The organism is Streptomyces sp. Tue6028, from assembly GCF_002300165.1.
In the GTDB taxonomy this organism is placed as follows: Bacteria; Actinomycetota; Actinomycetes; order Streptomycetales; family Streptomycetaceae; genus Streptomyces; species Streptomyces siamensis.
The window spans coordinates 1-113,533 of the sequence record NZ_MLCE01000022.1; the positions used below are offsets into that span (position 1 = coordinate 1).

General features: G+C 71.8%; 102 protein-coding genes and 1 pseudogene (1 of these 103 cut by a window edge). 58 read left to right on the top strand and 45 right to left on the bottom strand.

The genetic code is table 11. The features are described 5' to 3' along the window. Positions 1–64 precede the first annotated feature (64 nt). The 9 genes from BKI49_RS20875 (at position 65) to BKI49_RS20915 (ending at position 8,203) form a co-directional block, all read left to right on the top strand. On the top strand, positions 65–709 hold the full coding sequence (locus tag BKI49_RS20875; protein ID WP_095935814.1) for an HAD family hydrolase: 645 nt from the start codon (positions 65–67) through the stop codon (positions 707–709). Between the two features lie 146 nt (positions 710–855). Next, entirely contained in the window at positions 856–1,557 is a 702-nt protein-coding gene (locus BKI49_RS20880) for a VC0807 family protein (protein ID WP_179332517.1), read from the top strand. A 159-nt stretch (positions 1,558–1,716) separates the two neighbouring features. After that, complete coding sequence (locus tag BKI49_RS20885) at positions 1,717–2,925, top strand: MFS transporter (RefSeq protein WP_095935815.1); 1,209 nt, start codon at positions 1,717–1,719, stop codon at positions 2,923–2,925. Continuing rightward, positions 2,876–4,048 (top strand): acetoin utilization protein AcuC, encoded by a 1,173-nt coding sequence (locus BKI49_RS20890; RefSeq protein WP_095935816.1) that lies wholly within the window; start codon positions 2,876–2,878, stop codon positions 4,046–4,048. Before BKI49_RS20885 ends, BKI49_RS20890 begins: the two co-directional genes overlap by 50 nt. 276 nt (positions 4,049–4,324) lie before the next feature. Beyond that, positions 4,325–5,140, top strand: a complete 816-nt coding sequence (locus BKI49_RS20895; RefSeq protein ID WP_095935817.1) for a phosphatase — start codon at positions 4,325–4,327, stop codon at positions 5,138–5,140. A gap of 129 nt (positions 5,141–5,269) precedes the next feature. Beyond that, entirely contained in the window at positions 5,270–5,482 is a 213-nt protein-coding gene (locus BKI49_RS20900) for a helix-turn-helix domain-containing protein (RefSeq protein WP_004984898.1), read from the top strand. Positions 5,483–5,623: 141 nt separating this feature from the next. Continuing rightward, positions 5,624–5,722, top strand: a complete 99-nt coding sequence (locus BKI49_RS20905; protein WP_003948845.1) for a 30S ribosomal protein bS22 — start codon at positions 5,624–5,626, stop codon at positions 5,720–5,722. Positions 5,723–6,077: 355 nt separating this feature from the next. After that, positions 6,078–7,139, top strand: a complete 1,062-nt coding sequence (locus tag BKI49_RS20910) for an NAD-dependent epimerase/dehydratase family protein (RefSeq protein WP_095935818.1) — start codon at positions 6,078–6,080, stop codon at positions 7,137–7,139. 14 nt (positions 7,140–7,153) lie between these two features. Continuing rightward, on the top strand, positions 7,154–8,203 hold the full coding sequence (locus BKI49_RS20915; protein ID WP_095935819.1) for a lysophospholipid acyltransferase family protein: 1,050 nt from the start codon (positions 7,154–7,156) through the stop codon (positions 8,201–8,203). Between the two features lie 106 nt (positions 8,204–8,309). Here BKI49_RS20915 and BKI49_RS20920 read toward each other — a convergent pair whose 3' ends face one another. The 3 genes from BKI49_RS20920 to BKI49_RS20930 form a co-directional block, all read right to left on the bottom strand. Beyond that, positions 8,310–9,536 (bottom strand): DUF5667 domain-containing protein, encoded by a 1,227-nt coding sequence (locus BKI49_RS20920; protein WP_095935820.1) that lies wholly within the window; start codon positions 9,534–9,536, stop codon positions 8,310–8,312. Between the two features lie 253 nt (positions 9,537–9,789). After that, on the bottom strand, positions 9,790–10,560 hold the full coding sequence (locus tag BKI49_RS20925; protein WP_028805573.1) for an ECF subfamily RNA polymerase sigma factor, BldN family: 771 nt from the start codon (positions 10,558–10,560) through the stop codon (positions 9,790–9,792). Between the two features lie 816 nt (positions 10,561–11,376). Then, positions 11,377–12,324: an HAD family hydrolase gene (locus tag BKI49_RS20930; protein WP_095935821.1), complete on the bottom strand. Its 948-nt coding sequence runs from the start codon at positions 12,322–12,324 to the stop codon at positions 11,377–11,379. Positions 12,325–12,508: 184 nt separating this feature from the next. Here BKI49_RS20930 and BKI49_RS20935 point away from each other — a divergent pair, with 184 nt between their 5' ends. The 6 genes from BKI49_RS20935 (at position 12,509) to hemB (ending at position 19,561) form a co-directional block, all read left to right on the top strand. Continuing rightward, on the top strand, positions 12,509–12,787 hold the full coding sequence (locus tag BKI49_RS20935; RefSeq protein ID WP_179332525.1) for a glutaredoxin family protein: 279 nt from the start codon (positions 12,509–12,511) through the stop codon (positions 12,785–12,787). A 353-nt stretch (positions 12,788–13,140) separates the two neighbouring features. Next, a complete protein-coding gene (locus BKI49_RS20940; protein ID WP_095935822.1) occupies positions 13,141–13,899 on the top strand; it encodes a redox-sensing transcriptional repressor Rex in 759 nt (252 codons plus the stop codon). Next, entirely contained in the window at positions 13,896–15,683 is a 1,788-nt protein-coding gene (locus BKI49_RS20945; protein ID WP_095935823.1) for a glutamyl-tRNA reductase, read from the top strand. Before BKI49_RS20940 ends, BKI49_RS20945 begins: the two co-directional genes overlap by 4 nt. Next, positions 15,680–16,657: a hydroxymethylbilane synthase gene (hemC, locus tag BKI49_RS20950; protein ID WP_095935824.1), complete on the top strand. Its 978-nt coding sequence runs from the start codon at positions 15,680–15,682 to the stop codon at positions 16,655–16,657. Before BKI49_RS20945 ends, hemC begins: the two co-directional genes overlap by 4 nt. Beyond that, positions 16,654–18,357, top strand: a complete 1,704-nt coding sequence (locus BKI49_RS20955) for a bifunctional uroporphyrinogen-III C-methyltransferase/uroporphyrinogen-III synthase (RefSeq protein WP_095935825.1) — start codon at positions 16,654–16,656, stop codon at positions 18,355–18,357. Before hemC ends, BKI49_RS20955 begins: the two co-directional genes overlap by 4 nt. A 205-nt stretch (positions 18,358–18,562) precedes the next feature. Further along, complete coding sequence (hemB, locus tag BKI49_RS20960) at positions 18,563–19,561, top strand: porphobilinogen synthase (RefSeq protein WP_095935826.1); 999 nt, start codon at positions 18,563–18,565, stop codon at positions 19,559–19,561. On the opposite strand, the gene BKI49_RS20965 is transcribed toward hemB, so the two are convergent. Both BKI49_RS20965 and BKI49_RS20970 read right to left on the bottom strand, forming a co-directional pair. After that, positions 19,547–20,452 (bottom strand): NAD(P)-dependent oxidoreductase, encoded by a 906-nt coding sequence (locus BKI49_RS20965; protein WP_095935983.1) that lies wholly within the window; start codon positions 20,450–20,452, stop codon positions 19,547–19,549. The two genes, hemB and BKI49_RS20965, sit on opposite strands and share 15 nt — an antisense overlap. Positions 20,453–20,548: 96 nt before the next feature. Continuing rightward, positions 20,549–21,280 carry a DUF4232 domain-containing protein gene (locus BKI49_RS20970; protein ID WP_095935827.1) on the bottom strand — a complete coding sequence of 244 codons (732 nt, stop codon included), beginning with the start codon at positions 21,278–21,280 and terminating at the stop codon, positions 20,549–20,551. Between the two features lie 215 nt (positions 21,281–21,495). On the opposite strand from BKI49_RS20970, the gene BKI49_RS20975 reads away from it, so the two are divergent. Beyond that, complete coding sequence (locus BKI49_RS20975) at positions 21,496–22,995, top strand: transcriptional regulator (protein WP_095935828.1); 1,500 nt, start codon at positions 21,496–21,498, stop codon at positions 22,993–22,995. A 333-nt stretch (positions 22,996–23,328) separates the two neighbouring features. On the opposite strand, the gene BKI49_RS36175 is transcribed toward BKI49_RS20975, so the two are convergent. After that, positions 23,329–23,532 carry a hypothetical protein gene (locus BKI49_RS36175; protein ID WP_306453566.1) on the bottom strand — a complete coding sequence of 68 codons (204 nt, stop codon included), beginning with the start codon at positions 23,530–23,532 and terminating at the stop codon, positions 23,329–23,331. On the opposite strand from BKI49_RS36175, the gene BKI49_RS36180 reads away from it, so the two are divergent. The 3 genes from BKI49_RS36180 (at position 23,531) to BKI49_RS20990 (ending at position 26,369) form a co-directional block, all read left to right on the top strand. Continuing rightward, entirely contained in the window at positions 23,531–23,938 is a 408-nt protein-coding gene (locus BKI49_RS36180; protein WP_306453567.1) for a DUF4232 domain-containing protein, read from the top strand. The two genes, BKI49_RS36175 and BKI49_RS36180, sit on opposite strands and share 2 nt — an antisense overlap. A 158-nt stretch (positions 23,939–24,096) precedes the next feature. Then, complete coding sequence (locus tag BKI49_RS20985) at positions 24,097–24,999, top strand: SAM-dependent methyltransferase (RefSeq protein ID WP_095935830.1); 903 nt, start codon at positions 24,097–24,099, stop codon at positions 24,997–24,999. Positions 25,000–25,151: 152 nt separating this feature from the next. Further along, a complete protein-coding gene (locus tag BKI49_RS20990) occupies positions 25,152–26,369 on the top strand; it encodes an aminotransferase-like domain-containing protein (RefSeq protein ID WP_095935831.1) in 1,218 nt (405 codons plus the stop codon). Between the two features lie 239 nt (positions 26,370–26,608). On the opposite strand, the gene BKI49_RS20995 is transcribed toward BKI49_RS20990, so the two are convergent. After that, on the bottom strand, positions 26,609–27,490 hold the full coding sequence (locus BKI49_RS20995; protein ID WP_095935832.1) for a DUF4253 domain-containing protein: 882 nt from the start codon (positions 27,488–27,490) through the stop codon (positions 26,609–26,611). Between the two features lie 196 nt (positions 27,491–27,686). Between BKI49_RS20995 and BKI49_RS21000 the strand changes: the two genes are divergently transcribed. Beyond that, positions 27,687–28,643 (top strand): hypothetical protein, encoded by a 957-nt coding sequence (locus BKI49_RS21000; protein WP_257004893.1) that lies wholly within the window; start codon positions 27,687–27,689, stop codon positions 28,641–28,643. A gap of 82 nt (positions 28,644–28,725) precedes the next feature. Here BKI49_RS21000 and argS read toward each other — a convergent pair whose 3' ends face one another. After that, positions 28,726–30,486, bottom strand: coding sequence for an arginine--tRNA ligase (gene argS, locus BKI49_RS21005; protein WP_095935833.1), 1,761 nt, complete (start codon positions 30,484–30,486; stop codon positions 28,726–28,728). Positions 30,487–30,632: 146 nt separating this feature from the next. Between argS and lysS the strand changes: the two genes are divergently transcribed. After that, complete coding sequence (gene lysS, locus BKI49_RS21010) at positions 30,633–32,372, top strand: lysine--tRNA ligase (protein WP_095935985.1); 1,740 nt, start codon at positions 30,633–30,635, stop codon at positions 32,370–32,372. 87 nt (positions 32,373–32,459) lie between these two features. Here the strand turns inward: lysS and BKI49_RS21015 are convergent, their stop codons facing one another. From BKI49_RS21015 to BKI49_RS21025, 3 genes are all read right to left on the bottom strand, one after another. After that, positions 32,460–33,827: a DUF2637 domain-containing protein gene (locus BKI49_RS21015; protein WP_095935834.1), complete on the bottom strand. Its 1,368-nt coding sequence runs from the start codon at positions 33,825–33,827 to the stop codon at positions 32,460–32,462. 163 nt (positions 33,828–33,990) lie between these two features. Continuing rightward, positions 33,991–34,857, bottom strand: coding sequence for a DUF3558 family protein (locus BKI49_RS21020; RefSeq protein WP_095935835.1), 867 nt, complete (start codon positions 34,855–34,857; stop codon positions 33,991–33,993). Positions 34,858–35,004: 147 nt separating this feature from the next. Beyond that, positions 35,005–35,856: a hypothetical protein gene (locus BKI49_RS21025; RefSeq protein ID WP_095935836.1), complete on the bottom strand. Its 852-nt coding sequence runs from the start codon at positions 35,854–35,856 to the stop codon at positions 35,005–35,007. Positions 35,857–36,060: 204 nt separating this feature from the next. On the opposite strand from BKI49_RS21025, the gene BKI49_RS21030 reads away from it, so the two are divergent. Further along, positions 36,061–37,254: an RtcB family protein gene (locus BKI49_RS21030; protein WP_095935837.1), complete on the top strand. Its 1,194-nt coding sequence runs from the start codon at positions 36,061–36,063 to the stop codon at positions 37,252–37,254. A 192-nt stretch (positions 37,255–37,446) separates the two neighbouring features. Here BKI49_RS21030 and BKI49_RS21035 read toward each other — a convergent pair whose 3' ends face one another. The 6 genes from BKI49_RS21035 to BKI49_RS21060 form a co-directional block, all read right to left on the bottom strand. Then, a complete protein-coding gene (locus BKI49_RS21035; RefSeq protein WP_095935838.1) occupies positions 37,447–39,069 on the bottom strand; it encodes an alpha/beta fold hydrolase in 1,623 nt (540 codons plus the stop codon). Between the two features lie 190 nt (positions 39,070–39,259). Next, on the bottom strand, positions 39,260–39,502 hold the full coding sequence (locus BKI49_RS21040; protein WP_095935839.1) for a hypothetical protein: 243 nt from the start codon (positions 39,500–39,502) through the stop codon (positions 39,260–39,262). Then, on the bottom strand, positions 39,502–40,263 hold the full coding sequence (locus tag BKI49_RS21045) for a tyrosine-protein phosphatase (RefSeq protein WP_095935840.1): 762 nt from the start codon (positions 40,261–40,263) through the stop codon (positions 39,502–39,504). Before BKI49_RS21045 ends, BKI49_RS21040 begins: the two co-directional genes overlap by 1 nt. A 37-nt stretch (positions 40,264–40,300) precedes the next feature. Then, positions 40,301–40,543: a hypothetical protein gene (locus tag BKI49_RS21050; RefSeq protein WP_095935841.1), complete on the bottom strand. Its 243-nt coding sequence runs from the start codon at positions 40,541–40,543 to the stop codon at positions 40,301–40,303. Then, complete coding sequence (locus tag BKI49_RS21055; protein ID WP_095935842.1) at positions 40,540–41,322, bottom strand: SDR family NAD(P)-dependent oxidoreductase; 783 nt, start codon at positions 41,320–41,322, stop codon at positions 40,540–40,542. The genes BKI49_RS21050 and BKI49_RS21055 overlap by 4 nt, the downstream gene beginning before the upstream one ends. Positions 41,323–41,471: 149 nt before the next feature. Further along, positions 41,472–41,810: a YnfA family protein gene (locus BKI49_RS21060; protein ID WP_095935843.1), complete on the bottom strand. Its 339-nt coding sequence runs from the start codon at positions 41,808–41,810 to the stop codon at positions 41,472–41,474. Between the two features lie 204 nt (positions 41,811–42,014). Between BKI49_RS21060 and BKI49_RS21065 the strand changes: the two genes are divergently transcribed. Then, positions 42,015–42,479 carry a hypothetical protein gene (locus BKI49_RS21065; protein ID WP_095935844.1) on the top strand — a complete coding sequence of 155 codons (465 nt, stop codon included), beginning with the start codon at positions 42,015–42,017 and terminating at the stop codon, positions 42,477–42,479. A 504-nt stretch (positions 42,480–42,983) separates the two neighbouring features. Next, complete coding sequence (locus BKI49_RS21070; RefSeq protein WP_257004894.1) at positions 42,984–43,466, top strand: MarR family winged helix-turn-helix transcriptional regulator; 483 nt, start codon at positions 42,984–42,986, stop codon at positions 43,464–43,466. Here BKI49_RS21070 and BKI49_RS21075 read toward each other — a convergent pair. After that, complete coding sequence (locus BKI49_RS21075; RefSeq protein ID WP_095935846.1) at positions 43,448–43,846, bottom strand: winged helix-turn-helix transcriptional regulator; 399 nt, start codon at positions 43,844–43,846, stop codon at positions 43,448–43,450. The genes BKI49_RS21070 and BKI49_RS21075 overlap by 19 nt on opposite strands. Before the next feature lie 112 nt (positions 43,847–43,958). Here BKI49_RS21075 and BKI49_RS21080 point away from each other — a divergent pair, with 112 nt between their 5' ends. After that, complete coding sequence (locus BKI49_RS21080) at positions 43,959–44,840, top strand: NADP-dependent oxidoreductase (protein ID WP_095935847.1); 882 nt, start codon at positions 43,959–43,961, stop codon at positions 44,838–44,840. Between the two features lie 7 nt (positions 44,841–44,847). Here the strand turns inward: BKI49_RS21080 and BKI49_RS21085 are convergent, their stop codons facing one another. Together BKI49_RS21085 and BKI49_RS21090 are read right to left on the bottom strand one after the other, a co-directional pair. Beyond that, positions 44,848–46,263 carry an MFS transporter gene (locus tag BKI49_RS21085; protein WP_095935848.1) on the bottom strand — a complete coding sequence of 472 codons (1,416 nt, stop codon included), beginning with the start codon at positions 46,261–46,263 and terminating at the stop codon, positions 44,848–44,850. A 58-nt stretch (positions 46,264–46,321) separates the two neighbouring features. Next, positions 46,322–47,158 (bottom strand): helix-turn-helix domain-containing protein, encoded by an 837-nt coding sequence (locus tag BKI49_RS21090; RefSeq protein WP_095935849.1) that lies wholly within the window; start codon positions 47,156–47,158, stop codon positions 46,322–46,324. Between the two features lie 131 nt (positions 47,159–47,289). On the opposite strand from BKI49_RS21090, the gene BKI49_RS21095 reads away from it, so the two are divergent. The 4 genes from BKI49_RS21095 (at position 47,290) to BKI49_RS21110 (ending at position 51,419) form a co-directional block, all read left to right on the top strand. Continuing rightward, on the top strand, positions 47,290–48,378 hold the full coding sequence (locus BKI49_RS21095) for an LLM class flavin-dependent oxidoreductase (RefSeq protein WP_095935850.1): 1,089 nt from the start codon (positions 47,290–47,292) through the stop codon (positions 48,376–48,378). Next, the gene (locus BKI49_RS21100; protein ID WP_095935851.1) at positions 48,375–49,058 is read left to right on the top strand and encodes a CE1759 family FMN reductase; all 684 of its coding nucleotides are present in this window, start codon (positions 48,375–48,377) and stop codon (positions 49,056–49,058) included. The genes BKI49_RS21095 and BKI49_RS21100 overlap by 4 nt, the downstream gene beginning before the upstream one ends. Before the next feature lie 111 nt (positions 49,059–49,169). Further along, positions 49,170–49,901 (top strand): response regulator transcription factor, encoded by a 732-nt coding sequence (locus BKI49_RS21105; protein ID WP_095935852.1) that lies wholly within the window; start codon positions 49,170–49,172, stop codon positions 49,899–49,901. Between the two features lie 66 nt (positions 49,902–49,967). Continuing rightward, positions 49,968–51,419 carry a HAMP domain-containing sensor histidine kinase gene (locus tag BKI49_RS21110; RefSeq protein WP_179332518.1) on the top strand — a complete coding sequence of 484 codons (1,452 nt, stop codon included), beginning with the start codon at positions 49,968–49,970 and terminating at the stop codon, positions 51,417–51,419. A 37-nt stretch (positions 51,420–51,456) separates the two neighbouring features. On the opposite strand, the gene BKI49_RS21115 is transcribed toward BKI49_RS21110, so the two are convergent. The 6 genes from BKI49_RS21115 to BKI49_RS21140 form a co-directional block, all read right to left on the bottom strand. After that, the gene (locus BKI49_RS21115; protein WP_095935853.1) at positions 51,457–53,406 is read right to left on the bottom strand and encodes an APC family permease; all 1,950 of its coding nucleotides are present in this window, start codon (positions 53,404–53,406) and stop codon (positions 51,457–51,459) included. Positions 53,407–53,590: 184 nt separating this feature from the next. Then, positions 53,591–55,630, bottom strand: coding sequence for an amino acid permease (locus tag BKI49_RS21120; RefSeq protein WP_095935854.1), 2,040 nt, complete (start codon positions 55,628–55,630; stop codon positions 53,591–53,593). Between the two features lie 128 nt (positions 55,631–55,758). Then, positions 55,759–56,322: a hypothetical protein gene (locus BKI49_RS21125; RefSeq protein WP_257004895.1), complete on the bottom strand. Its 564-nt coding sequence runs from the start codon at positions 56,320–56,322 to the stop codon at positions 55,759–55,761. A gap of 110 nt (positions 56,323–56,432) precedes the next feature. Beyond that, the gene (locus BKI49_RS21130; protein ID WP_095935855.1) at positions 56,433–58,763 is read right to left on the bottom strand and encodes a protein kinase domain-containing protein; all 2,331 of its coding nucleotides are present in this window, start codon (positions 58,761–58,763) and stop codon (positions 56,433–56,435) included. 108 nt (positions 58,764–58,871) lie between these two features. Next, positions 58,872–59,918 carry an alcohol dehydrogenase catalytic domain-containing protein gene (locus tag BKI49_RS21135; protein ID WP_095935856.1) on the bottom strand — a complete coding sequence of 349 codons (1,047 nt, stop codon included), beginning with the start codon at positions 59,916–59,918 and terminating at the stop codon, positions 58,872–58,874. Positions 59,919–60,158: 240 nt separating this feature from the next. Then, entirely contained in the window at positions 60,159–60,812 is a 654-nt protein-coding gene (locus BKI49_RS21140) for a hypothetical protein (RefSeq protein ID WP_179332520.1), read from the bottom strand. A gap of 444 nt (positions 60,813–61,256) precedes the next feature. Here BKI49_RS21140 and hemL point away from each other — a divergent pair, with 444 nt between their 5' ends. From hemL to BKI49_RS21180, 8 genes are all read left to right on the top strand, one after another. Then, entirely contained in the window at positions 61,257–62,573 is a 1,317-nt protein-coding gene (gene hemL / locus BKI49_RS21145) for a glutamate-1-semialdehyde 2,1-aminomutase (protein WP_095935857.1), read from the top strand. Beyond that, a complete protein-coding gene (locus tag BKI49_RS21150) occupies positions 62,570–63,262 on the top strand; it encodes a histidine phosphatase family protein (RefSeq protein WP_095935858.1) in 693 nt (230 codons plus the stop codon). Before hemL ends, BKI49_RS21150 begins: the two co-directional genes overlap by 4 nt. 157 nt (positions 63,263–63,419) lie before the next feature. Next, positions 63,420–64,712: a polysaccharide deacetylase family protein gene (locus BKI49_RS21155; RefSeq protein WP_095935859.1), complete on the top strand. Its 1,293-nt coding sequence runs from the start codon at positions 63,420–63,422 to the stop codon at positions 64,710–64,712. Between the two features lie 149 nt (positions 64,713–64,861). Then, positions 64,862–65,485 (top strand): TlpA family protein disulfide reductase, encoded by a 624-nt coding sequence (locus tag BKI49_RS21160; protein ID WP_095935860.1) that lies wholly within the window; start codon positions 64,862–64,864, stop codon positions 65,483–65,485. 21 nt (positions 65,486–65,506) lie between these two features. Next, a complete protein-coding gene (locus BKI49_RS21165; protein ID WP_095935988.1) occupies positions 65,507–66,268 on the top strand; it encodes a cytochrome c biogenesis CcdA family protein in 762 nt (253 codons plus the stop codon). Between the two features lie 3 nt (positions 66,269–66,271). Continuing rightward, positions 66,272–68,059, top strand: coding sequence for a cytochrome c biogenesis protein ResB (gene resB / locus BKI49_RS21170; RefSeq protein WP_095935861.1), 1,788 nt, complete (start codon positions 66,272–66,274; stop codon positions 68,057–68,059). Then, on the top strand, positions 68,056–69,147 hold the full coding sequence (gene ccsB, locus BKI49_RS21175; RefSeq protein WP_095935862.1) for a c-type cytochrome biogenesis protein CcsB: 1,092 nt from the start codon (positions 68,056–68,058) through the stop codon (positions 69,145–69,147). Before resB ends, ccsB begins: the two co-directional genes overlap by 4 nt. Positions 69,148–69,263: 116 nt before the next feature. Then, positions 69,264–69,671, top strand: a complete 408-nt coding sequence (locus tag BKI49_RS21180) for an SRPBCC domain-containing protein (protein ID WP_095935863.1) — start codon at positions 69,264–69,266, stop codon at positions 69,669–69,671. A 58-nt stretch (positions 69,672–69,729) separates the two neighbouring features. On the opposite strand, the gene BKI49_RS21185 is transcribed toward BKI49_RS21180, so the two are convergent. The 7 genes from BKI49_RS21185 to BKI49_RS21215 all read right to left on the bottom strand — a co-directional run bounded on the left by BKI49_RS21185 (position 69,730) and on the right by BKI49_RS21215 (position 78,319). Next, positions 69,730–71,274: an ABC transporter substrate-binding protein gene (locus BKI49_RS21185; RefSeq protein ID WP_095935864.1), complete on the bottom strand. Its 1,545-nt coding sequence runs from the start codon at positions 71,272–71,274 to the stop codon at positions 69,730–69,732. Further along, positions 71,274–73,403 carry a hypothetical protein gene (locus BKI49_RS21190; RefSeq protein ID WP_095935865.1) on the bottom strand — a complete coding sequence of 710 codons (2,130 nt, stop codon included), beginning with the start codon at positions 73,401–73,403 and terminating at the stop codon, positions 71,274–71,276. The genes BKI49_RS21185 and BKI49_RS21190 overlap by 1 nt, the downstream gene beginning before the upstream one ends. A gap of 128 nt (positions 73,404–73,531) precedes the next feature. Beyond that, positions 73,532–74,515, bottom strand: coding sequence for an isopenicillin N synthase family dioxygenase (locus BKI49_RS21195; RefSeq protein ID WP_095935866.1), 984 nt, complete (start codon positions 74,513–74,515; stop codon positions 73,532–73,534). Continuing rightward, positions 74,508–74,966, bottom strand: coding sequence for a nucleoside deaminase (locus tag BKI49_RS21200; protein ID WP_095935867.1), 459 nt, complete (start codon positions 74,964–74,966; stop codon positions 74,508–74,510). The genes BKI49_RS21195 and BKI49_RS21200 overlap by 8 nt, the downstream gene beginning before the upstream one ends. Positions 74,967–75,143: 177 nt before the next feature. Then, the gene (locus tag BKI49_RS21205; RefSeq protein ID WP_095935868.1) at positions 75,144–75,755 is read right to left on the bottom strand and encodes a phosphatidylserine decarboxylase; all 612 of its coding nucleotides are present in this window, start codon (positions 75,753–75,755) and stop codon (positions 75,144–75,146) included. Between the two features lie 221 nt (positions 75,756–75,976). After that, complete coding sequence (locus BKI49_RS21210) at positions 75,977–77,128, bottom strand: abortive phage infection protein (protein WP_095935869.1); 1,152 nt, start codon at positions 77,126–77,128, stop codon at positions 75,977–75,979. A gap of 216 nt (positions 77,129–77,344) precedes the next feature. Beyond that, complete coding sequence (locus BKI49_RS21215; RefSeq protein ID WP_095935870.1) at positions 77,345–78,319, bottom strand: quinone oxidoreductase family protein; 975 nt, start codon at positions 78,317–78,319, stop codon at positions 77,345–77,347. 96 nt (positions 78,320–78,415) lie between these two features. Here BKI49_RS21215 and BKI49_RS21220 point away from each other — a divergent pair, with 96 nt between their 5' ends. Next, on the top strand, positions 78,416–78,757 hold the full coding sequence (locus BKI49_RS21220; protein WP_028805057.1) for an ArsR/SmtB family transcription factor: 342 nt from the start codon (positions 78,416–78,418) through the stop codon (positions 78,755–78,757). A gap of 83 nt (positions 78,758–78,840) precedes the next feature. Here BKI49_RS21220 and BKI49_RS35920 read toward each other — a convergent pair. Beyond that, positions 78,841–79,290 (bottom strand): annotated as a pseudogene (locus tag BKI49_RS35920) (DUF7848 domain-containing protein); the annotation flags it as partial. Positions 79,291–79,401: 111 nt separating this feature from the next. On the opposite strand from BKI49_RS35920, the gene BKI49_RS21230 reads away from it, so the two are divergent. Together BKI49_RS21230 and BKI49_RS35925 are read left to right on the top strand one after the other, a co-directional pair. Next, positions 79,402–80,349: a helix-turn-helix domain-containing protein gene (locus BKI49_RS21230; RefSeq protein ID WP_179332521.1), complete on the top strand. Its 948-nt coding sequence runs from the start codon at positions 79,402–79,404 to the stop codon at positions 80,347–80,349. Continuing rightward, positions 80,312–80,425, top strand: a complete 114-nt coding sequence (locus BKI49_RS35925) for a DUF397 domain-containing protein (RefSeq protein WP_257004896.1) — start codon at positions 80,312–80,314, stop codon at positions 80,423–80,425. The genes BKI49_RS21230 and BKI49_RS35925 overlap by 38 nt, the downstream gene beginning before the upstream one ends. On the opposite strand, the gene BKI49_RS21240 is transcribed toward BKI49_RS35925, so the two are convergent. Then, complete coding sequence (locus BKI49_RS21240) at positions 80,406–81,008, bottom strand: TetR/AcrR family transcriptional regulator (protein ID WP_095935872.1); 603 nt, start codon at positions 81,006–81,008, stop codon at positions 80,406–80,408. The two genes, BKI49_RS35925 and BKI49_RS21240, sit on opposite strands and share 20 nt — an antisense overlap. 175 nt (positions 81,009–81,183) lie before the next feature. Between BKI49_RS21240 and BKI49_RS21245 the strand changes: the two genes are divergently transcribed. Next, positions 81,184–82,995 (top strand): serine/threonine-protein kinase, encoded by a 1,812-nt coding sequence (locus tag BKI49_RS21245; RefSeq protein WP_143658481.1) that lies wholly within the window; start codon positions 81,184–81,186, stop codon positions 82,993–82,995. A 196-nt stretch (positions 82,996–83,191) separates the two neighbouring features. Beyond that, a complete protein-coding gene (locus BKI49_RS21250; protein WP_095935874.1) occupies positions 83,192–84,139 on the top strand; it encodes a DMT family transporter in 948 nt (315 codons plus the stop codon). Here BKI49_RS21250 and BKI49_RS21255 read toward each other — a convergent pair. Together BKI49_RS21255 and BKI49_RS21260 are read right to left on the bottom strand one after the other, a co-directional pair. Beyond that, the gene (locus tag BKI49_RS21255; RefSeq protein ID WP_095935875.1) at positions 84,036–84,932 is read right to left on the bottom strand and encodes a LysR family transcriptional regulator; all 897 of its coding nucleotides are present in this window, start codon (positions 84,930–84,932) and stop codon (positions 84,036–84,038) included. The two genes, BKI49_RS21250 and BKI49_RS21255, sit on opposite strands and share 104 nt — an antisense overlap. Continuing rightward, entirely contained in the window at positions 84,932–85,327 is a 396-nt protein-coding gene (locus BKI49_RS21260; protein WP_095935876.1) for a PLD nuclease N-terminal domain-containing protein, read from the bottom strand. The genes BKI49_RS21255 and BKI49_RS21260 overlap by 1 nt, the downstream gene beginning before the upstream one ends. 89 nt (positions 85,328–85,416) lie before the next feature. On the opposite strand from BKI49_RS21260, the gene BKI49_RS21265 reads away from it, so the two are divergent. The 8 genes from BKI49_RS21265 (at position 85,417) to BKI49_RS21300 (ending at position 92,131) form a co-directional block, all read left to right on the top strand. Then, positions 85,417–86,868, top strand: a complete 1,452-nt coding sequence (locus BKI49_RS21265; RefSeq protein WP_095935877.1) for a menaquinone biosynthesis decarboxylase — start codon at positions 85,417–85,419, stop codon at positions 86,866–86,868. Continuing rightward, positions 86,865–87,767, top strand: coding sequence for a menaquinone biosynthesis prenyltransferase MqnP (gene mqnP, locus BKI49_RS21270; RefSeq protein ID WP_095935878.1), 903 nt, complete (start codon positions 86,865–86,867; stop codon positions 87,765–87,767). Before BKI49_RS21265 ends, mqnP begins: the two co-directional genes overlap by 4 nt. Positions 87,768–87,798: 31 nt before the next feature. After that, positions 87,799–88,479, top strand: a complete 681-nt coding sequence (locus tag BKI49_RS21275) for a UbiX family flavin prenyltransferase (protein ID WP_095935879.1) — start codon at positions 87,799–87,801, stop codon at positions 88,477–88,479. 241 nt (positions 88,480–88,720) lie between these two features. Then, complete coding sequence (locus BKI49_RS21280; protein WP_095935880.1) at positions 88,721–89,176, top strand: Lrp/AsnC family transcriptional regulator; 456 nt, start codon at positions 88,721–88,723, stop codon at positions 89,174–89,176. A gap of 86 nt (positions 89,177–89,262) precedes the next feature. Further along, positions 89,263–90,426: an aminofutalosine synthase MqnE gene (gene mqnE / locus BKI49_RS21285; RefSeq protein WP_028805065.1), complete on the top strand. Its 1,164-nt coding sequence runs from the start codon at positions 89,263–89,265 to the stop codon at positions 90,424–90,426. A 7-nt stretch (positions 90,427–90,433) separates the two neighbouring features. Beyond that, positions 90,434–90,970 (top strand): GNAT family N-acetyltransferase, encoded by a 537-nt coding sequence (locus tag BKI49_RS21290; RefSeq protein WP_095935881.1) that lies wholly within the window; start codon positions 90,434–90,436, stop codon positions 90,968–90,970. Between the two features lie 127 nt (positions 90,971–91,097). Then, positions 91,098–91,400 carry a DUF4229 domain-containing protein gene (locus BKI49_RS21295; RefSeq protein WP_095935989.1) on the top strand — a complete coding sequence of 101 codons (303 nt, stop codon included), beginning with the start codon at positions 91,098–91,100 and terminating at the stop codon, positions 91,398–91,400. An 83-nt stretch (positions 91,401–91,483) separates the two neighbouring features. Continuing rightward, the gene (locus tag BKI49_RS21300) at positions 91,484–92,131 is read left to right on the top strand and encodes a TetR/AcrR family transcriptional regulator (RefSeq protein ID WP_095935882.1); all 648 of its coding nucleotides are present in this window, start codon (positions 91,484–91,486) and stop codon (positions 92,129–92,131) included. On the opposite strand, the gene BKI49_RS21305 is transcribed toward BKI49_RS21300, so the two are convergent. After that, on the bottom strand, positions 92,132–93,112 hold the full coding sequence (locus tag BKI49_RS21305) for a MaoC family dehydratase (RefSeq protein ID WP_095935883.1): 981 nt from the start codon (positions 93,110–93,112) through the stop codon (positions 92,132–92,134). 230 nt (positions 93,113–93,342) lie between these two features. After that, complete coding sequence (locus BKI49_RS21310; protein WP_095935884.1) at positions 93,343–94,725, bottom strand: 3-oxoacyl-ACP reductase; 1,383 nt, start codon at positions 94,723–94,725, stop codon at positions 93,343–93,345. A gap of 86 nt (positions 94,726–94,811) precedes the next feature. Between BKI49_RS21310 and BKI49_RS21315 the strand changes: the two genes are divergently transcribed. Together BKI49_RS21315 and BKI49_RS21320 are read left to right on the top strand one after the other, a co-directional pair. Continuing rightward, positions 94,812–96,161: an acetyl-CoA C-acetyltransferase gene (locus BKI49_RS21315; RefSeq protein WP_095935885.1), complete on the top strand. Its 1,350-nt coding sequence runs from the start codon at positions 94,812–94,814 to the stop codon at positions 96,159–96,161. A 460-nt stretch (positions 96,162–96,621) separates the two neighbouring features. After that, positions 96,622–98,484, top strand: a complete 1,863-nt coding sequence (locus tag BKI49_RS21320; RefSeq protein WP_095935990.1) for an AMP-dependent synthetase/ligase — start codon at positions 96,622–96,624, stop codon at positions 98,482–98,484. A gap of 13 nt (positions 98,485–98,497) precedes the next feature. Here the strand turns inward: BKI49_RS21320 and BKI49_RS21325 are convergent, their stop codons facing one another. Together BKI49_RS21325 and BKI49_RS21330 are read right to left on the bottom strand one after the other, a co-directional pair. Further along, positions 98,498–98,812 carry an AzlD domain-containing protein gene (locus BKI49_RS21325; protein ID WP_095935886.1) on the bottom strand — a complete coding sequence of 105 codons (315 nt, stop codon included), beginning with the start codon at positions 98,810–98,812 and terminating at the stop codon, positions 98,498–98,500. After that, positions 98,809–99,501, bottom strand: a complete 693-nt coding sequence (locus BKI49_RS21330; RefSeq protein WP_095935887.1) for an AzlC family ABC transporter permease — start codon at positions 99,499–99,501, stop codon at positions 98,809–98,811. Before BKI49_RS21330 ends, BKI49_RS21325 begins: the two co-directional genes overlap by 4 nt. A gap of 68 nt (positions 99,502–99,569) precedes the next feature. Between BKI49_RS21330 and BKI49_RS21335 the strand changes: the two genes are divergently transcribed. Further along, positions 99,570–100,154, top strand: a complete 585-nt coding sequence (locus BKI49_RS21335) for a helix-turn-helix domain-containing protein (RefSeq protein WP_095935991.1) — start codon at positions 99,570–99,572, stop codon at positions 100,152–100,154. 147 nt (positions 100,155–100,301) lie between these two features. Here the strand turns inward: BKI49_RS21335 and BKI49_RS21340 are convergent, their stop codons facing one another. Beyond that, on the bottom strand, positions 100,302–100,505 hold the full coding sequence (locus BKI49_RS21340; RefSeq protein WP_028805073.1) for a cold-shock protein: 204 nt from the start codon (positions 100,503–100,505) through the stop codon (positions 100,302–100,304). A gap of 332 nt (positions 100,506–100,837) precedes the next feature. Between BKI49_RS21340 and BKI49_RS21345 the strand changes: the two genes are divergently transcribed. From BKI49_RS21345 to BKI49_RS21355, 3 genes are all read left to right on the top strand, one after another. Then, on the top strand, positions 100,838–101,686 hold the full coding sequence (locus tag BKI49_RS21345; protein WP_095935888.1) for a menaquinone biosynthetic enzyme MqnA/MqnD family protein: 849 nt from the start codon (positions 100,838–100,840) through the stop codon (positions 101,684–101,686). Positions 101,687–101,787: 101 nt separating this feature from the next. Beyond that, positions 101,788–103,695: a serine/threonine-protein kinase gene (locus BKI49_RS21350; RefSeq protein WP_095935889.1), complete on the top strand. Its 1,908-nt coding sequence runs from the start codon at positions 101,788–101,790 to the stop codon at positions 103,693–103,695. A gap of 157 nt (positions 103,696–103,852) precedes the next feature. Continuing rightward, a complete protein-coding gene (locus BKI49_RS21355) occupies positions 103,853–106,216 on the top strand; it encodes a serine/threonine-protein kinase (protein WP_095935890.1) in 2,364 nt (787 codons plus the stop codon). A 207-nt stretch (positions 106,217–106,423) separates the two neighbouring features. Here the strand turns inward: BKI49_RS21355 and BKI49_RS21360 are convergent, their stop codons facing one another. Continuing rightward, the gene (locus BKI49_RS21360; protein ID WP_095935891.1) at positions 106,424–110,998 is read right to left on the bottom strand and encodes an FtsK/SpoIIIE domain-containing protein; all 4,575 of its coding nucleotides are present in this window, start codon (positions 110,996–110,998) and stop codon (positions 106,424–106,426) included. Between the two features lie 300 nt (positions 110,999–111,298). On the opposite strand from BKI49_RS21360, the gene BKI49_RS21365 reads away from it, so the two are divergent. Both BKI49_RS21365 and BKI49_RS21370 read left to right on the top strand, forming a co-directional pair. Beyond that, positions 111,299–111,607 carry a WXG100 family type VII secretion target gene (locus BKI49_RS21365; protein ID WP_078629450.1) on the top strand — a complete coding sequence of 103 codons (309 nt, stop codon included), beginning with the start codon at positions 111,299–111,301 and terminating at the stop codon, positions 111,605–111,607. Between the two features lie 334 nt (positions 111,608–111,941). Further along, positions 111,942–112,604, top strand: coding sequence for a hypothetical protein (locus BKI49_RS21370; RefSeq protein WP_095935892.1), 663 nt, complete (start codon positions 111,942–111,944; stop codon positions 112,602–112,604). A gap of 102 nt (positions 112,605–112,706) precedes the next feature. Here the strand turns inward: BKI49_RS21370 and BKI49_RS21375 are convergent, their stop codons facing one another. Continuing rightward, a complete protein-coding gene (locus tag BKI49_RS21375; RefSeq protein WP_095935893.1) occupies positions 112,707–113,297 on the bottom strand; it encodes a hypothetical protein in 591 nt (196 codons plus the stop codon). After that, positions 113,294–113,533, bottom strand: partial view of a hypothetical protein gene (locus BKI49_RS21380; RefSeq protein WP_257004897.1) — the 3' portion only. It continues 264 nt past the right edge of the window; 240 of the gene's 504 nt are visible here — the last part of the coding sequence; its start codon lies off the right edge, out of view; the stop codon is at positions 113,294–113,296. The genes BKI49_RS21375 and BKI49_RS21380 overlap by 4 nt, the downstream gene beginning before the upstream one ends.

Consider the following 113,533-nt stretch of genomic DNA (forward strand, 5'->3'; position numbering starts at 1 on the left):
GCGGGGGTTTTCTGCGTTTACGGGCTGCCTGCGTGCCGTTGCGCGGGTCGATTAGGGTCGACCCATGCGATACGACCTGGTGATCTTCGACAATGACGGTGTCCTGGTGGACAGCGAGCGGATCTCCAACACGATCCTGGCCGCCCATCTCACCGAGCTGGGGCATCCGACCTCGTACGAGGACTCCATCAGGGACTACATGGGCTCGGCGATGCACCGCATCCACGACCTCGTGCACGAGCGCAGCGGCCGGCGGCTTCCCGACGACTTCGACGACGTCTTCCACGCACGCGTCTTCGCCGCCTTCGAGCGGGAGTTGGAGCCCGTTCCCGGTGCCGTGCAGGTGCTGGAGAAGTTGGCCGCGGACGGTGTGCCGTACTGCGTGGCCTCCTCAGGGAGCCATGAGCGGATCCGGGTGGGGCACCGCAAGACGGGGCTCGACCAATGGTTCGACGAAGAGCGCGTCTTCAGCTCGCAGGATGTGGGACGGGGCAAGCCCGCCCCCGACCTGTTCCTGCACGCCGCCGAGCGCATGGGTGTACCGCCGCGGCGGTGTGTCGTCGTGGAGGACAGCCCGCTGGGCGTGCAGGCGGCGCATGCGGCAGGCATGGACGTGTACGGGTTCACCGCCATGACACCCGCCGCCAAACTCGGCGGCGCCACCCAACTGTTCTCCGACATGGGCGAGTTGGCTGACCTGCTGGTATGACGCCGCCCGTGACGGCGTCCATGCGCGGCGACTGACATTTGTCATGCGGAGCTCCGGACGATCGTTTCTGTCGGCGGACGGGGTCCGACCGCGAAGCTGAGTACATCGAAACGGGACGTACACAGCGACGACGGAGGGACCCGATCATGAGCGCCACGACCATCGAGACCAGCACCGAAGCGACCGCCGTCGCGGCGACCGGCCCGGCCGCCGCCAAGCCCAGCTTCCTGCCGCTGATCATGGACGTGGCGGTGCCCCTGGCGTCGTACTACCTCCTGAAGAACGGGTTCGGGATGAGCACCGTGGCGGCTCTGGCCTGGAGCAGCGTGGTGCCGGCGGTGCGGACGCTGTGGAGCCTGGTGAAGGAGCGCACGTTCAACGGGCTGGCCGGACTGATCCTCCTCGTCAACGTCGTCGGACTGCTCCTCAGCCTGGTCGCCGGCGACCCGCGATTGATGCTGGCGAAGGACAGCGGTGTCGGCAGCGTGGTCGGTATCGGCATCCTGCTGTCGGTGCGGCTCGGCCGGCCGATGATGACGCAGGGGATGAAGCCGTTCCTGATCAAGGGCGACGCGGCCAAGAACGCGGCCTGGGAGCGGCTGCTCGCCGGCTCCGAGCGGTTCCGGCAGGCGGAGCGGACCTTCTCCCTCATCTGGGGAGCGGCGCTGCTCGGTGAGTGCGTGCTGCGGGTGGTGGGCGCGTACACGCTGCCGGTCGACACCATGGTCTGGCTCGGCACGGTCGTCATGGTCGCCACGATCGGCCTGGCCATCCTCCTCAGCGGGCGCTTCGCGGTCGTCCCGATGGAGAAGCTGCTGGAGCAGGAGCTGGCCGGCCGGACCCGCTGAACGGCGGGGCCGCCCGCCCCGGTTCACCCGAGAAGCCGCTCGACCGGCTCGGCCCGGTCCCCACGGAGTGCCGCTCCACCGCTTCACCCGAAGAGATGAGCAAAATTCATCTTCGGCTTGATCTACCCACCGGTAAGCCGGGGCCCTACGCTCGCCGCCATGACAGATGTGCTGCGACGCGGTAGGGCCTCTTTGGCGTTCAGCTTCTTCGCTCAGGGCGCCACCTTCGCGCTCCTCGTGACGCGCATCCCGGCCATCCAGGACCGCTACGGGATATCCGACGCGCTGCTGCCCGTCTTCCTGGCCGCCGTGCCCATCCTCGCCGGGGTCGGCAGCGTGACCACCGAGCACCTGGTCAAGCGGATACCGGCCAGCCGTCTGCTGCGCTGGTCCCAGCCGGTCGTGCTGCTCGCCCTGCTCGGTGTCGGCGCCGGCGACCACCTCGTCGAGGTCGCGATCGCCCTGGGCGCCTTCGGTCTCGCGGTCGGCGCGCTCGACGCCTCGATGAACATGCTCGGGGTGAGCCTCCAACGGACGTACGGACGCAGCATCATGCTCGGCTTCCACGCCGCGTACAGCCTGGGCGGGATCGTGGGTGCGTCGCTCGCGTGGGCGGGGGCGCACTGGCACCTGTCGCTGCTCGTGTCCTACCTGCCGGTGGCGCTGGTGCTGCTTCCGGCCACGTTCGTGGGGAGCCGCTGGTATGTCGACGGGGGCGCGCCCGAGCAGCGGGAGGCGGCCGAGGGCGGGCCCGTCGTCTTCAAGCTGCTGCTGCCGCTGTGTCTCGTGATGACGTTCGCGTACATCGGGGACTCGACGGTCTCCAACTGGAGCGCCAAGTACCTTCAGGACGTGCTGGGCAGCTCCGAGCAGCTGGCGACCGTTCCGTACAACGTGTACATGGTGACGACGCTGCTGGGCCGGGCGATCGGCGACTTCGGGGTGCGGCGCTTCGGGGCCGTGGCCGTGGTGCGGCTCGGGGCGGTGGTGGCGGCGCTCGGGTTCGCGGTCGTGGCGGTCGCCCCCGGTGCCTGGGTGGGCATGCTCGGATTCACGCTGTTGGGCCTGGGGTTGTGCGTGATCGTGCCGCAGACCTTCGCGGCGGCGGGGCGGCTCTTCCCGGGCGCCTCGGACACGGCGATCGCGCGCCTGAACATCTTCAACTACGTGGGCTTCCTGATCGGTTCGCCGTTGGTCGGGGCCCTGGGGGACGCCTGGAACTACCGGGGCGCCATGCTCGTACCGATGGTGCTGGTCCTGGTGACCTTGGGGTACGCCCGGTCGTTCGCCCCTGAACCAAACCGATACGGTGACGGTCATGAGCGGCCGCGCACAGCTGATGTGGGACGAGGCAGTAACGGGCTATGACTTCGGTCCCGAGCACCCGATGGACCCGGTCAGGCTCGCGCTGACCCGGAGCCTGGTCGGCGCTTTCGGGCTCGACCGTGACGTCGACGTCGTCGCGGCGAAGTCCGCCGGGGACTCCACACTGCGGCTCGTGCACCGCGAGGACTACGTGGAGGCGGTCAAGGCCGCGTCCGCCGACCCGGGGTCCGCGGACTCGTCGTACGGGCTGGGGACCGTGGACGACCCCGCGTTCGCCGGGATGCACGAGGTGTCGGCGCTGATCGCCGGGCAGTCCGTGGGGGCCGCCGAGGCGGTGTGGCGCGGAGACGCGCTGCACGCCGTGAACTTCGCGGGCGGTCTGCACCACGCGATGCCCGGTGCCGCGTCCGGGTTCTGCATCTACAACGACGCCGCGCTCGCCATCGCCCGGCTGCTCGAACTGGGAGCCGAGCGTGTCGCGTACGTCGACGTCGACGTGCACCACGGCGACGGAGTGCAGGCGGCCTTCTGGGAGGACCCGAGGGTCCTCACGATCTCGCTGCACGAGCATCCGCGGACGCTGTTCCCACAGACGGGATGGCCGGAGGAGACCGGCGCCGTCAAGGCGGCGGGCTCCGCGGTCAACGTCGCCCTGCCCGCCGGCACCGGGGACGCCGGATGGCTGCGCGCCTTCCACTCGGTGGTGCCCGAGCTGATCGCGGACTTCCGGCCCCAGGTCCTGGTCACCCAGCACGGCGCCGACACCCACTTCGAGGACCCGCTCGCGCACCTCGCCGTCTCGCTCGACGCCCAGCGCGCGGTGCAGATGGCCTGCCACGACCTGGCGCACGAGTACGCGGACGGGCGCTGGGTCGCGCTCGGTGGCGGCGGGTACGCCGTGGTGGAGGTCGTGCCGCGGTCCTGGACGCACCTGGTCGCGATCGCCGCGGGCCGGCCGCTGGCACCCGAGACGGTGATCCCCGAGAGCTGGCGGCAGGAAGTCTTCGCTCGTGCCCGGCAGTTGGCGCCGGCGCGGATGACGGACGGTCGCTGGCCCGTGCCCTGGAAGGACTGGGAAGCGGGGTACGACCCCGCGGACCGTCTGGACCAGGCGATCGTCGCCACCCGCAGGGCCGTGTTCCCGCTGCGCGGTCTGTTGGCCTAGGGGGCTTCGTTGGGATCGGCCCGGGTCCGCGACGCCCGGCACGGCACCTCGCCGCGTTGTCGGACCACCCGAGTACGCCCAGTACGCGGGTGATCCTCCGCCTTGCGATGCACCGCGCCGGACCACGCGGCCCGATCCGACCCGATCCGAACGAAACCCCCCTAGGGCGACTCCCGGCCGGAAGCGGTGCCGGCACTGTGGACCCATTAGGCCAACTGTGGGGCATTTTCTGCGTTTTGGGCTTGTGGCGGCGATGGATGCGCCAGCATCGCTGACGTGTTGAGCACCGGAGCAATGCGTGCACACCTGCTGGCCGCCCGGTTGGCCGGGCCCGTGGCCACCTCGCGCGAGGAGAGCCTGCGCAGCTATCGGCTCTTCGCCGCCCGCGATCCCCGGATGCTGCTCGGCCTCGATCCCGAATGGACCTGGCGGCAGCAGGACTTGATCGAGCTGATGGCCGACAAGTGCGGGGTTTCGGCCGATCCCGCGCACACTTCAGGGCATGATGTGATCGATCCCGAGCGCACCCTGGTGGCGCTCGACGCCTTCGCGCAGCGGCTCGGCGAGGCGGCCCGCAGCCGTACTCCGGTGCTCCTCGGCACCGGTCATCCGCACCGGCTGATCGGTTTCTACGCCGCTCTCGCGGACGCCCTGTCGGCGGCGGGATGTACGGTCCTCACTCCCGCGAAGGGTAGCTGTGTCGACATAACGACCCGGTTCGGCCTACGCACGTACAACCTTGACTACGTACAAGGTGTCGCGCTGGTGCGCGAACCAGGGGTGCAGGCCACCGGGCGTGCGACCGGCGCGCACACCCACTCGCCGCTCCCGGTTCGGACCGCTCTGGCGGCCGCCGCGGAGGCCGGCGGCCCCCTCCCGGAGCTGGTCATCGGGGACCACGGATGGGTCTGCGGGGCAGGTCAGCTGGGGTTCGAGGCGATGGGGCTGGCCGATACGGACGATCCTGCGCTCTTCGTCGGAGAGGCAGAGGGGCAGGTGTCCGTCGTCGTTCCGCTTGATGACGCTGTGCGGTCTGATTACTACCGACCGCTTACTCGCTATGTACTCAATCGAGCGTGTCTGTCACAGTAGGCGGCCGATGGCATCCCCTCTTCCCCACTCGCATCACCCGCCCCTAGTCTGGGGAGTGAGCACGCAACGACGAAGAGTCACCGGAAGGGGAAGCCGGTGGCCGTCGAGTGCGGAAGGTTCAGGTGTGTCATGGCTGCAGCTGGCGAGAGGCCTCTGAACGAGGTTCAGTTCCTTACCGTGGCGGAGGTCGCCTCGGTGATGCGAGTGTCGAAGATGACCGTGTACCGGCTGGTGCACAGCGGTCATCTGCCGGCCATCCGGGTGGGGAGGTCCTTCCGGGTGCCGGAGCAAGCGGTTCACGAGTACCTCCGTGAGAGCTATGTGGGGGTGGAGACGGCCTGACGGCGTTTCCGGGGGATCGTGGAGATCTCCCGGAACCCCTCGATTACGACCTCGGCGCTCGGACGGGTAGGCTGGCCCCTCATAGGTCGTGTGGGCCCATGCAGCCCAGCACCGAGTAAAGAGAAGTGAGCGAGGGTAGTCGTGGGCTCTGTTATCAAGAAGCGGCGCAAGCGGATGGCGAAGAAGAAGCACCGCAAGCTGCTCAAGCGCACTCGCGTTCAGCGTCGCAACAAGAAGTAAGCGGCGCCGCACAAGCGCATGACGTGGCCCCCCACCGGCTGGTGGGGGGCCACGTGCGTGTCCGGGGTGGCTGTGCGGGCGGGTCCGCGCGGCCGTGCGGGCGCCGATCCGGTCCCGGGTTCGCGCCGGTTCGCGCCGGGTTCGGCGCAGGTTCGGGGCCGGTCCGGTGCGGGGCGTGGACGTGTGTGAGCCTTAGGCCGAATGGCTGGGTCTGGTCGTACGTCTGTGGCTGTCGTCACTTCATGCATCGGGCGGTCATCACAGCGCAACATCCAACCGCTAGGTTGGCGGCACACGGGGAACCCGGCAGGGTACGCGCAGAGCTACGTCCAGTTCTGGAAGGAAGGCGCTGATCTTGGGGAAGGTCGTGCTCGTGACCGGAGTGGCCCGCCAGCTGGGGGGCCGGTTCGTGCGACGGATCCAGCGTGACCCGCAGGTCGACCGGGTGGTCGCCGTGGACGCGGTCCCGCCCGAGCATCATCTCGGCGGCGCCGATTTCGTGCAGGCGGACATCCGCCAGCCGGCCATCGCGCGGGTGCTCGCCGAGCACACCGTCGACACGGTGGTGCACATGGACGTGACCGGTACGGCGCTGAGCGGCGGCAGCCGGACCACGGTCAAGGAGACCAACGTCATCGGCACCATGCAGCTCCTGGGTGCCTGCCAGAAGTCCCCGACGGTCAAACGGCTCGTCGTGAAGTCCAGTACCAACGTGTACGGCTCCGCTCCCCGCGACCCCGCCGTCTTCACCGAGACCACACCGCCCAAGTCGCTGCCCAGCGGCGGCTTCGCGAAGGACACCGTGGAGGTCGAGGGCTACGTACGCGGGTTCGCGCGCCGCAGGCCCGATGTGGCCGTGTGCGTGCTGCGGTTCGCCAACATCCTCGGGCCGAGCGCGGACTCGCCGCTCGCCTCGTACTTCTCGCTGCCCGTGCTGCCGACCGTCTTCGGCTACGACCCGCGCCTGCAGTTCGTGCACGAGGACGACGTGATCGAGGTCCTGCGACTCGCCTCGCACGAGCCGGAGCGCGGCACCCTCAACAGCGGCACGTTCAACATCGCGGGCGACGGCGTCCTGTTGCTCTCGCAGTGCGCGCGACGTCTCGGCCGGCCCACGGTGCCGCTGCTGCTGCCCGCGCTCAGCTGGGCGGGCACGGCCGTGCGTACCCTGGGCGTGACGGACTTCTCGCCGGAGCAACTGCGGCTGCTCACGCACGGCCGGGTCGTGTCGACGAACCAGATGCGCGAAACGCTGGGCTACAAGCCGAAGTACACGACCGCGGAGACCTTCGCGGACTTCGCCCGCAGCCGGGGGCCCGGACTCCTGCCCCCCGAGGCCCTTGCGGGGGCCGTCGACCGGATCGCCGCGCTGCCCGTCCTGGGCGGCGGCCACCCCCCGACGCAGAGCGCCAACTGAGGAGCGCATCAACGATGGCGGACGCCAAAGTCATTCCGTTCGATGACGACCGGTCGCGCGGGGCTGCGATGCAGCGCCCGCAGCGGCGCCGGACCGCGGGGAGCCGGCGCAAGAGCGAGCCCGTGGTGGTTCGTGAGGTCCAGCCCCTGCCGGGCCCGGCCGTCCCACAGGATGATGTTCCTGTGACGCGTGAGGAACAGCCACCCCAGCAGCCGCAGGACGGCGGCGGTCTGGAGCGGCGTATCGCCGGGGGCCTGGCCTTCCTGCGCCGCCGGCTGACCGGTGACTACGAGGTCGACGACTTCGGCTACGACGCCGAACTCACCGACCAGGTCCTGATGTCGCTGATCCGGCCGTTGTACGACAAGTACTTCCGCGTCGACGTGAAGGGCATCGAGAACATCCCGTCCGAGGGTGGGGCGCTGATCGTCGCCAACCACTCGGGGACCCTGCCGCTGGACGGCCTGATGATGCAGGTCGCCGTCCACGACAACCACCCCGCGGGCCGTCATCTGCGCCTTCTCGCCGCCGACCTGGTCTTCATGCTGCCGGTCGTCAACGAGCTGGCCCGCAAGGCCGGTCACACCCTGGCCTGCGCGGAGGACGCAGAACGGCTCCTGGAACGGGGCGAAGTGGTCGGTGTGATGCCGGAGGGCTTCAAGGGCATCGGCAAGCCGTTCAGCGAGCGCTACAAGCTCCAGCGCTTCGGCCGCGGCGGGTTCGTCTCCACCGCCCTGCGCCAGGGCACCCCGATCATCCCGTGCTCGATCGTGGGCGCGGAGGAGATCTACCCGATGATCGGCAACGCGAAGACCCTCGCGAGGCTGCTGGGCTTCCCGTACTTCCCGATCACGCCGACCTTCCCGTGGCTGGGGCCGCTCGGTGCGATTCCGCTGCCCACGAAGTGGACGATCCAATTCGGTGAGCCGATCCGCACGGACGGCTATCCGCCGGAGGCGGCCGAGGATCCGATGCTGATGTTCAATCTGACGGACCAGGTCAGGGAGCAGATCCAGCACACGCTGTACAAGCTGCTGGTGCAGCGGCGGTCCGTGTTCTTCTGAGTGTTTCGGGTCCTGCCGAGTTCTTCGGCGGGACCGGTTCGTACGCGCGCCTGTACGCGGCTGGGGGCGCCCTTCCGGAGAAGGGCGCCCCCAGCCGCGTAGTGCGTTACTTGTCGTCCTCGCTGTCGATGCCCAGGCCCGGGAGGAGGCCCGGGAGGAGCGGGGGCAGGGTGACGTCCGGCTCGCTCGCCGGGGTGCTCCTGCTGCCGGACGGTGAGGAACTGGCGGTGTCCTTGGGCGGGTCCAGGAGTCCGCCCGTGCTGCCGCCGATGAGGCCGTCACTGCTGCTGTCCGAGCTGGACGGCTTCGGCTTGCCGCTGCTGTGACCGCCGGCCGAGGAGCCGCTGGTGGCGGTGCTGGGCGCCGGAGCGTCCGTCCCGGACGAGGCGGTGGCCTCCTCGCTCCTGCCGCGGTGCCGGCCGGTGCCCTCCGGAGAGGGTGTCGGGGGCAGCAACGAGCGCAGCGGGCCGACCTCTTCGTCTATGGCGTCGAAGACCGACGAGACCTGGTCACTGACGTCGCCGAGCTGCACGGGCAGCCGGTCGCGCAGTGCGCCCCAGGCTTCACGATGCGACTGGGAGAAGGCGGACAGGGCCTGGATGGGGCCCAGTGAGCCGTCCCTCGCGTACGCCTCGTGCAGCAGACGGTGGCCTTCCGCGGCGTCGTGCTGCATGCCCGACAGGGCACGGCGGACCTCGCCCAGGGACTCGTGGTCGAGTTGGCCCGAGCGGTCCCGCTCCATCAGCCGCCGCGCCTCGCTCAGCCGGGTCGAGGCCTGGTCGAGGTAGAGCTCACCGCGGTCGCTGTCGCCGTGGGCCAGGCCCAGCTTGATGTCCTCCATGCCTCGCTTGAGCCCGTAGAGCGAGTCTCCGGGGAGGGCGTCGGAGCTGGCGGCGGCCACGCCGCCGAAGGCTCCCGCGGCCACACCGACGGTGAGCCCGCCCGCGGCCAACCCCTTCGACAGCCGGGACCGCGGTCGCAATTTGCCCAGCCCGCTCGCCCGGTGCGCGCCCTTGGCCCGGTGGGTCCGCTGCTCGGGCACCGCGGATTCGCGGCCCTCGCCCCTGGCAGTGCCCTCCAGCAGCATGGCCTCCATCGCGGCGACGAGCTGTGCTCGCTGCACGACTTTGACCTCGGGGTCCAGCTCCGGCTTGGGCAGCTCGCCGAGACCGGTGGCGAGGGCCAGGAGCAGGCCCTCCTCGGTCCGTTCCGCAGCAGCCGGGGACGGCGCCCATCCATCGGGCTGCTCGGCCGCCGGGCCCTGTTCGGACTGCTCCTCCAGAGCCTGGGCGAAGGCGTTCGCCCGCCGGTGTGCCGATACGTTCGCGATCACTGGCGGCACCTCCTCTCGTCATGACGGTCGACTCCCCAGGGGGTCCTGAGGGTTGCACTCCCTGACCACATCCACACGATCGAGTGATCAGTGCTGGCCAAGGGGTGACCACAGGGAGCCTGTATCCCGCACAACGAGCGTCGCGGCACTTGGGTTACGGACGACGGATGATCGGACCGCGAAGTCAACAGACTTTTACAGAAGGTGAGTTGATCGTCGCTGAACGTGTGGGATCACTATGGGTGGTACGGCTTCAGCGCGCGTCGTCCGGGAGCAGCCGGGCCAGGGTGCGGACGGCCCGGTACTGCAGGGTCTTGATGGCGCCCTCGTTCTTGCCCATCACCCGGGCGGTCTCGGCGACCGAGAGGCCCTGGAGGAAGCGGAGCGTCACGCACTCCTGCTGCTGCGGGTTGAGGCGCCGGACGGCGTCGAGCAACGCCGCGTTCGACAGGGACTCCAGGACGGAGTCCTCGGGGGAGCGCTCGACCTCGTTCGCGTCGAGCATCTCCCCGGTGGTCACCTCCAGCCGGAACCGGCTGGACTTGAAGTGGTCGGCGACCAGGTTGCGGGCGATCGTGACGAGCCAGGCGCCGAAGTCGCGGCCCTGCCAGGTGAAGGTGCCGATGCGCCTGAGGGCCCGCAGGAAGGTCTCGCTCGTCAGGTCCTCGGCGGTCGCCTTCCCGCCCACCCGGTAGTAGATGTAGCGGTACACGGTGTCGCTGTACTGGTCGTAGAGCCGTCCGAACGCGTCGGCCTCGCCGGCCTGGGCGCGCTCCACGAGGTCCATCATCCTGGCGCTGTCACTGTCCGCGGCCGGGCGGCGTGCGGTGGTGGCCGAGCTCGAGCGGCCCCGTCTGCCGACCGCCGCGTTGCCGTCGGCCAGGGCGTAGCAGGGACCGACGGGCGCGGGGGCGGCGAGGGCGGGTACGGCGTACGCGGTGGGGACGAAGCCGCGAAGACGGTCCAGGACCGTTGCGCGCAGCGTAGCCAGGCCCGAGGCGTCAACCCCGACGTGTGAGTACACGGGACTCCCAGAGGCAGAGCTTCCATCACGTGCAGTGCGGGACCGTTCACCCGTCGTAGCGACGGAGGGGTACCGGTTTGCGTCTGAGGAGAATAACGCTTCGTACAGGCAGCGCTACACCCAGTTGCTAAAATCATCGATTACGTCGCTTCTGTTACCGATCGACGCCTTTTCAAGTGCCGGTTGGTGAACAGTTGTTGATCGGATCAGTCCGTGTTCCGTCTGAGTGCGGGGCGTGTTGTGGCCGTCTCGCGGCAAGGGGACTGGCGGCGGGGCTGTGCGGGTAGAACCCGCTGATTTGGGCGTGGCCCGGTGGCCGGACCGGGCGGTTCGCGCCCTTTCCGCCCCTTGCCCGTCCCGTACTCCTGGGGGCTCAGCCCCTAGACCCCCGGTCGGCCTGACGGCCTCGTCCTCAAGCGCCGGACGGGCTGGAACTCCTGCGCGTCAGGCCGGGGAGAAAGGTGCGCGGCGCTCGGCGGATCGGGAGGGCTGGGGGTGCGGGCTTCGGCCCCGCGGCCCGGATCGGCCTGGACGGCCTCGTCCTCAAGCGCCGGACGGGCTGAGACTCTCCGGTGTCGGACGGGCTGAGACTCTCCGGCGTCGGACGGGCTGAGACTCTCCGGCGTCGGACGGGCCGGGGCTCCCCGGCGTCGGACGGGCCGGGGCTCTCCGGTGTCGGACGGGCCGGGGCTCTCGGGTGTCGGACGGGCCGGGGCTCTCCGGCGTTTCCGCCGGACGGCCCCGGAGTTCGCGGGGGTGTACGGGAAACGCGGCCGGCCCCGGCCTGGCGGGCCGGGGCTGTGGCGTCGGGGTGGGTCAGCGGCGGCGGCGGTGGAGGGCGATGGCGGCCGCGGTGCCGCCGGCCACCGCGCCGACTCCGGCCGCGGCGGGGATGCCGACCTTGGCGGCCTTGCGGGCGGTGCGGTAGTCGCGCAGGCGCCATTCGGAGTCCCGGGCGTGCCGGCGCAGCTTGGTGTCGGGGTTGATGGCGTAGGGGTGCCCGACCAGCGACAGCATGGGGATGTCGTTGTGGGAGTCGCTGTACGCGGCGCAGCGGGAGAGGTCCAGGCCCTCCGCCGAGGCCAGCGCGCGGACCGCCTCCGCCTTCGCCGGGCCGTGCAGCGGCTCGCCGACCAGCTTGCCGGTGTAGACGCCGTCGACGGATTCCGCGACGGTGCCGAGGGCGCCGGTCAGGCCGAGGCGGCGGGCGATCACCGTGGCGATCTCCACCGGCGCGGCCGTGACCAGCCACACCTTCTGGCCCGCGTCGAGGTGCGCCTGGGCGAGGGCGCGGGTGCCGGGCCAGATCCGCTCGGCCATGTACTCGTCGTAGATCTCCTCGCCGATCGACATCAGTTCGGAGACGCGGTGTCCCTTGACGATCGACAGCGCGGAGTCGCGCGCGTCCTGCATGTGCTCGGGGTCCTCGACGCCGGCGAGCCTGAACCACGCCTGCTGCCAGGCGAATCGGACGAGGTCGCGTGTCTCGAAGAACCGCCGCTTGTACAGGCCCCGGCCGAAGTGGAAGAGGGCCGCGCCCTGCATCACGGTGTTGTCGAGGTCGAAGAACGCGGCGGCCCTGTCGTCGCCGAGGACCGGGAACTCCGGTTCCTCCGCGGCGGTGTCGGGTGCCGGTTCTTCCAGTTCCTGCGAGGACAGTTCCTGCGAGGACTTGCGCGCTGCCTCCGCAGAGGCCTCGCCTGCCAACACGCTCCGCGCCGTGGCGGAGCGCCTACGGGGAGTGAGCCATCCGAGAGCGGCCATGGCGTGAGCATAGCCAGTTTGTTCGGTGGTTCCGGAGTCGAGAGGATTCGGCGCTGTGAACTCTCCGCGACCGAGCCGTTAAAGAAGTGCTCCCATCGGTGCGCCGGAGCGGCTCCGCGGGTGTTCAGGGGAGGTTCCGCGGATGTGCCCGCCGAGGAGCCGTGTCGCCGTGCGCGGGGCGAGAATGGCCGACATGAGTCCCATGTTTCGGCGCAAGGCCTCCCAGGAACGGCTCGTCACACTGATCCGGAAGCCCGGCTGTCATCTGTGTGATGACGCACAGCAGGTGGTCGAGAAGGTCTGCGGTGATCTCGGCGTGCCCTGGGAGCAGAAGGACATCACCGAGGACGAGGCACTGCACCGCGAGTACTGGGAACAGATCCCGGTGGTGCTGGTGGACGGCGCGCAGCACACGTTCTGGCGGGTGGACGAGGAACGTCTGCGCAAAGCCCTCACACGGTGAATTCACCCGGCGGACCCCGTGCGGGAACGCCGGTGCCGCCCCGCCGTGACCTCGATGTGACCTGACTGGGTAGTCCAAGTGGTCCGGAAAGTCGCCTAGGATCGACGGCGATTGGTCTCGGGGGCGGGATGCGTTGAGGAGAGTGTGCGGTTTTGCCCCCTTCAGGTGCCGAACGAAGATGCGTGTGCGCCGGTTCCATACGTATGCGCCGGGCGCGCGTGACCCCGGTCACGTTGGCCGGGCAAATCGGACACCATCTTTGTGCACGCGTTCACAAAGACATAGCCTGCATTCGACGGGGCGGTCTAGGTACGTGTGACCGCCTGCAGCCCCGCTCTACCCGCAGGAGCACCGTGGCAACTGGCCGAACTCACCGACCGGCGACCCGCAGCCGAGGGATTCCCGAGGCCACCGTCGCCAGGCTTCCGCTGTACCTCCGAGCCCTCACCGCACTGTCGGAGCGCTCGGTCCCCACGGTCTCCTCCGAGGAGCTCGCGGCCGCGGCGGGGGTCAACTCCGCGAAGCTGCGCAAGGACTTCTCGTACCTCGGCTCCTACGGGACCCGTGGCGTGGGGTACGACGTCGAGTATCTCGTCTACCAGATCTCCCGTGAGCTGGGCCTGACCCAGGACTGGCCGGTTGTGATCGTCGGTATCGGTAACCTCGGCGCGGCGCTGGCCAATTACGGAGGGTTCGCGTCCCGTGGCTTCCGGGTCGCCGCGCTGATCGACGCCGATCCCGAGATGGCCGGCAAGCAGGTCGCCGGGATCACCGTGCAGCACAGCGACGACCTCGAGAAGATCATCTCCGACAACGGCGTCTCCATCGGCGTGATCACCACCCCGCCGGGCGTCGCCCAGCAGGTCTGCGAGCGCCTGGTCGCCGCCGGAGTCACCTCCATCCTGAACTTCGCACCGACCGTCCTGTCCGTCCCGGACGGCGTCGACGTGCGCAAGGTCGACCTCTCCATCGAGCTGCAGATCCTGGCGTTCCACGAGCAGCGCAAGGCCGGCGAGGAAGCCGAGTCGCAGGCCGGTGCCGTGGCCGCGGCCCACCAGGACGACGACGAGAAGGGACCCGACGGGGACGTCCCCGCCGTGATGCCGGCATGAGTCTCCTCGTCGTCGGGCTGAGCCACCGCAGCGCTCCGGTCAGCGTCCTCGAACGCGCCGCACTGTCCGCGGACGCGCAGGTCAAGCTGCTCCAGGACACCCTCGCCGCCGAACCGGCCGCCGAGGCCGCCGTGCTCGCCACCTGCAACCGCATCGAGCTGTACGCCGACGTGGACAAGTTCCACGCGGGCGTCGCCGAGCTGTCCCTGCTGCTCGCCCAGCACAGCGGGGTCGGCCTCGAGGAGCTCACCCCGTACCTGTACGTGCACTACGAGGACCGGGCGGTCCACCACCTCTTCTCGGTGGCGTGCGGCCTGGACTCGATGGTCGTGGGCGAGGGCCAGATCCTCGGCCAGATCAAGGACGCCCTGGCCACCGCGCAGGAGCTGCACACCGCCGGCCGTCTTCTGAACGACCTGTTCCAGCAGGCGCTGCGGGTCGGCAAGCGCGCACACTCCGAGACCGGCATCGACCGTGCGGGCCAGTCCCTGGTCACCTTCGGCCTGGAGCAGCTGTCCGCCGGTGCGGCGGTCGAGGCCTGGGCCAAGGGCAGGAAGGCCCTGGTCATCGGCGCGGGCTCGATGTCCTCGCTGGCCGCGGCCACCCTCGCGCGCGCCGGGGTCGGCGAGATCGTGATCGCCAACCGCACCTTCGACCGTGCCGAGCGCCTGGCCCGGATCCTCACCGACAGCGAGGACACGGACGTGTCGGCCCGCGCGGTACCGATGGAGTCGGTACCGGTCGAGCTGACACGTGCCGACATCGCCGTCTCCTGCACCGGCGCCACCGGGCTCGTCCTGACGGCCGAGGCCGTCGCGGCGGCCGTGGAGGGCCGCACGGGACTGTCCGTGCCCGGTGCCGAGTCCGCCCGTACGCCGTCACCCGCGGCCCGCACCGCGCAGCCGGGCACCCCGCTCGCGCCGGCCGGCGTCGGCGCCGAGGAGGGCTGCCCCCTCGACCTGCCCGGAGTGCAGAGCACGGCCGGTTTCTCGGTGCTCGGCGAGGCGGCGGTGGCCGGCATGGCCGCGGCCGAGCTGGAGCAGCACGCGGCCTGGGTGGACAAGGGCGACGCGGCGGGCCGCGCGCAGCGTCCGGCCGCCGCCGGTACCGCCACGGTCCACGACGCGGGCGTGTCCACGCTGCTCGACCCGGAGAGCGAGGCCGACGCCATCGCCGCGCTGGTCTCCGCCGTCGCCACCGCGGGCCGCATCCCCGAGCGCCGCAGGCCCGAGCCCGTCGCCGAGGCCCCCCGGCCCGCGCCCGTGCTCGCGCTGCTGGACCTCGCGATGCCCCGCGACATCGACGCCGCCGTGCACCGGCTGCTCGGCGTGCGTCTCGTCGACATCGAGTCGCTGGCCGAGGCCTCCGCGGACGCGCCGATGGCCGCGGACGTCGACCAGGTGCGCAGGATCGTCTCCGACGAGGTGGCCGCCTTCGGCGCCGCCCAGCGGGCGGCGCACATCACGCCCACCGTGGTGGCCCTGCGAGCCATGGCCGCCGACGTCGTCGCGAACGAGATCGCGCGGCTCGACGGCCGGCTGCCCGGCCTCGACGACAAGCAGCGCGGTGAGATCACGCAGGCCGTACGGCGCGTCGTCGACAAGCTGCTGCACGCACCGACCGTGCGGGTCAAGCAGCTCGCGGCCGAGCCGGGCGGCGCCGGGTACGCGGACGCGCTGCGGACCCTGTTCGACCTGGACCCCGAGACGGTCGCCGCCGTCTCGCGGGCCGACGACGAACCCAAGAACGAGAACGAGAACGCCAGGAACCGAGGGCGAGCATGAGTGAGCCGCGAACCTACCGAGAAGGTGCGCTGAGGCTGGGGACCAGGCGCAGCAAACTCGCCATGGCCCAGTCCGGGCAGGTGGCGGACGCCGTCAGCCGGGTGACCGGGCGCCCCGTCGAGCTGGTCGAGATCACGACGTACGGCGACACCTCGCGCGAGCATCTCGCGCAGATCGGCGGCACCGGGGTCTTCGTGACCGCGCTGCGCGAGGCACTGGTGCGTGGTGACGTCGACTTCGCCGTGCACTCCCTCAAGGACCTGCCGACCGCGCAGCCCGACGACCTGTCGCTGGCCGCCGTGCCGCTGCGCGAGGACCCGCGCGACGTGCTGGTCGCCCGTGACGGTCTCACCTTCACCGAACTTCCCGAGGGCGCGCGCATCGGCACCGGTTCGCCGCGCCGCATGGCCCAGCTGAACTCGTACGCGCGCAATCACGGGATGACGATCGAGACGGTCGCCATCCGCGGGAACGTCGACACCCGCATCGGGTACGTGCGCAGCGGGGAACTCGACGCCGTCGTGCTCGCCGCCGCCGGACTCAACCGGATCGGCCGTAGCGACGAGGTCACCGACTTCCTGTCGGTCGACACTGTTTTGCCCGCCCCCGGCCAGGGGGCACTGGCGATCGAGTGCGCCGCGGACAACGCGGACCTCGTCGCAGCGCTCGGAGAGCTCGACGACCCGTTCACCCGGGCCGCCGTGACCGCCGAGCGGTCCCTGCTTGCCGCCCTGGAGGCCGGCTGCAGCGCACCCGTGGGCGCGCTCGCCGACCTGCTGGCCGACGGGCAGATTGTCAAGGAGATGCGCCTGCGCGGCGTCGTCGGCACGACCGACGGCTCGACGCTGGTGCAGCTGTCCACCACCGGTCCCGTGCCCGAGACACATGACCAAGCGATTGCGCTCGGCCGTGAACTCGCCGCCGAGATGCTTGCCAAGGGCGCGGCCGGTCTGATGGGGGAGCGAGCACTTTGAGCCCCACCAACCTTCCCGCCGGTCCGGAACACGGGCACGTCACCTTCCTGGGTGCCGGACCCGGGGATCCAGGACTCCTGACACTGCGCGCCGTGGAGGCGCTGGCGAACGCGGACGTTCTCGTCGCCGAGCACGAGGTGCTCGACGTGGTGCGTGTGCATGCCAGACAAAGCGTCGCCGTGCTGAACACCGATCCGGACACTTCTTCGGATGCGTACAGGGGCACGGGCACGCCTCAGCTGACGGTTGTTGACGGCGCGTCAACAACCGTTGGTGACCCCGCGTCGAGGGACGCCGCCAATCTTGTCATGGAGGCCGCGCGGGGCGGCAAGCGGGTCGTGCGTGCGGTGTCCGGGGACCCGGGACTTGATACGTACGCCGCCGAGGAAATGCTCGCCTGCGCCGCAGCGGGTGTCCCGTTCGAGGTCGTGCCCGGCATCGCCGCCGCCGTCGGCGTGCCCGCCTACGCGGGTGTGCCGCTGCGCGACGCGCAGGGCGCGGACGTCCGGTTCGTCGACGCGCGGACGGCCTCCGACCGCTGCTGGACCGAGGTCGGCGCGTCCGACGGGACCGTCGTGGTCTCGACGACGCTCGACTCCGTGGCCGCGGCCGCCGGTGAACTCGTGGCGGCCGGGCGCAAGCCCGACACCCCGATGACGGTGACCGTCGCCGGCACCACCACGCGTCAGCGCACCTGGACCGCCACCCTCGGCACCATCGCGCAGACGCTGAAGCAGGCGAAGGTGCTGCCGTCCCCGGACGGCGGCCGGCCGGTGATAGTCGTGGTCGGTGAGCGTTCCGCAGCCGCCCAGCGCGACCAGTTGTCGTGGTTCGAGTCCAAGCCGCTGTTCGGCTGGAAGGTCCTCGTACCGCGTACGAAGGAGCAGGCGGCTTCGCTCTCCGACCAGCTGCGGTCCTACGGAGCCGTACCGCACGAGGTGCCGACCATCGCCGTCGAACCGCCGCGCACGCCCCAGCAGATGGAGCGCGCGGTCAAGGGCCTGGTGACCGGCCGCTACGAGTGGATCGCCTTCACCTCGGTGAACGCGGTCAAGGCCGTGCGGGAGAAGTTCGAGGAGTACGGGCTCGACGCCCGCGCCTTCGCCGGGATCAAGGTCGCGGCCGTGGGCGACCAGACCGCGAAGGCGCTGATCGCCTTCGGCGTGAAGCCGGACCTGGTGCCGAGCGGTGAGCAGTCGGCCGCCGGACTGCTGGAGGACTGGCCGCCGTACGACCCGGTGTTCGACCCGATCGACCGGGTGTTCCTGCCGCGGGCCGACATCGCCACCGAGACGCTCGTCGCCGGGCTCATCGAGCTGGGCTGGGAGGTCGACGACGTCACGGCCTACCGGACCGTGCGGGCCTCGCCGCCGCCGGCGGAGACGCGTGAGGCCATCAAGGGCGGCGGCTTCGACGCGGTGCTCTTCACCTCGTCGTCGACCGTGCGGAACCTGGTGGGCATCGCGGGCAAGCCGCACAACGTGACCGTCATCGCGTGCATCGGTCCCGCCACGGCCAAGACGGCCGAGGAGCACGGACTGCGGGTCGACGTCATGGCGCCGGAGCCGTCGGTGCACAAGCTCGCGGAGGCGCTGGCCGACTTCGGGCTGCGCCGACGGGCCGCCGCGCTGGACGCCGGTGACCCGGTGACGCGGCCGAGCGAGCGCCGGCCCGGGTCGCGCCGCCGCCGCACCACCTGACGACAGGGGGCCGAGGGGAGGTGTTTCCTCCCCTCGGCCCCTGCCCGTCCCGTGGACACGGGGGCTGCCGTCACCGGACCACCGCCGCGGCCCGGACGGCCTCGCGCCCGGACGCCCGACGGGCCGGTCCCGGCCCGTCCCACGGTCGCGAACGCCGACAAAGCGTCGGTATAGGTGCCCTTGGGGCAGGCGTAGCGTGGGGGGTATGACGAAGTACGGATCCTTCCCCGGTACGCGGCCGCGGCGGCTGCGTACGACACCTGTCATGCGCCGCATGGTCGCGGAGACGCGCCTGCACCCCGCCGACTTCATCCTGCCCGCGTTCGTGCGGGAGGGCGTGAGCGAGCCGGTGCCGATCGCGGCGATGCCCGGTGTCGTGCAGCACACGCGTGACAGCCTGCGGAAGGCCGCCGTGGAGGCGCTGGAGGCCGGGGTCTCCGGGATCATGCTGTTCGGCGTGCCGGACGACGCCGGCAAGGACGCCCAGGGAACCGCCGGCACCGACCCCGACGGGATCCTCCAGGTCGCGCTGCGCGACGTCCGCTCCGAGGTCGGCGACGACCTGATCGTCATGTCGGACCTGTGCCTCGACGAGTTCACCGACCACGGGCACTGCGGGGTCCTGGACGCCGAGGGCCGCGTCGACAACGACGCGACGCTGGAGCGGTACGCCGAGATGGCCCAGGTGCAGGCCGACGCCGGAGCGCACGTGGTGGGACCCAGCGGGATGATGGACGGCCAGATCGGTGTCGTCCGCGACGCGCTCGACCAGATCGGCCGAGAGGACGTGTCGATCCTGGCGTACACCGTCAAGTACTCGTCGGCGTTCTACGGCCCCTTCCGCGAGGCCGTGGGCTCCTCGCTGCAGGGCGACCGGAAGACGTACCAGCAGGATCCCGCCAACGTGCGGGAGGCGATGCGGGAGTTGGCGCTCGACCTCGAGGAGGGTGCCGACATGGTGATGGTCAAGCCGGCCGGCCCGTACCTGGACGTCCTCGCGCGGGTCGCGGATGCGGTCGACGTGCCCGTCGCCGCCTACCAGATCTCCGGCGAGTACTCGATGATCGAGGCCGCCGCGGAGAAGGGCTGGATCGACCGGGACAAGGCCATCCTGGAGGCGCTGACCGGCATCAAGCGGGCCGGGGCGCAGAACATCCTCACCTACTGGGCCACCGAGGTCGCCCGGACGCTAGGCCGTCAGTAGCTCCACCAGGCGGGAGAGCCCGTCGTCGGCGTACCCCTCCGCGACCGCCCGGTCCAGCAGGTCCCGCATCGGTGTGAAGAGCTCGGTGCGCAGGCCCTGTTCGGCGAAGGTCGCGAGGAGTCCCGGGAACGCGGCCCGGCTGACCGCCAGGCTGGACACGTCGGTGAGATGCCGTCCGCTGTCGACGGCCTCCGCGGTGCCCGGGACCAGACCGCCGGCCATCGCGACCAGCCAGTCGGACAGCAGCGGCGCGAACTCCCGGGCGCCGATGCCCTCCGAACGGATCAGGGCGTACGCCTGGGCCACGCCCGCGACCATCCCGTACATGCCCGTCAGCAGCGACAGGTCGTACAGCGCGGCCAGGCCCGGGTCGGTGCCGGTCCAGCGGGTGCCGCCGAGCGCGGCGAGCGTGCCCCGGTGCGTCCGGTAGGCCTGTTCGTCGCCGCTGCAGAGGACGTACGCCGCGGGCGTCCCGATCATCGGGGGGACGGCCATGATGCCGCCGTCCAGATACGCGATGCCGTGGTCGCGCGCCCAGGACGCCGTCGTCCGGGCCTGCGCGGGCGTTCCGTTGGTGACATTCACCAGGGTGCGGCCCGCGAGGGCGTCGGCGTGCGGGTGGAGGAGTCCGGCCACGTCGTCGTACGTGGTGAGGCAGACGAGGGTGAGCGGGCCGGCCGTGAGGGCCAGGGCGGGGGTGTCGGCCGGGGCGGCGCCCTGGGCCACCAGGGGGCCGGTCTTCGACGGGGTGCGGTTCCACACCGTCGTGGGGTGCCCCGCTCTCAGGAAGGCGGAGGCCAGGGCCGTGCCCATGAGACCGAGGCCCAGGACGGAGACGGGGGCGGCGGGGGTCGTGACGGCCGGGGACTCGGCAAGATCTTCGGAAGTCATGGGGACCATGCTGGTTCGGGCCCCCAACTCGCCACAAGTACCCACTAATTGGTCAGCTCCTCACCTTTCGGTAAGTGACCCCCCGGCCGCCCGTGCTCAGTACGTCAGGGCGTCGTCCAGGCTCTGCTGCCAGTACGTGAGCAGGAGCTTGTCGTCGACGTACACGCCCTTCGCGGGGAGCGCGGGGCGGGCGGAGGCGCCCTTGTCGAAGCCGACGACCAGGGTCTTGGCCGTGTAGCCGTTGCCACCGCTGCCGTCCGCCGCGGACAGGCGCACGCCCGCGTAGCCGGACTCACCGGGGGTGAGGGTCACGACCGCCTGCGGGTGGGTCTCCTCGGCGACCGGCGGCACCGCCTGCGCCTCACCGAAGCGGGCGACGGGGTAGCCGGTCAGGTCGCAGTTCTTCGAACCGGTGTTGGTGACGGTGAGGAGCATGTGGTTGAGGGGGCGGGTGACTTCGGTGGCGGTCGTCTTCGTGTTGGAGCCGTTGCAGGCGGTGTTGCGGGTGGACCCGCCGGCCTTGCCGTCGCCCGTCGAGCCCCCGGAGGTCTTTCCGGACGAGCCCGAGGCGCCGCCCGAACCGCCGGCCGTGGTGCCGCCGTCCATGCCGCCGGCCGTGCCCCCGGTGCTCCTGGCCGGCTTGCTCGTGGAGCCGGGGGCGGAACCCCCCGTGGACGACGAACCGGTCGGCTGCGCCGAGGACTTGGACGCGGCGGACGGGCCCTCGTCCCGTACGCCCTGCCCGTTGTCGCACGCCGAGAGCGCGAGTGCGGCCAGTGCGACCGTCGAGGCGGCGAGGAGGCGGGTTCGGGTGGTGCGTGCGGACATGAGTGATCCCCCTGTGCAGGTATGGCTGGTTGGAGCGGCCGCTCGACCGGTCGAGGGGAGCGGCGTGCTTGGATGACAACAGCTTGGGCGGTGATCCGTCCCGACCGCCACGGTGGCCGGGGCATTCGGGACGCCGGAACGTTTGCACGGGGCCTGACCTGGGGGAACGACATGCCCCTGGAACGCGGCCCCGGGACGCGGGGGATGGGGGAAGGGTGGCGCGGGACGATTTCGCGGAGCTTCTGCGGGAGTTGAAGGAGCGGTCCGGGCTCAGTTACGGGGTGCTGGGGAAACGGCTGCACGTGAGTGCGTCGACGTTGCACCGGTACGTCAACGGGGACGCCGTACCGGCGGACTACGCGCCCGTGGAACGGCTCGCCCGGCTGGGCAAGGCCACTCCCGGCGAACTGCTGGAGCTGCACCGGAGGTGGGTGCGGGCGGACGCGCTGCGGGGCCACAAGGGGGCGGCGGAGCCGGAGGCGTCGGCCGGGCCGCTGCCGTCCACCGGGCCGGTGCCGGCCGCGGCGGGTGGGCCGAAGACCGCGGACCGGGCAGCGGCGGCCGACGGGGCGGTCGCGGACGAAGGGGCGGCCGCGGACGAAGGGGCAGAGACGGCCGACACGGTGGTGGCGGCCGACGGGGCGACGGCGGAGCAGGCACCTGGGGCGGCTCACGTGCCGGGGGCTTCTTCCGCCGGAGACACGGAGGCCGAGGCCGGGTCTCCGGGGGCGGCCGACGCCGGAGCCGGCTCCTCCGATGCCAAGAACCCCCTCCCCGGCTCACCGGGCGGACCCGTGCCCGCGCGGGCACGGGTGCCCCGGTGGCGGCGCTCCGTCGTGCTCGCCGCAGCCGCCGTGGCCGCCGCTGCCGCTCTCGTCGTGAACCTCGTGCCCGGCACGGGCGACGACCGGGGCGGGAAACGGTCCGCCGGGGCCGTCGGGCCGTCCGCCGAGGCCACGCCCGGCACCACGGTCACGGGGACGGGTACGGCGACCGCCACCGCGACGCCCGGCACGCGGCACCCGTCGCCCTCGGCGCCGGCCTCGCGCGGCGGCGGCCCGTCGGCGTCCGGCATCGCGCCGGGCGGCGCCGCACCGGGCTCCGGTGCCGCCGAGGGCACAGCCCCCCTGGTCGCCACTGACCCGTACCGGTTCGAAGACCCGTGCAGCCAGCACTACTTGGTGGACCGGGAGCCCGCACAGGTGCCCCCGCCGCCCGGCGAGCAGGACGCCCGCGGATGGGTCGGCGCGCTGGGCGGCGTCGCCGGCAAGGACCAGATGCTCGCGCTCACGGTGCAGGGCACCGGAAAGACGACCGTCGTGCTGGAGGCGCTGCACGTGCGTGTCGTGCACAAGGGCAGCCCGCTCCCCTGGAACGACTACGCGATGGGCGTGGGCTGCGGCGGCAACGTGTCGACGAAGTCCTTCGGCGTGGACCTCGACAACGGACGCCCGTCGGTCGTGCCGGAGCACGGCCAGCGCGATTTCCCCTACAAGGTCAGCGAGTCCGATCCGGAGGTCTTCTACGTGCTGGCGCACGCGCGGGCGCACGACGTCAGCTGGTACCTGGAGCTGGAGTGGTCGAGCGGCACCCGGCACGGGACCGTGCGGATCGACGACCGGGGGAAGGTGTTCCGCACGAGCGGGAACGCGGGACGGCCGGCGTACGACTATCCGCTGGGCGGCAGCGAGTGGCAGACGGCGGCCGTCGGCTAGGGGGCTTCGTTTGGATAAGGCCGGACCCGCCAAACGAAACCCCCTAGGCCGGCGCCGGCCGGGTGCGTCGGCGGAACGCAGCGCCATGCATGTGGATTGTCAGGAGTTTCGGCCTTACGGGCGTAATCCGTCACCGTCGTGTCACAGACCGCCCCGCAGGTGAACCCCGCGAACCGGTCCCGCGCTCTGAAGCGACGAGTGCCGGTGAGGACCGGCGCCTGAACTTCTCTCGGGGGACCGCATGCAGTACGGGACGCAGTACAGGACGGGTGTCCGCAGGGCAGCGCTGGCGATGGTGACCGTGTCGGCGGCCGCCCTGTTCATGACCGCGTGTCAGCCGGGCGACGACGGGGTGGGCTCCGGCTCTTCGCCGTCGCATCGACCGGCCGAGCCGGCCGCGTCCAGCGGCGCTCCGTCCACCGGCACGTCGACGCCGCCCTCGGGGAAGGCCTCTCCCGGCGGTGCGGGCTCGCCGTCCGCGCCGTCCACGCCCGCGGCGGCCAAGGCCTGCGGGGTGTCGGACCTGGAGGCGTCCATGCGCCAGGCCGAGGACCGGCCCGACGGCACCGGAACCGGCGCGGCGGTCGTCCAGTTCACCAACACCTCCGCCGGGCCGTGCACCGTCCAGGGCCACCCGACCGTGGCGGGTGCCGGCAACGGCTCCCCGGACAAGAACCACCCGCTGGCGGTGACGTCCTCGGGCGCCGCGTCCAAGGTGCTGCTCGCGCCGGGCGGCAAGGCCTGGACGAAGCTGACGTTCGTCCAGGTCCAGGGCGAGGCCGACGGCTACTGCGAGTCCGGTTCGACGCCCGTCACGTACCCGACCCTGGTGGTCGGCCTCCCGGGTGCCGGTTCGCACCAGGTCGCCCTGGACGACGGCGTCCTGGCCGAGTGCGACGACACGGTGACCGTCACCGCGGTGTCCGCGACCGAACCGTCCTGACGACAGCGACCGCGGCCGTACCGGCTCCATGACGTCCTGACGACAGTGCCCGCACCCGTACCGGCTCGATGCCGTCGTGCCGGAGCGGGCACTCTCAAGTCCCTTCGCGAGTTAGGTTGTTGCCCTTTCGATGACCGAACTCCCCAGGGAGAGGCTCTATGCCCGGTGATGCTCTCAGCCAGGACCCCGCCGAGCTGAGAAGGAGGATCGACACCACCAAGGCGCACCCGGCCCGCGTCTACGACGTCTTCCTCGGGGGCAAGGACAACTACCCCGTCGACCGTGACGCCGCCGCCGCGGCCCTCGCGGCGAACCCGCGGGGCTACCTCGACGTGCGGCACAACCGGGACTTCCTGCGCCGCGCCGTCACCACGCTGGCCGCGCGGGAGGGCATACGCCAGTTCCTCGACATCGGCACCGGGCTGCCGACGCAGGAGAACGTCCACCAGATCGCCCAGCGCATCGCCGCGGACGCCCGGGTCGTGTACGTCGACAACGACCCGGTGGTCCTCGCGCACGCCCGCGCCCTGCTCACCAGCGGGCCCGAGGGACGCACCGACTACATCGACGCGGACTTCAAGCAGCCCGCGCAGATCCTCGAACAGGCCGCCAAGACGCTGGACTTCGACGAGCCCGTCGCGCTGGTGCTGGTGGCGATCCTGCACTTCGTCGAGGACGAGGAGGCGTACCCGATCGTGCGCCGGCTGGTCGACGCCCTGCCCTCGGGGAGCCGGCTCGTGCTCACCCACCTCACGGAGGACCTCAACCCGGAGAACATCCGGGCCGTGCAACGCACCTACACGGAGCGCGGGTTCACGTTCGTGCTGCGCTCCCGGGCAGAGGTCGAGCGGTTCTTCACGGAGTGCGGGCTGGAGATGGACGAGCCGGGTGTCGTGCCCGCGCACCACTGGCGCCCCGACGGGGCCGCGCCCGCGCCGGAGGCCGCCGATCCCGCCCATCTCGCCGGGCTCGACGACATCGAGAAGGTCCGCTACCGCGACATCAACGACGTCACGGACGCGGACATCAACGTGTACGCCGCCACGGGCGTCAAGCGCTGAACCCCGGTGCGGCCGGGCCGTCCCGGGCCGAGATCCACGGCCCGGGAGGCGTCCGGCCGTCCGGATCGCGGAATTGAAAGGTGTAGACGGCAGGGATCTCCGTAGGGTGCGGAACGAAGTGCCGTCGTGGAGTCGCGGACAAGGAGCCCATCGTGACCGTCGTCGAGAACGTTCCCGCCAGGAGCGGCAGTGCACCCGTGCCCGCGCTCGCCGCACGGGCCACCGCGATCGGCGGCTCGCCGGTACGCGACATCCTCGCGGTCACCGCGCGCCCCGAGGTCATCAACTTCGCGGGCGGCCTGCCCGCACCGGAGCTTTTCGACGCCGAGGGCATCGCCGCCGCCTACCGCGACGTGCTCGCACAGGTCCCCGAGCGGGCGTTGCAGTACTCGACGACCGAGGGCGAGCCCGCGCTGCGGGCCGCGCTGGCCGAGCGGACCCGCGCCCGCGGACTGCCCACCACCGCGGACGACGTGCTCGTCACCACCGGTTCGCAGCAGGCGCTGTCCCTGCTCGCCACCGCCCTGCTGGAGCCGGGCGACACCGTGCTCGTCGAAAGTCCCTGCTACCTGGCGGCGCTCCAGGCGTTCTCCTTCGCGGGGGCCCGGATCGTGGCCGTGCCGGGCGACGAGCACGGCCTCGACCCGGACGCCCTGGACGCCCTGACGGCCCGCGAGCGGCCCAAGCTGCTCTACACCGTGCCCACGTTCCAGAACCCCACGGGACGCACCCTGCCCGGCGAGCGGCGGGCCGCCGTCGCCGAGGTGGCCGCCCGGCGCGGACTGTGGATCATCGAGGACGACCCGTACGGCGAACTCCGCTTCGAGGGCGAGCGGGTCCCGTGGATCGCTTCCCACGACGGGGCGGCGGACCGGACCGTGCTGCTGGGCTCCTTCTCCAAGGTGATGGCGCCCGGGATGCGGCTGGGCTGGCTGCGCGCGCCCGCGGCCCTGCGCCGCGCGTGTGCCGTCGCCAAGCAGGCCGCCGACCTGCACACCCCGACCGTCAACCAGCTCGCCGCCGCACGGTACTTGGCCGACCGGGACCTGGACGCCCATGTGGCCGGGGTCGCCGCCGTGTACCGGGAGCGGCGCGACGCCATGCTCGCCGGCATCGCCGAGGCACTGCCCGCCGGGTCGTCCTGGACCCGTCCCGAGGGCGGCATGTTCCTCTGGGCGCGGCTGCCCGAGTCGTACGACACCACGGCCCTGCTCCCGCGCGTGGTGGAGCAGGACGTGGCGTACGTGCCCGGAGCCCCCTTCTACGCGGCCGCACCCGATCCGGCGACGCTGCGGCTGTGCTTCGTCACGCAGACTCCGGAAGAGATCGCGGAGGGGCTGCGGCGGCTCGGGACCGGGCTGCGCGGCTAGGGGGTTTCGTTGGGATCAGCCCGGGTCCGCAGGGCCCGGCACGGCACCTCGCCGCGTTGTCGGACCACCCGAGTACGCCCAGTACGCGGGTGATCCTCCGTCTTGCGATGCACCGCACCGGACCCCGCGGCCTGATCCGACCCGATCCGAACGAAACCCCCTGGACAGCCGTCCGGCGCGCGACCACCGGCCGGCGCGCGGGCGCCGGTGGTCGCAGGACCACCGGCCTCACGCGCTGCTCAGTCCCACCAGAAGGACCAGACCTGCCGGCCGAGCACCTCGTGCGCCGCGTACTCGCGCAGGACCTCGTGATGGCCCTGCGTGATGTTGTCCGGGCAGAAGGCGAAGTGCTCGGCGGCGACGGCCTCGGCCTCCGCCAGGGTGCTCGGCGGGGCGGCCACCGACAGGACCAGCTGGTCGAAGGTGAGCGCGACGACGCGTATGCCGAAGCGGTCCTCCCACGAGCGCAGGACGGCGCAGAGCCGCGCCACGTCGTTCTCGTGGTTCACCGGGCCGGTCCAGCCGATCGCCGCCGGGATGTCCGCGCTGCGCCGTGCCGGTACGAGCGCGAGGCGCGGGTCCTTCAGCCACGAGCCGCCGTCCGCGAGGGCGTCGGCGACCTCGGCGGCGCGGGCGTCGGGGTCGGCCCCCTGCCCGGTGGCGGGCGCGAGGCCCGGCCACACGGGGCCGTACGGCGCGATCGTCTCGTCGAACGTGTGGGGTTCGCCGAATATCTCGACGACCTTCTCCTTGCCGGGGTAGTCCGCGTCGGCGTCCGGCGGGTCCGCCGCGTACTCGTCCCAGAACTCCGCGAGCACCTCCTCGGCGTCGTGGTCCCCCGGATACGTCATCTCGTCCGGCGTCAACTCCCAGTCCTGCGGGCGGCCCCGGTCGCCCCCCACGTCCAGGAGCACCGGGAGCAGGCCGGCGGTCCGTCGGGCGGGCTCCAGCGTCGCCCAGCCGCCGGGCCGCGCCGGGACGTCGGCGTCCCACAGCAGCGGCTCGTGCCAGGGGCCCTCGTCGGTCGCGTCGACCAGTGTCCCGGGCGGGAGTTCAAGCCCGAGCGAGGCGCCGCTCGGGTCGGCCGCGAGCTGCGGCAGCGGGTTCGGAAGTGTCGCCATGCCGGTGACTCTAGGGTCCGCCACTGACAACGCGCCCCGCCCCCTCCCGCGGGAGGGGGCGGGGCGCCAACACCGTTGAACGGACAAGGTGTTGGCTGATTGACGTCAGTGCCGCGAGGGATGTCGGTGACGGTTGTTCCATCGGAGGAGCGGGTGCCCAGTGGGGGCGCCCGCCCTCATGGAGGGGGATGCATCCGTGCCCCGACGCACAGGATGGCGACGCGCTCTGACCGGCCTGCTGGCGGGTCTCACGGCGACGATCGGTCTCACCACGGCCCTGGCCGCGCCCGCCGCGGCCGCCGCGGCCGCGGACGGCGCACCCGTGGCCGTGACCAGGTACAGCCACACCAGCCAGGCCGGTGACTACATAGGCCAGGGCTCCGCCGCGGCGTACACGGCGAAGACGGCCACGATCAGCGTGGGGGGCTCCGCGGAGTACGCCCGCTTCCGCGTGTCCACCGACAGCACCTGGTGGGACGTCGAACTCGCCGCGCCGGCCGGCGAGAAGCTCCACCCCGGTGTCTACCGCGACGCGGAGAGGGCCGCGTTCCGCACCGGCCGCTCCCCGGGCCTCGATGTCTCCGGCGACGGACGCGGGTGCAACGAGGTGTACGGGCAGTTCTCGGTCGACCAGATCGAGACGGACGACTCCGGCGCGATCACCGTCCTCGACGCGACGTACACCCAGCACTGCGAGAGCGCCACGGCCCCGGCGCTCAAGGGCGTCGTCAAGTACCGGGCGCTGCCCCTGTCCTACGCCTACACCAGCGACTCCGGTGACTACATCGGGCAGGGCACGAGCGCCCGGCACACCGGTGCCACCAGTACGTTCGGTCTCCGTGCGTGGGGCGACGGCGTCCAGTACGACGTCTCGGGCAAGCGCGAGTACTACACGGCGCTGCTCACCCCGCCGACGGGACAGCGGCTGGAGGCGGGCCGTACCTACGAGACGCGGCGCAGCAGCGACGAGTCGTTCGGCGGGCTCGACGTCCATGGCAACGGGCGCGGATGCAACACGTCCACCGGCGAGTTCACCGTGACCAGGCTGGCGCGCGGGGACGACGGCGCCGTCGAGGCGTTCGCGGCGACCTTCGTCCAGCACTGCGAGGGCGCTGCCGCAGCGCTGCGGGGCAGCATCCACTACTACGCCTGACAGGCGGACGGCCCCGGCGGGACGGTCGCTGCCGTCCCGCCGGGGCCGTCGTCGGGCTGTGTCAGCCCGGACGCCCGCGGTGTCAGAGCCGCTCGGGCGTCCGGATGCCCAGCAGGGCCATGCCCTGGTGCAGCGTGCGGGCCGTCACGTCACACAGGAAGAGGCGGTTCTCCACCTGCTGCGGCGTCTCGGCCTTCAGGACCGGGCACTTGTCGTAGAAGGTCGTGTACAGCGACGCCAGCTGGTAGAGATACGCGGCCAGCTTGTGCGGGGCGTACTCGGTCGCCGCCTCGGCGACGACCTCCGCGAAGGCGTCGATGTGCAGGCCCAGCGCCCGCTCCGCCCCGGTCAGTTCGAGCTCCGGGTGCGCGGCCGGGCGGACCTCGCCGGCCTTCCGCAGGATCGACTGGATACGGGCGTACGCGTACTGGAGGTAGACGGACGTGTCGCCGTTCAGCGAGACCATCTGGTCCAGGTCGAACTTGTAGTCCCGGTTCGCCGACGTCGACAGGTCCGCGTACTTCACCGCGCCGATGCCCACCTGGGCACCCCGCTCGGTGATCTCCGCCTCGGACAGGTCCAGCGCCTTCTCCCGCACGACCGCGGAGGCCCGCTCGACCGCCTCGTCCAGCAGGTCGACCAGCCGGACCGTCTCGCCCTCACGCGTCTTGAAGGGCTTGCCGTCCTTGCCGAGGACCGTGCCGAAGGCGAGCTGGTGGGCCTTCACGTCGTCGTTCAGCCAGCCGGCCCTGCGCGCGGTCTCGAAGACCATCTTGAAGTGCAGGGACTGGCGGGCGTCCACGACGTAGATGAGCGACGTCGCCTTCAGGTTGAAGACGCGGTCCCTGATCGCGGAGAGGTCCGTCGCCGCGTAGCCGTAGCCGCCGTCGGACTTCCGCACGATCAGCGGGACCGGGTTGCCGTCCGGGCCCTTCACGTCGTCGAAGAACACGCAGAGCGCGCCGTCCGAGCGGACCGCCACGCCCGACTCCTCCAGGAGGCGGCACGTCTCGTCCAGCATGTCGTTGTAGCCGGACTCGCCGACCACGTCCGCGTCGCTGATCTCCATGTCCAGCTTGTCGAAGACCGAGTAGAAGTAGATCTTCGACTCGTCCACGAACTTCTGCCACATGGCCAGCGTCTCGGGCTCGCCCGCCTGGAGGTCGACCACCCGGCGCCGCGCCCGCGTCTTGAACTCCTCGTCGGAGTCGAAGATCGTCCGGGCGGCCTTGTAGAGCCGGTTCAGGTTCGACATGGCCTCCTCGCCGGAGACCGCGCCGCCCTTGTGGTCCAGCTCGTGCGGGTGCTCGATCAGGTACTGGATGAGCATGCCGAACTGGGTGCCCCAGTCGCCGATGTGGTGGCGCCGGACGACCGTCTCGCCGGTGAACTCCAGCAGCTGGACGACCGCGTCGCCGATCACCGCGGACCGCAGGTGGCCGACGTGCATCTCCTTCGCCACGTTCGGCTGGGCGTAGTCGATGACCGTGGTGCCCGGGTGGTCCGCGACGGGCACGCCGAGGCGCGCGCCGTCCTCGTACCGCGCGGCGAGGTTCTCGGTGATCGCCCTGTCGGTGATCGTGACGTTCAGGAAGCCGGGGCCGGAGACCTCGATGTCCTTGATCACGTCACCCGACTCGACCTGCGCGACGACCTGGGTGGCCAGCTCCCGCGGGTTCGCCTTGGCCTTCTTCGCGAGCGCCAGGATGCCGTTGGCCTGGAAGTCGGCCCGGTCGCTTCGTCGCAGCAGCGGGTCCGCGGAACCGGCCTCCGGCAGAGCTGCCGAGAGGGCGTCCGCGAGGCGCTGGTGGACGGAAGCGGTGAGGGACGTGACCGAGGCCATGGAGTGAGTGCCGTTCTGCTCGGGTTCCGGGAGTTTCTCAGTACAGAAAACCCAGTATCCCATGCGGTGAAAAGCCGTTTTCGCGGTTCGGGTCCGAGCTGGGAGAATGGACGCGTCAGCCGTACTGGCGTATGAGAAAGAAGGACGTGCCGATCGTGGCTCAGAGCACCGAGACCACCGACTGGGTCTCCCGTTACGCGGATGAGGTCATCGCCGAGTCGGAGCGTCGGGCCCCGGGCAAACCGGTCGTCGTCGCGTCCGGGCTCTCGCCCTCCGGCCCCATCCACCTCGGCAACCTGCGCGAGGTCATGACCCCGCACCTCGTCGCCGACGAGATCCGCCGCCGCGGGTACACCGTGCGGCACCTGTTGTCCTGGGACGACTACGACCGCTACCGCAAGGTCCCGGCCGGCGTCCCCGGCATCGACGAGTCCTGGGCGGAGCACATCGGCAAGCCGCTGACGTCCGTCCCCGCCCCGGTGGGCTCGGAGCACCCGAACTGGGCCGAGCACTTCAAGGCCGCCATGGTCGAGGCGCTGGCCGAGCTGGGTGTCGAGTACGACGGGATCAGCCAGACGGAGCAGTACACCTCGGGCGCCTACCGCGACCAGGTGCTGTTCGCGATGAAGCACCGCGGCGACATCGACGCGATCCTCGACCAGTACCGGACCAAGAAGGCTCCCGCCAAGAAGCAGGGCCAGAAGCCGGTCGACGAGGCCGAACTGGAGGCCGCCGAGGGTTCCGGCGCTGCCGCCGAGGACGACGGCAGCGGCACCTCGGGCTACTTCCCGTACAAGCCGTACTGCGGCCGGTGCGAGAAGGACCTCACCACCGTCACGGCGTACGACGACGAGACGACCGAGCTGACCTACACCTGCTCCGCCTGCGGTTTCTCCGAGACCGTCCGGCTGAGCGAGTTCGACCGCGGCAAGCTGGTCTGGAAGGTCGACTGGCCGATGCGCTGGGCGCACGAGGGCGTGATCTTCGAGCCGAGCGGCGTCGACCACTCCTCGCCCGGCTCGTCGTTCCAGGTCGGCGGGCAGATCGTCGGGATCTTCGGCGGCAAGCAGCCCATCGGCCCGATGTACGCCTTCGTCGGCATCTCCGGCATGGCGAAGATGTCCAGCAGCAAGGGCGGCGTGCCCACGGCCGCGGACGCGCTCCAGATCATGGAACCGCAGCTGCTGCGCTGGCTGTACGCCCGCCGTCGCCCCAACCAGTCGTTCAAGATCGCCTTCGACCAGGAGATCCAGCGGCTGTACGACGAGTGGGACAAGCTCGCGGGCAAGGTCGCCGACGGCTCGGTCCTCCCGGCCGACGCCGCCGCGTACGCGCGCGCGGTGGGCACGGCCGCCGGGGAGCTGCCGAGGACGCCCCGTCCTATGCCGTACCGCACGCTCGCCTCCGTCGCCGACATCACCGCCGGCGCCGAGGACCAGACCCTGCGCATCCTCAGCGAGCTCGACCCGCAGAACCCGCTGGGCTCGCTCGACGAGGTCCGGCCCCGGCTCGGCAAGGCCGAGACCTGGATCAACACGCAGGTCCCCGCCGAGGAGCGCACCGTCGTCCGCGACGAGCCGGACGCCGACCTGCTGGCGTCCCTCGACGAGCAGGGCCGCGCCTCGCTGCGCCTGCTCGTGGAGGGCCTGGAGGAGAACTGGTCCCTGGACGGCCTGACCCACCTCGTCTACGGCGTCCCCAAGGTCCAGGCCGGCTACAGCGCCGACGCGACCGCCAAGGAGCTCCCGCCGGAGATCAAGGTCGCCCAGCGCACCTTCTTCGCGCTGCTCTACCACCTGCTCGTCGGGCGCGACACGGGCCCGCGCCTGCCCACGCTGCTGCTCGCGGTCGGGCAGGAGCGCGTACGCAAGCTGCTCGGCGCGTAACGCCCCGGACGGTACGGCGAAGGGGGGCTCCCGGTGATCACCGGGAGCCCCCCTTTCGTCCGTTCACGTCCGCCCGGGCGACACCCCCTAGGCGATGTGGTCCTCCTCCAGCTCCGCGTTGAAGCGGTTCTGGAAGCGGTCCGTGAGGTTCTTCAGCGCGCTGGGGCTGAGCGTCGTGCCGTAGGTGGCCTCGATGTTGTCGCCGAGGACGCGCGGCGTGGGGAAGCTGCCGTCTATCGACTGACGGAACACCTGGTAGTACGCCTCCTCCTGGGCCTTCTCGTCCGACTGCGCGGACTGCTCCTCACGCGGCGAGGGGATCGGCAGCTGCTCCGGCTCCGGGGTGCCGCCGCCCTCGCCCAGCTGCCGTGTACGGCCGCCGGCGCCCGCGGGGATCGGGAAGCTGCCGGTCTCCTCCGGGCCGGGCTCGTACATCGGGTGCTGCTGCTCGTCGTGCCACTGCCACCCCTCCTGCTCGGCGGCGTAGGTGGGGTCGTAGGGCGGCTCGAAGGCAGGGTCGTAGCCGCCCTCGTAGACGATGTTCTGCCCGGGCTGGGCGAACCAGGGGTTGCCGTCCGGCTGCGGCTGCTGCCCGTACTCCGGCTGCTCTGCGGGCGCGGGCCGGCCGTCGTCCGGAGTGCGGCGCTGCTGGTCCTGGGGCGACGCGGCCTGCGGGGCGGTCGCCTGCCCGGCACCGCGGCCGTCCGCGGCGGGGACGGCCGTCTCCAGCTCCGGCTGCTTCGGCGCCGGGGGAAGGAGCGCCGGCTCGATGCCTGCGGCGGCCAGGCCGGAGGGGGCGGTCTCGGCGAGGGGGACGCCGTAGCGGGCGAGGCGCAGGGGCATCAGGGATTCGACGGGTGCCTTGCGGCGCCAGGCGCGGCCGAAGCGGGAGCGCAGCCGGGCCTGGTAGACGAGGCGTTCCTGTTCGAGCTTGATGACCGCTTCGTAGGAGCGCAGTTCCCACAGCTTCATGCGGCGCCACAGCAGGAAGGTGGGCAGCGGGGACAGCAGCCAGCGGGTGAGGCGGACGCCTTCCATGTGCTTGTCGGCGGTGATGTCGGCGATCCGGCCGATCGCGTGCCGGGCGGCTTCGACGGCGACGACGAAGAGGATCGGGATGACGGCGTGCATGCCGACGCCGAGCGGGTCGGGCCAGGCCGCCGCGCCGTTGAACGCGATGGTGGCGGCCGTCAGCAGCCATGCCGTCTGGCGCAGCAGCGGGAAGGGGATCCTGATCCAGGTCAGCAGCAGGTCCAGGGCGAGCAGGACACAGATGCCGGCGTCGATGCCGATCGGGAAGACGTAGGAGAAGTTCCCGAAGCCCTTCTTGATCGCGAGCTCGCGGACGGCGGCGTACGAACCGGCGAAGCCGATACCGGCGATGATCACCGCACCGGTGACGACCACGCCGATGAGTATGCGGTGCATCCGTGTCAGCTGCAGTGGCGCGGCCACCCGTACTCCCCTCCCAGTGCGTGTTGTTGCGCGCAACAGGGTGGCACATGTGTGCGGCCCACGGGCGCCCGGCATGGAACGAGCCCGGTCCCGAAAGGGACCGGGCCCGGGCAAAAGCCCTTACCGGACCACGAGTTGGGCCGTGGACCGGGCGGGAAACGCGTCAGCTCTTCTTCGCCGTGGAGGCGGACGGCTTGGCGCTCTTCGAGGAGCTCTTGGACGGCGACGCCGACTTCGACGCCGGCTTGGAGGCCGACCCCGACGGGGAGGTGCCCGCGTCGGCGCCCCCGTCCTTGTTGGCGGCGGTGACCGCGGCCACCGCCTCCTTGGCGGCCTTCTTCGCGTCCTTCAGCAGGTCGGCCGCGCTCGGGGACTTCTCGCCCGCGAGACCGGCGCCGTTGTAGTCGAGGGTGACGACCACGTTCTCGACGCGCGCCACGATCGTCTGCTGCTTGAAGGTGCCTTCCTTCTTCTTCAGGTCGTAGCTGACGGCGGTCGCCTCGTCGCCCGTCCCGGAGACCGGCTCGGACTTGGTGTTCTTCGCACCCGTCGCGGTCTGCGCGCCCTTGACCTGCTTCTCGAAGTAGCTGTGCGCCTGCTGGTCGCCCTCGCCGCGCGAGTCCGAGTCGAACCGCAGCATGGCCACGTTCAGCCAGCGGAACTGCGAGCCCTTCACGCCGTTGTTGTCGAGGCTGTTCCAGTAGCAGTTGCCCCGCGACGACACGTCGTCCGACTTGCCCTCTTTGCCGGATTTGACGCCCTTGGGGACCAGTTCGCCCAGCGTCTTCTTCGACAGCACCGCGCACGGCTCGGGCAGCTTCGCGTACGACGCCGGCTGCACGGCGTTCGCGCTGGCACTCGCCGACGCCTTCGCGTCCGGGCTCGCACCGCCGCTCTTCTTCGCGTCGCCACCGGAGCCGGAGTCGGAGGAGCAGCCCGCGGCGACGAGCATCACCGGAACGGCGGCTGCGCTGACAAGGATGCGGGTGAATCGCGGTGCTCGGCCTGCTCGCTGTGCTGGTCGGTGCATGGTTCCTTCACTCGTAGGGCTCGTGGTACGGCCGCACATGGCGCGTGCGACCGGTCGGGTCCGAGGGGCCACGGTACGCGGTGGGACGACCCGGCGGTTCCCCTTCGGGCGGTTCGGCCACGGAGGCGGACCGGAGCCCCGGGCCCGCTAACCGTCGAGTGTGTCGGCCAGCTTCTGGGCCAGTTTCTGCGCCCTGTCCTGCATTTCCTTGCTGTCCGGAGCCTCCGTGGAGGCGGTCGGCTGCTCCGCGTACTCGATCGTCACGATCACGTTCGACGTGCGGAAGACCACAGTCACCGTGCGCGCCCGCGCCGTCGCGGCGGCGCTCAGTCGGTCGTCGAGGAACGCCTCGTCGCCGACGTCGTCGAGCGTGCGGGGCTGGAGGTCCGCGGGGGTCACGCTCGCGGACGCGGAGGGGCCCGAGGGAGCCGAGGCGGAGGCGGAGGAAGAGGAGGACGGGGCGGACGGGGTGGACGAGGCCGACGCGTCGCTGCCGGGCGCACCGGTGCCGGATCCGGCGGTGGGGCCGGAGGCGGAACCGGAGCCGGCGGGCTCGGGCAGGTCGGCCGCCGTCTCCTTGACCGCGTAGATCTCCCGGGCCTTGTTGTCGTCGCTCACCGTGTTGTCGTACGAGGCGACGCGCTCGAAGTCGACGAGCAGGCGGTCGGAGGCGGACGTCGACTCCACCTTCCAGCGGCACCCGTCGCGCCGGTCCGTGTCGTAGGTGGGCGTGGCCTCGCCCGCGTACGCCTTCTCGCGCTGCTTCTCGTCGGCGATCTGCTCGATCCCGGGCAGCAGCGTGTCGAGGGTGTCGTGGCTGACCGCGCTGCACGCCTCCGGGAGCGTGCGGTACTTGCCGGGCCGGGCCGGCGCCGCCGTGCCCGTGTCGCTGCCCTTGGAGTCCGTCTCCGAGCCGCCGTCGGCCGAACCGCCCGTGCAGCCCGCCAGCAGCGCCGCCAGGAGCGCGGCGACGCCGGGTACGTATGCCTTCCGCCGCACGGCCAGGCTCCTCTCGACGCGTCCCCGGCGGCTCGTCCGCCCGGGGTGCCCAGTGCTTAATCGGTTGCCGCCCGAGGGCGGCACCTGGAGACAATGTGTATCGCACGCACTGCCGTGGACGCCGGTCCGTTGTCCCATACGTCGACCTTGGCGCCGGTTTTGCGATTTACGACTTCTGATGGCTTTCGGGGGAATGAGGACGATATGAGTTACGTGGAGATGCCGGGCGCGAAGGTCCCCATCCGCATGTGGACCGATCCGGCGTCCGTGGAGGACGTGGCGCTGCGCCAGCTCCAGAACGTGGCGACCCTCCCGTGGATCAAGGGCCTCGCCGTGATGCCCGACGTGCACTACGGCAAGGGGGCGACCGTCGGCTCCGTCATCGCCATGCGGGACGCCGTGTGCCCCGCCGCGGTGGGCGTGGACATCGGCTGCGGAATGTCCGCCGTCAGGACCTCACTCACCGAGAACGACCTCCCGGGCGACCTGTCGCGGCTGCGCTCCAAGATCGAGGAGGCCATTCCGGTGGGCCGCGGGATGCACGACTCCCCGGTCGACCCGGGACGCTTCCACGGCATGGCCACCGCCGGCTGGGACGACTTCTGGGGCCGGTTCGACGGGGTCGCGGACGCGGTCAAGTTCCGGCAGGAGCGGGCCTCCCTCCAGATGGGGACGCTCGGCGGCGGCAACCACTTCGTCGAGGTGTGCGTCGACACGTCCGGAGCGGTGTGGCTCATGCTGCACTCGGGTTCGCGCAACATCGGCAAGGAACTCGCCGAGCACCACATCGGCGTCGCCCAGAAGCTCCCGCACAACCAGGGCCTCGTCGACCGAGACCTCGCGGTCTTCGTCGCCGACACCCCGCAGATGGGCGCCTACCGCAACGACCTGTTCTGGGCGCAGGAGTACGCGAAGCACAACCGCGCGCTCATGATGGGGCTCCTCAAGGACGTGATCCGCAAGGAGTTCCGGAAGGCGAAGCCGACCTTCGAGCAGGAGATCTCCTGCCACCACAACTACGTGGCGGAGGAGCGGTACGAGGGCATGGACCTCCTCGTCACCCGCAAGGGCGCGATCCGCGCGGGCTCCGGCGAGTACGGGATCATCCCCGGCTCGATGGGCACCGGTTCGTACATCGTGAAGGGTCTCGGCAACGAGAAGGCGTTCAACTCCGCCTCGCACGGCGCCGGCCGGCGCATGAGCCGCAACGCGGCCAAGCGCCGCTTCTCCACGAAGGACCTGGAGGAGCAGACGCGCGGGGTCGAGTGCCGCAAGGACTCCGGCGTCGTCGACGAGATCCCCGGCGCCTACAAGCCGATCGAGCAGGTCATCGACCAGCAGAGCGACCTCGTGGAGGTCGTGGCGAAGCTCAAGCAGGTCGTCTGCGTGAAGGGCTGACGGCGAGCACTCCATCGGCCGCCTGCACTCCACCGGCCCGAAGAGCCCCGGACCGTACGGTCCGGGGCCCTTTGTCGTGCGCGGGCCTGGTGGGGCGGCCGGCTTCCGGGGCGGGCGACGGCGGCGGTGTGCCGCTTTGCCGGGTGATGTCGGCGGGGTGCCGCCTTGCCGGGTGGGCGTCCGCGGCGGGGATCAGGTGCTGCCGGCCGTCGCCCCGCCGCCGGTGGCCATCCCGCCGGTCGGCTTGGGCGCCGGGAAGGGGGGCGTGTCCTGCCGGCAGTGCGTTCCGGCCGGAGGGAGCACGCCGCCGATCAAGTAGCGGCTCTCGTGTTCCGCGACGCAGGCACTGGGGTTGTACATCGCGGTGTGGCCGAACCCGTCGTGGGTGAGCAGACGGGCGTCGCCCAGTTCCCGGGCCATGCCCTGCGAACCCGGATACGGGGTGGAGGGGTCGTAGGTGGTGCCGACCACCAGGACGGGGTGGGCCGTCGGCCTGTTCCACGGGCCGCGGTAGCGCTCGGCCGCGACGGCCGGCCAGACGGCGCACGGCGAGGCGGCCCACGCCCAGTAGCGCCCGACGTCGCCCGCACGCGCGGCGGCGGTGTCCTCCTGCGCCGGGTACGCGGCGATGTCACGCGGATTCGGGCTGTCGCCGCACAGCACCGCGGCAGCCTGTTCCTCGCCCAGGTACGGACTCGGATGCGGGACCGGCGGCGCGGGCGGAGGCGCCGGCGTCCGCGGGGCACGCCCCTGCCACAGGCTCTGCAGCCGGGCCGCGAGGTCCGCCCACCCCGGATGCACGATGTAGAGGCCGCTCACCACTTCGGCGACCGTGCGGGCGTACGTCCATTCGCCCACCGGGTGCTCCCGGAGCCGCCGCAGCAACTGGTCGAACTTGTCCCGGGTCGCCTTGGGGCCGTCGGCGGCGAAGGCGCAGCGGGCGGCACCGGCGGACCCGCACAGGGTGAGGAAACGGTCCAGGACCGCCGCCGCGCTCCGGTCCGAGCCCATCCGCAGGAACGTCGTGAGCGAGGCGTCGTCGGAGCCGTGGTTCGTCCAGGCCTGCGGGTCGATGTTGCTGTCGAGGGTCATGGCACGGACCCTGCCGGGGAAGAGCCCGGCGTACGTGGCACCGAGGATCGTGCCGTAGGAGACGCCCATGAAGGTGAGCTGCGGGTCGCCCACCGCACGGCGGAGCTGGTCGAGGTCGCGGGCGGTCTCGGCGGTCGACACATGGCGCAGGAGCTCGGGGTCCCGCTGCCGACAGCGCCGGGCCAGATCCTGGTACGCGGAGGTCCAGGCCGCCCGCTGCCGCTCGCCCACCGGGAACCCGGCCGGTTTGTCGGCGCCCCAAGCCTCGGCCTCCTCGGCGCTCGTGAAGCAGTTCACCGCGGTGCTGTTGCCGACACCTCGTGGATCCCAGCTGACGATGTCGAACCGCTCCCGCACCTCGCGCGGGAAGGCCCCGTAGTTCTGCGGCATCTGCACGGTTCCCGGACCGCCGGGTCCGCCGGGGTTGAAGAAGAGGGTGCCGATGCGCCGCCCGGGTCCGGTCGCCTTGTGCCGGATGACCGCCAGGTCGATGAGGCGACCGCCCGGATCGCGGTAGTCCAGCGGCACCTTCGCGGTCGCGCAGTCGTACGGGCTGCCCTGGACGCAGGGGCTCCACTCCAGCCGCGGGGCAGGTGGCGAAGGGGTGGGCGTGCCGCCGGCCGCGGCGGGGTCCGGCCCGGTCAGCACCGTCGAGCAGACCAGCACCGCGGCGACGAACGCCGCATGGCCCCTGCGGCCCGCCATGGGCCCGGATATTCGCATCCCCTGTCCTTTCACGGCCGAGTCGCTGCCCGGCCGGACGCGGGAGCCGCCCACGCGCCGGGCGTCGGCAGGCACCCGTGTCCACGACACCGCTGCCCGGCGGCGGCCGCGAGCCGACCGCATCCGAATGGCCGATCCGCCGCCGTGGGGGAGCCGTCTGGCACTTGGCCGACGAAGGGAGAGGGGCAGGTCAGAGACGCATCTCGAAGAGCGTCACCGTGTACGGGCCGTCCCAGCCACCCTCCACGGTCTGCCTGCCGACCGGGGTGTAGCCCGCCGAGCGGTAGTACGAGCGGTAGTAGGTGTGCAGGCGCGGGTTGCCGGTCAGGCAGTCCAGGCGGGTGGCGGTGCGTCCGGCGGCCGCCGTGCGGCGTTCCGCCTCCGCCGGCATGCGGCGGCCCGTGCCCGGCGGTGCCGTCGAACGGTCCGTCATCAGCCGGTGGCGGACGGCTCTGTGGTGGGCGGCCCGTCCAGGAGGGCCGCCCGGAGTCGCTCGACGAACGCGGTGTCCAGGCCCAGCGCGTTCCTGACGTACCCCTCCACCGAGCCGTGGCGGGACTTCAGGTCCGCGAGGAAACCGGTCATCACCTCGGCCGGTGCGTGGCCGTAGCCCGGCCAGGTCAGGGAACGGTCCGGGTTCGCCGCCCGCCAGTCCGCGCGCAGCGCGGCCGTCGCCCGTTCGGTGAGCGTGAAGTCCTCGACGACCGCGTCCTCGGCGACTCCCAGCAGTGACAGCACCAGCGCGGCCACCAGACCCGTACGGTCCTTGCCCGACGCGCAGTGGAAGACCACGGGGCCCTCGTCCGCCGTCGCGATCAGCTCCAGCGTCCCGCGGATCTCCGCCACGCCGTCCGCGGCGACCTCCGCGTAGCGTGCCGCGAGGTACGGGCCCGGGTCGACGGACGGGGCCAACGCCGCCTGGTCGTACGGGCGGTGTTCGATGCTCAGATTGCGGTACGCGAGCGAGGGGTGTTCCGGGACCCTTCCCTTGCCCTCGATCTCCCACGGGTAGCGCAGGTCGATCACCGTGCGGATGCCCAGTGACAGGAAGAGGTCCCAGTCGTCGCCTGCGAGCTTGCCCAGCGAGTCCGCCCGGAACAGCCGGCCCGGGCGGACCGTGCGGCCGTCCGTCGTCGTGCGGCCGCCCAGGTCACGGAAGTTGTGCAGACGCCTGAAGGGTATGTGTCCGTTCACATCGTGCGAGCGTACGTGGAGGGTGCGTCGGGTGCGGTCACTTCGCGTGCCGCACCGCGTAGATCATGACGAACGCCACGATGTGGATGCCGAAGAGGAAGTACGCCAGGTAGTACCAGACCATCCGCTCGTTCTTCTTCTCCTCGGCCAGGCGGCGTTGTTCGAGCGTGGGTGGGGTGGGTGGTTCTTCGGTGGCGGGTTCCGCAGTGCGTGGTTCTTCGGTGGTGGGTTCTTCGGCGGTGGGTTCTGCGGTGGGCGGTTCTGCGGCGGGGTCGGTCATCCGAGGTCCCGGTGGACCTTCGTGTTCGACGCCTGCGCGCGGGGGCGGACGACGAGCAGGTCGATGTTGACGTGGCTGGGCCGGGTCACCGCCCACGTGATGGTCTCCGCGACGTCGTCCGCCGTGAGCGGCTCGGCGACACCCGCGTACACCTTGGCGGCCTTCTCGGTGTCCCCGCCGAAGCGGGTCAGCGCGAACTCGTCCGTCTTGACCATGCCCGGCGCCACCTCGATCACGCGGACCGGTGTGCCGACGATCTCCAGGCGCAGGGTCTCGGCCAGCACGTGCTCGGCGTGCTTGGCCGCGACGTAGCCGCCACCGCCCTCGTACGTGCCGTGGCCCGCCGTCGAGGACAGCACCACCACGGTGCCGTCGCCGCTCGCGGTGAGCGCGGGCAGGAGGGCCTGCGTGATGTTCAGGGTGCCGATGACGTTCGTCTCGTACATCTGACGCCAGTCGGCGGGGTCGCCGGTCGACACCGGGTCCGCGCCGAGCGCGCCGCCCGCGTTGTTGACCAGGACGCCGATCGTCTTGAACGCGGTGGCGAACTCGTCGACCGCCGCGCGGTCCGTGACGTCGAGCGCGTACGCCGTCGCCTGGCCACCGGCCGCGCCGATCTCCTCCGCGAGCGCCTCGATGCGGTCCTTGCGGCGGGCCGTCAGCACGACGCGGTAGCCGGCCGCGGCGAGTTGCCTCGCCGTTGCCGCGCCGATACCGCTGCTCGCGCCGGTGACGACGGCGATGCGGGAGGGGGCGGCGGGCGCGGCGGGCGCGGTCATGTCTGGCTCCTCGGCTGGCGCGGTGGTGTCGCGGCGGTGTGCGCCGTGCGCGGCGATCGGTCCTGGCGGGGCGATCGGTTCCCGGCATCGGCTCTGTCAGGGTAGGCGACGGGGTCGGTGGGCGGCTCGACGGTCCGAGGGGTGGGGGGTCAGCCGCCGTTCCTCGGGGCCCACATGATCACGGCCATTCCGGCCAGACAGATCGCCGCCCCGGTGATGTCCCAGCGGTCGGGGCGGTAGCCGTCCGCGACCACTCCCCACAGGATCGATCCGGCGACGAAGATCCCGCCGTACGCCGCGAGGATGCGGCCGAAGTGCGCGTCCGGCTGGAAGGTGGCGACGAAGCCGTAGGCGCCGAGGGCGAGGACGCCGCCGGTGATCCAGAGCCAGCCGCGGTGCTCGCGCAGGCCCTGCCAGATCAGCCATGCGCCGCCGATCTCGAAGAGGGCGGCGACGACGAAGAGGGCTGCTGAGCGGGCGATGAGCATGCGGTCACTCTTGCATGGGGGTGTGGGGTGGGTTGCGGGGCGTGGGTGGGGTTGGTGAGGGGTGGGTTGCGGTGCGTGGGTGGGGTTGGTGAGGGGTGGGTTGCGGTGCGTGGCGCTTCACCTGATGGACGGCGCCTGGGGGGTGGCTGGGGTGGGATACATCCACGTGACGGACGCGGTGGCCCTAGCGGAGGTAATGACGTCATGTGGGTGCGGACGCTGTGTGTGGTGGGTGCGGGCGTGGGGCTCGCGGTGGCGGGCGTGACTCCGGTGAGCGCGGCGGCTCCCGAGGCCGATCTCGCCTATCACGGGCGGGTGTCCATGGACGCGGGGCGCGTTGCCCTGCGGTTGACGCCGCGGAACCACGGGCCGAACGCCGTCATGGACGCGACGGTGCGGCTGCGCTGGTCGGCCGCGCTGGCCGATGTGCAGTGGCTGCCGGACGGCTGTGCGCGGACGGGGGCGCGGGACCTGGTGTGCCGGACCGGGGCGCTGTCCGCGGACGGGGCGGGGCGGGAGATCCGGATGTCGGTGCTGCTGAAAGGGGCGCCCACGGAGGTGACGCTGGGGATCGACACCGTGTGGGGTGGCGGGGCGGTGGATTCCAACCGGGCCAATGACCGGCAGCGGGTGCTGGTGCTGGACACGGGGGACTTCTACGCCTTCTAGGAGTTCGGGCCGTGTGCCTCCGGGGCGTGTGCCTCCGGGTCGTTTCGCCGTCTGTCCGGTGGGTGGGTTGCCTCCGGGCCGGTGGGTGGGTTGCCTCCGGTTCGGTGGGTGGGCCCCGCCTCCGGTCCGGTGGGTGGGTCGGGTCCGTGCCGGTGATCCGCCCGTTGCAGCCCTTGTGTGGTCCGGCGATTCAGTGCGGTGGGTTGGTGGCGCCGTCCGCAACGGGCATGTGATGCACCGGCACGGCCCCTTCCGTGAGAGGGCGGGTGCGGGTGCGTCCGGGGTGCGGCTCCTGTGGGGAGGGGGCGGGTGCGTCCGGGGTGCGGCTCCTTCCGTGAGGGGGCGGGTGCGGGTGCGTCCGGGGTGCGGCTCCTGTGGGGAGGGGGCGGGTGCGGGTGCGTCCGGGGGACCGTTCCTGCGGGAACGGACGGTGCGGGCGCTGTGGGGAGTGGGCCGGTGCGGTGGTGGTGCTTACGATGGTGTGTCCTGCTGAAAGGTGTGGTGATGGCGGCTCGGGAGCATCTGATGGGGGAGTTGGCCACGGTGTCGCGGCGCTACATGGCGTCGTACGCGCTCTTCAACCAGGCCGTCGCCGATCATCTGAACCTGCATCCGACCGATCTGCAGTGCGTGAACCTGCTCAGCCTGGAGGACGGGCCCGTGACGATCGGGCGGATCGGGGAGCTGACCGGGCTGACCACCGGGTCGGCGACCCGGCTGGTGGACCGGCTGGAGAAGGCCGGGTACGTCGTGCGGCAACGCGACGCGGCCGACCGGCGGCGAGTGCTCGTGGCGGTCGTGCCGGAGAAGATGGCCGAGTTCGGGCGGATGTGGGACCGGCTGGGCGGCGGCTGGTTCGCCCTGTTCGACGGGCTCGAGGAAGAGGAACTCGCCCTGATCATCGGGCACATGCGGCGCACCGTGGAGTTCACCGGTGAGCAGATCGCCCGGCTGCGGGGCGGCGGCCTTCAGGGCGCGGAGTCGTAGCGCTCCCGGGCGTCGTTGACCTCCTCGATGTGCAGCTCCGCCCAGTCCTTCACGGCGGAGAGCAGGCAGCTGAGGCTGGCGCCGAGGGGCGTGAGTTCGTAGTCGACGCGGACGGGCACGGACGGGGTGACCGTGCGGGCGACGATCCCGTCGCGCTCCAGTGAACGCAGCGTCTGCGTCAGCATCTTGGGGCTGACGCCCGCGATCTTGCGGCCGAGGTCGCTGTAGCGCATGGATCCCCCGGCGAGCGCGCTGACGACCAGGCTGACCCACTTGTCGCTGATCCGGTCGAGGAGCTGGTTGGTGGGGCAGCTCTTGATGAACGCGTCGTACTCGACGCGTGCCTGCTCGCGCCGCTGGGCCGCGGTCGTGGTCGCCATGGCTCACCTCCGGGTGACGTACGCACCTTCAGGTGCCTACTTACTGATGGATAGTAACTCTTCCTAGGGTTGTTGCAACGGGAAAGAGACCCAGGAAGTGGGGAGCGTTGCCATGCGTGCGGTACTGGTGAATCGGTTCGGTGGGCCCGACGTCGTGGAGGTCGGTGAGGTCGAGGTGCCCGAGCCCGGGGCCGGTCAGGTACGGATCAAGGTGGCCGCCGCCGCCCTCAACCCGGTCGACGCGGGGGTGCGTGCCGGTGTCTTCGGCGGTGCGGGCAAGCGGCTCGGGCTCGGCTGGGACGTGGCCGGGACCGTCGACGCGGTGGGTGTGGCCACCGGGTGGAACGTGGGGGACGAGGTGGTGGCCCTGGCGTACGGGCCCGGCAAGACGCTCGGTACGCACGCCGACCACGTGGTCGTCGACGCCGGCGCGGTGGCGTCGGCGCCCGGCTCGGTCGACGCCGTGCACGCGGCGACGCTGCCGCTGAACGCGCTGACCGCCTCGCAGGCCCTCGACCTGCTCGGCCTGGAGCCGGGCCAGAGCCTGCTGGTCACCGGTGCCGCGGGTGCGGTGGGCGGGTACGCCGTCCAGCTCGCCGCCCACCGCGGTCTGACGGTGACGGGCGTGGCGCGGGCCGCCGACGAGGACCTCGTGCGGTCGCTGGGAGCCGACCGCTTCGGGCCGCAGGCCGCCGGTGTGGACGGGGTCCTGGACGCGGCGCTGCTCGGTGCCGCCGCGCTGGATTGGGTGCGCGACGGGGGCGCCTTCGTGGGGGTCATCCCGGGTGCTCACCCGGAGTCCGTGCGTGGGGTGCGGACCGGCTCGGTGGAGGTCGCGCCGGACGGGGCGCGTCTCGCGGAGCTGGTGCGGCTCGTCGACGCGGGGGTGCTGACGACGCGGGTCGCCGAGACCTACCCGCTGGACGAGGCGGCCAAGGCGCACGCGCGGCTGGCCGAGGGCGGGCTGCGGGGGCGGCTGGTGCTCGTCCCCTAGGGCAGGACTAGTGCTCCTCCTGCGCCTTGCGGGGAAGGAGCAGCACCAGGGGGCAGCACAGCAGGGCGACGGCGGTGACGGCGGCGAGGCTCACGGCGGTGGCGTGGGCCTCGCCGCCGTCCGTCCCGAAGTACAGGGTGGTGACCGCGGCGGCGCCGATCGCGTTGGCGAGCTGCTGGACCGCGCCGAGCGAGCCGCCCGCGCTGCCGGCCTCGGCGGGGGCGATGTCCCCGATGGTGACGTCGTACAGGGAGCCGAAGCAGGTGCCCATCCCGAGGCCGACGACCAGCAGGGGCGGGACGAGGGCCCAGGCGCCGGTACCGGTGCCGGAGCTCACGACGAGGGCGAGCAGCCAGCCGGTCCCGGCGGACGTGATCAGGAATCCGGCGAGGGTCAGCCGGCGGCCCAGTGTGCCGATCAGGCGGTAGCAGGCGATCGAGGCGACGACGATGCCGGCTGACAGGGGGGTCAGGCCGAGGGCGGCGCCCGCGGGGGACCGGCCGAGTCCTTGCTGGAGGAAGAGGGACACGACGTAGAGGAGTCCGGAGACCGCGGCGAAGAACGCGACGCCGGTCAGGAGTCCGGAGGTGAAGCCCCGGTTGTGCAGGAGGGAGGGCTGGATGAGGGGGGTCGCGGCGGTGCGCTGACGGTGGCAGAAGGCCGCGAAGAGGAGGAGTCCGGCGGTCACCAGGGCGGTGCTCCTGAGGGTCCAGCCGTGTGCGGAGCCGTCGATCAGGCCGGACAGCAGGCCGAGCATGGTGGCGGCGAGAAGGGCGGAGCCGGGGCCGTCGACGGTGACGGCGCGGTCGCCGCTGTCGCGCGGGAGCAGCCGGACGGCGGCGGCGAGCGCGGCGCCGCCGAGGAGCAGGTTGATGAGGAACATGGTGCGCCAGCCGAGGCCGGCGATGTCCGTGTCGATGAGGAAGCCGGCGAGGACCGGGCCGCCGACGGCCGAGAGGCCCATCACCGGTCCGAAGAGGCTGTACGCCTTGCCGATCTGGTCGCGGGGCCAGGCGACGCCGAGGATGCCGAAGCCCTGCGGGACGACGAGCGCGCCGAAGGCGCCCTGGACGAGGCGGGCGGCGACGAGGGTCCGGGGCTCGGGCGCCAGGCCGCAGGCGACCGAGGCGGCGGTGAAACCGGCGAGGCCGGTGAGGAAGAGGCGGCGACGGCCGTACTTGTCGCCGAGGCGTCCGCCGAGGACGAGGAGCACGCCGAGGGCGAGGGCGTAGGAGGCGCCGAGCCACTGGACGAGGCTCGTGCCGCCGTGCAGGTCCTCGGCGATCGTCGGGGCCGCGATGTTCGTGATGGTGGCGTCGAGGAGGTCGAGGACGTCGGCTGCGAGGACGACGGCCAGGATCGCCCAGCGGGTGCGTGCGGGCGGATGGACCGATTCTTTTGCGTTGTGCAGTATCTGTGTCACGCAGATAAATGTGCGGCACTTGGTACGGCGCGGTCAAGCGAATTGGTGACGGGGTGCGTCAGGAGGTCTGCTGCGCGGTCGCGTACACCGTCGGCGGCACGCCCACCGTCGCCGTGAAGTCCCGTACCAGGTGGGCCTGGTCGGCATAGCCGAGGTCGGCGGCGAGTGCGGCCCAGTCGACGTCCCGGCGGGTCCCGGCGAGTTCCAGGGCCTCGTGGATGCGGTAGCGCAGGATGATCCACTTGGGGCTGACGCCGACGTACGCGGAGAAGAGCCGCTGGAGCGCGCGTACCGAGAGGCCGGCCGAGCGGGCGAGGTCGCCGACGCGGCGCATCTCCCGGTCGGTGCGGATGCGGCCGACCAGTTCCCTGGCGAGGTCGGCCTGGGGGTCGGGCTCCGGGGCGAGCGAGAGCAGGACGGCGTCGAGCGCGGCCACCCGGGCGCGGTCGTCGGCGGGGGTCACGACCGAGCGGGCGGTGTCCTCCGGGGTCGCGGCGAAGACGGCCCGCGTGAACACGTCCTGGACCGGCAGTGCGTGGCCCGTCCATCGCGACACCGGCGCCCACGGGGCGAACGGCCGGAAGGCCCCGGGCCAGAACTTCGCCCCGCACACCCGGCCCCGCCCGGTCAGCTTCCGCGTGAACAGGCCGAGAGCGACACCGGTCACCTCGCCGTAGGGCGGGCCCTCGTCCTCGTCCCACTGGAACGTGACGTTCACCGACGGGTGCGGGACGACGTGCGAGGCGTACGGCTCCGGCAGGTCCCAGTCGATGAACCAGTACGTCTCCACGTGCCGGCGCAGCGCTTCGGCGGGTGGGTGGCGGCGGAACCGTACGCGGGTGAGCAGTGCGGACGGGTCGACGATCCCGCGGGTGTCGCGACGGGGTTCTGCCATGGCCGGATCGTACGTCGGCCGACGCGGCGGGGGGTGGGGACCGGACGGTCCGGAGGTGGGGGAATAGGTGGGGGCGGGGTGCGGTTCTGTGGGTATAGTTGAACCATCAACAACTTGGAGGGTGAGCAGCCATGCAGTTCGGGATCTTCACCGTCGGCGACGTCACGACCGACCCGACGAACGGCCGGACGCCGAGCGAGGGCGAGCGCATCAAGGCGATGCTCGCCATCGCGCAGAAGGCCGAGGAGGTCGGGCTCGACGTCTTCGCCACCGGCGAGCACCACAACCCGCCCTTCGTGCCGTCCTCGCCGACGACGATGCTCGGCTACATAGCCGCCCGCACGGAGAACCTCGTCCTGTCCACCTCCACGACCCTCATCACCACGAACGACCCGGTGAAGATCGCCGAGGACTTCGCGATGCTCCAGCACGTCGCGGACGGCCGCGTCGACCTGATGATGGGCCGCGGCAACACCGGTCCCGTCTACCCCTGGTTCGGCAAGGACATCCGCGAGGGCATCAACCTCGCCGTCGAGAACTACGCCCTGCTGCGCCGCCTGTGGGACGAGGACGTGGTGACCTGGGAGGGCAAGTTCCGCACGCCCCTCCAGTCCTTCACCTCCACCCCGCGCCCGCTCGACGGAGTCGCGCCCTTCGTGTGGCACGGCTCGATCCGGTCCCCCGAGATCGCCGAGCAGGCCGCCTACTACGGCGACGGCTTCTTCCACAACAACATCTTCTGGCCCGCCTCCCACACCAAGCAGATGGTGAACCTGTACCGCCAGCGCTACGCCCACTACGGGCACGGCACCCCGGAGCAGGCCATCGTCGGGCTCGGCGGCCAGGTGTTCATGCGGAAGAACTCCCAGGACGCCGTGCGCGAGTTCCGGCCGTACTTCGACAACGCGCCGGTCTACGGGCACGGGCCGTCCCTGGAGGACTTCACCGAGCAGACCCCGCTGACCGTGGGCTCGCCGCAGCAGGTGATCGAGAAGACCCTGTCCTTCCGGGAGTACGCCGGCGACTACCAGCGCCAGCTCTTCCTGATCGACCACGCGGGACTGCCGCTGAAGACCGTGCTCGAACAGCTCGACATGCTGGGCGAGGAGGTCGTGCCCGTCCTGCGCGAGGAGTTCGCCAAGGGGCGTCCGGCCGACGTGCCCGAGGCTCCCACCCACGCGGCCCGCGTGGCCGCCGCCAAGGAGGTGACCGTCGCATGAAGCTCGTCGTCGTCTCGGCGGGGCTGAGCTCCCCGTCGTCGACCCGGCTGCTCGCCGACCGGCTCGCCGCGGCGACCGCCCGGCACGCCGACGTCGACGTCCAGGTCGTCGAACTGCGCGACCTGGCCACCGACATCGCCCACCACATGGTCACCGGCTTCCCGGCGCGGCGCCTGGCCGCCGCGCTGGACGCGGTGGCCGCGGCGGACGGCCTGATCGCGGTGACGCCCGTCTTCTCGGCGTCCTACAGCGGGCTGTTCAAGTCCTTCTTCGACGTCATCGACAAGGACTCGCTGACCGGGAAGCCGGTGCTCGTCGGCGCGACCGGCGGCACCCCGCGCCACTCCCTGGTCACCGAGCACGCCCTGCGCCCGCTCTTCTCGTACCTGCGCGCCGTGGTCCTGCCGACCGCCGTCTACGCGGCCTCGGAGGACTGGGGCGACGAGGGACTGGAAGGGCGCATCGAACGGGCCGGCGCGGAGCTGGCCCGGTTCATGGGGGCGTCGGCGGCCGGGACGGTTCCCGGGGCCCGCGCGGAGACGGCCCCGGCGGTCCCGGACACCGACACGGCCGCGGCCATCGCGCCCCGCTCGCTCAAGGGCGCCGTCACCTCGGTGGACTCGGCCGACGCGTTCACGGTCGTCCCCTTCGAGCAGCAGCTCGCGGCGCTGCGGCCGTAGCGCCGCGAGGCCCGTGGCGGGCTTCGCCCCGGAGGTGTGATCCGGGTAAGAAGCCCTCCGCACCCATGATCATCAGGTGGTGTGCCGCCACGGGCTTGGCAGACTGGTGGGGTGCCCCAGACTGTGCTGCTCGCCGAGGACGACCGCGCCATCCGCCACGCCCTGGAGAGGGCGCTGACGCTGGAGGGGTACGAGGTGACGGCCGTCGCCGACGGCGTCGAGGCGCTCGCGCAGGCCCACCGCACCCCGCCGGACGTGCTCGTGCTGGACGTGATGATGCCCGGCATCGACGGCCTCCAGGTGTGCCGCGTGCTGCGCGCGGAGGGCGACCGCACGCCGATCCTCATGCTCACCGCGCTCGTCGAGACCGCCGACCGCATCGCCGGCCTCGACGCCGGTGCCGACGACTACGTGGTCAAGCCGTTCGACGTCGAGGAGGTCTTCGCCCGGCTGCGCGCCCTGCTGCGCCGCACCGGCGACCGCGCCGACGGCGCGACACCGGACCCGGCGCCCGCGCCGGCCGCCGCCGCGAAGGACACCCCGGGGCAGGTCGCCGCCGCGGGCATCCGCATGGACGTCCAGGCACGGCGGGCCTGGCGCGGGCAGCGGGAGCTGGAACTGACCCGCACCGAGTTCGAACTCCTCGAACTCCTCGTCCGCAACACCGGCATCGTCCTCGACCACGCCACCATCTACGACCGCATCTGGGGCTACGACTTCGGACCCGGCTCCAAGAACCTCGCCGTGTACGTCGGCTACCTACGGCGCAAGCTCGACCAGCCGGGGGCGCCGGCGCTCATCCACACGGTGCGGGGCGTGGGGTACGTGCTGAGGGAGGACTGAGTGCCGCGCCGGCCCACCGCGGGCGGTGCGGGGTGGATCAGGTTCCCCCGGACCAGATTCCGGCGGGTGTCCTCCCTGCGGGCCACCTTCACCCTGTCCTTCGCGGCCGTCGCCGCCGCCGTCACCGTCCTCGTCGGCTTCCTCAGCTACGACGCCGCCGCCCGGCTCGTGCGCGTCGACCAGCAGACCGTCTTCGCGGAGGTCGTCCAGGACCTGCGCGACCAGGTGCGCGAGCGGGCCCTGTACCCGGCCGACTTCGCCGCCTCCGACTCCGATCACGACGGGCCGCTCGACGACATCATCCGGCCCAGCCGCACCGATGTGCAGGTCCTCGGCCCCGGCGGCGTGATCGTCGACCGGGGCAGCCCGCCGCTGCCCGTGCGCGCCGCGGACCGGGCCGTCGCCGACCACGGGACGGCGGGCGGGCTGGACGAGCACAAGGAGGTCGACGTCCGGGGCGACCGCTACCGGGTCGCCACGGTCGCCCTCGGCGGCGGGCGGGGCGCGGTGCAGGTGGCCCAGCAGTTCAGCGACACCGAGGACCTGCTGCGCGAACTCCAGCAGCGGACCGTGCTGCTCGTCGCGGCCGTCGTCGTCGCCGCGGGACTGTTCGGCTGGTGGCTGGCCCGGCGCATCACCCGCCGTCTGGTCCGGCTCGCCGGGGCCGCCGAGGACGTCGCCCGCACCGGCCGCCTCGGCATCCAGGTGCCCGTCACCGGATACGACGAGGTCGGCCGGCTCGGCCGTTCCTTCGACCGGATGCTGGTGCGGCTCGCCCAGTCCGAGGAGGACCAGCGGCGGCTGGTCCAGGACGCGGGCCACGAACTGCGGACGCCGCTGACCTCGCTGCGCACCAACATCTCCATGCTCCGGCGCATCGACGAACTGCCGCCCGGCGTCCGGGAGGAACTCGTCGCCGACCTCGCCCTGGAGTCCCGCGAGCTGACCGACCTCGTCAACGAACTCGTCGCGCTGGCCGCCGGGCGGTCCGACACCGAGCCCGTCCGGCGGCTCGACCTCGCGGAGCTCGCCGAGGACGTCGCGATCGTCGCGCGGCGCCGGTCCGGGCGGGACATCACGGTCACCGCGCGCGGCGACACGACCGTGGAGGGGCGGCCCACCGCGCTGCAACGGGCGGTCTCCAACCTCGTGGAGAACGCGGCGAAGTTCGACCGGGTCGGGGCGGCGCCGATCGAGGTGGTGGTGTCGGGCCGGCGGCCGGGCGCGGAGGCGGGCGTGGACCCGTCCGCTCCGGGTGCGGGGCATCCCGGGCCCGCGCGGGTCGAGGTGCTCGACCGGGGGCCGGGGATGGCGGACGAGGACCTCATCCGCGTCTTCGACCGGTTCTACCGGGCCGCCGACGCGCGGAGTCTGCCCGGGTCGGGGCTCGGTCTGTCCATCGTCCGCGAGGTGGCCACGGCGCACGGGGGCGCGGCGTTCGCCTTCCGGCGGGAGGGCGGGGGCACGGTGATCGGGTTCACCGTGGGGGTGCAGCGGGCCGGGGACGGCGGCCGGTAGCCGATGCCCGGCCCCGGCGCCCCGCGGAGCCCGCCGGTCAGCCCACGTGGACCCGGGGGCGGCGGGAGCGGTCCGGCTCGGCCTCGCGGAGGACCTCCCGGGTGACGGGGGCGACCTCGCCCTGCCCGAAGAGGAAGAAGCGGAGGAAGTTGGTGAACGGGTCGCCCTCGGTCCACTCGAAGTAGATGTGCGGGGTGCACCGGGTGGAGTCGCGGACGTGCAGCAGCAGCGCGGCCAGTGCGTTGGGGATGGACGCCGACTCCAGGGTCAGCACGCGGTAGCGGTCGTGCAGCACCTCGCCGCGGACGGTGAGACCCGTCTCGAACTCCGAGGGGTCCAGCACGGTGACCTCGACGAACACGAAGTCCTCCTGCATGGGGACGTCGTTGTCCTGCCGGATCTGCTCGATCTTCTCGCGGTACTCGGCCTTGTCCCGCTGTCCGGGCTCGTTGGCGATGAACCGGATGCGGCGGCTGGACATGTCTCTGATGAATCGTTCCGCCATGTTGTCGAGCGTCACACTGGTGACGCGCAGCTCGAAGGCGCGGGCGAGCCGGGACAGCAGCGAGACCAGGATGATCCCCGCGATGAAGCAGGCACCGATCTTCACGCCGTCCGGCCGCTCGATGACGTTCACGACGGTCGTGTACAGGAACACCGCGGAGATCACCGCGAAGCCGACGGTCCAGCCCCGCTGGCGTGCCTTGCGCGCGGCGATGGTCACCGCGATGGCGGCGGAGCTGATGAGCACCAGCACACCGGTGGCGTACGCGCCGCCCTGCGCGTCGACGTCCGCGTCGAAGATCCAGGTGACCAGGAACGCGACCAGGATGAAGACGATCACCATGGGACGTACGGCGCGCGCCCAGTGCGGGGCCATGCCGTAGCGGGGCAGGTAGCGGGGCATCAGGTTGAGCAGCCCGGCCATGGCGGAGGCGCCGGCGAACCACAGGATCGCGATGGTGGAGGCGTCGTAGACCGTGCCGAAGGCGTTGCCCAGGTACTCGTGCGCCAGGTAGGCCAGCGCGCGCCCGTTGGCCTGGCCGCCCGACTTGAACTCGTCCTCCGGGATCAGGAGCGTCGTGATGAAGCTCGTGCAGATCAGGAAGACGCTCATGATCACGGCGGCGGTGGTCAGCAGCTTCTTCGTGCCGCGGATACGGCCGGTCGGCTTCTCCTCGGTGTCCGTCGGGTCGCCCTCGACGTGGGGCATCACCGCGACGCCGGTCTCGAAGCCGGAGAGGCCGAGCGCCAGTTTCGGGAAGACCAGGAGGGCCACACCGACCATGGCGAAGACGTTGCCGTGCTCCGTGGTGAGGGCGCTGGACCAGTCGGTGATCACATGGCCCGCGGTGATCACGTGCCACAGGCCGCTGATCACGACCACGAGGTTGAGCGACAGATAGATCCCGACGAGGACGACGGCGACGCCGATCGCCTCCAGGAATCCCTTGAGGAAGACCGCGCCCAGCAGGGCGACGAGTATCAGGGTGATCAGCATCTGCTTGTCGTGCAGGACGCTGGTCAGATGCGGGTTCTCCACCAGGTGGGTGGAGGCGTCCGCCGCGGAGAGAGTGATGGTGATCAGGAAGTCGGTGGCGGCGAAGCCGAGCAGGGTGAGGACGAACAGCTTGCCCTTCCAGAACGACAGCAGCCGTTCCAGCATGGCGATCGAGCCCTCGCCGCGCGGGCTCTCCTCGGCCACCCGGCGGTACACGGGAAGTGCACCCGCGAGGGTGACGATCACCAGCACGATGGTCGCGATGGGCGACAGCAGTCCGGCCGCCAGTGCGGCGATGCCCGGCTGGTATCCGAGGGTGGAGAAGTAGTCGACGCCGGTCAGGCACATCACCCGCCACCACCGCTGGCCCTTGTGGGCCTGCTCCGGCGTGGCCTGCGCCCCCTGAGGGGTCTTGGCCATGTCGGACAGGCCTTCCAGCATCCAGGCCCGCAAGCGGTTCGCCCGGGCGGGTGTGGTGGTGGCCATCGGTGCGTGCTCCTGACAGGCGGCTCTGCGATCGGTATCCGGCCATCGCGGAGACGGCGAGACCAGCGTATGCAGAGAGTGATCCCGGGGCCCGTGGATGTGAGGGCCGAACGCATCAAGACCGCGTTAAGACGCATCAAGGCCGCGTCAAGATCTACTGGTCAACCGCGTCAGGATGTGCCGGTCACCCACGTCGTCCGTCGCGCGAGCCGGCCGGCCGCGTCCCCCGGGGCACACCGCGGCGGACCGCGCCGGGCGCCCGGGGCGTCGGACGGTTCGCCCGCTCCGAGGAGGTGAGCTGCCAGGGAACGCTGGTGATCATCACGCCCGGGGTGAAGAGCAGCCGGCTCTTGAGCCACAGCGCCGACTGGTTGTGCAGCAGGTTCTCCCACCAGTGGCCGACGACGTACTCGGGGACGAAGACGGCGACGAGGTCGCGGGGGCTCTCCCGGCGGATGGAGCGGACGTACTCGACGACGGGCCGGGTCACCTCGCGGTAGGGGGAGTCGATGATCTTCAGCGGTACGTCGATGCCGTACTCCTCCCAGCTTTCGCGCAGCGCCGTCGCCTCCTCGCGGTCGACGGAGACGGTGAGCGCCTCCAGCTGGTCGGGGCGGAAGGCACGCGCGTACGAAAGGGCCCGCAGGGTCGGCTTGTGCAGCCGGGAGACCAGCACGATGCCCAGCACCCGGGACGGCGGTACGAGTTCGCTCCGGGGGTCGTCGACCGCCAGCTCCGCGCCGACGGCGTCGTAGTGCCGCCGGATCCCGCGCATCATCACCCACAGCACCGTCGCCGCGAGCACCGCCAGCCACGCGCCCTCGGTGAACTTCGTCGCCAGGACGATGACGAGGACCAGTCCGGTGACCACCGCGCCCACGGCGTTGACCACCCGTGCCGAGTGGTGGCGCCGCCGCGTGGCGGGGTCGCGCTCCGAGCGGAGCTCGTCGTTCCAGTGCCGGACCATGCCCAGCTGGGAGAGCGTGAAGGAGGTGAACACGCCCAGGATGTAGAGGTGGATGAGGCTCGTGACGTTCGCCCGGTAGCCCCACAGCAGCAGGCCCGCGACGAGTGCGAGGGCCAGGATGCCGTTGGAGAACGCCAGTCGGTCGCCCCGGTTGTGCAGCTGGCGGGGCAGGTAGCGGTGCTGGGCGAGGATCGACGCCAGCAGCGGGAAGCCGTTGAACGCGGTGTTCGCCGCCAGGATCAGGACCAGTGCCGTCGTCGCCTGGATGAGGTAGAAGCCGACGCTGTGTTCGCCGCCGAAGACCGCCGCCGCGATCTGCGCGATCACCGTGCGCTGGGTGTACGACGAGCAGTCGCCGTCCAGCCCCGTCAGCCGGCAGGCGTCGTCGGTGATGTGCACCTTGGAGACCATCGCCAGGGTGGTGACGCCGGCGAACATCGCGATCGCGGTGGCGCCCATCGCCGCCATCGTGGTGGCCGCGTTCTTCGGCTTCGGCTTGCGGAAGGCCGGTACGCCGTTGGAGATCGCCTCCACACCGGTCAGCGCCGTGCATCCGGAGGAGAAGGCGCGCAGCACCAGCATCAGCAGGGCCAGACCGGCGAGATGAGCGTCGCCGGGCGCGGGGCTGATGCCGTACCGCGCGCTCTCGGCGACCGGCGCGTTCCCGAGGAGGTAGCGGACCAGTCCGGTGATCACCATGATCAGGACGCCGCCGATGAACAGGTACGTCGGCGAGGCGAACGCCCGCCCCGACTCGCGCACGCCCCGCAGGTTCATCGCGGTGAGCAGCGCGACGAAGAGGATCGCGAGCGGGACGCGCTGGCCGACGAGCCCGGGGACGGCCGAGATGATGTTGTCGACCCCGGAGGCGACGGACACGGCCACCGTCATCACGTAGTCGACGAGGAGCGAGGCCGCGACGACCAGACCGGCGGACGGGCCGAGGTTCGTCGAGACCACCTCGTACGAGCCGCCGCCGCTCGGATAGGCGTGCACCACCTGGCGGTACGACAGCACCACGACCGTCATCAGCGCCACGACCGCGGCCGCGATCCACGGCGTGAAGTGCAGATACGTCAGCCCGCCGAGGGTGAGGACGAGCAGGATCTCCTGGGTCGCGTACGCCACCGACGACAGCGGGTCCGAGGCGAAGATCGGCAGGGCGAGCCGCTTGGGCAGCAGCGTCTCGTGCAGCTCCTCGCTGCGCATGGCCCGGCCGATCACCAGCCGCTTCAGGATCGCCGTCACGTTGAGCACGGCCGGAGCGTAAGCCGGGGGACGGGGGCCTGCGGGGAGTCTGACGGCGCCGTCGGGCGGCAAGCGACCCGTTAGGATCCCGCCGCCGTCGTGCATTCGGAGCAACCGGCCGGGCCGGCGGGCGGGCCTCAGTCGAGCCCGGACACCTCGAACACCGTCCGCGCCGTCTCGCGGTCGATCCTCTCCGCCATGCGGCGCAGCGCGGTCGCCCCGCACGTCAGCGAGCCGCGGCGGGCGGAGAGCCGGGCGTCCTCGTCCAGCCGGTGCCACAGCGGGGGGTTGGAGATCAGTACCTGTGGGTCGATCTCCACCCGGGCGCCGGACGTGTCCCGCAGCACGAGGCGCTGACCGACCCCGTCCAGACAGCGCACCGACACCAGCTCGTCGGTGCGCACCCGTCGCGTGCCCAGCAGCCGCCGCGACACCAGCCAGCCGCGGCCCGCCGACACCCGGGTGGGGAAGAGCACCAGGAAGAGCAGCGCCGCCAGGCCCACCCACAGGGCGGCGCGCGGGCCGGTCAGGGTGCCGGCGCCCCAGTCGACCAGGAGCAGCAGGCCGAGGAGCAGCGCCGAGCAGCGCACCGAGGTGAGCAGGTCCCGGGACCAGTGCCGGTCGAAGGCCGTCTCGGGTGCCGTCCCGTTGGTTGTGGGCGGTGGCGGGGATGCGTCGACCGCGTCGTTGCCGCGTTCCATGGGAGCGACGGTAGAGCCGAGGGAGGCCGGGTGCGGCCTCCCTTGACGGGACTCTGACGACCACGCGTGTCGGCGTCGCGGCAGGACACCGGCCGCCCTGCCGCGAGGTGTCAGCCGGTGAGCCGCCGGACCGTCCCCAACTGCTTCCACCGGCCGTCGACGAGACGGTCGACCCACACCGGACGGGCCGTCGCCTGGTGGTCCTTGAAGGCGTAGTGCCCGAGGAGCCCGTCGGTCTCGACGTCTTCGAGGACGGCCCGGAGCCGGGTGCGGGCGAGGTCCGCGGCGGGCCTGTCCCCGTCCTCCCCGGCCACGCGGTCGATGCCCGCGGCGACGGCGAGCGTGGCGTCGTACAGCTCCGCCGTGCCGCGGTGCTTCAGCAGGGCGCGCAACTCGGCCGAGTCGGTGCACAGCTTCGGGAAGTCCGTGCAGTCGGGCTTCTGCCGCTCGTCGTTGAAGGTGCGGAAGCGCAGGCTTCCGTCCGCCAGCTGCCGGTCCTGCCGGGCGAACATCTCCAGGTCGGAGGAGACGTCGCAGGCGGACCCGTAGACGTCGTGGACGGCGACGAGCGTGCCGCGCCCGCGGGCGGCCGGCACGAGGTTCTCCTCACCGCCGCCGGCCCGCAGGTCGGACACCACCAGGGCGTCCGGCCGGGCCGTGCCGAGCTCGCGCTCGATCCGGCTCCGGCTCATGTCCTCGGTCCCCTTCTGCGAGGGCAGCGGCAGCGCGGTGAGCCCGGCGGCGCGCAGCCCGTGCCCGAAGGTGTCCTTGTCGGTGTCCGTGTCCCAGTAGCTCTTCGACGTCTCCACGACCCGGCCCGCGCCGTACGCCCCGGTCAGATAGCGGCCCGCCTGGCGCCCCGCCTCGTACTCGGCCGCCGGGAGGGCGTACTCGTGGTCCGGGTCGCCCCCGGACTCGCAGGTGTCGACCATCGCCATGCGCGGCGACCAGTCCACGTCGGCGCTCGCGAAGTCCCCGACGTCGCCGACCATGGCGATCATCCCGGGGTGCTGTTCCAGGAGCCTCTCCGCGGGCGTCTGCCCGTAGTCCTCCACCGCGACGACGCGCACGGGGATCTTCCGCTTCGCCCTGCGCTCGGCCTCCTTCAGGGCGGCCCGCACGACACGGGCGCGGATCTCGGGCACCCGGCCGTCCTCGTCGTCGCCCCAGGCGTAGCCGACGCCGAGCGTGTACGTCGTCGGGGCGGCGGAGGTCCCTCCGGGGACCGGCGGGCGGCCCTGGCCCCGCGGCTCGGGGTGGTCCGAGGACGACGAGTTCAGGGCGATGGCGGCCGGGATGCCGACGGCGAGGAGTGCGGCGGCGACCGCGAGCCGGACGGTGCGGCGGGTGATGCGGCGTGGGGCCGCCGGGGTCCACGGGGACGGCGTTCCGCGCCGCTCGTCGGCGTCCTTGACGACGTGCCGGGCCGACGGCCGGGCGGCGGACGACGGCGGCCTGGCGTCCTCGGGGGCCGGTTCGCTCGGGCCGTCGGCTGTCCGAGCCGCCGGAGCCGGAGCCGATTCCAGGACCGAAGCCGGAGCCGGTTCCGGCTCCGCGGCAGGGGCAGGGGGCGGCTCCGCGGCGGCAGGAGCGGACGGCTGCGCCAGCGCCTCGATGCGTGCGAGCGCCGCGTCCGCGTCCGCGGGCCGGTCGTCCGGGTCCTTCGCCATCAGGTCGAGCACCAACCGGTCGACGGCGGGGCCGAGTTCGGCGCGGGCCCGGCTCGGTCGCAGCGGCTCGTCGTGCAGGTGGTTGTACATGATGCCGGCCGCGTCCCCGACGAACGGGGGCCTGCCGACGAGGAGTTCGTACAGGACGCAGCCCACCGCGTACAGGTCCGTGCGGCCGTCGCCCCGGAGCTGCCGGAAGCGTTCGGGCGCCATGTACTGGACGCTGCCGAAGGGCAGCCGGCCGGTGTGCGTCAACCGTGCGTCGGTGGCCCGGAATTCGGTGAACCGCGCGATGCCGAAGTCGACGATCCTGGCGGTGGACGCCGTGCCCTCGCCGGTGACCATGACGTTGGCGGGCTTGATGTCGCGGTGGACGACACCCGCACGGTGCGCGGCGCTCAGGCCCCGGCACACGTCGGCGGTCCAGCGCAGCGCGTCCTCGGCCGGCACCCGCCCGCTGTCGCGCAGGATCTGCTCCAGCGTGCGGCCCTCGACGAGCGCCATCACCAGGTAGGGGCTCTCGCCGTCCGCCCCGTGGTCGTGCACGGTGACGATGTGCGGGCTGTCGAGGGCGGCGGCGACCCGGGCCTCGCGCCGGAACCGGCCGAGCCGCTCCGTCCGCTCGGCCTCGTCGTCCCCCGCGGCGCGGAGGATCTTGACCGCCACCTCGCGGTCCAACTGCTCGTCCCTGGCCCGCCAGACCTCGCCCATGCCGCCCGAGCCGATGAGCTCGATCAGTTCGTAGCGGTCGTCCAGCCTTCGTCCCCGCACGTGTCAGGCCCTCCCCCCGGCGTTTCACCGACCCGGCCCGCCAACGTACTGCATGGGGTGTGGCGGACCGTCAGGGAGTCGCGGGCAGCGGGCTTTGCGGCCGTTTCCTCAGTGGCCGGTGGTGAGCACCATGCGGAACCGGGCCTGACCGCTCGTCATCTTCTCGACCGCGGCGGCCGTCTCCTCCAGCGGAACCTCCTCGGTCCAGGCGCGCACACCGCTCTGGGCGGCGAAGCGCAGGGTGTCCTGGGTGTCGACGGCGGCGCCGGAGGCGTGCGCGTAGACCTTCCGTGCCCCCTGCAGCAGTTGCAGGGCGTTGACCTGGAGCGGTTCGGGGGAGATGCCGACGATGGCGAGTTCGCCGCGGCGCCCGAGCCCGTCGATCGTGGCGGACATCGCGTCCGCGTTCGTGACGGTGGCCAGGACCACCTTGGCGCCGCCGAGCGCCTGGAGCGCCTCGGCGACGTCCTCGGTGGTGCTGTCGATGTAGTGGGCGGCGCCGAGCTTGTGCGCCAGGTCTCTCTTCTCCTGGCCGCGCGCGATGGCGACGGTGTCGAAGCCCATCTTCTGCGCGAACTGCACACCGAGGTGGCCGAGGCCGCCCAGGCCCAGTACGGCGACGGTGTCGCCGGGGCCGGCGGTGGTGTGGCGCAGGGCGTTGAAGACCGTCACGCCCGCGCAGGCCAGCGGTGCCGCCTCGACCGCGGTCAGCTCGTCCGGGATCGCCGCGAGGGCGACGGCGGGCACCACGACCGAGTCGGCGTACCCGCCGGGGTAGGCGACGCCCGGGACGGCCAGTTCGGGGCACATGACCGCGTCGCCGCTGCGGCAGGCGTCGCAGTGCCCGCAACTGCCGCCGTACCAGCCGACGGCGACCCGGTCCCCGACCTGCCAGCCGGTGACGTTCTCGCCGAGGGTGTCGATCCGGCCGGCGATCTCGTGACCCGGCGTGACCGGGAACGTGGTCCCGGGCAGCGCGCCCGAGGCGATCAGCAGGTCGGAGTGGCAGACGCCGCAGGCCTCGACGGTGATCCGCACGGACCCGGGACCCGGCTCCCGTGCGGCGACCTGGGTGAGCTCCGGGGTGCCACCGGGCTCGGAGACCTGCGCGGCACGCAGGGTGCCGGTGGAGGCGGAAGCGGTGGAAGCAGACATGATCCAGCCCTTCGTAGCGGTGTGGGGCCGGGAACGGGCCGCACGCACTCGCTCGTCAGGACGTGACCGGCCGAGGGTGGTCCGCCGCGGTCTCCCTCTTCGACGATAGGCAGGCATGCGCCGCATCGGCATGTCCGCGGACGGCCGACGCACGCACCGCGCACGCGACGGACCCGGGGATGCCACCGCCCGGCGACGTCCCGCGAGCCCGGGGGACCGGACGAGTCCGAGGGACCGGGCTCAGGGCCAGACCAGGCAGTACGGCTGGTGACCTGCCTCGTGCAGGCGGTGGGAGAAGTCCTGCCACTCGTGCAGCAGCTGGTACACGTTGAACGCGTCGCGGGGGCCGCCCCGGTCCGGGACGGTCGACCAGATGAAGGCGGCCGCGCCGACCGCTTCCTCGCCGATGCCGCGCAGCGGGTCCACGACGGTCATGGGGAGTTTCACGACGGCGTAGTCGGGGTGGAGGACGACGAGTTCCAGGGGCGGCACCTTGTGCAGGGGGACGCCCTCGATGCCGGTGAGGACCATCGCGGCCATCGTCTCCGGCTTGATCTTGGTGAACATGCCGTTCATGCCGAGTTCGTCGCCGCCGAGTTCTTCGGGGCGCATCGAGATCGGGACACGTGCAGCCGTGGCGCCGTCCGGCGCGCCGAAGTATTTGTACGTCACCCCCACCCGGCCACCATTCCCGCTCCCGGCCCTCAGCCGATCGACCCCGCGGTCGCTCCGCTCGGGCTCACCTTGCGCTCCCGGAGATAGCTGGGATCCCTGCGATCCCTGGGTCCTGCGTGCCTCGGCCGCTTCCTCCGCTTCGCGCCGGTGCCTTCCCCGCCGGGCACGCCGAGGCCCGAGGTCGTCGGTCCCCTCGCCCAGTCCGCCACCGCGATGCATATCTCCACCCGACTGCTTTTCTAAGGCGCGCGACCCCCGCCACGCAACCCGATCATCGTGACAGTGACCTCCCCCACGGCCGCACGCCGAAACGTGCGCTGAAACACTGTTCCGCGGGATCTTCGCGGCCTCTGAACACCACCGTTCCTGTGAGCTGTCCCTGCCGGGCCCCAGTTTTGCAGATGACCGGGGGCGCCGCCCGGTCCTCCTGCCGGGCACCGGCCCGCCGGATCCCCGCGATTCCGGGACCTTGCGTACCTGCAACGTACGCGGTCCCGTACGGCTTCCCGGGAGCGGGAGCCGTTGCGGGACGCCTACGAGAAGCCGTACGTCGTGCCGGGTTCCCGCGTTCACGCCCGCGTGCTCTTCCCCTCACGGCCGCCCTCGGACCCTGGCCTACCCTGAGGAGGTCACTAGCCCCCGGAGTCGGAGACGTCGCAGGTCATGACCGAACTGCCCTATCCCTACGAAGCACCGGCCTCGCAGGCCCTATTCGACCGTGCGGCGGCCGTCACGCCCGGTGGCGTGAACTCTCCCGTGCGGGCCTTCCGCGCCGTGGGCGGTACGCCCCGGTTCATGGTGTCCGGTGCGGGTCCGTACCTCACGGACGCCGACGGTCGTGAGTACGTCGACCTCGTCTGTTCCTGGGGGCCGATGATTCTCGGACACTCTCAGCCCGAGGTCATCGCGGCGGTCCAGGAAGCCGTCTCACGCGGCACGTCCTTCGGGACGCCCGGTGAGGGCGAGGTCGCGCTCGCCGAGGAGATCGTCGCGCGCATCGAGCCCGTCGAGCAGGTCAGGCTCGTCTCCAGCGGCACCGAGGCGACCATGTCGGCGATCCGGCTCGCCCGCGGGTTCACCCGGCGCTCCAAGGTGATCAAGTTCGCCGGCTGCTACCACGGGCACGTCGACTCGCTGCTCGCCGCGGCGGGCTCGGGCGTCGCCACCTTCGCGCTCCCCGACACCCCGGGCGTCACCGGCGCCCAGGCCGGCGACACGATCGTCCTTCCGTACAACGACCTCGAAGCGGTGAACGCCGCCTTCCACGCGCACCCCGGCGAGATCGCCTGTGTGATCACCGAGGCGTCGCCCGGGAACATGGGCGTGGTCCCGCCGCGGCCCGGCTTCAACCAGGGCCTCAAGGACGCCTGCGCGAAGAACGGCGCCCTGTTCATCTCCGACGAGGTCATGACCGGCTTCCGGACGAGCAGGGCCGGCTGGTACGGGGTCGACGGCGTGCGTCCCGACCTCATGACCTTCGGCAAGGTGATGGGCGGCGGCTTCCCCGCCGCGGCCTTCGGCGGCCGTGCCGACGTGATGGCGCACCTCGCGCCCGCCGGGCCGGTCTACCAGGCGGGCACGCTGTCCGGGAACCCGGTCGCCACCGCCGCCGGTCTCGCGCAGCTGCGACTGCTCGACGACGCCGCCTACGAGAAGATCGACGCGGTCTCCGAGCAGATCCGGACGCTGGTGTCCGAGGCACTGGCCAAGGAGGGCGTCGCGCACCGGCTGCAGAGCGCCTCCAACATGTTCTCCGTCTTCTTCACCGGGCGGGAGGTGCGTGACTACGAGGACGCGAAGGCGCAGGAGTCCTTCCGGTACACCGCCTTCTTCCACTCGATGCTGGCGCAGGGCGTGTACCTGCCGCCGTCCTCCTTCGAGTCGTGGTTCGTGTCGACGGCGCACGACGAGCAGGCGGTTCAGCGGATCGCCGACGCCCTTCCGGCGGCGGCGCGGGCAGCGGCGGAGGCCAGTGCATGAGTGACAACGGCAACACCACGGACATCACCGTCGTCCACCTGATGCGGCACGGCGAGGTCGCCAACCCGGACGGGGTGCTGTACGGGCGGCTGCCCGGCTACCACCTGTCCGAACTGGGGCGGAAGATGGCCGACCGGGTCGCCGACCACCTGGCGTCCCGCGATGTCACCCACGTCGTGGCCTCGCCCCTGGAGCGGGCGCAGGAGACGGCGACCCCGATCGCGAAGGCGCACGGGCTCGACCTCGCGACCGACGGGCGGCTCATCGAGGCCGACAACGTCTTCCAGGGCAAGACCTTCGGTGTCGGGGACGGTGCGCTGCGGCGCCCGGAGAACTGGAAGCACCTGGTCAATCCGTTCAAGCCGTCCTGGGGTGAGCCGTACGTCGACCAGGTCGTCCGGATGATGGGCGCGCTGGACGCGGCCAAGGACGCGGCGCGCGGGCACGAGGCGGTGCTGGTCAGCCACCAGCTGCCGATCTGGATCGTGCGCAGCTATGTCGAGCGTCGGCGGCTGTGGCACGACCCGCGCAAGCGGCAGTGCACGCTGGCGTCCCTGACGACGTTCACCTACCGGGGCGACAAGATCGTTTCCGTGGGCTACACCGAGCCCGCGCGGGACCTCGTGCCGGCGCATCTCCTCGCGGGCGCGAAGCCGGTGAAGGGCGCGGGCAAGGCGTTCGGCGCCTGACGGCCCGTCGATTCCCCAAGGCGTCCTGCCATATGAGCGTATCTTCGTAAAATCACATAAATACGTGCGTGTGGGACTGAACCCCCGTCTTCGTCGTGCCCTCTCATTGAGTGCCAGCTGAGAGCCAGCTGAGAGGGCGCGATGAAATGGGGACCGCATGCGGGACATCAGCCGGAGGGGAATGATCGGCCTCGGGGCAGGTGCCGCGGTCGGCCTGGGACTTGCCGCGTGCGGTACCGCCTCGCAGGACGCTCCGGGCGGGGGCGGCGGTTCCCGCGGCGACGGACACCCCGGCGCCCCGAGGCAGGCCGCCAAGCCGATCGGGGACGGCTCCACCGCCTTCACCGGCGAGCAGCCGGGCCGTCCGGACCGGCCCGAGCCCCTGCAGCCCGGCGAGACCCCGCCGCAGTTCGTGGTCTTCTCCTGGGACGGCGCGGGCGAGGTCGGCACCGGCCTCTTCGACCGCTTCCTCGGACTCGCCGAGAAGTACGACGCCCGGATGACGTTCTTCCTCTCCGGGCTGTACCTGCTGCCCGAGTCGAAGAAGCGCCTGTACGACCCGCCCAACAACGCCAGGGGCGCCTCGGACATCGGCTACCTCACCGACGACCACATCAAGCAGACGCTGAAGCTCGTCCGCCGTGCCTGGCTCGCCGGCCACGAGATCGGCACCCACTTCAACGGCCACTTCTGCGCGGGCTACGGTTCGGTCGCCGACTGGACCCCTTCCCAGTGGCGCAGTGAGATCGAACAGGCCAAGTCCTTCGTGAAGGAGTGGCGGACCAACACGGGCTGGACCGATCTGCCCGCACTGCCCTTCGACTACGACAAGGAACTCGTCGGCGGACGCACCCCGTGCCTGCTCGGCCAGGAGAACCTGCTGCCCACCGCACGGAAGCTCGGCTGGCGCTACGACGCCTCCTCGCCCGGCGGCCGCCAGCGCTGGCCGCGGAAGAACCAGGGCCTGTGGGACCTGCCCCTCCAGGGGATGCCCTTCCCGGGGCACACCTTCGAGGTCCTCTCGATGGACTACAACATCCTCGCCAACCAGTCGGTCAACACGACCAGGGCGCCGTCGTACAACTACCCGGCCTGGCGCACCCAGGCCACCCAGTCCTACATCTCCGGGTTCCAGCGGGCCTACGAGACCAACCGCGCCCCGTTCTTCGTCGGCAACCACTTCGAGGAGTGGAACGGCGGCATCTACATGGACGCCGTCGAGCAGGCCTTCACGCACATCGCCCGGCAGCGGGAGGACGGCGCGGACATCCGCATGGTCTCCTTCCGGGACTTCGCGGACTGGCTGGACGTGCAGCGGCCCGAGGTCCTCGCCAGGCTCCGGTCGTTGGAGGTGGGGGAGCGGCCGACGGGCGGCTGGAAGACGTTCCTGCGGGACGTCGGCAAGGATTCGGGCCGGGGCTCCGGGGCCGACACGGACAGCGACACCTGAAACGGTGCGAGCCGGGGCAATCGCACCCCTGCGGGTGCGGGCACCCGCACGGGCGTCGACGAGGAGCCCGAAAGGCCGCCTGATATGCGGGTTTCCGCCCGCAAGGGGGGTGCGGAAGATCCCCGAAACGGGCATGCGAAACTTTTCACATGAGTGCCGCCTGCCGCGCCGACCAGCGCCCGAACCGCACCCGTAGCCGCGTCGCCCTGCTCGCCGCCGGGGCCGCCGTCGCCGCGCTCGTCCTGTCCGCGTGCACCTCCGGAGGTACGTCGGGGGGAGCGGGCAACACCAACTTCGTCGCCGGCAAGAACGGCGTCGACACGGCGGCCAAGGGCCACCGGACCGCGATCCCGGACCTGTCGGGCAAGACCATCGACGGCAAGCAGCTCGACGTCCGCGACTTCAAGGGCAAGGTCGTCGTCCTCAACGTCTGGGGCTCCTGGTGCGGGCCGTGCCGGGCCGAGGCCGCCAACTTCGAGCGGGTCTACCAGGACACCAAGGACCAGGGCGTGGAGTTCGTGGGCATCAACACCCGCGACGCCGGCACCGGCCCGGCCCTCGCCTTCGAGAAGGAACACGGCGTCAGCTACCCGAGCCTGTTCGACCCCACCGGCAAGCTGATGCTCCGCTTCAAGAAGGGCACGCTCAACCCGCAGCTGATCCCCTCCACGCTCATCATCGACCGCGAGGGCAAGGTCGCCGCCCGGACGCTCCAGGCGCTCAGCGAGGACAACCTGCGCAAGATGCTCGCCCCCGTGCTCGCGGAGAAGTGACCTGACGTGTCCCTCCTCGCCATGTCCCTGGCCGAGTCCACCGGCAGGAACGAGACGGTCTACAGCGGCGCCCTGCTGCTCGCCTTCCCGATCGCCGTGGTCGGGGGGCTCGTCTCCTTCTTCTCCCCGTGCGTGCTGCCGCTGGTCCCCGGCTACCTCTCCTACGTCACCGGGGTCAGCGGCACCGACCTGGCGGAGGCCAGACGCGGGCGCATGGCGGTCGGCGCGAGCCTGTTCGTGCTGGGCTTCACCGTCGTGTTCGTGTCCGGCGGCGCGCTCTTCGGCTACTTCGGCTCGACCCTGCACGAGTACCAGGCGGTCCTGTCCAAGGTGCTCGGCGCGCTCATGGTCCTCATGGGCGTGTTCTTCGTGGGCGGCATGCCCTTCCTGACGCAGCGCGAATTCCGCTTCCACAAGCGGCCGGTGACCGGTCTCGCGGGAGCGCCGCTGCTCGGCGCGCTCTTCGGGATCGGCTGGACCCCCTGCCTCGGCCCGACCCTCTCCTCGGTGCAGATCCTCGCCGCGAACCAGGCGAGCGCCGGACGGGGCGCCATACTGACCGTCGCGTACTGCCTCGGGCTCGGCATCCCCTTCGTCCTGGCCGCGGTCGCCTTCCGCAAGGCGCTCGGCGCCTTCGGCTGGGTCAAGCGGCACTACACGTGGGTGATGCGGATCGGCGGCGGAATGATGATCGTGACCGGCCTGCTCCTGCTCACCGGTGCGTGGGACAGCATCGTGCAGCAGATGCAAACCTGGTCCGACGGCTTCACGGTAGGGATCTGACCCATGAGCACCACTGACACCGGCAAGACGACGGAACCGGACGCGGCGGGCGAGCTCGGCGCGGCCGGCTCGCAGCTGTCCACCGCGCCCGTGGAGACGGCGATGCCCGGCTCCTTCGGCGGTTCGCGGACGCCCGGCGCCATCGGCTGGATCACCTGGACCGGACGCGAGATCGTCGGCTGGGCCCGCTGGTTCTGGCGGCAGCTGACCTCGATGCGGGTTGCGCTGATCCTGCTCTTCCTGCTGTCGCTCGGCGCGATCCCCGGCTCGCTGATCCCGCAGTCCGGGACCGACGCGCAGAAGGTGGCCGACTTCAAGGACCGGCACAGCCTGCTGGGGCCGGTCTACGACAAGCTCGGGCTGTTCCACGTGTACAGCTCGGTGTGGTTCTCGGCGATCTACATCCTGCTGTTCGTCTCGCTCATCGGCTGCATCGTGCCGCGCACCTGGCAGTTCGTCGGACAGCTGCGGGGCCGTCCGCCGGGCGCCCCGAAGCGGCTGACGCGGCTTCCCGCGTATGCCACGTGGCGTACCGAGTCCGCGCCCGAGGAGGTTCGCGAGGCCGCGCTCAAGGTGCTGAAGCAGCGGCGGTTCCGCGCACACCTCGACGGCGACGCCGTGGCGGCCGAGAAGGGCTATCTGCGCGAGACCGGCAACCTGCTCTTCCACATCGCGCTCGTCGTGATGCTCGTCGCCTTCGCCTGGGGCCAGCTCTTCAAGTCCGAGGGCAACAAGCTGATCGTCGAGGGCGGCGGCTTCTCCAACACGCTGCTCCAGTACGACGACTTCAAGTCGGGCAACCTCTTCAGCAACGACGACCTGACGCCGTTCAGCTTCGACCTGAAGAACTTCACCGGCACCTACGAGCGGACCGGCCCCAACAAGGGCACCCCGCGCACGTACCAGGCGGAGGTCACCTACAGCGAGGGCGCGTACGGCAAGCCGCGGAAGAAGACCATCAAGGTCAACGAGCCGCTGGAGATCGGCGACTCGAAGGTCTACCTGGTCAGCCACGGCTACGCGCCCGTCGTCACCGTCCGGGACGGCAAGGGCGAGGTCGTCTTCCACCAGCCCGTGCCGCTGCTGCCGCTGGACGCGAACGTCACCTCGCAGGGCGCGATCAAGGTGATGGACGGCTACCGGAACGCGCAGGGCCGCAGCGAGCAGCTCGGCTTCTCCGCCTTCTTCGTGCCGACGTTCGCGGGTGCCGGCAAGGGCACCATGTTCTCCCAGTTCCCCGCACTGGACTTCCCCGTGCTCGCGGTGTCCGGCTTCCACGGCAGCCTCGGGGTCGACTCGGGCCTCCCGCAGAACGTGTACCAGCTCGACACCTCCAAGATGAAGCAGTTCAAGGACGCCAAGGGCGCCATCCTCAAGGCGAGGCTGCTGCCCGGCGAGACCATGAAGCTGCCGGACGGCGCCGGCTCGATCACCTTCGACAAGGACGTCAAGGAGTGGGCGGGCTTCCAGGTCACCCAGCAGCCCGGCAGCGACTGGGCGCTGGTGGGAGCCTTCGTCGCGATCTTCGGCCTCGCCGGATCCCTGTTCATCCAGCGCCGCCGCGTCTGGGTGCGGGCCACCCCCGGTACCGACGGCGTCACCGTCGTCGAGATGGCGGGCCTCGGCCGCAGCGAGTCCGCGAAGCTCCCCGAGGAGCTCGGCGACCTCGCCGCGCTCGTGCACGAACAGGCGCCCAGCGCCCCCGAACCCGGCCCGGACACGCCCGGGTCCGACCAGGACACCCCCGACCCGCACGCCGTATCTGCCGCCGAAGGGGCTGAGAAGCAGTGACTCTCGCCACCGCCACCAACGAACACCTCGCTCACATCAGCAACGTGCTGATCTACTCCTCGATGGCCGTCTACACCCTGGCCTTCTTCGCGCACATCGCCGAGTGGCTCTTCGGCAGCCGCAGCAAGGTCGCCCGCACCGCGCAGGCGCTCACCGCCAAGGGCGAACAGGGCGCGGGCGCCGCGACGGCCCCCGCGGTCACCGTGCAGACGGCCGGCGGCACCGCCGTCCTGGAGCGGCCGAAGGTCGTCACCCGCTCCGCGGCCGGCGCCCGCGACGTGCCCGACGGGCCCGGCGCGCACGGCGGCGACGAGCAGGGCGACCTCTACGGCCGGATCGCGGTGTCCCTCACCGTGGTCGCCTGGGCCGTCGAGGCCGCCGGTGTGCTCGCCCGCGCCCTGTCGGTGGAGCGCGCGCCGTGGGGCAACATGTACGAGTTCAACATCACCTTCTCCACGGTCGCGGTGGGCGTGTACCTCGCGCTGCTGGCCCTGAAGAAGAACGTGCGCTGGATGGGCCTCTTCCTGGTCACCACGGTCCTGCTCGACCTCGGTCTCGCCGTCACCGTCCTGTACACGGCGAGCGACCAGCTGGTCCCGGCCCTGCACTCGTACTGGCTGTACATCCACGTCTCGACCGCGATCCTGTGCGGCGCCATCTTCTACGTGGGCGCCGTCAGCACGCTGCTCTACCTGTTCAAGGACTCGTACGAGAACAAGCTGGCCGGCGGCGGGAAGCCCGGCCGCTTCGCGACCTCCGTGCTGGAGCGGCTGCCCGCCTCGGCCTCGCTCGACAAGTTCTCCTACCGCGTGAACGCCGCCGTCTTCCCGCTGTGGACCTTCACGATCATCGCGGGCGCCATCTGGGCCGGTGACGCCTGGGGCCGCTACTGGGGCTGGGACCCCAAGGAGACGTGGGCGTTCATCACGTGGGTCGCCTACGCCTGCTACCTGCACGCCCGTGCGACGGCCGGCTGGAAGGGCCGCAAGGCGGCGTACATCGCCCTGATCGCCTTCGCCTGCTGGCTGTTCAACTACTACGGCGTGAACATCTTCGTGAGCGGCAAGCACTCCTACGCGGGCGTCTAGCCGGCGTCGTCCGGCCGGCCGCCCCGAGGTGGCCGGCCGGGCACCCTGAGCAACGAAAATGCAGGTCAGGGGCGGTCACGCGTGCGGAACCGGCCACCACGGGCCACGCTGGAGTCATGACCCAACCCATCGAGCTGCCACCGATCGAAGAGGGCGCCACCGAGATGCGGGGGAACGCGCGGGTCCTGCACTTCCTGCTGCGTCTTCCCCAGCCTGTGGAAAAGGTCTGGGCGGCGCTGGCCACCCCCGCGGGACTGCGCGGGTGGCTGGCCGCCGCCGATCCGTTCGAGCCGCGGCTCGGCGGGGCCGTCACCCTGAGCGGGCTGGGCGCCGGGCGGATCACGGCCTGGGACGTGGAGCGCATCGCGGAGTACACCGTCGAGGGGCGCGGCCGGGTCCGGTTCCATCTGGAGCACGGGGTGGCCGGGGGCACCACGGTCCGCTTCACCCATGAGACCGAGGCGGAGCGGGACCCGGAGTGGCGGGCCCGCTTCGAACGCCTGGCCCGGCAGCTCGGCGGCTAGGGGGTTTCCCTAGGACCCACCGCCCCGGTGCCCGGGGCCGTGCCCCGCGCCGCCGTCCCTACGACGGCGGCAGGCACTCCTTCGCCGGCGGCTTCCCCTCCGGCCAGGCGATCCGCACGAAACGGGTGCGGCTGTCCGGGGTGAGTTCCACGATCGGCACGGCCTTGTCGTACGGGTTGCCGTGGGCGTCCAGGCAGATCCATCCGCTCGCCCCGTTCACCCGCAGCTGTTTGCCCTTCACCTGCGGCCACTGGAGCCCCACGTCCCGCAGGGCGGGCACCTTGCCGGTCGGTGACGCCCCGCGGATGCCGTGCACCGCGAGCCGCATGGCGTCGTAGGCGATGATCAGCTGGCCGTCGTCCAGGCCGACCTTCCCGATGGGGCCGGCCGGCTCGCGCGCGGCACTCGCCAGCAGATCCCGGAGCACCTTCGCGTCGGCCGCGCTGCCGCCGGTCCTCGCGGCGTCCTTCGGCCAGGCGTCCGGATGGGCGAGCGCCGTGTACCGCACGGTCAGCAGGGGGTCCTTGAGGGCGGCCGGGTCGAGGTCCTTGTCCCCGGCCAGGTACGAGCCCTCGTCGCCGGTGAGGACCGTGAACCGACGGTCGACGCAGCCACGTGCCCCCAACGCGTTGATGAACTGCCGCAGTTGGGTGTGCCGGCCGGCGAAGAGCACGGTGTCCGTGGTCTTCGGCGTGTTGCACAGGATGTTGCTGACCTGCGCGAACACATTGGCGGTGCTGCCCTCCTTGCTGCGGTCGGCGGGCGGGGTGAAGGGCTGCGCCTCGTAGCGGGAGCCCTTGAGCATCTTCTCGAAGGACCGCTGGAGGGTGCGCGTGTACGGGTCGCCGGTCCGGTCGTAGACCAGGAACGCGTCGGCGGCCGACACCTTCGCGAAAGAGGCGAGGGCGCGGGCCTCGTCGGTGTTGGTGGGGGAGACGCGGGCGAGCCCGGGGAAGGGGTCCTTGCCGTCCTGCCCGTTGGCCAGGTCGTCGGCGGTGATCGAGCTGCCGATCACGGGGATGCCCCGGCGGGTCAGCTCCTGGACGGCCTTCTTGTTGTTGTCGGTGCTCAGGCCGACCCCGGTCACCGCGCGCAGCCGGTCGGGGCCCTTCGTCATGCGCTCCAGCTGGTCGACGGTGTGCCGCCAGTGCGCGCCGGTGGCGCCGGGGTTGGCGAGCACCAGCCGGATCTTCGGCTTGAGGCCGGTCGTGTCGTGGTTGGCCTGGTACTGGGCCAGGTAGGCGCCCTGGAGTTCGTGCAGCACGTCGCCGAGGTTGTCCGCGTCGCTCGCGGTGAAGGGTTCGAGCAGGGCGACGGTGACGTAACTGCCGGGGGACAGGCGGTGGTTCTCCCGGTTGATCGCCCGGATGGTCTCGGCGAACTGCGGGCGGCGGAAGGCGTACGTCGTCCACGAGACGCCCACGCACTCGTCGCTGCCCTTGGGCTGGACGACCCCGGGGGCGCAGGAGCGGTTCTCCTTGGCGGCCGTCATGCCGCCCCACACGCCGAGGCCCACGAGGGCGGCCACGAGCGTCAGCGCGACATACCGGCGGAAACGAATCTCCCAAATGTCTTCGCGCAGCCACGTCCACACACGAGCCATCACCTGCCTCCGTTCCCGATCTCGTCGTCGTCGCCCGGGACGTGGAAGGGGCGGCCGGCCAGGGCGTCGGCCGGCCAGTCCCGCGAGGCCCGCCACAGCAGGGCGTTGCCCGCCGGCCGCAGGTTCGACAGCTGTTCCAGCTCGAAGCGCAGCCGCTCGGTCACCTTCGGGTCCGGCAGGACCAGTGGGTCGGTCAGCTGCCAGACGGCGTGCAGCAGCCGTCGCACCCGCAGATGCAGCACGGCGTCCACGCTGTCCGGGGGTTGTTGCGCCGCGTCGGTGCGGCCGAGCGCGACGGAGGCCCGGTGGTCGTGGCCGTCGAAGTCCCGGCCGTCCGGGTCGTGCGGGTGGAAGTACGGCGCGGACGCGATGAAGAGCAGCGACGACAGCCAGACCCGGGTATCGGTGCGCGGGAAGGTGTCGCGCAGATGAGCCACCGCGGAGTCGGCCTTGCCCAGGGCGAGTTCGTGGTGCAGCCGATAGCGGGCGGTGTCCTGCGCGGCCGGCTCGCCGGTGTCCCGGTAGTGGTCGACGAGGGTGCGGTGCACGGCCCGCCAGCGTGCGTGGTCCGGGTCGCCGTGGTGCAGCCGCAGCAGGAGCAGGGCGCGCAGGAACGGGTCTCCGACGAACTGTCCGGAGGCCGTCGGCCAGCCCTCCGCGGTGAGCCGCTCCTCCAGGTCGAGGACGCCCGACGCGCCGAAGTCCTCGGGGAGTTGGGCCTCGGCGAGCACGCACGCCGAGTCGCGGTCGTGCGCCGCGGCGAGCACGGTCAGCTCGTCGAGCCGCCCGCCGGGCACCAGGTGGGCGAGGAGCTCCTGATAGGTGGGGCGGCCGTCCCGGTCCTCGTGCAAGGCGACGTCGGCGGTGAGCAACTGGCCGAGGGAGTCGGCTCCTTGGGGCAGGTTCTGGCGTGCCGAGCCGGCGAGCAGGGTGATGCCGAGGGGGCTGCCGCCGGTCAGCCGGTGGGTGGCGTGCGGGAGGTGCGGGGGCACGTCCGCGGCGCCGGGTGCCGGGGACGGGCCCTGGGCGACGGTGTCGACGATGTGCAGCGTGTCGTCGGGCGTCAGCGGCGGCAGGGAGACGAGCAGCGCGCGCGAGGACGGTGAGGTGCCCGGTTCCCAGCCGCTCTCCCGGGCTGCCTCGGGGAGGGTGCGGCGGCCCGCGTTGCGCAGGGCGGGGTGGGCGTAGCCGCGCAGCGCCGCGCAGAAGACGACCTGGTCGGTGATGCCGTCGGCGCGGTCGCGCAGGACCGGCTCCAGCAGGCCGAGGCCCGCCGGTTCCTGCACGTTGTCGATGAGGACGACGGGGCGCCCGCGCCGGTGCGAACGCTGCATGACGCCCGAGTAGGCGTCGTCGAGGTCGGCGAGCAGGGCCCGTACGAGATGGCGTTCGGCGTGCCGGAGCGAGTCGCCGCCTGCCCGGAAGTGCCGGGACAGCAGGATGAGGGCCAGCTTGGGGCTGCCGCCCGCGTTCGGGTAGTCCCGGTACCAGGTGGCGGCCTTGCGCAGTCGGCGATGGGCCGGGGCGATGCCCTCGGCGAACGCCTCCAGGGTCGCCTCGATGATCGGTTCCACCACCGGGCCGGTGCCGCTCATCGAGGCGACGAGCTTGGAGATGACCTTGCTCACCCAGCGGCCGGCGAAGCCCGACAGCCACGAGCCGGTCTCGTTGAGCAGCAGGATGCGTTCCGCCTCCTGCCGGATGCGCGGCACGTCGCGGTTGCTCCAGCCGCCCGCGGCCACGGCGAGCAGACCCGCCGCCAGTCTCGGAAAACCGATCCGCCCGGCGCCCGTCACCGGCTCGGCGAGCTGTTCGGCGATCGTGGTGAGCGCCTGTCCGACCGGTGACCAGGCCTCCGCGGGACGCTCGGGCGGCGGGGCGGCGAACTGGCGGTCCTCGCCGTCGATCAGCGCGACGGGCGTGTGTCCGCGGTAGGCGTCGCGCAGCTCCCGCAGCACGGCGCTCTTGCCGAGCCCGCGCCCGCCCGCGAACACCACGAAGGGCAGTTCGCCGGGGTGTTCGTACGGCGTCGAGCGGAGTTGGTACGGACGCAGACCGACGAGCCGGGACGCGAGTCCGGGCGGATCGGTGTCGAACAGCGCTCCCCGGCCGTGCAGCCCTGTGTGCACCGCATCTCCCCCTGGCGCGGTCCGGTCCGATGTGCTGCTGTGAGGTGTATCAACACCAGTGTAAAAAGGGGGAGTTGGTTCGGGATAGGGCGCACGGTGTCCGTTGGGTTACGAAAAGTGTCCGCCGGTCAGCCGACTGTGATCGAGTTCAGCTTCTCGCGCAGGTAGACGTGCGAGTCGACGGGCTCGTACACGACACGGCCCACGGGTGCGGGGACGGACTCGACGAGGGTCCCCGGCGTGCACTCGCCGAAGTAGACCAGCGACATCAGCTCCTCCGCCGGTGCGTCCGAGGGCGGCGGCAGCACCCGGTGGCGCCCCGAACGCCACCGGTCGCCCGTCCAACGGGCCATCAGGTCACCGATGTTGATGGTGAAAGCCGCCGGGTCGAAGGGCGCGTCCTGCCAGCCTCCCTCGTCCGTATGCACCTGGAGACCACCGCGGCCCTCCTGGCGGTCGAGGATCGTGACCGTGCCGAAGTCGGTGTGCGGGCCGATGCGGAACTGGCCCGGCTCGGGCTCGCCGAGCACCTCCGTCCCCGGATACCAGTTGATGTTGAAGCCGTACGTCGGGTGGTCCATGTGCCGGGTGAAGAAGTCCGGTGCGAGCCCCAGCGCCTCGCCGAGCAGGACGAGCAGCCGGTTCTCCAGCTCGCCCATCCTTGCCAGGTACTCCTCGCACAGTTCCCGCAGCTCCGGGACCTCGGCCGGCCAGACGTTCGGCGCGTACCACTCGGCGTTGACCTCGGGGTCCTCGAAGGGCTCGTGCGTGGCGAAGGTCAGCGATTCCTTGAGGTCGGGCGGTGTCTCGGTGCCCTCCGCGTAGGCGTTGGCCTCGGCGCCCGGGCCGAGCCAGCCGCGCCCCCCGACCCGGGCGGCGTACGGCTGCTTCACGGCGGCGGGCAGGGTGAAGAAGGCGCGGGCGGCGGTGCGGATGCGGGCGCGCAGCGCCGGGTCGACGCCGTGCCCGGTGACGAGCAGGAAGCCCGCCGTGCGGAGGGCGTCGTCGACGGTGCGGGCGGTGGCGGCGCGGGCGTCCGGGTCGCCGGAGAGCCAGGGCCGCAGGTCGACGGTGGGGATGCGGGGGCCGGCCGGGGCCTTCGGGTCAGTCACCGATGTCCTCGTTCCACAGTGCGGGGTCGTCCTCGATGAAGGCGCGCATCAGCGCGGCGCACTCCGGATCGTCCAGCACGACGATCTCCACACCGTGCCCGGCGAGCCAGTCGTGGCCGCCGTGGAAGGTCTCCGCCTCGCCGACGACGACCCGGGAGATGCCGAACTGCCGGACCAGGCCGCTGCAGTACCAGCACGGCGAGAGCGTGGTCACCATGGTCGTCCCTCGGTAGGACCGCTGCCGTCCCGCGGCCCGGAAGGCGGCCGTCTCGGCGTGCGCCGAGGGGTCGCCGTCCTGGACCCGGCGGTTGTGGCCGCGGCCCAGCAGGGTGCCGTCCGCGCCGTACAGCGCCGCCCCGATGGGGATGCCGCCCTCGGCGCGCCCGGCGCGGGCCTCCGCGAGGGCGACGGCGAGCCACGCGCGCGCCCGTGCCTGATCGATGCGCTCCATGCCTCCACTCTCCTGTGGCCGGAACGCCGGGGCAACGACGCGGCACGCCGCCGGTCGCGCCGCGCCGCGGTCGTGCGGTGCCGCCGATCGCGCCGCGCAGTGCCGCCGGTCGCGCCGCAGTCGTGCCGCGTCCCCGCCGTCAGGCCGGTGAGCCGAGGAGCCGGCCGCGGACGGTCCTCAGTCGCGGTCGAGTCGGGTGATGCCGGCCGTGGTCTTCTGACCGACCTCGACCGCGGGCTCCACACCCTCCGGGAGGTAGATGTCGACGCGCGAGCCGAATCGGATCAGGCCGATCCGCTCGCCCTGCTCGACCTTGGTGCCCTCGGGGACGTAGGGCACGATGCGGCGGGCCACCGTGCCGGCGATCTGGATCATCTCGATGTCGCCGAGCTCGGTGTCGAAGTGCCAGACGACGCGTTCGTTGTTCTCGCTCTCCTTGTTGAACGCCGGAACGAACCCACCGGGGATGTGCTCGACCGACGTCACCGTGCCGGACAGCGGCGCGCGGTTGACGTGGACGTTGAGCGGGCTCATGAAGATCGCGACGCGGGTGCGCCCGTCCTTCCACGGCATGATGCTCTGCACCACACCGTCGGCGGGCGAGATGACCCGGCCCGGAGCGATCTCGCGCTCGGGGTCGCGGAAGAACCACAGCATGCCGGCCGCGAGCGCGGTGGCGGGCACGGCCACGGCCTTGGCGGCGCCGGAGCGGCGCGCGCGGACGAGACTGAGCGCCGCGGTGGCCACGGTCGGGACGAGCCACGGCGATGCTCCGCGCGCGAGACGCATCGGACGGGCACCGGCAGGAACGGACACGAGAACTCCTGAGCATGAGGTTCGGACGGGGTTTCCATGCTGCCGCGTCCCCCGCGGGCCGAGGCTCCACCTGCATGACGGTGTCGGGCCGTCCCGGAGGCCGACTGCGCGGCGGCCCCCTCGTCCCCGGGGTGGACGGCGGCGGAAGCAGCCTTCCACCTGGGGGAGTACGGCGCGAACCCGCCCGGCCGCGGTCAGCGGTCGCGGGACCGCGCGTACTGCCGGGCCAACGCGCGGAAGGACTCCTTCGGTTCCCAGTGCCAGCCGGACTCCGGGTCGCCCGGACGGTTCTCGATCGGTTTGACGAGGCCGTAGCTCGCCATGTCGAGGTCGTGGCGCGGGTCGTGCGGGCGGTGCGGGGCGTCCGGGGAGACGAAGGTGTACGCCATCGCCGAGTAGAGCCCCATCGACTCGAACACCGCCAGCACGTCCGTCAGGTACGCGGCCTGGGCGCGTTCGCTGCGCACCAGGCCCTTCCGTATCTCGGGCGGCTCCTTCGTACGGTCGACGACGTCCCAGCCCATGCCGCCCAGTTCCGGCGCTCCCCGGAAGGTGCAGCAGCCGAACTCCATGACGGCGACGGGCTTGCCGAAGCGGCGGTAGCGGGCCAGATCGCGGACGTACTGGTCGCGCCGCCCGAACCAGCCGTAGTAGTCGAGGCCGACGAGGTCGAACTGCCGCCAGTCCACGTCCTCGTCCTGCGCGGCGGCGTACGTCAGCCGTCCGCCGAAGACGGACCGGCCGGTCGACGCGGCCCGCGCCGTGAACCGGCGCAGTTCCCGTGCGGTGCGTACGGGGTCGTAGTTGCCCTTGAGCAGGTTCTCCACCCGTTCCAGGATGTTCGCGCCGGGCACGATCCCGGGGACGTACAGCAGGAACTCGCAGCCCACGCTGAGGTGCACCCGGGCGCCCTGCCGGCGCAGCCGCTCGGCGAAGGCGCCGGTCTCCGCGAGGTGGTCGAGGATGTCCCGCTCAGGCACGTCCCCGAGGGTCGGTTCGAGCCAGACGCCGAGCCCGCGCTCCGCCGCCTCGCCCGCGGTGGCGGTGAGCCGCTCGACGCCGTCTCCGGTCACCTTGACGGAGTCGGCGTGCAGATCGCGGGCGACGGCCCGCAGATCCGCGCGCATCCGCCGGGCACTCCACCCGGTCGCGGGTGTCTCGCCCTCCCCGACCTCGTACACCACTCCCCGGTACGACAGTCCGCGCCCCCGCCGGCCTGCTGTCGCGGCCGGGGCCGCCGCGGCCGCCCGGGCCTGTCCCGCGGCCCCCGCCGACAGCGCCACCGCGCCCCCGGCCCCCGCGGCCAGCCCCAGGAACCGTGCCCTGCTGATCCCCCGCGTTCCCATCGCGCCTCCCGATGCCCTTGGTCGTGCACCCAGTCTGGGAACCGTCCGGGGCGCCCGTCGTCGGCCGATGGTCTACGGAGTCGGTCCGAAGGATGCGGGCGGGTGCGACCGAGGAAAGGGCGAGCGGCATTCCGGACCCCGACCACATCACGGTGGAGGCGACGGTCCGGGAGCAGGGCCGACCCCGCCGGACCGGGCTCGCCGCGGGCGCGGAGCTCAGTCGGCCACCCTCAGGAGCAGCTTCCCGGTGCTGGTCCGGGATCCCATCAACCGGTGCGCCTCCGGCGCGTCCTTCAGCGGGAACTCCGCGCTCACCGGCAGGGACACCGTGCCGTCGACGACCGTACGGAAGGCCTTCTCGGCGATCTCACGGAGCGCGGCGGGTGCGGTCCGGGCCAGGCCGAGGATGGAGAAGCCCGCGACGGACAGGCCGGTGGGGTAGAGCTCGGGCTGGCCCACCGTCCAGGGTTCCGCGCCGCCCGCGTTCCCGTAGGAGACCAGGCGGCCGAAGGGGGCGAGGGAGGCCAGGCTGTCGCGCAGGGTGTCGCCGCCGACCGGGTCCAGGGCCACGTCGACGCCGCGGCCGTCGGTCGCCGCGCGGAGCTCGTCGGTGAAGGAGCCCACGAAGACCTCGTCGTAGCCCTGCTCGGCGGCGTACTCCGCCTTCGCGGCGGCCGACACCACGCCGTACACCGTCCCGGCGCCCGCCGCCTTCGCCAACTGCCCCAGGACGGTGCCGACACCGCCCGCCGCGCCCTGCACGAGCACGGTCTCGCCCGGCTGGAGCCGGCCGACGGTGTGCAGCAGGGCGTAGGCGGTCGGCACGACCGTCGGGAGGGTGGCGCCGGTGCGCAGGTCGACCCCGGCCGGGAGCGGGAACACGGTCACCGCGTCGGCCACGGTCACGTCCGCGTACGCGCCACCCTCCGTCAGCGCGGCGACCTCCTGACCGACGGTCAGTCCCTCGACGCCCGCCCCGACCGCTCTGATCCGACCCGACACCTCCAGTCCGGGCACGAACGGGAGGCCCGGCACCCGGTAGCCCTCGGACCTCGCCTTCAGGTCGGCGAAGTTCACACCGGTGTACGCGACGTCGATGCTCACCTGCCCGGGTCCCGGCTCCGGGACCTGCGTCTCCACGACCCGAAGGACCTCGGGACCGCCGTACTCCTCGAACTCGACTGCGCGCATGGCACACCCCTCCGCGAGTGTTCAACGAAAAGCGAACACTCGGGAGTGTATGGTTTTCATCGAACACTCCGCAAGGGGCGACGAGGGGAGCACGGCGTGGCACAGCGGACCGGCACCAGCCATCGGGCCGCGCCCGAGCACACCCACCCGGACCAGGTGTCCGTGCAGACCGCCCTGGCCGCCCTCGCCGACCCCGTACGCATCACGCTGGTGCGGGAGTTGGCCGACTCCGCGGAGTGGAGCCGCAGTTGCGGCAGCTTCGACGTGCCCGTCGGCAAGGCGGCCCTCAGCCATCACTTCGCGGTGCTGCGCGGCGCGGGACTCGTGGAGCAGCGCGACGAGGGGCCCAAGCGCGTCAACCGCCTGCGCCGCGACGAGTTCGACACCCGCTTCCCCGGCCTTCTCGCGCTCGTCCTGCGGGACGCTCAGGACGGCTGAGGCGCACCGGGGTGCCGCCCCTGCCCGGGTGGCGGGCCCGTGACGACGGGCTGCGAGGGCGTCGCACCGACGGGTTCGGTCGGTTCCAGGACCGCGTAGTCCGCGAAATGGCGCCGGTAGCGCGTGTGTCGGGTGTCCTGGGTGTGCAGGCGCTGCCACTCCTCGACCTCGGCCGGGTCCGGGCGCGGGCCGGACCCCGCGCCGCAGTCGGCCTCGTCCCCCGAGACGCAGTGCGCCTCGTACTCCGGCTCCGCCGTCGCGTCCTGCACGATCACGTACGGCACGTACCGGAAGACGCGGCGCCTGTCCGTGGCCTTCGCGGAACGGGCGTTGGCGGCCCGCACGCCCGCGCCGAGCCGCTCCTCCGGTGTCGCCGGTCGGATCAGCGCCGGGTCCGCCTCCCACTCCCGGCCGCCGCCGACGGGCCGCAGCATCGCGTACGGGCCCGCCTGGCCGCGGTATTCGCCGACCCTGCCCGTCCGCGGGTCGTGGACGATCGTTCCCGGTTCCCACTGCTTCGCCTGCCCGGCCATGTTCGCTCCGCACCGCTCGGTCACCCTGTGTGTATCGAGCGTCGCGGAGGGGAACGGTCGGTATCAATGCCGGACGCGTGACAGTGGCCCACTGTCACGGAGGGGGATGCCGTGAGCCGACGCAACGCGGAGGGAGGGGCGGCGGCCAGTACCGCCGCCGTGTTCGGCGAGGTGCTGAAGCACTTCCGCGAGGTCGCGCTCCTCACCCAGGAAGGCCTCGCGCGCGAGATCCCCTGCGACCGGTCCCACGTGGCCCGCGTCGAGGCGGGGACGCGGGTACCGCAGGACACGTTCGCCAAGCGCTGCGACGAACTGCTGGACTCGAACGGGGTGTTGACACGGCTGTGGGGCCGCATCGACTGGTATCCGCAGGTGGAGCATCCGGATTGGTTCGACCGCAGGGCGCGGATGGACGCCGAGGCTGTGGCCGTACGCGCGTATCAGACGCAGGTGATACCGGGTCTGTTGCAGACGGCCGACTACGCAACCGCCCTGTTCGCCCGTCGCCTTGCCGGGCCGGACGACGTGACGGAGCGGGTCAGGGCACGTCTGAGCCGACAGCAGCGCTTCCACGCCGACGACGGACCGCTCTACCTCGTGGTGCTGGACGAGATCTGTCTGCGCCATGTGGTGGGGAGCCCCGCGGTGATGCGGGACCAGTGCGCGCACCTGCTCGGCATCGGTCGGCGCCCCAACATCCGTATCCAGGTGGTCCCGTTGGAGCGTGCCGACATCGACCGCCCGGATACCTCCCTGTCGCTGATCGAGCTGCCCGACAGGCATCGATGGGTCTACTCGGAGTCCCTGGACCGGGGGCATTTCAACGACGATCCGGCCATCTTCGAGCGCCACAGCCGGACCTATGATGTGCTCCGGGCGGACGCTCTGTCAGCCCCTCAGTCCGCCGCTCTGATCAGCGACGTGATGGAAGGGTACGAGCATCATGAAGAGCCACGATCTGAGCACAGCCCGCTGGATCACGAGCAGTTACAGCGGAGCAAACGGCGGCGACTGCGTCGAAGTGGCCCCCGCTACCCCCGGTCTCGTCCCCGTCCGTGACAGCAAGGCCCCTGATGGACCTGTCCTGTTGATCACCCGGACCGCGTGGGCGGCGTTCACCGCGGCGCTGCGCTGACCGACCGCCAGATCCGTTCCGGGAGGACCCGCGCCGCCTCGTCGAGGTCGACGTCGTCGATGCCCGACAGCCAGCGGCGGGCGACCGCGACGACGGGCCCGAGAACCAGGGATTCGACGAGGGCCGGCGGGAGCGCGGCGACCTCGCCGGACTCGATGTGGGTGCTCATCCACGAGGCGAAGGGGGACAGCCGGGCCTCCTGCGCGTCCCGCAGCTCCTTGCCCTGCGCGAAGCTCTGCCGGTCGGCGGCCGAGGAGTGCAGGAGCAGCGCCGCGTCCCGGTGTTCCCGGACGAAGGCCAGATAGGACCGTACGAGGGCGTCGATGCCCGAGCGGGCGGTGCCGGCGCCACGCAGGGCCGTGACCATGGCGTCCAGCAGCCGGCCCAGCCAGCGCTGGGCGAGGGCGGCGCGCAGGCCGTCCAGGCTGCCGAAGTGGTGGTAGAGGCTGCCGAGGCTGACACCGCTCTCCCGGGTGACCGCGCCGACCGTGAGGCCCTGTTCGCCCGAGGCGGCGTACACGCGAAGTGCGGCATCAAGGAGCAGGTCGGCGGTAACCTCGCCGCGATGCTGCTTGGGGCTCATCGGATGGATGTCCTCGTACTGTGTGGTATCCGTTCATTTCTAGAGCAAGTTTCTAGAAACTGCTTCCAATTCTACTTACCGCTGGATCAGACTTGCTCCCGTCGACGGCGCGTCCGCCCGTCTGAGGGGGGGATGGGCGGGCCGCCGCCGGTCTGGCATCGAGGGCGCAGGGCGCATGACGGGCAACGCGGGAAAACGGGGCGATGTGTTAGATCTGAGCGGAAGCGGAGCCGAGCCTCTGGAGGCCGAGGATCCGCGGCGGATCGGTGCGATTCCACTGGTGGGGCGGCTTGGGTCCGGCGGCATGGGTCGGGTGTACCTCGGCGTGCACGAGGGGCGCTACGCAGCCGTCAAGCAGGTGCTGCCTTCCGTCGTCGCCGAGGACAAGGACTTCCTGCGGCGCTTCGGACACGAGCTGGACAACCTCTCGAGGCTGCCCGAGGAGGCCACCGCGCCATTGCTCGCCAGTGACCGCGAGGCACGGCCACCGTGGTTCGCCACCGCGTACGTTCCCGGGCTCACCCTGAGAGAGGCCGTCGAACTGCACGGGCACCCGTTGCCCGCCGACGCGCTGTGGCTGCTGCTGCGGGAGGCGGCCTCCGGGCTGGCCGCGGTGCACGCGCTGGACATGGTGCACCGGGACCTCAAGCCATCCAACGTCATGCTGACCCTCGACGGGCTCACCCTCATCGACTTCGGTGTCGCCCGTGCCGCGGAACAGAGCCAGCTGACCAGGACCGGCATCGTCGTGGGCACGCCCGCCTACATGTCGCCCGAACAAGCCTCGGGAACACGGCGATTGAGCGGCGCCGCCGACGTGTTCGCGCTCGGGTCGATGGCGGCGTACGCGGCGTGCGGCCGACCGCCCTTCGGTGACGACTCCGGGCACGCCGTGCTGTACCGCATCGTCCACGAGCAGCCCGACCTGGCTCCGCTGCGCGCGCTGGATCCTGCACTGGCCGAGGTAGTCGCGGCTTGCCTCGACAAGGATTTCGAGGGCCGCCCCACCACCGCCGAGCTCGCCGAACTCGCGGCGCAGCACGGACCGTTCGCCGATCCGCCGTGGCCGCGGAGCATCACCGAGCCGCTGTCCGAGCGGGCCGCCTTCGCCGCGACGGTCCCGAAGGCCGACAAGCTGCCCGCCCCCGTCCCGACCCTGCCCTCCGCCGAGCCGGAGCCGAAGGAGAAGGAGAAGGCGGGACCGGAGGCCGGTCCGGACCCGAAGCGGCGCGAACGCCGCCGGACCCGCGTGCTGTTCGCCGTCGTTCCGGTCGTGGTCGTGGCGACCGGCGCGACCCTCGCGGTCCGGCTGCTGCCGTTCACGTCCTCACCGGACGACGAGGCACGGTCGACCCCCTCCGCGTCGCTCCCGGCGTCGCTCGACCCCACGCGGTCCTCCTCGGGCGCGAGCCCCTCGGGCACGGCAAAGTCGCCGTCCTCGTCCGTGGATCAGGGCAAGGGCAAGGGCAAGAGCAAGGGCAAGGGGACGGGCGGAACGCAGGCGGACGCCGGGGGCGCGGGCGCGCAGGCCGGCTCCGACACCTCGGACAGCTCGGACGGCTCGCGTGGCAGCGGCGGCGACTCGGGCAGCTCGAGCGGTTCGGGCGGCACCTCGACGAAAGCCCCCGCCAGTGGCTACTACCAGCTCACGAACGCCGCCGATGGCCAATGCCTGGTGATGAGTGCCTACAGTGGCCCGGTCCTCGGGGAATGTTCGGACAGCCCGGCGGCCTCATGGGCTTACAAGAGCATGTCGGGCGGCTCGTTCCACGTGGTCAACGAGCACACCGGTCAGTGCCTGAGCGTGAACGCCTACAACATCATGTCGGCCGACTGCGACCAGAGCACTCAGGTGTCCTGGCGCACGGGCTCCGGCGGCACCCTGCAGAACATGTACAACAGCCGGTGCCTCGACGAGTCCGCGGGCTGGCCCGTCACCTCGACCTGCGTGTCCGGGACGGCATCGCAGCGCTGGACGAGGAAGTAGACCCGAGACCCGAGCCATACGCCTGACGGCGCCCGAGCACCACCTACGGCCCCGCGCTCACCGCGAACCTTTCGGGAGGCGCGTCGGTGTGCAATCTGTTGGGACCAGGCGTCATCGGCCCCGCCGATTCCCCCATCGGCAGGACGCCCCAGTGGCGCGTGGACCGCCCGCGGTGCCCGCTCGTAGCTTCGTCGGCATGACCTCAGAGAACAAGGGCACGGCCCAGCTGACGACCGCGATGGTGCTCTCCGGCACCCTCGGAGTCTTCGTCGTCGAGTCGGGCGCCTCGCCCTTCAACGTCGTCTTCTTCCGTGTCCTGTTCGGAGCCCTGGCGCTGGGCTCGTACGTCGTCGCCCGCGGCTGGCTGCGCGGTCACGGCTTCACCCCGCGCACCCTCGGACTCGCCGCACTGGGCGGGGTGTTCATCGTCTTCAACTGGGTCCTGCTCTTCCAGTCGTACGAGAACACCTCGATCTCCGTCGCCACGGTCGTCTACCACACCCAGCCGTTCTACGTGGTCCTGCTGGGCGCCCTGCTCTTCCGCGAGCGGCTCACCGCCTCGAAGATCGGCTGGGTCGCGGTCGCCTTCGCGGGACTCGTCCTCGTGTCGGGCGTCACCCCCGCCGACTTCACCAGCGGCGGCACCTACCTCCTCGGCGTCGGACAGGCCCTCCTCGCCGCGCTGCTGTACGGCCTGTCCACACTGGTCACCAAGCGCATCACGGGTGTCCGCCCGCACCTCATCGCCCTCGTCCAGGTACTCGTCGGCATCCCGCTGCTGCTGCCCTTCGCCGACTTCGGCGCCATGCGGGGCACCGGCGCGGACTGGGGCTGGCTGGTCGGCCTCGGCATCATCCACACCGGCCTGATGTACGTGCTGATGTACGCGGCGTACGCCAAGCTCCCCACCGCGAAGATCGCCGTGCTGGCCTTCACCTACCCTGCCGTCGCCATGGTCATGGACTGGGTGGTCTACGGGCACCACATCGGGCTCGTGCAGGCCCTCGGCGTCCCGCTGATCGTGACGGCGAGCCTGCGGGTCACCCTTCCTCGGACACCAGCCGCCGCGCCTGCTCCACGAACAGCCGCACATGACCGGGAAGCCGCTTCCCGGCCCGCCACGCCAGTTGCGTCCGAAGCGTGAACGGCGCCTCCCACGGCAACCGCACCAGCGTTCCCCCCGCGAGTTCCGCGGCGACCGTCACCTCGGGCAGCAACGCGATCCCGAGGCCGGCCGCCGCGGCTCGCTTGGTCGCCTCGATCGTGCCGAACTCCGTGAAGGACACCCCGGAGCCCGCCGGTTCGAGGGAGTTGAGCTCCCGCTCGAACAAGTCCCGGTAGGCACAGCCCGGTTCGGTCGCCAGCAGCGACTGCCCGACGAGATCCGCGGTCCGCGCGGCCCGCACCCCCGCGAGGTCGTGGCCCGGCGCCGCCACCAGCGCCAGCGGCTCCACCGCGAGCACCGCGACGTCCAGCCCCGCGTGCCGGGTCTCCTCCTCCATCAGGAAGCCCACGTCGTACGCGCCCTGCCGCAACGCCTGACGGGTCTCGTCCCCGATCGTCGTGCGCAGCGACAGCCGCACCCCCGGGTAGCGGTGGTGGAACAGCTCCAGCAGCGGCAGCAGCCGGTACGAGGTCAGCGACTCCATGGTGCCGACGGTCAGCGCACCGGAGGGCTCCTCGGCGCCCACGACCGCGGCCCGGGCCTCCTCGGTCAGCTCGATGATCTGCCGCGCGTAGGGCAGCAGCCGCTCACCGGACTCCGTCAGCCGGATACGGCTGCCCAGCCGGTCGAACAGCTCCGTGCCCAGCGAGGACTCCAGCGCACGGATCTGACCGGTCACGCTGGACTGGGCGTACTTCAGCTCGGCGGCTGCCTGCGTGAAGCTCAGTACCGTCGCGACCTTCTCGAAGGTGACCAGCAGCCGCAGTTCCATCAGCTGTCCTTCGGTTCCTCGCCGTGCTCACGGCGGCGCAGCTCATCCTCGCGGCGCCGCAGGTCCGCCTCCCAGTCCTTCAGGAGCGCCTCGTCCTTGGCGTTCTCCGCCTTCAGGGACTTGAGGAACTCGGGATTGTCGTCCGGGGCGACGTACTGGGTGCGGGCGTTGCGGTGCCACTCCGACGGGGTGGAACCGCCCACCGGGGCCCGGCGGGTCCTGCCGGCCACCAGCCAGGCGACGGGCCCGACCAGCACCTCGCCGAAGAGCAGGATGATGATCACCCACACCACCTTCGGCAGGCCCCGGACCTCTTCCTCCGGAGTGTTCAGACAGTCGATGAACGCGTAGATCCACAGCGCCAGGACCAGAAGGAACGGCAGATACCTGACCATGCCCGAACGAACCCCCAGTGAGCAGTTGCGGGGCGGCACAGGGGCCCCGGTGACGGGCACAGGGTAGCCGGTGGCCGATACTTGGACCCATGGCTTACGACGATCTTCGCTCCCTGCTCCGGGCGCTGGAGCGCGAGGGTGACCTCAAGCGCATCAAGGCCGAGGTCGATCCGTATCTGGAGGTCGGGGAGATCGTCGACCGGGTGCAGAAGTCCGGCGGGCCCGCGCTGCTCTTCGAGAACGTGCGCGGCTCCGCGATGCCCCTCGCGATGAACGTCTTCGGGACCGACCGGCGGCTGCTGAAGGCCCTCGGGCTGAAGTCGTACGCCGAGATCTCCGACAAGATCGGCGGACTGCTCAGGCCCGAACTGCCGCACGGCTTCGTCGGGGTGCGCGAGGCCTTCGGGAAGCTCGGCGCGATGACCCACGTGCCGCCGAAGAAGGTCAAGGACGCGCCGGTGCAGGAGGTGGTGCTGCGCGGCGACGACGTCGACCTCGACACCCTTCCGGCCCTGTTCACCTGGCCGCAGGACGGCGGCTCGTTCTTCAACCTGGGGCTCACGCACACCAAGGACCCGGAGAGCGGCATCCGCAATCTCGGGCTGTACCGGCTCCAGCGCCACGACAAGCGCACCATCGGCATGCACTGGCAGATCCACAAGGACAGCCGGAACCACTACCAGGTCGCGGCCCGCCGCGGCGAGCGGCTGCCGGTCGCGATCGCCTTCGGGTGCCCGCCGGCCGTGACGTACGCCTCGACCGCCCCGCTGCCCGGTGACATCGACGAGTACCTCTTCGCCGGGTTCATCCAGGGCAAGCGGATCGAGATGGTCGACTGCAAGACCGTGCCGCTCCAGGTCCCGGCGCAGGCCGAGGTCGTCCTGGAGGGGTGGCTGGAGCCGGGCGAGATGCTCCCGGAGGGGCCGTTCGGCGACCACACCGGGTTCTACACCCCGCAGGAACCCTTCCCGGCCCTCACCATCGACTGCGTCACCATGCGCAAGCGGCCGCTGCTCCAGTCGATCGTCGTCGGCCGTCCGCCCACCGAGGACGGGCCGCTCGGCCGGGCGACGGAGCGGTTCTTCCTGCCCCTGCTGAAGATCATCGTGCCGGACATCGTGGACTACCACCTGCCCGAGGCGGGCGGCTTCCACAACTGCGCGATCATCTCGATCGACAAGAAGTACCCCAAACACGCCCAGAAGGTGATGCACGCCGTCTGGGGCGCCCACATGATGTCCCTCACCAAACTCATCGTGGTCGTCGACGCGGACTGCGACGTGCACGATCTGCACGAAGTGGCCTGGCGGGCGCTGGGCAACACGGACTACGCCCGCGACCTCAGCGTCGTCGAAGGTCCGGTCGACCATCTCGACCACGCCTCCTACCAGCAGTTCTGGGGCGGCAAGGCGGGTATCGACGCGACGAAGAAGTGGCCCGAGGAGGGCTACACCCGGGACGGCGGCTGGCCCGAGATGGTCCTCTCCGACCCGGAGACGGCGGCGAAGGTCGACCGCCGCTGGAAGGAGTACGGCCTGTGAGTTCAGCTTCCGCGGCGATCCCGCAGCCGGGCCGCACCAAGGCGTTCCTGCGCCTCGTGATGATCGAGCACTCGGTGTTCGCGCTGCCCTTCGCGTACATCGCCGCCCTCACCGCGATGTTCCAGATGGACAAGAACATCCACTGGGGCCGGCTGCTGCTGGTCACCGTCTGCATGGTGGGCCTGCGGACCTTCGCGATGGCGGTCAACCGGATCATCGACCGGGAGATCGACGCCCGCAATCCGCGCACCGCCCACCGCGAGCTCGTCACCGGCGCGATGTCGGTCAAGCACGCCTGGACGGGCGCCCTCATCGCGGTCGTCATCTTCCTGGGCTCGGCGGCGCTGCTCAATCCGCTCTGCCTCGCCCTCGCCCCCGTCGCGGTGATCCCGATGGTGGTCTACCCCTACGGCAAGCGGTTCACGAACTTCCCGCAGGCCATCCTCGGCCTCGCCCAGGCCATGGGCCCGGTCGGCGGCTGGCTCGCGATCACCGGCGAATGGTCCTGGGAGGCCGTCGTCCTCGGTCTCGCCGTCGGCATCTGGATCGGCGGCTTCGACCTGATCTACGCGTGCCAGGACGTCGAGACGGACCGCGAGATCGGCGTCATGTCGGTGCCGGCGCGCTTCGGCATCCCGGCCGCGATCTGGGGCGCGCGCGGCTGCCACGCCGTCACCACGGGCCTGTTCGTCTGGTACGCCGTCGCCACCGGCGCGGGCGCGTTCTTCTGGCTCGGCCTGGTGATCGTGGCGGGTGCCTTCCTCTACGAGCACTCCATCGTCAAGCCGCACGACCTGTCCCGCCTGAACCGCGCGTTCTTCAGCGTCAACGGATTCATCGGCATCGCCCTGTTCGTCTGCGCCCTGCTCGATCTGCTGGTGCGCGGGCTCACGGTCTGAAACCGGGCAGTGGCCGGATAGGCTCGACATCATGAAGCCAGGACAGACGCAGCGCCGGCCTTGGATCGTGGGGGTGTCGGGCGCCTCCGGTACGCCGTACGCCGCCGCGGTGCTGCGTGCGCTCCTGGCGGCCGGGGAGAGCGTGGACCTGGTCGTCAGCAGGGCCTCGCGGCTCACGCTGCTCGACGAGACCGGCCTGCCCTTCCGGGACGCCCACTGGCAGGACGACCTGCGCGAGTGGCTGGCCCGGGGCGCCGACGGCAAGCCCGGCACCTTCGACGTGAGCGTCGACGGCGTACGCCACTGGAGCGCGGGCGATCTCGCGGCGGGTCCCTCGTCGGGCTCGTACCCGGCGAAGGGCATGCTCATCGTGCCCGCCTCGACCGCCTGTGTGGCGGGCGTCGCCCTCGGCCTCTCCAAGGACCTGCTGCAACGCGCCGCGAGCGTCACGCTCAAGGAGTCGCGCAAGCTGGTCGTCGCCGTCCGGGAGACCCCGCTGAACGGCCAGACGCTGCGGCACCTGGTCTCCCTGGACGACGCGGGCGCCACCGTGCTGCCGGCCTCACCGGCCTTCTACGCGGGGGCCACGCACATCCAGGACCTGGTGGACTTCGTGGCCGGCCGGGTCCTCGACGCGGCGGGCGTGGAACACGACCTGTACCGCCGGTGGGAGGGCGAACTCGGCGGCGGCTCCCGCGGCGGCGCCACCTGAGACGGCCGCACCACCCACGCGGCAGGCGCAGGCAGCTCACTTCGGACGGTACGGCTCGGTCGGATCAGCACGGACAGCGCGGCACGGACGGTTCACACCAGGCGGTTCGTTCAGCACAGACGGATCAGTACAGACGGATCAGTACAGACGGATCAGTACAGACGGATCAGTGCAGACGGTTCAGTACAGGCAGTTCGGTTCAGGACTTTTCAGAACTCTTCAGCGGAAGGCTATCGATCGCATGGACGCGGTGGACAGGCAGCTCATCCAGGCCCTGAGGGAGAACGGCCGGGCCTCCTACGCGGAGCTGGGGCGCCTCGTCGGTCTGTCGGGACCCAGCGTCACCGACCGCATCAACCGGCTGGAGGCGGCCGGTGTCATCACCGGTTACCGCGCGACGGTCGACTCGGCCTCGCTCGGCCTCGGCGTCACCGCCCTGATCGGCATCTCGCTCTCCGACGCCGCCGACCACGAGGACGTGGCCCGCCGGCTGCGGGACCTCGGCGAGATCGAGGACTGCTGGTTCATCGCGGGCGACGACTCCTTCATGCTCAAGGTGCGGTCGAGCGACGTGGACGGCCTGGAGAAGACCATCCGGCGCCTGTCGGGCACCAAGGGCGTCTCCCGCACCCGTACGACCATCGTCCTCTCCACGAAGTGGGAGAACCGGGTGGGCGAGCTGCCCGAGGAGCAGTAGGGCACGAAGCACCTGATGGGGGCCGCTCCCGCCGCGAAGCCGGGGGAGTACGGTTGTCACGGTTCGTCACGAGGAGAGGTAAGAGCATGGACGTCGGGCTCAAGCGCGAGCTGGAGGACAAGGTCCGGGCCGGTGAGCGGCTGACCCGCGAGGACGGCATCGCGCTGTACGAGTCGGACGATCTGGCCTGGCTAGGCGGGCTCGCCCACGAGGTGCGCACCCGCAAGAACGGCGACGTGGTCCACTTCAACGTCAACCGTCACCTCAACATGACGAACGTGTGCACCGCGTCCTGCGCGTACTGCTCGTTCCAGCGCAAGCCGGGCGAGAAGGACGCGTACACGATGCGCATCGAGGAGGCCGTCCGCCTCGCCAAGGCGATGGAGAGCGAGAACCTCACCGAGCTGCACATCGTCAACGGACTGCACCCGAACCTGCCCTGGCGCTACTACCCGCGGTCGCTCAGCGAGCTGAAGAAGGCCCTGCCCGACGTCTCGCTGAAGGCCTTCACCGCCACGGAGATCCACCACTTCGAGACGATCTCCGGGCTGTCCGCCTCGGAGATCCTCGACGAGCTGATCGACGCCGGTCTGGAGTCCCTCACGGGCGGCGGTGCCGAGATCTTCGACTGGGAGGTCCGGCAGCACATCGTCGACCACCGCACCCACTGGGAGGACTGGTCGCGCATCCACCGGCTCGCGCACGAGAAGGGTCTGAAGACCCCGTGCACGATGCTGTACGGGCACATCGAGGAGCCCCGCCACCGCGTCGACCACGTGCTGCGCCTGCGTGAGCTCCAGGACGAGACGGGCGGCTTCCAGGTCTTCATCCCGCTGCGCTACCAGCACGACTTCGTCGACATGAAGGACGGCAAGGTCCGCAACCGTCTCCAGGCGCGCACCCAGATGGCGACCGGGGTCGAGGCGCTGAAGACCTTCGCCGTGTCCCGTCTGCTCTTCGACAACGTGCCGCACGTCAAGGTGTTCTGGGTGATGCACGGCGTGCAGACCGCCCAGCTCGCCCTCCAGCACGGCGCCGACGACATGGACGGCTCGGTCGTCGAGTACAAGATCACGCACGACGCGGACAACTACGGCACGCCGAACAAGCTGACCCGTGAGGACCTCCTCGACCTGATCCGCGACGCGGGCTTCCGCCCGGTGGAGCGGAACACCCGGTACGAGATCATCCGCGAGTACGACGGTCCCGACCCGGCGCGCCGCGAGTCGCCCCAGCCGATGCGGGTGTGACACGTAGGTGGCACTGACCTTCGAACTGGACCCCGCGACGACCCCCGCCCTGCGGGACGAACTGCTGGACCTGTGGGTGGACGTCACGAACGCCGGCGGCTCCGTCGGCTTCGTGCCGCCCGTCGCCCGGGACGACATACGGCCCGAACTCCTCAAGCACCTCGTCGCCATGGTGGAGGGCCGCACCCGGCTGCTGGTCGGCCGGGACGAGGACGGCACCGTCGCCGCGACGGCGTTCCTCACGCACAACACCCACCGGCTCATGCGGCACTGGGTGTGGCTGTACACGGTGATGGTGCACCCGCGTCATCAGGGCAAGGGGTACGGGCGCGACCTGCTGGCCGCCGCAGAGGACGCCGCGTATCGCCTCGACGGCGTCGAGGCGATACGGCTGACCTGCCGCGGCGGCCTCGGTCTGGAGAACTTCTACGCCTCCTGCGGCTACAAGGAGGTCGGCCGGGTCCCCGAGGCCATCCGGGTCGCGCCCGGCGACGACCGGGACGACATCACGATGCTGCGGCCCCTGTCGCGGATCGCGGCCTGAGACGGACCCCCCGGAAAGATCGCCGTCCGCTCGTGCTTCACTGGACGGTGACCTTTGGGACGTTTTCCCGGGTTCCGGGCCCCGCCCGGGCCGGGAGGACGCCCTCGGAACGGAAGAGTGGATGGACATGCTCCGCTACACACTGATGCGCCTTGGGATCTTCGCGGGCTGCCTCGTGGTCGTCTGGGGCCTCGTCTACTCCGGGATCGCCCCCCGCGGCCTCGGCGACTCCAACTTCATGTGGGTCGTCCTGCTCGCCCTGGTGATCTCCGCGCCGATCAGCTTCGTCGTCCTGCGCAAGGAACGTGACCGCGCCTCGGCCCAGGTCGTCGCACGCGTGGACCGCGCCAAGGCCAACCTGGACCGCAACCGCGGCCAGGAGGACATCGCCGACGACGCCGCCCGCGGGGCGCAGGGCCAGCCCTCCTAGCACCCCGGGCGGTCCGCCCCGGCGGCCGCTCTTCGCGCTCCGTACGGTCCGCCCCGGCGGCGGCCGATCGTACGCTTGCCCGCATGGGTGCTGTGAAGAACAAGCGGATGCCGCGCGCGGTGCGCGAACAGCAGATGCTGGACGCCGCCGTACGGACCTTCGGTCAGCGCGGGTACCGGGCCGCCTCGATGGACGAGATCGCCGATCTGGCGGGCGTGTCCAAGCCGTTGGTGTACCTGTACCTCAACTCCAAGGAAGACCTCTTCACCGCCTGCATCCGCCGTGAGGCCAAGGCGCTCACCGATGCCGTCCGCGCGGGCGTCCGGCCGGGCGTCCCCGCCGACCGTCAACTCTGGGAAGGGCTGCGGGCGTTCTTCACGCACACCGCCGAGAACCCGGACGGCTGGGCGGTCCTGCACCTTCAGGCCCGGACGCACGGGGAGCCGTTCGCCGCCGAGGTGTTCGCGATGCGGGAGGAACTCGTCGTCTTCGTCACCCAGTTGATCGTCGTCGCCGCCCGCGAGGCGCACCGCGACCCGTCCCTGCCCGAACGGGAGGTCGCCGGACTCGCCGAGGCCCTCGTCGGCGCCGCCGAGTCCCTCGCGGCCTGGGCCAACGCCGCCCCTGGCATCTCCGCCAAGCAGGCCGCGGCCACGCTCATGAACTTCGCCTGGTCGGGCCTCGGCAACATGATGGAGGGCCGTCCCTGGTCCCCGCCGCCGCAGGACTGATCACCACAGGGCCGGGCGCACCTCGCCGGTGAGGTGGACGCGGTCTCCGCCCCGGAGCTCGAAGGCCGGGCCCTCGGCGGCGTACGTCACCGTGCCCGGCAGCAGGACCGGCGCCCTGAAATCGGCGCGCACGGTCACCTCGCCCTGCGGCCCGTACTCGGCGAGACAGCGGGCGACGGTCCACATGCCGTGGGCGATCGCACGCGGGAAGCCGAAGAGGCGGGCGGTGAAAGGGTGCAGGTGAATGGGGTTGCGGTCCCCGGACACGGCCGCGTACCGACGCCCGACGTCCCCGGCCAGCCGCCACTCGGCCCGTGAGGGAAGCGACGGGCCGTCCGCACCGCCCGTGCCGCTCGCGCCTTCCGTGTCGCCCACGCCCTTCGTGCCGCTCGGGCCGCCCGTGCCGAATGCGTTGCCCGCACTGCCCGCACTGCCCGCACTGCCCGTCCCGCCCGCGCCGCCCGTGTCCGTGGTCGCGGCTTCGGGGGCCGTGTCCCCGTCGCGTCGGCGGTGCCGCGCCAGATACGTGCTCCTCGACTCCCACACCAGTCCGCCGTCGACCCGCGCCTCGGTCAGCACCCGCGCCTCGGTGCCCCGCCGGTGCGGCACCAACCGCTCGACGTGCACGGCGAGTTCGTACTCGGCCGTCACGGGCGGCGCGCTCCACTGCGTGATCTCGATCGACGTGTGCACGAGGCCGAGCAGCGGAAGCGGGAACCCCCGGCCCGCCATGATCCGCATGGCCAGCGGGAACCCCAGCACGTGCGGATAGGTCGGCGGCAGCGCCCGCGATCCCGTCGCGAAGCCGCACACCCGCTCGTAGGCGGCCAGCCGGGCGAGATCGACGCGCACCCCGGGCAGGACGAGCCGGGTCGACGGCACGGGTGCGTCGGACCGGGGCCGCCGCAGGGGCGAGAGCAGCGCACCGCGGGTGAGTGCCGGGAGGAGGGCCGGTGAGGAGGTGAGCGTGCGGGTGTCCATGGGGGCTCCAGAGGGATCGCGGTCGGTCCGGCGTTCGGGCACGGGTCGTTCGGGCACGGGTCGTTCGGGGACGGGCCGTCCGGGCACGGGTCGTTCGGGCCGAGGAGGGGACTGGGGGCCGGGGGGCGGGGTGCTCTCGGGGAGAGGCGGTCGGGCTCCGGGGTGCCGTCGGGGGCAGGCCGTCGGGCTCCTGGGCGCGGCCGTCGGACGGGCCCGCCCCCGGCCCGCCCTCATGCGCCGAGCAGACTCTGCCCGCACACTCGGACGACCTGCCCGTTCACGGCCCCGGATCCCGGATGCGCGAGCCACGCCGTCGTCTCGGCGACGTCCACGGGAAGTCCGCCCTGCGCCAGGGAGTTCATCCGTCGCCCGGCCTCGCGGATGAACAGCGGCACCGCCGCCGTCATCTTCGTCTCGATGAACCCGGGAGCCACCGCGTTCACCGTGACGCCGTGCTCCGCCAGGGCCCCGGGCGCCAGCGCCCGCACCAGCCCCACGATCCCCGCCTTGGACGCGGCGTAGTTGGTCTGCCCGGCGTTCCCCGCGATCCCGGCGATCGAGGCGGTCGCGACGATCCGCCCGCCCGGCCGCAGCGTCCCGGCGTCGAGCAGTGCGTCCGTCGTGCGCAGCACACTCGCCAGGTTCACGTCGAGCACGGAACTCCAGCGCTCCGCAGCCATGTTGACGAGCCTGCGGTCGCGGGTGATCCCCGCGTTGTGCACGAGCACGTCCAGCCCGTCGGGCAGGGCGGCCGCCATGCGCGCCCCCGCGTCGGCTGCGGTGATGTCGAGCGGCAGCGCGACACCCCCGAGGCGCGTGGCGAGCGCGTCGAGCCCGGCCCCGGCGGCCGGCACGTCCAGGCACACCACCCGCGCGCCGTCCCGTGCCAGCGTCTCGGCGACGGCCTCGCCGATGCCCCGCGCGGCCCCGGTGACGAGCGCGGTCCGCCCGGCCAGAGGCCGGTCCGGGTCCGCGGGTGCCTCGGCCGGACCGTCGTCCGGCCGCCCCGGCGCGGTCACCTCGACGACCTGGCCGCTGACGTAGGCGGACTTGGGCGACAGGAAGAAGCGGAGCGTCGACTCGGCGGCGCCGGCGCCGGTGAGCCGCAGCAGTGTCACCGTCCGGCCCCGCCCGATCTCCTTGCCGAGCGACCGTACGAACCCCTCCAGGGCCTGCTGGGCGGCGGCCTGCCGGTGGTCGGCCGGGTCGAGGGGCGCCCCGAGGACGACCACCCGGCCGCTGTCGGCGACCGAGCGCACCACGGGGTGCAGTGCCGCGTGCACCTCGGCGAGCGCGTCCACGTCGGCGACACCGGTCGCGTCGAGGACGACGGCGGCGGGACGGTCGCCGCCGCTGCCGGAACTCCCGTCCGTGGGCGGGGCGGAGTCCGCGGAGAGGCCGCCCGCGGTCCCGGCGGGCGGCCCCGTGCGGGCCAGCACACCGGCCAGCCCGTCGAGGCCCGGCCTGCCCGCCGTGAGGTGCAGCAACCCGCCCTCCAGCAGCGGGCGTCCGGCCGACCAGCGGTGCAGCGCGGCGGGCTGCGGCAGCCCGAGCCGACGGGTCAGGAAGCGACCGGGCGCGGTGCCGGTGAAGCTCAGATAGCGGTCGGCCATTGTCCAACTCTCAGCTCGGGCGTAAATTTACTCTGGAGTAAGGTTACCGAGGGTAAGGCTACGTCAAGGGCAAGGAACAGGTCGAGATGAGCCTCCAGGAACCCCCGACGCCCGGCCGGCCGGAGCCGGACCGGCCGCGCCAGGACCGACCAGCACCAGGACTCGCGCGCACTCGCCCCGTCGCCGTGGTCGGCGGCACCCGCATCCCCTTCGCCCGGTCCGACGGCCCCTACGCCACCGCCTCCAACCAGGAGATGCTGACCGCGGCGGTCGACGGCCTCGTCCGGCGCTTCGGGCTGGAAGGCCCCGGCGCGGTGGGGGAGTTGGTCGCCGGGGCGGTCCTCAAGCACAGCCGCGACTTCAACCTCGCCCGCGAGACGGTCCTCGGCTCGGCGCTCGACGCCCGCACCCCGGCGTACGACATCCAGCAGGCCTGCGGCACGGGCCTCCAGGCCGTCGTCGCCGCCGCCAACAAGATCACCCTCGGCCAGACGGAGTCCGCGGTCGCCGGAGGCGCCGACACGGCGAGCGACGCCCCGCTGGGGGTCAACGACGCGCTGCGCCGCATCCTCCTCGAAGCCCGCCGCGCGAAGTCGGTGCGGGCGCGGCTCGGCGCGCTCTCCCGGATCCGCCCCTCCCATCTCGTCCCGGACGTCCCGCGCAACGCCGAGCCGCGCACGGGCCTGTCCATGGGCGAGCACGCCGCCGTGACCGCCCGCGCGTGGGGCGTGACGCGCGAGGCGCAGGACGAACTCGCGGCCGCCAGCCACCAGCGGCTGGCGGCGGCGTACGAACGCGGGCTGCTGGACGACCTCGTCGTGCCCTTCCGGGGGCTGGAGCGCGACCAGAACCTGCGGCCCGGTTCGACGACCGGGAAACTCGCCGCCCTCAAGCCGGTGTTCGGGCTCGACGGTCCCGGCCCGACGATGACGGCGGGGAACTCGACCCCCCTGACGGACGGCGCCGCCGTGGTCCTCCTCGCGAGCGACGAGTGGGCCGAGGTGCGCGGTCTGGCACCGCTCGCGTACCTGACCGCGTACGAGACGGCCGCCGTCGACTTCGTCGGGGGCGACGTGGCGGGCGGCGAGGACGGTCTGCTGATGGCCCCCGCCCACGCCGTCCCGCGCATGCTGGAGCGCGCCGGACTCACGCTGGACGACTTCGACTTCGTGGAGGTCCACGAGGCGTTCGCCTCCCAGGTCCTCGCCACCCTGGCCGCATGGGAGAGGCGCGGCCTGGGGCCGGTGGACCGCTCCCGCCTGAATGTCGCGGGCTCGTCCCTCGCCACCGGCCACCCCTTCGCCGCCACGGGCGCCCGCATCGTGGCGACGCTGGCGAAGCTCCTCGCGGAACGGGACGCGCCGGGGCGTGGCCTCATCTCCGTCTGCGCGGCGGGTGGTCAGGGCGTGACCGCCATTCTGGAACGGCCTGCCTAGCGATCGTCCGCCCGGTCCGCGCGGGCTCGCCCCCGGACCGGACCGTGCCGCCGGCGTCGGCCTGCCCCGCGGCCGGTCCGGTCGCGGGGCGCCGCGGCGCGGAGAGGTGGAGGAGATGTGGACGCGGAGGGGTGTTGTGGGGGAAGACGGATCCGAAGCGCAGAAGCGAAGGCCGGACCAGGGAGAAACCTCGGATACCAGGGGTAACTCGCACCGCGCCCGCCCCAAAGCCCCACAAACCCCACACGTGGGAGCCGTACGATCCCCGTCTCGCGTGGTTGCCGCCACTCCGCGCCCCCGTCCCCCCTCCCCGTGAACACCCCCGCGCCCCGCGCGAAACCTCTCGTGAACCGCCCGTCTCCCAGGGCCGTATGAGGGTTCGCGACCCTCACGCCACCTTGGCCCCCGGTCGACAAGGAGCCGCCCCGTGCCCAGCCTGTACTCCCCCGTACCTCCCCTCATGGAGCCCGAAATCAGGCGGTTGGACGGCGTGGTGCGCGAGGTCTCCGTCCCCCCGCTGGTCGGACAGGTGCGGCACGGATCCCTCGCGGACATCCCCTTCGACAACGCGGACGCGGCGCCCGGCGACGTGGTCCTGAGCCGGAAGACGCAGGACGGCACTTGGAAGGACGTGTCCGCCGCGGAGTTCGCCGCGCAGGTCCTCGCGGTGGCGAAGGGGCTGATCGCGGAAGGGCTGGTACCGGGCGACCGCATCGCCATCATGGCGCGCACGACGTACGAGTGGACGCTCCTCGACTTCGCCGCCTGGGCCGCCGGGCTGGTGACCGTGCCCGTCTACCCGACCTCCTCGGTCTTCCAGACTCGGTGGATCCTCCAGGACTCCGGCGCCGTCGCGCTCGCCACGGAGTCCGTGGCCCAGGCCGCCGCACTCGGCCCGGAGCTCGACCGGATGCCCGACCTGCGGCACATGTGGGTCTTCGAGAAGGGGCACGTGGAGCGGCTCGCGGAACTCGGCCAGGAGGTCCCCGACCAGGAAGTCACCGTGCGCCGAGGGGTGCTGGGGCCCGACACCCTCGCCACCCTCATCTACACCTCCGGCACGACCGGCCGCCCCAAGGGCTGCGCCCTGACCCACGGCAACTTCTTCGCCGAGGTCGACAACGCGATCGAACTCCTCCACCCCATCTTCAAGGCCAAGACCTCCGACGCGGCCTCGACGCTCCTCTTCCTGCCCCTGTCCCACGTCTTCGGGCGCATGGTCGCGATCGCCTGTCTGCGCGCCCGGGTGAAGATCGGCCACGCGCCGAGTCTCCAGACCGAGGACCTCCTCGCGGACCTGGGTTCCTTCAAGCCGACCTTCCTGCTGGCCATCCCGTACGTCCTGGAGAAGGTCTTCAACACCGGCCGCGCGACGGCCGAACGCATGGGCCGGGGTGCCTCCTTCGACCGGGCGGCCGGGATAGCGCGCCGCTACGGCGAGGCGGTCGAGGCGCGGCAGCACGGCACGGGCCCCGGACCCAGCCGCCGCCTGCGCGCCGCCCGCGCCCTCTACGACCCGCTCGTCTACCGCCGCATCCGCAACGCGCTGGGCGGCAGGGTCCGTTACGCCATCTGCGGCGGCTCCCCGCTCGGCCGCCGGCTCGCCGCGTTCTACGCGGGCGCCGGCATCGAGATATACGAGGGGTACGGCCTCACCGAGACCACCGCCGCAGCCACCGTCACCCCACCGCAGAAACCCCGGCTGGGCACGGTCGGCTGGCCCCTGCCGGGCACCCGGGTGCGGATCGCCGCCGACGGCGAGATCCTGCTCAGCGGCGGCCAGCTCTTCCGCGGCTACTGGGACCCGCACGCGGGCGGTGTGGTGGACGCCGCGCCGGGCGGCTGGTTCGCGACGGGAGACCTGGGGGAGCTCGACGACGGCGGCTATCTGGCCATCACCGGCCGCAAGAAGGAGATCCTGATCACCGCGGGCGGCAAGAACGTCGCCCCGGCACCGCTGGAGGACTGGCTGCGCTCCCATCCGCTGATCGCGCAGTGCATGGTGGTCGGCGACCGTCGCCCGTACGTCTCCGCCCTCATCACGCTGGACCCCGAGGGCGTCGCCCACTGGCGGCGGATGAACGGCAAGCACGCCGTCCCTCCGGAACTCCTCACGGACGACGCCCAGTTGCTCGCGATCCTCCAGCGTGCCGTCGACGACGCCAACCGGCTCGTCTCCCGGCCCGAGTCGATCCGCCGCTTCACCGTCCTGCCGCGGGACTTCACCGAGGAGGCGGGCCATCTGACCCCGTCGATGAAGCTGCGCAGGGAAGCGATCGCCCGGGACTTCGCCGACGCGATCGAGGGCCTGTACGCGAAGTGAGGGCCGGGGGCGGTCAGCCCAGCCCCGCCGCCCGCAGGGCCGCGGTCGTGGCGCCCGCCCCCAGCACCACCACCACGAACGGCGCCCGGCGCCAGGCGAGCACCCCGCCCGCCAGCACTCCCAGGGGCCGGGCCCAGCCCGCGAACCCCCGGGCCTCGGTGAACGCCCCCGTGGCGAGCAGCGCGACCAGCAGGACCACGGCCGCGGACGACAGCAAGTGCCGTACACGCGCGGACAGTTCGACCCGCCCGTGCAGCAGGGGGCCGACCAGCCGGAAGGCGTACGTCCCGACGGCGAGCGCCAGGATCGCGGCGACCGTCGCGCTCACGCCGGCCTCCGGAGGGCGAGCAGGCCCGTCAGCGCCGGCAGCACCGGCACACCGACCGGGACGAAGGGCGTCAGGGCCAGGGCCACGGCCGCTCCGGCGAGCGCGGCGCGCCGCACGTCCGTGTTCTCGCGCAGCGCGGGCAGCACCAGCGCCACCAGCACCGCCGGGAACGCCGCGTCGAGGCCGTACCGCGCGGTGTTGCCCAGCGCACCCCCGGCCAGGGCGCCGCCGAGGACGCACAGGTTCCAGGAGGCGTACAGGCCGAGACCGGAGATCCAGAAGGCGGCCCGACGGCGGGTGGGGTCGCGCTGGGCCAGGGCGAAGGCGACCGTCTCGTCGGTGACGAGGTGGGCGCCGACGAACCGCGCCAGGCGTCCGCGGCCGATGACGTCCGCGACGGCGAGACCGAAGGCCGCCGTGCGGGTGTTGAGCAGCAGCCCCGTGGCCGCCGCGGCGAACGGTCCGCCCCCGGCCAGCAGGATCCCCACCGCGCTGAACTGGGCGGAACCCGCGTACACGATCAGCGACATCACCACCGGTACCCAGACCGGCAGTCCGCCCGCGACGGCGATCGCCCCGAACGAGCTCCCGACGATCCCGCCGGCGAGACAGACCAGGCCCACGTCGCGCAGGAGCCGTGGATCGAGGGCGGGCGGAGCGCCGGAGGGTGTTCGGATGAGCGAACGCATGTTTTCTACAATGAACAGTGACGGACCTGTTCGTCAAGCCGAACGAACGTACCGATGGAGCGAACGCCATGACCGAGCCGGCCGACGGGCGCGACGGCCCCCCGACCCGCCTTCCCCTCGACTGGATCGCAGCCTCCCTGCGCCGTGAACGGACCCGCGCCGGGCTCTCCCTCTCCGAGCTGGCCAAACGCGCCGGCATCGCGAAGTCCACGCTGTCCCAGCTGGAGACGGCGGGCGGGAATCCGAGCGTGGAGACGCTGTGGGCGCTGGGCGTCGCGCTCGGCGTGCCGTTCAGCGCGCTGGTCGAACCGCCGGCGCCGGCCGTCCAGGTGATCCGTGCGGGCGAGGGGCCGACCGTCCACTCGGAGCGGGCCGACTACGCGGCGACGCTCCTCTCGGCGAGCCCTCCGGGGGCCCGGCGGGACATCTACCACCTGCGGATGGAACCCGGTGCGGTCCGTGAGTCGGACCCGCACATCCCGGGGACGGTGGAGCATCTGATCGTGGGTGCCGGGCGGCTGGCGGCGGGGCCGCGCGGCGAGACGGTCGAACTCGGCGCCGGCGACTACATGTCGTACCGGGGCGACGTTCCGCACGCGTACGAGGCGCTTGCAACCGGAACGGCTTTCGTCCTGGTCATGCAGCACGTGTGAGGCACTCCGGTCCGCCCGGCGGGGAAAGGGCGGGAAAGCGGGAATGCGCAGGGGAAAAGGCAGGAGCCCCGTTGCCGAACGGCACGGGGCTCCTTGGGTACTGCTATCAGGTCCGGGTCAAAGCATCGGGCTCATGGAGCCGAAGGCTCAGATCGGGGTGACGTTCTCCGCCTGCGGACCCTTCGGGCCCTGCGTGACGTCGAAGGAAACCGACTGGTTCTCCTCGAGAGAGCGGAAGCCGCTCGCGTTGATCGCGGAGTAGTGGACGAAGACGTCCGGGCCGCCGCCTTCCTGGGCGATGAAACCAAAGCCCTTTTCGGCGTTGAACCACTTCACGGTTCCGGTAGCCATAAGCCCTCCTTGGGCCCAAAGGGTTGCCCTGCTCCAGAACCTGCGATTGTGTAAACAACTGCATACGTCTGAAAACGACTAGAGCCCGCGGTCACATGCTCCGCAGGCTCTGTACTGCAAGGGAAACCAAACTGCAACTTGCGGCGAGCCTAGCACGCAGGCAGCCGAAAGCAATAGAGGGCAAGATCACGTCACCCGAATGTTTGACCAGGGTCGGAAGCGGGTTGACGTAGCGGTGTCACGAGGGTTGACAGAAGGGGTCGAGGGTCTTTCCGGTATCCGTCGGGGACCCTGGAGCCAGCACGGTACCCCATGGGGGCTAGCCTCGCGATGTGGACAATTCTCGCACCCGGCCGCGCGTCGGCCACATCCAGTTCCTGAACTGCCTGCCCCTGTACTGGGGGCTCGCGAGAACGGGCACGCTCCTCGACTTCGAGCTCACCAAGGACACCCCGGAGAAGCTCAGCGAGAAGCTGGTGCAGGGCGATCTCGACATCGGGCCCATCACGCTCGTCGAGTTCCTCAAGCACGCCGACGAACTCGTCGCCTTCCCCGACATCGCCGTCGGCTGCGACGGCCCGGTGATGTCCTGCGTGATCGTCTCGCAGGTCCCGCTGGACCAGCTGGACGGCGCCCGGGTCGCACTCGGGTCGACCTCCCGCACCTCCGTGCGCCTCGCCCAGCTGCTGCTGGCCGAGAAGATCGGCGTCCAGCCGTCGTACTACACGTGCCCGCCGGACCTCAGCCTGATGATGCAGGAGGCCGACGCCGCCGTGCTCATCGGCGACGCCGCCCTGCGCGCCAACCTCCTCGACGGCCCGAAGTACGGCCTGGAGGTGCACGACCTCGGCAGCCTGTGGAAGGAATGGACGGGCCTGCCGTTCGTCTTCGCCGTGTGGGCCGCCCGGCGTGACTACCTGGAGCGCGAGCCCGTCGTCACGCGCAAGGTGCACGAGGCCTTCCTGTCCTCCCGGGACCTCTCCCTCGTCGAGGTCACCAAGGTCGCCGAGCAGGCGGCCCGCTGGGAGGCCTTCGACGAGCAGGTCCTGGAGCAGTACTTCACCACGCTCGACTTCCGGTTCGGCGGCCCCCAGTTGGAGGCCGTACGGGAGTTCGCCCGCCGGGTCGGCGCGACCACCGGCTTCCCGGCCGACGTGGACGTACGGCTGCTGGAGGCCTGAGTCCGCCGAGTCCCCGGGCCGCGCGTGCCGGGGCCCGGGGCGCGTACGGAACTACGCTGCTGGGCAGTGCGTCCAGAGCGTACGGGGGAGGGGATGACGCCATGCAGCCGCTCGGAGCCGACGAACCCACCGTCGTGGGGCCCTACCGGCTGCTCGGCCGGCTGGGCTCCGGCGGCATGGGGCGCGTGTACCTGGGGCGCAGCGCGGGCGGCCGCACGGTCGCCGTCAAGATCGTGCACCCGCACTTCGCGCTCGACGAGGAATTCCGTGCCCGCTTCCGCCGCGAGGTCGAGGCCGCGCGACGGGTGGGCGGCGCGTGGACGGCGCCCGTCCTCGACGCGGACCCGGAGGCCTCCGTCCCGTGGGTCGCCACGGGCTACGCGGCCGGCCCCTCTCTCGCCACCGCCGTCACGGACGGCCGCGGCCCCCTTCCCCCGCACTCGGTACGGGTGCTGGGCGCCGGTCTCGCCGAGGCGCTGTCGGCCGTCCACACGCTCGGCCTGGTGCACCGTGACGTCAAGCCCTCCAACGTCCTGCTCACCCTCGACGGCCCCCTCCTCATCGACTTCGGCATCGCCCGTGCCACGGACGGCACCGCCTCCCTGACCTCGACGGGCGTCTCGGTCGGCTCCCCCGGCTACATGTCGCCCGAACAGATCCTCGGCAAGGGCGTCGCCGGAGCGGCGGACGTCTTCTCGCTGGGCGCGGTCCTGGTCTACGCGGCGACGGGCGAACCCCCCTTCCCCGGCGACTCCTCCGCGTCCCTCCTCTACAAAGTGGTGCACGAGGAGCCCCGACTGGACGCCGTTCCGGGCGAGTTGCGCGAACTGGTGGCGGCCTGCCTGGCCAAGGACCCGGCCGCGCGCCCGGCCCCGGACGAGGTGGCCGGACACCTGGCCCCCGACGGGGCGGCCCGGCTCGTCACGGCGGGCTGGCTGCCCGGACCACTGGTCGAGCAAGTCAGCCGCAGCGCCGTGCAGTTGCTGAACCTGGAGGCGGTGGACACCGCGCTGCCGTCCGGGCCGGTGGGGTTCAGCAGCCCCTCGGTGGGCGACGCGTCCGGCGCGGCGTCCGCCACGGATGCCGCTGTCGCGGGCGCGGCACCCTCCTGGCCCGGGAAGGCCTCCGCCCCGGGGGCGTCCGTTCCGGGGACATCCGCTCCGACAGGTCAGGGCTCCGCCGCGGGGGCGCCCGCAGAGTCGGTCCCGGCCTCCGCCGACGGCGTCTTCCCCTCCGGCGGCGGGGCGTTCGGGCCGCCCGCGCAGGGCTTCGGGCCGCCACCCGCCGGATTCGGGCCGCCGCCCACCATGCCTCCCGGGCCGGCGCACCTGCCCGAGCAGCGCCCGGCGCAGCCGCAGGACGCCGGACCCGCGGGGGCGTCCCCTTCCGCCGGCCACCCCGGCAAGGTCTCCGTCAGCGTCGCCGCCACCTCGGTCACCGGTGCGAACGGACGTGGACGAAAGGTCAGTTGCACCGTCGCGCTGGCCGTCGCGGGAGCCCTCGCCGCGGTCACGGTGGGCTCGGCGTTCCTGTTCGACCTGATGCCGGGCGGCGGCGACACCAACGACCAGGGTGCGGGCCCGGCACAGACCGGCCCCGCGGCGACCGCGAGCGCGAGCCCCCGTCCGTCCGGCACGGACGCCGGCGAGGCCCCCGGCACCGTCCCCGCCGTCTACCTCGGCACCTGGGAGGGCGACGCCCTCGCCCTCGGCGGCACGCTCCCCATGGGCACCTTCCGTGTCACCCTCCACCAGGCGTCCGTGGGCGAGGAGTTGGGCACCTTCCGGCAGACCGACCAGATCGGTGGCATCTGCGACGCCGTGTTCGTGCTGAAGAAGGTCAGCAGGCAGCAGCTCGTCGCCACGAGCGTCGCCGGCAAGTCCAACCGCGACGTGTGCACGAAGGGCCGGCACGAGGTGCGGCTCACCCCCGTCGGCGACGACCTCAGGTACGAGACGGACAACTCGGAGGCGGGGGACCCGGTGGCCCGCATGTCCAAGGTCGACTAGCGCCGCCCTGCCCGCCCTGCCCGCCCTGCCCGCCCCGCCCGCCCCGCCCGCCCCACCCGTCACTACTGTGTCTGCGATAGCGAACACCACCGCACCGCTCGCAACTACGCCGCGACGGGACGCCGTTCTGGGCGTCGACAACGGGGAAGGCCCGACCATGGAGACACTGCAGCCGGACGATCCGCGGGAGTTGGGGAGCTACCGGCTGCTGCGAAGACTGGGCGCGGGCGGCATGGGACGGGTGTACCTGGCCCGTTCGCCCGGCGGACGCACGGTCGCGGTGAAGGTGGTGCGCCCCGACCTGGCCGCGGACGCCGACTTCCGCCGCCGCTTCGAGCACGAGGTGGAGATAGCCCGCGCCGTCTCGGGCCGGCACACCGCCCCGGTCGTCGACGCCGACCCGGACGCGCCGCTGCCGTGGCTGGCGACCTCGTACGTGCTCGGCCCCGACCTCACGGACGTGGTCGACGCCCACGGCGCGCTGCCCGAGCGCACGGTCCGCGCACTGGGCGCGGGCCTCGCGACGGCCCTCCAGGAGATCCACGCGGCCGGCCTCATCCACCGCGACCTCAAGCCGTCCAACGTACTGCTGGCCGCCGACGGCCCCCGCGTCATCGACTTCGGCATCGCGCGGGCCGTGGACGGAAACCGCATGACACAGACGGGAGTCGTGGTCGGCTCGCCCGGCTACATGCCCCCCGAGCAGGCCATGGGACGGGACGTCGGCACGCCGGGCGACGTCTTCTCGCTGGGCGCCGTCCTGACCTTCGCGGCGACGGGCCACAACGCCTTCGGTGACGGCGCGGCCTCCCACGCGGCCATGCTCTACCAGATCGTGCACGGCGAGCCCGACCTCACCGGCGTACCGCAGTCCCTGCTCGGCCTGATCCGGGCGTGTCTGCTGAAGGAGCCGGACCAGCGGCCCGCCCCCGGCGAACTCGTGGCGGCCCTCGCACCGGGCGGCATCGACAGCGTGCTGACCGACTGGCTGCCGTCGGCGGTCGCCTCGACCATCGCGACGCACGCGGCGGGCATCCTGGACCTGGAGGCCCCGGACACCCCGGCTCCCCGACCGGCCCCCGCCACGGCACCGGTCTTCGGCCCGCCGCCGGCGATGCAGGGCGGCACACCGGCCCCGGGCACTCCCGCGCAGGGCACCCCCGCCCCGGCCGGGACGCCGGTGCCGGGCTACGGCTATCCGCCCGCCCAGGGCACCCCCGCCCCGGCGTACGGCGCCCCGGCAGGCGGCGGTCCGGCCGACGGCACCCCCCTGCCCGGCACGGTCGCCCTCGGCACGCCCCCGTCCGCCCCGGCGCCCTCCCGGCGCCGCTTCCTCGGACTGACGGCCGGCGTCGCCGGTGTCGCGGTCCTCGGCGGCGGCACCGCCTGGTGGCTGTCACGGGACGGCGGCTCCTCCGACACCTCGACGGGCGCGGGCGGCTCCACCGGGCCCGACGCGGAGACCTTCACGACGCCGCCCGCCGGCACGGCACCGCAGGCCCTGTGGCACCGGTCGGTCCCCGAGGACAGCACGAGCGACGACGTGCCGCTGATGATCCACGACGGCCTGCTCATCGTCATCGGCGACCCGCTGGTGGCGTACGACGTCAAGACGGGCAAGCCGAAGTGGTCCCGCAAGGGGGTCGCCAGGTCCGGCGCCCTGCCGCTGCTCGTCGACGGCACACTCTTCCTCGCCGACGGGGACTTCGACGGCGTCCTCGTGGCCCTGGACGTGACCACGGGCAAGGAGGCCTGGCGCGCACGCCTCGACAAGAAGCTGGACCTCGACGAGACCGTCGCCGCCGACGCCAAGCACGTCTACGTCACGGTGACGGACCTGAACGACTCGCACAGCGCCACCGACTACCGCAAGGGCGTCGCCGCGATCGACATCGGCACGCGTCGGCAGGTGTGGTCGCAGATGCGCGACTGGGGCACCGACAACTGGGACGTCCAGGGCACGGCCTCGGGGAAGTACCTCGCCTACGCGGACTCCAAGTACAACCTGACCGTCCGCGACACGGCGACCGGACAGCAGCTGTGGACGAAGAAGCTCGGCGACGACTGGAGCTGGACCCCCAAGGTCGCCTCGGGGCTCGTCTTCCTCCAGGGCGACAAGCTGACGGCCCTCGACGCGGACACCGGCGAGGTCGTGTGGACGCTGTCGCCCAACGGCCGCCGCGGCTTCGACGAGCCCACGGTCATCGACGACGTGCTGTACGTCGCCGACCACGACGGCGGGGTGTGGGCCGTCGAGGTCAGGACCGGGAAGAAGATCTGGCTCTGCGAGGACCCCGGAGCCCGCCGGGCGCCCACGACGTTCCTGCGGGCCGGAGCGACCCTGTACGGCGCGTCCTACTGGGACGAGGGCGGCATCTTCGCCATGGAGGCGAAGACGGGCAAGCCCCGCTGGGTCTACAACGACAACAAGGGCCCGGGCGAACCCTGGCGGGTCACCATCTCCGGCAACCGGCTGCTGGCGACGCACGGGTACGAGATCTACGCGCTGCCCGCCGTGTGAGCGCGGGTCCCGGCCGGGACCCGCGCGACCGCGTGACCCGGACCTGAGCGTCCCCGGACCCGGAGGCGGGCCGTACGCCGCCGGGTCCGGCCCGCTGCTCTCGGCCGCGCGCCCCGGTCCGGAGGTGCTCCGGACCGGGGCCCGCGTGCGTCACATCGGTGTGCGTGCCGTCGGCCCGCGTCTCGGTGTGCGTGCCGTCGGCCCACGTCACATCGGCGTCGTGACCGTCAACGGCTCGCCGTCGCCCAGGTGCAGCAGGCCCTTGCCCGGGGTCACCGGCCCGCCGACCATGCTCCGGTTCGTGCGGATGCCGATGAGCTCACCCGCCGAGGAGTCCTGCGGGGAGAGCAGGATTCCGCGGCGGCCCTTCTTCATCTCCACCTGCCAGCCGGAGAAGCCGCTGCACACGTCGTCCTCGTCACCGGCGATGACCAGGCCCAGACCACGCTCCGCGCCGCGCTGCACGATCCGCTTGAACACGGTCTCGGCGTCGCAGTCCTCCAGCACCTCGCCGTCGTCGACGAGGACCACGACGGGCTCCTGCGGAGTGGCCGAGTCGATGGCCTCGCGCAGGTCGTCGCTCTCGATGTCGTCCTCGTCGAAGACCTTCAGCACGCCGTCCACGCCGTCGAGTTCACGCAGCGGCGACGGACGCGGCGCGGCGACGACGATGCGGACGCCCTGCGCCAGATACGACTTCGCCATGTTCATCAGGGTCGTACTGCGGCCCGACTTGGCCGGACCGGCGATGACGAACGTCGGCACACCCTGCGCGAGGTCGGGACCGAAGCCCATGATGTCGTCGCCGCCGATGCCGACCAGGCTCCACAGCCTGGAGCGGGAGGCCTCCGGGTCGCGCATCTCCCAGGCGTCCGTGAAGGAGATCCGGGTGGGCAGGACGTCGACGCGGAACGGGCGCCGCGAGCGCGGCAGATCGGCGTCACGGGCCGTCGCGGCCTCGCCGATCGCGGCGATCGCCGCGGCCTGTCCCTGACCCGTGGAGTCCTCGGAGAGCAGCGCGAACTGGGTCTCGGTGCCGTGCTCGTTGCGGTAGCCGCGGCCCGGCGGGATCTCCTCGGGGACCTTGCGGGCGTTGATGCCGAGCAGCGAGAAGTCCGAGCGGTCCGCGAGCCGCAGACCGTACTTGTCCTCGGTGAGCGAGCCGATGCGGGTCGACAGGATCTGGCGGTCGCCCGTCATCACCATGTGCAGGCCGACGCTCGCGCCCTCCCGCATCATCGCGGTCAGCTGGTCGGTCAGGTCACCGTGGTCGTACTCGCCGAGCGTCGGCAGCCAGCCCTCCCAGCGGTCGAGCAGCACCACGATGTGCGGCAGCCGCTCCTCCTCCGGCACCGCGGCCCGCTGCTCGCCGATGTCCGCGAATCCCTTGTCGGCCAACAGGTCCTGGCGGCGGGTGAGTTCACCCTTGAGGCGGGCGATGAGACGGACCACGCGCTCGGTCTGGTTGCGACTGACGACGGCCCCGCAGTGCGGCAGCCGGGTCAGCGCGTTCAGGGCGCCGTTGCCGCAGTCGATGCCGTACAGGTGCACGTCCGCCGCCGAGTGGGTCCGCGCCAGCGAACCCGCGAGGGTCCGCAGGATCTGCGAGCGGCCACTGCGCGGCGCACCGCCGACGAGGAGATGACCGAACGAGGCGAAGTCCACGACGACCGGACGGCGGGCCTGGTCGGCGGGCAGGTCCTCCACACCGTACGGGGCGGGCGGCAGCTTGCCCGGTCCGCCCGAGAAGGCGGGCACCGGGATCTCGTCGAGCAGCAGGGTGTCGGACAGCGCGGGCAGCCACGGGCTGTGCTGGGCGGGGATGCCGAGCACCTGGTTGGCCTCGCGGACCGCGTCCACCAGCACCTTCAGGTCGGTGATCTCCTCCTCCTCGCGCTGCTGCGCCTTCGGCTTCACCAGCGCGGCCCGGCCCAGGTCCTCCCAGCCGAGCGGGCCCGCCCACGGGGCGAGCACCGTCGGATCGGCGGCGCCGGGACGACGGCCACCGACACGGCCCGACTGGAACGGCACCAGCGAGGCGTGCCCGAGGCGGACGTAGGCCCGTCCCGGGGTGCTCTTGGAGATGTGTCCGGCCTCGGGGGAGTCGATGACGTCGCTGGACTCGCCGCCGTCGGTGACACGCAGGGCGATCCGCAGGTTGGTGTTCGCCCGGATCTCGGGGGAGACCACACCGCTCGGCCGCTGCGTGGCGAGCAGCAGGTGGATGCCCAGCGAGCGGCCCCGCTGGGCGATGTTCACCAGGCCCGTCACGAAGTCCGGCAGGTCGCGCACCATGGACGCGAACTCGTCGATGACGATGAGGAGTCGGGGGACCGGCGCCTGCGAAGGGTCGCGGCGCACGAGGTCCTGGTAGTCCTCGATGTCCTTGGCGTCGGCCGCGGCGAGGATGTGCTCGCGCCGCTTCAGCTCGGCGCCCAGCGACTCCAGGGCACGCTCGACGAGATGGGCGTCGAGGTCGGTCACCATGCCGACGGTGTGCGGGAGTTTGACGCAGTCCTTGAACGCCGAGCCGCCCTTGTAGTCGACGAGGACGAACGTCATGTTCTCCGGCGTGTTCGCCACGGCCAGCGACGCCACGATGGTCTGCAGCAGCTCCGACTTGCCGGAACCGGTGGTGCCCGCGATCAGACCGTGCGGACCGTCCCGGCGCATGTCGATGCCGAACGGGCCGTCGTACGACTCGCCGATGACCGCCATCGTCGACTGGCCGCCCATCCGCCAGCGCGCGGTGATCGCGTCACCGGTCGGCGGCTCCAGCTGGAGCACGTCGAGCAGTCGGCTGGCGCCCGGAAGCGCCGAGTCCTCGGTCTCGCCGCTGATGTCGCGCAGCGGGGACAGGGCACGCGACAGCCGAGCGCACCAGGCCGCCGAGACGAAGTCCGGCCGTACGTCGCGGACGCGCGCCACACCCGTCTGCTGGACGCGCAGCCGCAGTTCGAGTGCCTGCTCCGCGCCCGCCGCGGAGTCGTCGGCGTCGGCGGCGTGCCAGGCGTGGAAGGAAGGGAAACCGCCGGGGGCCGCCGGGACACCCGGTGCGACCCGCTGCTGCGGGACGGTGTGCTCCTCGGGCTTCGGCTCCGCGATCACGATGGCCTGGCACTCGCCGGGCAGGAACCGCTCCTCGGCGTCCAGACAGATCGCGTACATCGACATGGCGGGACCCTCGCGCAGCAGCCGCACCACGCCCGGCATGGAACGCAGCCGGCGCGAACCGTCCCACACGACCACGATGTCGGGGTCGTTGAACGACGCCTTGTTGCCGTTCTGCTTCGCCGCCTTCTGCCGGGCGTCGAGCAGCTGCGTCAGCTCGCCGATGCGGGCGCCGACGGTCTCCGCGTCCGTACCGATGAGGACGTTGGCGTCCTGGGCGCCCGAGGGCCGGCTGTGCGGCAGCCACCGCACCCAGTCCCAGCCCTCCCGGCCGCTGTTCTCCGTCAGTACGTAGAACTGCACGTCGAGCGGGCTGTGCAGCACGGCCGTCTGCGCGACGGCCCAACGCCCCAGTGCCTGCGCGGAATCGCCGGGCCCCGCGATGCCGACGACCCCGCGCTCACGCAGCGGGAGCGCGACCGGAGCGTCCTCGATGGTCCAGGTGACCTCACGCTTGTGGTCGTCCTGCTCCGGATCGTCGAGCACGACCTCGGAGGGCAGCCGGCCGGTCCCGACGCGCAGCAGCAGATGGTCCGCGTCGGTGCGCCGGCGCTCCCACAGCCGGGTGCGCGGCCCGGTGCCCAGCGACAGGACGGCCGCCGGGTCGGGCAGGGCCTGCCGCCGGTCGAGCCGTTCGGCGACCAGCGCCTCCTGGGCGTCCTTCTCGATCCGCTCCTTGTGCTCCTTGTACTCCTTGACCTGCTTGGCATGGGACTTGCGCCCCTGCTTCTTGTCCATGAAGAAGTTGCCGAACATGATCAGGGGACTGAGCAGCGCCATGATCAGGTAGTACCAGCGCCCGAAGATCATCACCGAGACGACGGCGCCGACCAGCGGGGTCACGGCCATCAGCCAGGGCAGCGGCCGGGCCTCGTAGTCACGAATGGGGCTGGGCAGCCGGAACTTGGTCTCCCGCTCCGGCGGGTGCAGCCGGGGCGGCCGGTTGTAGTCGAGGCCCGCACCGTCGTCCGACCACTTCAGGGCGGCGTTCGGGGGCGTGTAACGGTCCAGTTCGAAAAGGGTGTTGCCGACGGCGACCTGGCTGCCGAGCGGCCACTCGTCGCTGTCGCGCTCCTCGACGGCCGATCCGTCGAGGGTGACGCTCTCCTTGTCCTTCGCGTCCCCGTGCACGGCGACCTTGCAGGTCCCGTCCGTCGCCACGGACAGCGTCAGGGCCCGCTGCGGGAGCTCCGGGTCGTCGACGCGGATGTAGGAGGCGGGCCCGCTGCCGATGTCGTACCGGCCGATCCCGAGCCGGTGCACCGCGCCGGCCGCCGGACCGCCCGCGACCCTCAGCTCGACGAGCCCGGACGGTTCGCCCGGCAGGCACCCGGCGGGGTCGTGCAGACTGACGACGGCGCCCTCGCGCAGCGGCGAAGTACCTATCGTCGCACCGGGATCGACGGGATACCCGTCGACGTACGCGACGGGCGCCCCGCCGCTCGCGGCCTGGTGCTGCCCGATCGGGATGATCTGCGCGCCACCGCTGTACCCGACGTGCGCCGCCAGCTCCTTGGCGATGTCCCCCACCGAGGACTCGGGATCCGCATCAAGAACCACGTCGGCGGTGGCACCGCCGAGCGGATCGACGACGGTCAGAGTCAGGCGCACTCTCGTCCTCCCCAGCCACCTGAGGCCGCTCCCGGAACGCCGGCCACAGTGCCCACGACGATAGCCGCTCCCGCCTTCCCGCAGGCAACGAGCCGTGTGAGGGCTCCTTGAAGACCCGCCGCCGGTCACATGCCCTGCGGCGCCCGCCCGCACAAGGCCGGAGCGCGCCCGTGACAGAACCGGGGTGTGCTCCTGCAAGCGCCGTAAGTAAGCTGCTTGCTCAATGCGGAAGATCGCATCATCCGCATCAGGAGCCACGGGGGTTGGCCCTGCGGCGAGTTGAAGCATGGAGGACGCCACATGGCCGGCGGCAAAGACGCAGACATCACATACGAGAAGATGCGGCACGCTGCGAAGCGTCTGGGCCACGAGAAGGAGAAGATGGAGGACAAGCTCCACGGGCTCGACAGCTACATCGACGGCCTGGTCGCGGACGGCTACACGACCGCGAAGGGTTCGCAGGCCTTCGACGACTCCTTCAAGGAGTTCACCAAGGGCATGAAGGACACCCTGGAGGGCCTCAAGGGCATGGCCAAGTTCCTCGACGACGCCGCGAAGGCGTACGAGGACCTGGACGACCAGCTGGCCAAGGGCGTGAAGGGGAAGTAGCGCCTCGCGTCCGGTGCGATGCGTGGGCGCGACGGGGTACTTGCGGTGTCCCGGCGCGCCCGTCGTCCCGTCGAAGCCCGGCTCGGTGCGGCGACCGTGGAGGACTCGCTGCCCCGCTCACGCCCCGCACCCCGCGGATCGGCTTCAGCGGTGGCCCCCGACCGGTCCTCATCACCGAGGAGAGAGTCCGGTCGGCGACCGGTCAAGGATGCCTGGACGGCGAGCACCCGCCGAACAGGTGCGCAGGCGTTGATCGGGAGCGTGAGCGACAGGTCACCTGCCGCGTCGGCCGACCGGTCGGCGTCCTTGTCCGCATCTCGCGAAGGGGACGAGCATGACCGCGCACGATGACCCTCCCGTTCTGCTCGAACCGTACGAGTGCAGCGTCGAGTTCCAGCCCGGCTGGATCGACCTGACGCTCCGTGAGGGTACGAAGGCCGAGGCCCGGGCAAGGGCGACGGAGGTCGTGCGTCGGCTCGACCCGCAGGCTCCGGCCATACAGAGTGCCTCGGTCATCGACGACATGGTCGGGCGCGCGGTAGCCCTCGACGCGGACGCCCCCACGCTCGCGGCGGCCTACTACTGCGACACAGGGAGGGCCCTGGCCACCCTCGTGGTCGACGGATACGGAGACGAGGGCGTGCCGCGCCCCGGCGTCGACGAGGTGATTCCGGCGCTGCTGCAGTGGGAGAACGCCGACGTCACGGGCGCCCCCGAGATCACTCGACTCGAACTGCCCGCCGGTCCCGCCGTGCGTGTGCAGTCCGAGCTCAGGGTGAAGCGCATGTTCGGCTTCGGCCGAAAGCTGACCGAGTTCATCAAGTACGCGGTCTTTCCGCCCGCCCTGCAGACCCTCGTCGTCGTCACCGTGGAATGGGAGGAGACCTCCCGCTCCGAGCGGATCGCGGAACTGGCCGACGAGGCGGTACGGGCCCTGCGCATCACACCGCTCGTGGGTGACGGCGGGTCCACGGCCGCCCGGGGGCGCACCGAGTGACCGCGGTCCGGCCTTCCGCGGTGCCGAGGGGCGGAGCGTCGGCCTGCCCACACTTCCGGCATCGGCCGCACGCCGCTCCCGGAGACCCGGCCCACCGGCCGGTCATACCGCCTTGCTCAGGCGGAGGCTTCTGGCGAAGTCGTCGACGGCGTCGAAGGAGGCTTCGAGGAGCGCGGGGTCGTCGTAGTGGCCCTTGAGGACCAGATCGATCCCGTGTTCCGGATCGTTCCACGCGTACGCGACCGAGAGCATCAGAGCGCCGTCGGGTCCCGCCCAACTGCACAGGCTGCGCAGACCCTCGCCGAAGCGAGGAGAGACGAAGGAGACCGTCTCCACGCGACGGCCTGCGGCGGCGGTCGCCGGATCGGGCTCGGCCAGCATGCTCAGGTGCACATCGCTGTGCTCCTCGTCGCAGGCGAACTGCTTGGTGAAGAAGACCAACGGCGCGGCTTGGGGCGGCATGGCGCCGAAGACGAACGCCTGGTCGGCCTGGACTCGGTCGCGCAGCCGGGTGGCCGAGCCCTCCAGGAACTTCCGCGTCCGCCGCTTCTCACGCCAGGTGAGGCTGCGCCGGTGGAGCAGGGCACTGGCATCGAGGTGGAGGTCCAGCCACCGAGCGAATTCGGATCCGCTGCCTCCCAGCGGCATCGGATACCACAGCGCCGGATCGGCGTCGGTCTCGACGATCATCATGCGTAGCTCCAACGGAAAGTCGTCATCACGGCGTCGAAGAGCTCGACCAGGATCTCGGCGAATTCAGCGCCCATATCGGGGGCGATCAGCGTGCTGAAGGAGAAGGTCAGCCACTGAGCGGGGACACTGTGCGGAATCGGCACGGTGTACTGCACCCGCCAGGTCGGAACCTCGACTCCGTTCTCCGGATCGGCGGGAAGCCGCCGCAGGGTCCGTATGGCCGCCGTCCCGTCGAC

What these genes read in the sequence shown, in the direction of transcription:
- BKI49_RS20875 (WP_095935814.1), top strand. Translation starts at nt 65, where the DNA reads ATGCGATACGACCTGGTGATCTTCGACAATGACGGTGTCCTGGTGGAC.
- BKI49_RS20880 (WP_179332517.1), top strand. Translation starts at nt 856, where the DNA reads ATGAGCGCCACGACCATCGAGACCAGCACCGAAGCGACCGCCGTCGCG.
- BKI49_RS20885 (WP_095935815.1), top strand. Translation starts at nt 1,717, where the DNA reads ATGACAGATGTGCTGCGACGCGGTAGGGCCTCTTTGGCGTTCAGCTTC.
- BKI49_RS20890 (WP_095935816.1), top strand. Translation starts at nt 2,876, where the DNA reads ATGAGCGGCCGCGCACAGCTGATGTGGGACGAGGCAGTAACGGGCTAT.
- BKI49_RS20900 (WP_004984898.1), top strand. Translation starts at nt 5,270, where the DNA reads ATGGCTGCAGCTGGCGAGAGGCCTCTGAACGAGGTTCAGTTCCTTACC.
- BKI49_RS20915 (WP_095935819.1), top strand. Translation starts at nt 7,154, where the DNA reads ATGGCGGACGCCAAAGTCATTCCGTTCGATGACGACCGGTCGCGCGGG.
- BKI49_RS20930 (WP_095935821.1), bottom strand. Translation starts at nt 12,324, where the DNA reads ATGGCCGCTCTCGGATGGCTCACTCCCCGTAGGCGCTCCGCCACGGCG.
- BKI49_RS20935 (WP_179332525.1), top strand. Translation starts at nt 12,509, where the DNA reads ATGGCCGACATGAGTCCCATGTTTCGGCGCAAGGCCTCCCAGGAACGG.
- BKI49_RS20945 (WP_095935823.1), top strand. Translation starts at nt 13,896, where the DNA reads ATGAGTCTCCTCGTCGTCGGGCTGAGCCACCGCAGCGCTCCGGTCAGC.
- hemC (WP_095935824.1), top strand. Translation starts at nt 15,680, where the DNA reads ATGAGTGAGCCGCGAACCTACCGAGAAGGTGCGCTGAGGCTGGGGACC.
- hemB (WP_095935826.1), top strand. Translation starts at nt 18,563, where the DNA reads ATGACGAAGTACGGATCCTTCCCCGGTACGCGGCCGCGGCGGCTGCGT.
- BKI49_RS20965 (WP_095935983.1), bottom strand. Translation starts at nt 20,452, where the DNA reads ATGACTTCCGAAGATCTTGCCGAGTCCCCGGCCGTCACGACCCCCGCC.
- BKI49_RS20970 (WP_095935827.1), bottom strand. Translation starts at nt 21,280, where the DNA reads ATGTCCGCACGCACCACCCGAACCCGCCTCCTCGCCGCCTCGACGGTC.
- BKI49_RS36180 (WP_306453567.1), top strand. Translation starts at nt 23,531, where the DNA reads ATGCGCCAGGCCGAGGACCGGCCCGACGGCACCGGAACCGGCGCGGCG.
- BKI49_RS36175 (WP_306453566.1), bottom strand. Translation starts at nt 23,532, where the DNA reads ATGGACGCCTCCAGGTCCGACACCCCGCAGGCCTTGGCCGCCGCGGGC.
- BKI49_RS20985 (WP_095935830.1), top strand. Translation starts at nt 24,097, where the DNA reads ATGCCCGGTGATGCTCTCAGCCAGGACCCCGCCGAGCTGAGAAGGAGG.
- BKI49_RS20995 (WP_095935832.1), bottom strand. Translation starts at nt 27,490, where the DNA reads ATGGCGACACTTCCGAACCCGCTGCCGCAGCTCGCGGCCGACCCGAGC.
- argS (WP_095935833.1), bottom strand. Translation starts at nt 30,486, where the DNA reads ATGGCCTCGGTCACGTCCCTCACCGCTTCCGTCCACCAGCGCCTCGCG.
- BKI49_RS21020 (WP_095935835.1), bottom strand. Translation starts at nt 34,857, where the DNA reads ATGCACCGACCAGCACAGCGAGCAGGCCGAGCACCGCGATTCACCCGC.
- BKI49_RS21030 (WP_095935837.1), top strand. Translation starts at nt 36,061, where the DNA reads ATGAGTTACGTGGAGATGCCGGGCGCGAAGGTCCCCATCCGCATGTGG.
- BKI49_RS21035 (WP_095935838.1), bottom strand. Translation starts at nt 39,069, where the DNA reads ATGCGAATATCCGGGCCCATGGCGGGCCGCAGGGGCCATGCGGCGTTC.
- BKI49_RS21040 (WP_095935839.1), bottom strand. Translation starts at nt 39,502, where the DNA reads ATGACGGACCGTTCGACGGCACCGCCGGGCACGGGCCGCCGCATGCCG.
- BKI49_RS21050 (WP_095935841.1), bottom strand. Translation starts at nt 40,543, where the DNA reads ATGACCGACCCCGCCGCAGAACCGCCCACCGCAGAACCCACCGCCGAA.
- BKI49_RS21055 (WP_095935842.1), bottom strand. Translation starts at nt 41,322, where the DNA reads ATGACCGCGCCCGCCGCGCCCGCCGCCCCCTCCCGCATCGCCGTCGTC.
- BKI49_RS21060 (WP_095935843.1), bottom strand. Translation starts at nt 41,810, where the DNA reads ATGCTCATCGCCCGCTCAGCAGCCCTCTTCGTCGTCGCCGCCCTCTTC.
- BKI49_RS21065 (WP_095935844.1), top strand. Translation starts at nt 42,015, where the DNA reads ATGTGGGTGCGGACGCTGTGTGTGGTGGGTGCGGGCGTGGGGCTCGCG.
- BKI49_RS21070 (WP_257004894.1), top strand. Translation starts at nt 42,984, where the DNA reads ATGGCGGCTCGGGAGCATCTGATGGGGGAGTTGGCCACGGTGTCGCGG.
- BKI49_RS21075 (WP_095935846.1), bottom strand. Translation starts at nt 43,846, where the DNA reads ATGGCGACCACGACCGCGGCCCAGCGGCGCGAGCAGGCACGCGTCGAG.
- BKI49_RS21080 (WP_095935847.1), top strand. Translation starts at nt 43,959, where the DNA reads ATGCGTGCGGTACTGGTGAATCGGTTCGGTGGGCCCGACGTCGTGGAG.
- BKI49_RS21090 (WP_095935849.1), bottom strand. Translation starts at nt 47,158, where the DNA reads ATGGCAGAACCCCGTCGCGACACCCGCGGGATCGTCGACCCGTCCGCA.
- BKI49_RS21095 (WP_095935850.1), top strand. Translation starts at nt 47,290, where the DNA reads ATGCAGTTCGGGATCTTCACCGTCGGCGACGTCACGACCGACCCGACG.
- BKI49_RS21100 (WP_095935851.1), top strand. Translation starts at nt 48,375, where the DNA reads ATGAAGCTCGTCGTCGTCTCGGCGGGGCTGAGCTCCCCGTCGTCGACC.
- BKI49_RS21115 (WP_095935853.1), bottom strand. Translation starts at nt 53,406, where the DNA reads ATGGCCACCACCACACCCGCCCGGGCGAACCGCTTGCGGGCCTGGATG.
- BKI49_RS21125 (WP_257004895.1), bottom strand. Translation starts at nt 56,322, where the DNA reads ATGGAACGCGGCAACGACGCGGTCGACGCATCCCCGCCACCGCCCACA.
- BKI49_RS21135 (WP_095935856.1), bottom strand. Translation starts at nt 59,918, where the DNA reads ATGTCTGCTTCCACCGCTTCCGCCTCCACCGGCACCCTGCGTGCCGCG.
- BKI49_RS21140 (WP_179332520.1), bottom strand. Translation starts at nt 60,812, where the DNA reads ATGCATCGCGGTGGCGGACTGGGCGAGGGGACCGACGACCTCGGGCCT.
- hemL (WP_095935857.1), top strand. Translation starts at nt 61,257, where the DNA reads ATGACCGAACTGCCCTATCCCTACGAAGCACCGGCCTCGCAGGCCCTA.
- BKI49_RS21150 (WP_095935858.1), top strand. Translation starts at nt 62,570, where the DNA reads ATGAGTGACAACGGCAACACCACGGACATCACCGTCGTCCACCTGATG.
- BKI49_RS21155 (WP_095935859.1), top strand. Translation starts at nt 63,420, where the DNA reads ATGCGGGACATCAGCCGGAGGGGAATGATCGGCCTCGGGGCAGGTGCC.
- BKI49_RS21160 (WP_095935860.1), top strand. Translation starts at nt 64,862, where the DNA reads ATGAGTGCCGCCTGCCGCGCCGACCAGCGCCCGAACCGCACCCGTAGC.
- BKI49_RS21165 (WP_095935988.1), top strand. Translation starts at nt 65,507, where the DNA reads ATGTCCCTGGCCGAGTCCACCGGCAGGAACGAGACGGTCTACAGCGGC.
- resB (WP_095935861.1), top strand. Translation starts at nt 66,272, where the DNA reads ATGAGCACCACTGACACCGGCAAGACGACGGAACCGGACGCGGCGGGC.
- BKI49_RS21180 (WP_095935863.1), top strand. Translation starts at nt 69,264, where the DNA reads ATGACCCAACCCATCGAGCTGCCACCGATCGAAGAGGGCGCCACCGAG.
- BKI49_RS21185 (WP_095935864.1), bottom strand. Translation starts at nt 71,274, where the DNA reads ATGGCTCGTGTGTGGACGTGGCTGCGCGAAGACATTTGGGAGATTCGT.
- BKI49_RS21200 (WP_095935867.1), bottom strand. Translation starts at nt 74,966, where the DNA reads ATGGAGCGCATCGATCAGGCACGGGCGCGCGCGTGGCTCGCCGTCGCC.
- BKI49_RS21205 (WP_095935868.1), bottom strand. Translation starts at nt 75,755, where the DNA reads ATGCGTCTCGCGCGCGGAGCATCGCCGTGGCTCGTCCCGACCGTGGCC.
- BKI49_RS21210 (WP_095935869.1), bottom strand. Translation starts at nt 77,128, where the DNA reads ATGGGAACGCGGGGGATCAGCAGGGCACGGTTCCTGGGGCTGGCCGCG.
- BKI49_RS21215 (WP_095935870.1), bottom strand. Translation starts at nt 78,319, where the DNA reads ATGCGCGCAGTCGAGTTCGAGGAGTACGGCGGTCCCGAGGTCCTTCGG.
- BKI49_RS21240 (WP_095935872.1), bottom strand. Translation starts at nt 81,008, where the DNA reads ATGAGCCCCAAGCAGCATCGCGGCGAGGTTACCGCCGACCTGCTCCTT.
- BKI49_RS21245 (WP_143658481.1), top strand. Translation starts at nt 81,184, where the DNA reads ATGACGGGCAACGCGGGAAAACGGGGCGATGTGTTAGATCTGAGCGGA.
- BKI49_RS21250 (WP_095935874.1), top strand. Translation starts at nt 83,192, where the DNA reads ATGACCTCAGAGAACAAGGGCACGGCCCAGCTGACGACCGCGATGGTG.
- BKI49_RS21255 (WP_095935875.1), bottom strand. Translation starts at nt 84,932, where the DNA reads ATGGAACTGCGGCTGCTGGTCACCTTCGAGAAGGTCGCGACGGTACTG.
- BKI49_RS21260 (WP_095935876.1), bottom strand. Translation starts at nt 85,327, where the DNA reads ATGGTCAGGTATCTGCCGTTCCTTCTGGTCCTGGCGCTGTGGATCTAC.
- BKI49_RS21265 (WP_095935877.1), top strand. Translation starts at nt 85,417, where the DNA reads ATGGCTTACGACGATCTTCGCTCCCTGCTCCGGGCGCTGGAGCGCGAG.
- BKI49_RS21275 (WP_095935879.1), top strand. Translation starts at nt 87,799, where the DNA reads ATGAAGCCAGGACAGACGCAGCGCCGGCCTTGGATCGTGGGGGTGTCG.
- BKI49_RS21280 (WP_095935880.1), top strand. Translation starts at nt 88,721, where the DNA reads ATGGACGCGGTGGACAGGCAGCTCATCCAGGCCCTGAGGGAGAACGGC.
- mqnE (WP_028805065.1), top strand. Translation starts at nt 89,263, where the DNA reads ATGGACGTCGGGCTCAAGCGCGAGCTGGAGGACAAGGTCCGGGCCGGT.
- BKI49_RS21295 (WP_095935989.1), top strand. Translation starts at nt 91,098, where the DNA reads ATGCTCCGCTACACACTGATGCGCCTTGGGATCTTCGCGGGCTGCCTC.
- BKI49_RS21300 (WP_095935882.1), top strand. Translation starts at nt 91,484, where the DNA reads ATGGGTGCTGTGAAGAACAAGCGGATGCCGCGCGCGGTGCGCGAACAG.
- BKI49_RS21305 (WP_095935883.1), bottom strand. Translation starts at nt 93,112, where the DNA reads ATGGACACCCGCACGCTCACCTCCTCACCGGCCCTCCTCCCGGCACTC.
- BKI49_RS21310 (WP_095935884.1), bottom strand. Translation starts at nt 94,725, where the DNA reads ATGGCCGACCGCTATCTGAGCTTCACCGGCACCGCGCCCGGTCGCTTC.
- BKI49_RS21315 (WP_095935885.1), top strand. Translation starts at nt 94,812, where the DNA reads ATGAGCCTCCAGGAACCCCCGACGCCCGGCCGGCCGGAGCCGGACCGG.
- BKI49_RS21320 (WP_095935990.1), top strand. Translation starts at nt 96,622, where the DNA reads ATGGAGCCCGAAATCAGGCGGTTGGACGGCGTGGTGCGCGAGGTCTCC.
- BKI49_RS21330 (WP_095935887.1), bottom strand. Translation starts at nt 99,501, where the DNA reads ATGCGTTCGCTCATCCGAACACCCTCCGGCGCTCCGCCCGCCCTCGAT.
- BKI49_RS21335 (WP_095935991.1), top strand. Translation starts at nt 99,570, where the DNA reads ATGACCGAGCCGGCCGACGGGCGCGACGGCCCCCCGACCCGCCTTCCC.
- BKI49_RS21340 (WP_028805073.1), bottom strand. Translation starts at nt 100,505, where the DNA reads ATGGCTACCGGAACCGTGAAGTGGTTCAACGCCGAAAAGGGCTTTGGT.
- BKI49_RS21350 (WP_095935889.1), top strand. Translation starts at nt 101,788, where the DNA reads ATGCAGCCGCTCGGAGCCGACGAACCCACCGTCGTGGGGCCCTACCGG.
- BKI49_RS21355 (WP_095935890.1), top strand. Translation starts at nt 103,853, where the DNA reads ATGGAGACACTGCAGCCGGACGATCCGCGGGAGTTGGGGAGCTACCGG.
- BKI49_RS21365 (WP_078629450.1), top strand. Translation starts at nt 111,299, where the DNA reads ATGGCCGGCGGCAAAGACGCAGACATCACATACGAGAAGATGCGGCAC.
- BKI49_RS21370 (WP_095935892.1), top strand. Translation starts at nt 111,942, where the DNA reads ATGACCGCGCACGATGACCCTCCCGTTCTGCTCGAACCGTACGAGTGC.
- BKI49_RS21375 (WP_095935893.1), bottom strand. Translation starts at nt 113,297, where the DNA reads ATGATGATCGTCGAGACCGACGCCGATCCGGCGCTGTGGTATCCGATG.